Raw genomic sequence first — 115,343 nt, 5'->3', positions numbered from 1 at the left:
CGGATCTTATTTTCATAAAAATTCTCGATCACCCCTGAACGTGGTAAAAAACACTCCTCACGCCTCATCTCAGCAATGGGCGTACCACAGGCAAAAACAGTGATCTTTCAGTGAATTATTGAAGAATTGGAGGCATTAACGCACGTTATCGTCTGTCAGCCATACGAAATGCGCTTTATCCTTTACGAAACTCGTAATCTATATGAACTATCATTGATCCGTTGATTATCTCAGGCCGCACGCCGGTCGCAAAAAGATCGATCTTGCCGGTATTCGGTATCGGAAGTCCGAATGAGAGCTTATCGAGCGTGAGTATCTCGACCGGATTGAATTTCCTGTCGATAGAGCCTTGAATCAGCTTGGCCACAAGAGTGCCGCCGATGCCGCGTGTTCCGTTGAGATCGACACTTAGGACACGGACGTTCCCGATCAACCGCCTGGACGCGGCCTGATATTCAAGGTCAACGACTGACTCCGCGGTACCGCTGAATTCCACGCACCCTATCAGCGGAGCCGCATACGAGCCTGTGAATGCGAGCGGCACGTATGTCTTACCTTCTCGGAACCGCACCGCTGTGCGAACGCCGTTCGTCTCACGAAGGATCTTGATAGAGCTATCGCAAAACGTCTCTGTCGAAGGGCCGGAGTTCCCAACGCCCCACAAACTTGAAAAGGCGAACGCTCGTCCCTCGTTAGCAGGCACTGAATAGAGGCCGATAGGAAAAGCAGGCGGATCGTAATTATTGAACGTCGTGTCCAGCAACGCGTCGAAGAATTGCTCATTGATCGTCAAACTCAGCTCCGTCCGCTGGGCTGATGCCGTGAGTGCGGCCGTCAAAATTATCACAAGTGAAATAACTGATGTTCTGATCAACATAGGCGGTTGCGGCTGTTCATTCCTTCTATGTACTCGAGCCTGATGTTTGACGTAAACAGCCTAACGAAGGTTGGTAAGTGAAATGCCTTACAGACCGCTTTTTACGACATCGTGGAGCCGCAGCAGCCCGACACAGCGCCCATCCTCCACGACGGGCAGAACTGATATCTGCGACGGCCTGTCTTCCATAAGCCTAAGTGCATCGTACGCCATTGCATCGGGCGACGTTGCTATCGGATCGGCGGTCATCATCGAACGTGCGGTGGTATGTTCAAGCTGAGTTGCGTCAGTCCGCTCAATGGTCCGTCGAAGGTCGCCATCGGTCACGAGGCCCAGAAGAGCGCCGTCTTCCCCGACAACATTGACCGCACCGAGCGAATGATCTGAGATAGCGCGCACAACCTCGATCCAGCTTGCGTCAGGTGCGACGTCCGCACCCGTGTGCATCAGGTCGCCGACATGCAGCGTCAGCCTTCTGCCGAGGCGGCCGGCAGGGTGATTTGCTGCAAAGTCCTCTGCCGTAAGGCCTTTTGCGTCCATGACGGCCATTGCAAGTGCATCGCCGACCGCCAATGCAGTAGTTGTTGACGCAGTCGGAGCTAAATTAAGCGGACACGCTTCCTTATCTACTGACGCATCGAGTACAACTGCCGAAGCCGCGGCGACCGAAGAGTGTATATTGCCGAGTATCGCAATTACCGGGAGCTTGCGTGAGGTCAATGACGGCAACATCGCTAACAGCTCGTCCGTTTCGCCGGAGTTGCTTAGTGCTATTACTATGTCTTCCGCCCCAACGATGCCTAGCCCGCCGTGAATTGCATCCGAAGGATGAAGGAACACCGCCGATGAACCGGTGCTTGTCATAGTTTGAGCGATCTTTTCGGCGATAACCCCCGATTTGCCAACGCCGGTCACAATTACCTTCCCACGGCATTTTGCCAACAGATCGACCGCACGCTCGACCGCGGCCGCATCGATACGCTCGGACGCGCGCTCGATCGCCGCCTGCTCTACACGCAAACATTCACGGAATTTCTCATATCTGTCGGCTCGCACGGCCTCAGCGTTGCTCATCGTGTAAAGAAATCTCCCGGATCCTTCTTAATAAAGTTCTCGATCGCCGCGATCGTTTGAAGGCCATCAAGCTTAGAATTTGCAGCTTCGTCGGTAGAAAATCCGGTGCCGTTGTTGATATAAACTGCATTCGTCGGATAAGAATCGCGTGCTCCGAGACAGCGGCCGGCCATGATAACGTCCGTCTTTCCGTCGCCGTTCAGGTCCTTGAAACTTAACGCCTCGACCCAACATGCAGATACTCCGGCGAAGGCGTCGGGCAGGTCATAGATCTTCTTGCCGTCTTTGTAAATATGAAATGTCGAGCCTCGCGGCACATCCTTTGCATCAACCATATCCTCTTTATTTGCAAAGGTTACAAAGCACGAAGAAGTAAATGGATCCGCGTTGAACGGGAACGATTGATCTGCGACGTAAACCTTGCCCGGCATCGAAACCGGACGACAGACCGAAGTATTTTCAGCTTTGGCCGCACCTGACGCAACCTCGACGTTCGCGTTGCTGACGGTTCTCGGCATTTCAGCGTTCGCGGCGCTGTTGGCCGGCTCCGTCCTGTCGGACGAAGCCGAGCCGCACGCAGACAATATCGCGATCCCGCTGAGAATTATTCCAATGTGCCAACCCTTCATTCTTTGATTATCAACGGCATCCCGAAATTTTCAAACGCAAAGATTCATTCGACCTTAACGATATCGGTACCCGTACGGCCGAATGTTTCCGGATGGTACATTTCCTCAGCCTTCGCCGGCGGCACAATAAAGTCGCCCGGCGTTGTCGCCCTTGCAACGTATGTGTAGGTATAAACGCCTTCCCAAAGGAGTGACGCGAACGCCTCGGCACGCTCATCGCGGAAGTTCTGATGATCGAACCAATATTGACGCCACCACCACGATCCGTAACCGTAAGAGCGGCTGCCGTACGTAATAACGCCGGTATTTCCCTGCTTATCTCCAGGGATCGCTTCGGTAACGGCAAGTCCCGGATTGAGTATCTCAAGCCCCGCAGGCAGCGGATCGACCAGAGCTACGTGATAACGCCGCGCCGCAGCAACCATCGTGAGCCGTACGCGAACCCGTGCTCCCGCTCGAAATGTCCACGAGCCGTCGGCATTCTGCTTCACGTCGTCCTTATCATCGACAGGCTCATATTGCCGCAGTACCGTGAATCCGTAGTCCGCCGGCCGCAGCCTAAGATCTTTCGGCGCGTACTTCATCCCGATACGGTAATAAAGGCGGCCGGCTCCCTGCTTGTCGATGATCAGATCCGATCTGCCGCCGTTTTCAGCAAGGTACGACATCGGTATCGTCAGCTCATTCGAATCAGCGGAACGCCCCTTGAATATCTGCTCGCCCGCGTAGGTCTTACCGAGCCAGATACGCGAGACAAAGTCCGGCGTAACCTTTTCGAATGCGTTGAAATACCTATCGAGAGCCAGCAGGATAAAGACATTCTCCTGTGTGTTGCTCCAAGCACCTTTGGTGCGATGATCCAGCAGGCCGCGAACGAGCTTCGGTATCAGGTCGTTCTGCGGATCGGCCTTTATCATAGCCTCAAGCAGCACACCGTCCGCACGGCGGTTCGAGGCCATGATAAGCCAAGCTCCGTCGCGGTAATCCGTAACGAAGTTCGCGGTCGCAGCCGTTTCGGTCGTACGGTTGTTGAGGAACTGCAGAATAGCGGTTTTTTCTGCTTTTGAGCCGGGATCGTCGGCGATCACCGAGAGTACCCATCCGAGGGCTTCAAAGGGCATCTTTTCGATGCCTGCTTCGGCAAGCAGACTTTTTGCCTTTGCAACATCCTTATCGCCAAGGGCAGCGCGGACATAAAGCGCGTACGCCGATATCGTCCAACGTGCCTCAGGTGCATTCTTATACCAATCGTCAAAGTGCTTCTCGACGTCCTTCAGATACGGTTTTGCCTTATCGATCATGCCGTCCGGCACCTTTTGGCCTTTTGCCTTCGCAAGTGCCAAAGCATGTGCAACATGGATCGTCAGGAACGGATATTTATAGCGTTCACCGTCACGTTTCCAAAGCCCGAAGCTTCCGTTGCTTCGCTGGCGCGCCTGAAGTGTTTCGATGTCGCGTTTGTAAAAATCATCAAGATCAGCCGCCGTCGGCATTTCTTTCGCCTTGAATGCCGTAAGCACATCGCGCATAGCGGCTATCGAGATCATCCGCGAAGCGATCTGCTCCGAGCAGTCGAACGGGTATCTCGTAAGGTAAATGAATGCGTCGGTCAACTCTTGAAGCTGCGTCGATGAGGTCGTAACCTCAAGACCGCCGAACTGCGGAAAGACATCATTCGGTGCCTGGACCGGCTGAACAATGGCTCCGTTCTTGTCGGTCGTGCCGTATGTAGCGAATGCCTCGCTTGTTGCAGGCGTCCAAACGGGCAGCGATATCTCGGCGGCGTCGGAATATTTGCCGCTTGTAACCGCTATTTGGAACCTTGCCGTGCCTGCCTTTGCCGTCAAGACGGGGAAACGCACCTCTTCGCGGTCATTTGCCTTCACCAAAACACGCTTGCCGGCAAAATTCGCGTCGCCCGCCGCAGCTCCGGGGCCTGCAACGGCCGCATTCGTCGCTCGAACGGCAACATCAACAGCCATATCGTGATCGGTTTGATTCTGAACAACTACCGGTAATTCGGCCTTGTCGCCGAAGTTCAGGAATCGCGGCGCCGACGGGCGAACCATCAGCGGCTGGCGTGCCGTTATGGTCGATTCGGCCTTGCCAAAACGCTTTCCGGTATCAACCGCAACTGCGGTGATGCGATAGCGTGTCAGATTGTCCGGCAGCTTGACCTCGACGGCAGCATGGCCATTCGCATCAGTTCTGACCGATGGCGACCAAAGAGCAAGCGCGTCAAAATTCGACCGGAGCCTGATCGCATCGCCTCCGTCGCTTTGCGCGTCGGCGCTCATTTCCATCATCAGGCCGGATTCGTTCATACGCCGAGCGGCCATCGGCGCAGGCACGGCCATTTTAGACGAGGAAATTCCACTTCCTATGCCCACGCCTGAACCAAATCCGATCCCTCCCTCGATCTGTGCCAACACGACATTCTCACGCAGATGCCGGTCGGAAACACCGTCCGAACGTTCTGTATAGAACGTTGACATCGGATCTGAGATCGTGTAGCCCGTCAAAGCAAGCACGCTCTCATCTACCGCGACGACGGCAACTTCGGTATCGGCTGCGGGTTCGCCTCGAAAGTCCTTTACGGCAATATCGATCTTTGTCTTGCCGCCCGGAGCAAGCGTTTTTTCCGCAGGTTCGGCGGAAACGGTTAGCTTCCGGCTTGCGGTCGAGACCTTGATGTCGATGTCGCCCGATGCGAACGCGGGGCGCGGTATTGCCTTCGCTTTGCCCTCGCCCCCATCAGCTCGCGGTGCGGAACCGACAAGATCGACCTGTACGTGAATATTCGGCAGATAGCGTTCCTCGATCGGCACCTTGAGCGTGATCGACGAGCCTGTCATCGTAAAACGCTCGGCCTTTACAAGCCCGTCGCGGCGAAGCGTCAGGATGCCTTCCGCAGGCGAGAACGGCGCTATGACAAGGAACTCTGCAACATCTCCCGGGCTATGATCTTTCTTTGCCGGAATGATCTGGACGTCTTCCTTTTCGAGTGTGCGCTCGGGTGGTGATTGCCCGCCGGGAACCCAGACGGTTATCTCGCTTTGGTTGAAACGCTCGCGATCATCCATTACGGTCGCGGTTATCGTATAGGTGCCGCCGCGTTTTGCGGTAATGCTGCACTTTGCCCCCTTCGGACCTCCGGCGGCGTCCTGTTGAGCCGACGAATTGAAGCTGCACGTCTGCTCATCAACGATCTTTTCTTCCCACGATCCCTTTTCAAAGACCCAATCCTTCAGGACGGCCTTTATTTCAGCATTACGCCCCGGCACCAACTTTCCGTCGATATCTGTAACTATCGATTCGACCTCGACCTGCTCGCCCTTTTGAACGAATGTCCGCGGAGTTCTCATACCGATATAGAGTTCCGAAGGATGTACGAGCAGGGACGTGTTACTTGCCCACGTTTGGCGGTTCACGTCCTGAACGGCCGCCCAAGCTGTTATCGTGTACGGCCGCGGCGGATTTACTGACTGCAGATCGATCTTGAGAAGGTGCTTTCCGCTCGCGTCCGTCTTACCGTCAAACGTCACCGTCCGTGAAGGCGTTCCTCTCGAAAAGTCGCGCCACCAAGGCACCCACGTACCGAATGTGAAATCATCGCGGTTCGGCGGAGTGTAGTTGGTCGCAGATGCTACAACGGTCCATTCTGTATCGGCACCGGCAAGCCCGCCGCCCGCGTAGTATTTAGCTTCGGCAGAGACCAGTACACTATCGCCGATAATGAACGGCGCTTCGGACTCGACCTTTGTCGAAACCTCGAACTCGGGCCGCCTGAACTCCTGTATCTGGAACTGATGTGAATATTGAGACGATGTGGCGTCGGCCAATGTCAGATCAATTTGGGCATAGCCGAGGTTCACGTTGTCGGGTATGGAGAATTTGAGATCGAAGGCTCCGAAAGCATTCGTTTCTGCAGAACCTTTTGCAAATTCATTGCCTCGTGCGTCTTTGGCTGACCAAGAATATCTTTCTTTTGTCGGTAATGCCGCTATATCGCCGAACTTTCCGCCTCCCAAGACGCGGATATAGCCTTTGACCGAGACCTCTTCTTTCGGCCGATAGATGTTACGATCGTCAAAAACGAACCAACGCTTGGTATCCGTCGACGTACGGCGATACCATATCGGGCTGTCGACCCAATAGTTATCGGCGTTTGACGGAAGGAACGCAACATCATTTCCGCGTTTTGCGATGAGCAGATCGGGGCCTTTATCCGTTATACGATCACCGAGTTTCAGTCGGAGAACACCGTTAGCGCCTGTCCGTTCCGTTTGTGCCGATTCGATGGGATCGACAGCTACTGCGTTCCCGTCCGCATCCGTTAAAGTGGTATCCGACGAGGGCCCGCTGCTTGTAAGCCAATCCCAAATGCTCGCGAGCACACCCGGTCCTTGCTCGTCGCTCTTAGCATCAGCGACACCCGCACCGTTCGGATAAATGGACATTTCGACGTCCGACAACGGTTTACCGGTCTTTAGGTCGCTTGCAAAACCTACAAGCTCTTCGTTATCGACAAACGCGTCAAGCCCAATCTGCGTTGACTGGAGCCATTTAAAAATATGCGAACGCTCGTACTTCGACGGCTTGGTTACGGTTTCGATATCGACTATCACATTGCCGAGGCCATTCTTTAGTGCTTTCGAGATGTCTATCGGCGTCTCTACCATCACATCAGGCTCCTGACGAATATTAAGCGTGGTATCGAGCACCATGCGGCCCGGGATCGCGGGCCTCTTTCCCTCATCATAATTGAGGTAACGCAGGTACTGTTGGAACTGTCCCCAATCGGTCGGCTCGACAGCATAGAGCCGAACCTTGACCGCACCATGATTGATCGAATAGATCGAGTAGGTCGGTTTTACGAACGGATCAAGCACGGTAAAGTCCTTACCGTCAGCAAAAAGATGCGGTGATTCGCTTCCGACCTTGATGGAAGCAACCGCCGAAGTTCCGAGCTGCTGGCCGAATTGATCGGTCAGAGACGGATCGACCGTAACCTTATACGTCGTGCGGCCCTTCTTATAACCGCTTATGCGGATGCGGTTCCCGTAAGGCTCGATCTTGACGTCTTCTATCGCGGGCTCGATCTTTACAAGGTCTTTGGTGAATTTTGACGGGTCGATGGTGTTCGTGAAGACAATGTACCAGTCGGTTGACGGCGTACATTCGCCGTCCGTCTTCGAATAGCCGCAGTAGCCCTCGGTAAACTTGAATTGCCCGTAGGTTTTGAACGTGAACGATCGTGCGGCGGTCGTGGTTAGCGGGCCTTCGGCGGAGGGCATACCCTTGTCGAACGTGACTGTGACGGTGCTGCTGGCGGGAAGGGCGTTCGCGGTCGAGCCGTCAGGAGTTATCGCCCTAAAAGCAAGCCAGCGGCCGGGCTCAGCCTGTCTTGCGTAGTACGAGATACTCGGATCGGCATTGACCTCCTCCTGCGTAGCAAGCCGTGCCTGTAAACGCTTGCCGCCGGCGGAGACGGACGTTTTTGCCAAAACGGCGGCAGGGTCGATGGCTTGATCGAACGATGCGAAGATGACCGCATCACGTTTTGTTTGATCGCCGGAAGGAACCTGCTGCAAAAGCTTTGGCGCCGGCGTCGTGAATTTCCAAATTACGTCCTTATCCAAGACAGGGCCGTTCGCCGAACGCGTACCGGCAGGGACACGCGCGGTGAATTCCGTGGCCATCGGAAAGCGTTTCGTTGTATCGAACATCAGCGTCCGCGTGCCGAGCCAACGCCATTGGCCCTCGACCTGCGGCGCGAACTCGACGGGTGCGAACTTCGCCGCGTCGGACTGCGAACCGACAGCGACCATCGGCTGTGAAAAGGTTACGCTGAGGTCAGGCGCAAGATCGACCTCGCCGTTCGGCGAATAACGCAGCACCTCAAGCGTCTTTCCGGAGAGATCGACGTTTGCCGGCGTTCGGCTCTCGTCCGCCGGGAATGTTACCGGAAGTTTCTCGCCTTTCTTTGGCGCCGGAAGTGTGCCTGCACGCTTTGCGAAGTCTGTTTCGTCGTCGGCGTCGGCCTTGATCGCGGGAAGGCGTTTAAGTATCGTGCCCGTCTCGGTGTCCGAAAGCGGCTCCGTCGCGGCGGCCGTTCGCGGCTCGCGTTTTTCGGCGCCTTCGACGCCTTCACTAAGCCGAAAGGTCAATCCTTTGGGGACATTTTTCATCTTCTCATCCATTGAACGGTTCACGACCTGCGCGGTTACCGGAATGCTCAATTGTGCAAACGTACCAATGTAGATCGACACCAACAGGGTCCAAGCCGTAAATTTTCTCATTATGGTTCCTCAAGGTCGCAGCTTTCCATCTTTGATGCAGCAAAACGGCGTGCGATACGCTATGTGCCCGCATACTGAACGGATCCTTATGCGGCATCTTGCAAATTTCGGTGCTGAACGTAGCGATAAATCGCGGTTTTGCTGTTATACTATTCCGGAATTTGCAACTTTGCATATTATTCTGTCGTAAGGCGTTTGGCAGGAAAGTTGTACCAACATCTGTATTCAGGAGCAAGTTAAAGAGATGGGATTGTGGCAGAGAATAACAAGGGTCTTCCGAGCAAGCACCGGTGCGGCTCTCGATAAGATCGAAAATCCGGAACTGGTACTCCAGCAGACGATCCGCGATATGCGCGATCGTGTCCCCGAGCTTAACAACGCGGTAGCGCAAGTGATGGCGACGGAACGCCTTCTCACAAAGCAGAAGGAGAACCTCGCCGCGCAGAAGGTCGAGCTTGACTCAAAGATCAAGGCGGCGGTAAAAATGGGGCGTGACGACATCGCGACCGCATATATCGGGCAGCTTCAGCAGGTCGGGCACGATCTTGCACGGACCGAGATACAAACCGAAAATGCTGCGACCGCTTCGCAGCAGGCACTGAAGGCACGCGACAATTACGTGCTGAATATGAAGAAGCGCACGGCTGAGGCGATGCAGCTTATCAGCGCGGCCAAGCAGGCGAAGCTTCAAGAGCAGCTTGCACAGACGATGGAAGCCTTTAACATCGGCGATGATGCATCGACATTCAACGAGATGCGCGAAAAGATCGACCGGCGCGTCGCGGCAGCCGAAGCGAAACTCCAACTCGGTGCAAGCTCGGTCGATAACCAGATGGCGGATATCGAACGCGAGGCTATGGACATCCAACTTCAAGATAAGCTGCTGGAGTACAAGCAGCAAATGGGGATGCTTGGCACAGGCACTTCGGAGGCGAAACAGATAGAGGCCGGCGGCGATGCGGCGGATGCCGAGGTCCACGACGTTCCGGCCGCGGATGAAAGCGGGCAGGCAAATTCCGGATCGTAAGCGGGCCGCTGCCTAAGCACGTATGGCTGATATACAAAAGTACGGTCAGAGCATAGAACGTTTTAACAAAAGCTATGCGAAAGAAGCTGCGACGGAACTGTTCAATCTCTGGGGCCTCGCGGGCTTTTTTGTTGCTGCAGGATTGACGTGGAGCGTCATTCCGCTGCTGATCGGCCTTGTTTGCGAGGCTGTCTATCTTGTGGTCGTGCCGAATCTTCCTTCATACCGGCGTTATGTGCTGAAACGCCATCAGGACAGGCTTCTTGCCGCGCACAACGCCGACCGCGAAAGGCTGATCTCGACATTCAGCGAGCGCGAGCGCCAATCGGTCGAGTACCTTCGCTGGCTGAAGTCGCGAATTCAGGAGAATTACAAGAAGTTCACGGGTGCGGCGACACTGCCGTCCAATCTGCAGGCACTTGACCAGCGTTGGGAGGATTTTGTCGATCTTCTCGACGTTTACCGCCGCCGCAAACAGCATCTCAAATCGATAAACCGGCAATCGGTGCACAATCAGCTTTCACAGGCTTTTCGTGCGATGGAAGCCGCGACCGACGAGAAGACAAAACGCATTCAGCAGACGAATGTCGAGATATTGAAGCGACGAATCGCCTCCTTTGACGAGATCGAACGCAGCGTAAAGCTGGTCGAAGGCCAGCTTCAATCGATCGAGAACTTCTTCAACTACCTCAATGACGAGATCGTTACCATTACGACGCCCGAAAAGTTCAGCCTGCCCGACTTTGAACAGCTTTCGGACTCGATCGCCATGACAAAGCAAATGCTTGACGCGACCGCCGAAGAGTTCGGGGCACTTGACACCTACAACCGGCAGGTCGGCAATCTTGAACTTCTCCCCGGAGCAAAGAGCTGAACCTTGCTCACTCGTCCTGCTTGTTCTAAAATATTTGGTTTCACGCATCTCTGATCTTTTCACAGGGCGTGCAATTTAATTTTTTATGAAAAAAGTCGGAATTTTAGCGGGGCGTGAGGTTACATTCCCTGAATCTATTATCAAAAGCATAAATGAAAAAGGCGGCGGCGAGGTTACCGCCGAGATGATCACCGTGGGCGGCGTCAGGCTCGACGAGCCGAAGCGCTACGACGTGATCATCGACCGCATATCGCACGAAGTGCCGTATTACCGGGCGATGCTAAAGCGTATGGCCCTCGAAGGAACCTATATCATCAATAACCCTTTCTGGTGGTCGGCAGATGATAAGTTCTTCAATTTTTCGCTCGCCGCAAAGGTCGGCGTTGCCATTCCGAAGACGGTACTCCTGCCGCAGCACAGCTACATAAAAGACATCACGTCAGAATCGCTCCGGAACCTTGAATTCCCTATCAAGTGGCAGGAGATCGTCGATTATGTCGGCTTTCCGGCGTTCCTCAAACCCCACGACGGCGGCGGCTGGAAGAATGTTTCAAAGATCTCGTCGCTCGAACAGCTTTTCGAAGAGTTCAACGACTCGGGCACGCTCTGTATGACTCTGCAGGAAGGCATCGAATACGATCAGTTCGTCCGCTGCTACTGCGTCGGCAAGGAAAAGGTGCTGATAATGCCGTACGATCCGTCAAAGCCCTACCTATCCGGCGAGCAGTACCACAATACTGACGATTATCTGTCGCCGGAGCTGCACGCCCGCGTCGAAAATGACGTCAAGACGATCTGCCGTGTACTCGGTTATGACCTCAACACGGTCGAATTCGCGATCAAGGACGGCATTCCTTACGCGATCGACTTTATGAATCCCGCACCCGACGCCGAGCTTGCCTCGGTCGGAGAATTCAATCATCGTTGGATCGTCGATAATATGACCGATCTCATCCTCAAGAAGCTCAAAGAAGGCTGGGACATGCCCGAATACCGCTGGTCTGCAATGCTAAACCCGCCGGAACATTCGGCTGCCGCGGAATAGTAAAAGCGGCCGCGGCAGTTTTGCTTGAGATATTTGACAAAAGGACGTGAGAACGTCCTTTTTTCTTTGTGCGCCGGCTGTCGTATCTGAGATCTTGCGACAATTTGTCCTGCGGACTTGAATGGCATCGGCGTTTTTCGGCTCTCTAACTCCGCCGGGCCGTATTTACGCTCCGCTGAAGCACTTTGTCACTCGGTTGAAGCGTATTTTCACTCGGTTGAATGGAATATTCACTCGGTTGAAGCGAATTTTCACTCGGTTGAATGGAATTTTCACTCGGTTGAAGCGAATATCCATTCGGTTGAATGGAATATTCACTCGGTTGAATGGAATTTTCACTCGGTTGAATGGAATTTTCACTCGGTTGAATGGAATTTTCACTCGGTTGAATGGAATTTTCACTCGGTTGAAGCCAATATTCACTCGGTTGAGCGGAACTTTTCCTTTGTTCCGTGATTCTCTAACCGATTTTTACAGACGTCAAGGAAGGTTTTCGGCTATTCATCGGCGACAGCGATGTCGTACGGGATGCGATCCGTAAAAAACTTTGCGGCGACCGAAGCTATTGACCAGACGGCAAGCGATACTATCGCTGCGGCCCAGCCGATATCCGTCAATAATTTGTCATCACCGATGACGCCGATCATCAGCGGGATCATCGCGAAAGAAGCTATTCGCAAACACGTCCGCCGTGCGTTGGTGATCGAGCCCAGCAGATTGACTCTGCCTACCTCTAACTCGAGATACTCCTCATCGTTGCTCAAGTTGCGGAAATATTCCGATTCTTTACGCGCGTAACGCCTCAACGCCGCCGTCTTTGCCGCTGAATACGCGGCTGCGAACTCGTTAACGACGTGCGCAAGCTTGCCGTCGTGCAGTGCAAGCTCGGCACGGCCATGCCTCGCCTTGAATGCCTTGCCCGAATCGAGCGTTTTGACGAATACCGCTGCGGAACGCCGCCATTCACCGACGAGGAAATACATCTCGCCAAGCCGCGTCAGCAGGTCAGCATCGTTCGAGGCCCTGTTCTCGGCAAGTCTTAACGCCGCGATCGAACGCCTTTGCAGCCGCTTGTCGCGTTTGATCGCCGCGATTACGTTCAGACAGCGTCCGAGATCGAAGATCACCGATGCATTCTTCGGTTCGATGAACAGAGCACGCCTGAATGCTTCGTGCGCCTGATAGAAACAGCCCGCGACCTTGAGTTCGTTGCCTAAACGATGCAGGTACGCGACGCGTTCGCCGGCTTCGAGGCCGTCGTCGATCGCCTTTCCGGACCGCCACCGCTTTTGCTTAAATGCTTCATCAAATCGTGCTTTCAGGAAATCGGTCCGCGGTATCCGCGCGAACGAGGCTTTCATTGCCACTTCCTTCGGGTCGGCGAGATAGTCGCGAAGCTCGGCCGAACGCAGGTCGAGCACATCATCCGATACGCTCGACAGTATCGCGCCCATCAATTCACGGTATTGCCCCGAGCCGGACGCCACGACGATCGCAATGCCGCGGCCTCGTATCGCGGTGCGATAACGCATACGTATCTTGCTGCCATTGCGCGCCGATCGCAGCGAGGACGTAGTGATCTGCTCGATGTCTTTGAGCTTGAGGCTGCGGCGCTTGCCAATCAGCGTGCGTGCGAACCGATGCAAAAGCCCTGTTCGCGTGATGCGCCGCCCGTCGAACACCACCTTGTCGAATAACGCCAAGGCCGGCACGATCATCCATGCAAATGTGAGCATCACATAGGCCCAAACGTCGAACTCAAGATACAAAAGGAACGCCGCAATGAAACTTCCGATAAAGAATGCAGAAATGTACTCGTTCGCAGGCGTGCGTACCGAAAGGCGAAGGCCGCCGCTGGTGATCTCAGCAGGCGGCCGTTCGTTGTTGATACTATGTGAAAGTGCGGTTTCGTCCACCATTCCTCTCTTAACCGCCGAACGGCGAGGGCGGCGCAGGCTCCTGTATCTCTTTAGCACGCTCAGGATCGAGTTCCGTGATCTTTTTCTTAGCGTCGCCGGCAATTTGTGTCATCGGGATCGGCTTGCCGTCGGCATCCTTTGCCTCGCTCGCCGCCTTCGCGATATTGAAGTAAATGTCAGCGGCTTCCTTCGTCTTGCCTTGCTTCTCATAGACCTTCGCGATCTCGAAATTGATCGATTCCTTGGCAAGGATCGGGTCGCTCATTTCCAAAAGCTGCTGATAAAGTGCGACCGCTTCGTCATACTTGCCGTCCTCAGCACGCGTTTGCGCCAATGCGAATTTCGCGAGCTTTCCGTTGTCAGACGACGAATTTGCAATATTTTCCAGTTCCGCAATTGCCGCGGGCCTGTCAACCGCAAGGCGATTCACTGCGATGAAGTAGAGAGCTTTATCGCGGATCGCTCCGCCGAATTTGTCCGCAACCGCCTGAAATGCGGCGATCGCGGCCTCAGCGCGGTCCTTCTCGGTCTTAAATGTCTTTTCCGTAGCTGTCGGCGGCTGCGGTTGATCCGTCACCCGCGAGCTTGCGATGTCGATCGCCTTGCCCAACGCAGCTTGTGCCTCGCCGCTTGTGCGATTGCTCCATCTGAACGCAAAGAACGCGATCAGCGCGACCAATACCAAAGCGCCGAGAATATAAAGGGCCATGCGGCCTTTCCCTTCGAACTGTTTGCCGACCTCTTCCAGCCTCGCGCTGAACTTCTCTTGGAAAGGATCTTTGTAATTCGCCGCTTTCTTCTCGGTCGGCGGAGCCTCTAACTGGTCAAACCTCTTGCGTTTTCGTGCCATGATGAAAAAAAATGCAATCTCGCCGATACCGATCCGTTCTATAATTAACGACACCGGGGTCGTGCCAAAAGTGCTAATTTAGCGTAAAACGGCGTTAAGAGCAAACAAGGACGGCAAAACGACCGACTTCCGGTATTGAAACGACACCGATATTTATTGGGAACCTTTTCGCAAACTTGGTGTCTAAGTAAACAGCGGCGATGACGGCCGGCCGCACTCGGCCGTCGAAGGCGAAAAATGATCTTTGGCAGCTCGCTCACATGTGACGACGAAAGCCTGGGTCAAACCGTATCTTCGGTGCCCGTTGCAGCCGCTTGTGTGAACGCCGAAGAGGCGTTCGTTGAAAAGTTGAGATCGCGTGATGCGGCGGCCTTTGACGAACTCGTAACACGTTATTCCAATGACATTTACGCGGTTCTCGTACGCCTGATATCCGATCGCGATGAGGCTGCCGACCTTACGCAGGAGACGTTCTTAAAGGCCTTGCGTTCGATCGGCTCGTTTCGCGGCGATTGCTCGCTTCGGACATGGCTTTACCGCATTGCGGTTAATGAATCACGCAACCGGCACCGCTGGTGGAAGCGCCGGCGGCGTGACAGCACACTTTCGCTGAACACGGTCTTTCCGGATGGCGAAACCGAGTACTGGGAGACACTCTCGGACAACTCAATCTCGCCCGAAGAAGAGGTTTTAAGACGCGAAAGGGCCGAGCGGCTTAACGGTGCATTGAATAAGCTGAAACCTGTGTTCCGCGAAGCCATCACCCTTTGTGATATCGAGGGCCTCAGCTACGAGGAATGTGCAGCGACGCTCGAGTGCAGCATCGGAACCGTCAGATCGAGGCTTTCACGAGGCCGTGAAGAGCTGCGAAAGCAGCTCAAAGATATTTGATAACTGATATGAATGGCAGACTCGCCCCGGTTTATCTTTGAGATAGAACAGATCGGTGCCAAACGATAGATCAAAGAGAGCTGACATCGAGTACATACCCGCGTGGACGGCGAACGGCCGCTTCGAATTGACCGGCAACACAGGCACAAGAACGGCCGCCAACCGGGCGCTCGGATCCGTGCAAAGGTGTTATCGCTTCTCACAGTTCAATGGTGAGAACCGGGGCCAGCCTGCCATTCATATCAGTCGGTGATCTTGAACAATGAATTGTAAACAAGTTGAGAACGAGATCGTTTTATGCACCGATTCCGGAGTTCATTCAGACGCGCTCGAATCCCATCTCACCACGTGTCCGCTCTGCCGTGACGCCGTCGATGCGTACCGTTCGATCGGCCGCGAACTTCGTGTCTCACGCCGCTATACTCTGCCCGTTGCGGCCGAAAGGTCCATCCGCGAGGCACTTGCGCAAGAAATAACCGGCCCGCGCCGCCGCTCTTCATGGCTGAGCACAGCGGCGGCAGAATGGCTGCAAATGCGGCTGATGCCGGCTGCGATCGGCACGCTTGCATCGCTCACGTTCGGTCTTGGGGTGCTTGGATTCCTGTTCTCCGGTGCAGCGAGTAATGATCCGGTGGCCGCCGAAAAGTATCCCGGACGGACAAGCGTGCTTCTCGCCGGCGGAACATCATCAACATATAACGACTCAGCGATCTTTCCGGCTGACTATGCACGAGGGCGCCTCGCCGTTGCGGCGGATTCGCCAAGCGTTAATCCGCAAGGCTCACTTATTAAGCTGACAGGTTCGATGCGGCCGACAAAAACACAGGACGGCCTTGTTATCGTGGCAGATGTTATGGAGGACGGCTTGGCGAAGATCCGTGAGGTCGTAACGCCGATCAAGGACAGCCGGACGATGAACGAGCTTCAGCGGGCTATGGATACAAGCATCGGCGACGCTCCGTTCGTTCCTGCTTCGATGGACAACCGCTCAGATCGGGTTCGCGTGGTGCTTCGATTTCAGCGTGTCGATGTTGATACGCGTTCGGCGGCGCGGCGCTGAGCTACTTATCTATCTCAGCCCGCAGCTTTGCCGCCAAAGCAGCATCGGTCGCGAGCAGACGGTTGTACTGCTCATTCGCGGACGCCTTATCGCCCTTTAACAAATAGATATAACCGAGGTTGAATCGTGCCCTCGAAAAGTTCGGATTCAACTCGATACACTTCAAATACGCATCGATCGCTCGTTCACGCTGGCCGTTCGAGTAATACGCGTTGCCCAGAATGTAAAAGCCATCCGGATAGTCCGGATTCGCCTTTGTGAACGCAACCATGCCGGTAACAGCCTTAGCGTAGTTGCCGGTAGCCTCTCGTTTGCGGCCAAGCATATCGTTCGCCCGCCCCAGATAGAAATAAGTCTCTCCATCGCCGGGATTAAGCCGCAATGCACTGTTGCACGCTACAACGGCCTCCGGATACTGCTTTGTATCGTTCAATGCGCGGCAAAGATTCGTAAAACCCATGTACTCGTTCGGCAGCAGTATCGTCGCCGCTTTTGCCGCATCGCGAGCGTCTGTCGGCCTGTCCGCAAGGCTGTAATACCAGCTGATATCAGTGTAGAGGCGTCCGTCACGCGGAAAAACGACCATGCCCTTCTTTATCGTGTCAATAGCTTCGGTGAGCTTGTTCTGCTTTTGCAGCAATGCGGCCAATCGAACATAAACTTGATAAAGTTCCTTCTTTGCGGCAAGTGCCCGGCGGTACGACTCGACAGCGTTCGCAACCTTATTCATGCGGTCTTCGGCATCGCCCAAAAGGTAATAAGCATCGCCCATATAACGCGTACCCAACCGTATCGACTCGGCGGCCGCATTTGCCTGTCCGCCGAGATCGCCCATGCGCGAATGTGTAAGAGCGATCGAGTAATAAAGGTCGCCATCCTTCGGCGTTACTGCCAACGCCTTTTGATAACCATCGAGGGCCTCGGCATAATTCGCTGACTGAAAGGCAACATCGCCGAGGCCGTGCAGAAGTATAGAGTTCGTCGGATCTATCTCAAGTCCCTTTTTGATGTCGTCGAGAGCCTTATCATACTTCTTTTGATCCACATATAGGTACCAACGGCTCTGATACACCTGAATAATGGGCTTGTAGCCTTGCGAAAGAGCAAGTTGGAACTCCTGCTCCGCTTCATCCAGCCGTTTAAGGTTATGCAATGCGTTCGCCCGCCAGAAATGCGGCACGGGGTCGCTCGGAATGATCTTGATCGCCTGCTCGTACAGGTCTGCCGCACTTGCGAAGTCGCGCGCGTAGAATGCCTTGTCTGCTTGGTCAATATACTGCCTTGCCTGCCGTTGTTCCTGCTTCGTTTGCCCAAAAGCATACGGAACCGCAGCGAATAACAAGAGTGCGAAAACTGCAACAGAACGCGATCTGAAAAATCTAGTCATTGAAAACCTCTCAAGCTCATTGAAGAATGATCGTTCGATCGTCAGAAGACTTTGGCTTTGTAGGCTGCTTCGGCGTTGTCTGCTTCGGAGCCTTTGGTGCCGTATCCTTTGGCGGTGCCGTTTGCGGCCTTGTATCCTTTGCAGCAGGGCCCGGAGTCTCCGTCGCATTCGGCTGGGAGGTCATACCGGTATTCGAGTTAGTATCAACTGTCGCCGAAGGCTCTGCTGAAGGCGAAGGCTCGGGCGTTGGCGTAGGGGTCGCCATCGGCGTCTCGGTCGGCGAGACTGACGGCAAAGGCGTGGGCGACGCGGTATTGGCGGCAGGAGCCGCGAGGTAATTCTCGTACGCGTACCAGCCTCCGGCAAGCACGCCCAGTAACAGCAAAAACAGAACGGCAAGGCCGCCTAAGATCAAACCCGCCTTCGAACCTTTTTTCTCTTTTTTTACCGCCTTTGCAGCGGGTGCCCGCGTTGGTGTCGGCGTTGCGGCAGGCTCCGCTGCGGTCGCAGTTTTCACAGGTTCCTGCTCGGTCTCGATCGTCTGTACCGGAACCGGAATATCAGCCTTGTCCACTTCTACGGCCGCCTCCGTAAAGAATGCCGGCGTTTGCGGCACTTGAGACACAAGCGGCGGTGGAGACGACGGCGCATCTGACGAAGCGACCGAGGGCGGAGCGGCATGCTCAGGACCCCGGCTTATGTCGGGAACGAATGAGGGTACCGAAAATGCTTCGGTCTTCACATCCGCCTGTTTCGGCGTTTCTTGAACAAAGTTGCTCATTTGGACCGTCGCATCAAGGTCTGAAACCTCGCTATGCTCGGTCGGCAGCTTTGTCGCCATCTCGGACGCAGGCAGCGGAGCGGTCGGATCCTTGACCGGCGGTTCCGTTCGATCGATGTCGTTCGTGCTGAAGACCTGTGTCGCCGCAGACATCTGCCCCTGCATTTGAGCGTGTGCGGTCCGCAGTGCACGCTGCATTTCTTGCGCGGAGCCGAAACGCTTTTCGCGTGACAGTTCAAGCCCCTTTAGAATAACGTTGGAAACCGCAGGCGACACTTCCGGATTGGCTTCCGACAAGGGCAATATCGGATCTGCCGAACCACCCAAAAGAGCGTCAGCCCGCGTCAAGGCATCGGGAGGGATTGTATTCGACATCAACTGATACAGCGTCGCGCAAAGCGAATAGATATCGCTTCGGGCATCCGTTCCCGTACCTCGTATCTGCTCCATCGACGCAAAATGCGGGGTATAACCGACAACGCTGCCCGAGGTTCCCGGCGTCGAAGCCATCGTCTTACCGCTCGATTCCTTCGATAAGCCGAAATCCAGCAGCACGATGTGATTTTCATCAGTAAGCTTAAGGTTCTGCGGCTTGATATCGCGATGAATTATGGGCGGTTCGTGCGAATGCAAATAAGAGAGGGCATCGAGCAGCTGATCCGCCCAGAAAATGACCCAACTTACCGGAAATGGTTTCCCTGCCGCTTCAAGGCGTGCAGATAGGTCATCACCCGCGATGTGCTCCATAACAAGATATTGGTCGCCGTTATCCGAGAAATGGTCGCTCACCTTCGGCAATACGGGGTGGCGGAGGCGTGCGAGTATCCTTGCCTCGCGCTCGAAGGCGCCGCCCAACGTCCCGTCATCAGCAAAATACGTCCGCTTCAGCGCAACTGCACTGCCGAGCCGCTGGTCAACGGCAAGATAAACCTCGCCCATTCCGCCTTTTCCGATCAAATGAACCACCAAATAGCGGTCCTGGATCATTGTATTTGCTGTCAACGGTTTCATCATCGTCGCGTAACCCTACTCTATCCTTAACTTTTCCTGTGCCAACATCGCCGGCATTCCCTTATGCTGATAACATCTGACCGGCCCTTTTACGCGTCGCGAGCACGGCGTACCCTTTTTCGTTTCAGCCCCGCAATAATAAATGCCTTCGCCGGCGGGGATTGAAGCCTCCGTCTTCGGTTCGCCGGCCGGTTCTGTCGCCCGAACCGTCATTGCAGGCGGTGCTTGCTGAGGAATAGCGGCCAATGCCCTTTCGGGCGGCGTAGGAGAAACAACAACGCGTTCAACCGCCTTCCTCGGTGTCTCCTGTTTTACAGCCGCGGTGTTCGGCGAAAACAACGCTGTCGAGCCGCCCAGAGCGATCACCGAAGCCGCTGCCAGCAACGCCTTCGGCCCGTACTCATGCACCGGATTGTCTGCGGCGCACACGTCGCAGAAGCGACGGCTCGTCCACAGATGCCATTGAGCCCTCTCGATCTTCTCACCGCAATTGGCACAAAAGTTCGGCCTATAGAGCATTTGATCACTCTTTACTTTCCCATCGCACGCGGCTTGCAACCCACACCGAAATGGGAAGATCGGTCCTCTGAACTGCGCCTTCGAGTATAAACTACTTTTTCCGCTATTGCTAAGAAAATTTCATTCTCAGCGGCGTGTACAACCGGACTTCAATATCACGCGTCTGATTGATAGTATTTTCGTATGCGGTTCCGCAACTTATTGATGTTGCTTATTCTGACGGTCACCGCCGTTGGTGCCTATGCGCAAGATGATGACCTGATCCGCGTTGACTCTTCTATCGTCCGGTTGAACGTCGGCGTCGTTGATCCGCGCGGCCGGCCGATCACAAACCTCACGCGAGATAGTTTTACTGTTTTCGAGGATGATAAGAAGCAGCAAATAATCCGATTTGAACCTTCAACTGCACCGTTCAGTGTCGTGCTGATACTCGATATGTCGGGATCAACGCTCGGATTTCGACAGGTGATCAAGATGTCGGCGGCTCGATTTATCGACGCTCTGATGCCGCAGGACCGTGTCGCAATTATCGAATTCTACGATAAGGTCAATCTTCGCAATGACTTCACGACGAATCGCCAAACGATCGCTAACTCGATAAATGTCGCGAACGGCCGAGGAAAAACACAGCTCTACAAGGCGCTCGACGTTGCCTTGAATAAACTTGCTGCAGAACGTACGAGCCGCAAGGCGATAGTCGTTTTGACAGACGGCGTCGATACCGCCGTTCGCGACCGGGATCGCGACGAGCTGGAAAAAGCTCCGGAAGATCAAGTGCTTACATTTCTGAAACCGGGATCAAGCTCCATCTTGAATGAAATGCTCAACCGGGCAGATGCGCAGGGCGTAACCATTTATCCGCTTGCTTTGCCGACCGGCGATCCGGCAAAACTTGCCGACCCGACACCGCGCCAGGTAGCGATGTACAACGCCGCTCGCGAAAGGCTCCAGATCATTGCCGATCGTACCGGCGGATCACTGAATGCCATAAACCACCTCGAAGATATGGGTCGGCTTTACGGACAGGTGGCGGCCGAGATCCGGACGCTTTATACCATCGAATATGATCCGACAAACGAGCGATCTGACCGCAAATGGCACCGTATCCGCATCGAGGTGGCCGACCCAACGCTTATCGCAAGAACGCGGCAAGGTTATTTTTCCCGTTAACTTGACGAAAAAGGCTAGAATTTATTAGTCTATCTGTTCGCCTTGTGCACCCGTAGCTCAGCTGGATAGAGTACTTGACTACGAATCAAGGGGTCGCATGTTCGAATCATGCCGGGTGTACCACAGATCGAACGAGGGAGCGGCAGTGCTCCCTTTTTTGCGCCCATCCTTGGCGGCACAAGACGGGCCTGCCCCGTCTCATTCGGATAACATTTGTCCAACCCTCATCGAACGGCTATAGTCTAATCATTGCCAAAAGGAGCTTTTTGCAGGAATGAAAAGATCGAGATCGTTTTATACCGCATCGGCATTGCTCGCCGCTGCGGCAATTATTCTACTTATGAGTTTTGAACGAACGCCGTCGACACACGCGGCCGAGGCACCGCAGAATCCGCTGTTGCAGAAATGGACCGGCCCCTACGGAGGAGTGCCGCCGTTCGATAAAGTCCGCTTGGAAGACTTCAAGCCCGCACTTGAGGCTGCGATGGCCGAGAATCTCGCTGAGGTTGCCGCCATTGCAAATGATCCTGCGAAACCGACTTTCGAGAATACGATCGCGGCAATGGAAAAAACAGGCCGCACGCTTGACCGCGTTTCAACGATCTACGGTATTTGGTCAAGCAGCAAAAATAATGACGCGTTCAGTGCGATCGAGGAGGAAATGGAGCCGAAACTCGCCGCCTTTTCCTCACAGGTCTACCAGAACGCCGCTCTTTTCAAAAGGATCGAGGCAGTTTATAACGCCCAGCTCAAGAGCAAGAAAATTCCCGGCGAGCAGCGCCGCCTGACATGGGTCTATTACACGAACTTTGTACGCTCGGGTGCCAAACTTTATGAGCGGCAAAAGGCGAGGCTTTCGGAGATCAATCAACGGCTTGCGGGCCTTTTTACCAAGTTCAGTCAAAACTTGCTCGGCGATGAGTCGAACCTTTGGCTCGAGCTGAAGACCGAAGCCGATCTCGCCGGGCTTTCACCAGAGCTTCGTTCCGCATACGCGTCGGCGGCACGTTCAAAAAAGGTCAATGCTCTCGGCATTGTGCGGAACACACGCTCGGCTATCGAGCCTTTCCTGACCTATTCAGACCGCCGCGACCTGCGAGAAAAGGCCTTCCGCCTTTTTGCGAACCGCGGCGATAACGGTGATGCTCGTGATAATAACGCCGTTATCTCACAGATCCTTCAGCTTCGAGCCGAAAGGGCAAAAATGCTCGGCTATCAGACCCATGCACATTGGCGCGTCGAAAATGCAATGGCAAAGACGCCCGAGAATGCGATGAAACTGATGGAGGCGGTTTGGCCGGCCGCCGTGGCCCGCGTTCATGATGAGGTCGCGGATATGCAGAAGCTTGCGGATAAGGAAGGAGCGAACATCACGATCGAACCGTGGGACTATCGCTACTATATGGAAAAGGTTCGAAAGGATCGCTACGACCTGGATCAGGATGAGGTCAAACAGTATTTGCAGCTCGACAAGGTTCGCGACGCGATGTTCTGGGTCGCCGGTGAGGTCTTTGGCCTAAAATTCACGCCTGTCAGCAACATACCTGTTTTTGATCCCGATATGTCGGTTTACGAGGTTACGAACAAGGCGACCGGTAAACACGTCGGGCTTTGGTACTTCGATCCCTACGCCCGTGACGGCAAGCGTTCAGGAGCGTGGATGAACGCCTACCGCAATCAAGAGCGCGTCGCAGGCGAGGTTACAACGATCGTCTCGAATAACTCGAACTTCGTAAAAGGCGAGGCCGGACAGCCCGTACTTCTCTCATGGGATGATGCTTCGACGATGTTCCACGAATTCGGCCACGCACTCCACGGCCTTTCCTCAAATGTTACTTATCCGATGCTTTCCGGCACGAATGTAGCCCGCGATTATGTAGAGTTTCCTTCGCAGCTTCTCGAGCGTTGGCTCGCAACGCCGCAGGTGCTAAATAAATTCATGGTGCATTACCGCACCGGCAAGCCGATCCCGCAGTCACTCGTTGATAAGATCAAGAAAGCAGGAACGTTCAACCAGGGATTTGCCACGGTCGAGTATCTTTCCAGCGCCCTTGTGGATATGAAATTGCACCTTGCGGGCGACAGGAAGATCGACCCTGACGCGTTCGAGCGTGAGACGCTCACCGAGATCGGTATGCCGAAGGAGATAGTTATGCGCCACCGGCTGCCGCAATTCGGACATCTTTTTCAAAGCGACGGATATTCGGCAGGATATTACAGTTATCTGTGGTCTGACGTCCTTTCGGCGGATGCCTATGAGGCATTTACCGAAGCAGGCGGGCCGTATGACAAAACGGTCGGGGCAAAAATGGTGAAGTACATTTTCTCGGTCGGCAATACTATCGATCCGGCTGACGCCTATCGCAAATTCCGCGGCCGCGACCCGAAGGTCGAAGCTCTAATGCGTGCCCGAGGATTTCCTGTCGCTAAGGACTGAACGCGGCATCTTCGTCATTTGATGCCTAGATAGCGCATCCTTCGATACAAATGGCTGCGATCGACGCCCATGTCCTCCGCAGCCTTTTGCACATTACCGTTGAACTGAGCCAGCTTGTGCTGGATGAACTCGCGCTGATATGCCTCGGTCGCATCCTTGAAAGACTCAAATCTGAATGTCGCCGCCGCAGGCTCGTATTTATTCTCAAGCGTCGGCAGATCATCTTCGGTTATCGTTTCCCTGTCGGACAAAATGACGATCCGCTCAACCAGATTCTTTAATTCCCGGACGTTGCCGGGCCATGCGTACTCCTTCAGGCGCTCGACCACACCATCCGTGAATTCTTTTGCTGCTTTGCCGTAATCCGCACAGTATCGTCGGCTGAAGTGGGTCAGCAAGGCCGGAACATCTTCGCTTCGCTCACGCAGCGGCGGCACTTGGAACGGGATCACGTTCAAGCGATAAAAGAGGTCAGAACGAAAATTCCCATTCTCGATCAAGGAGTCGAGCGGCTTGTTCGTCGCTGAGATAACCCGCACATCCACAGTTACCGGAATATTGCTGCCGATAGGTTCGAAACGCTGCTCTTCGAGTACGCGAAGCATCTTTGCCTGAACCCTCGCTGACATATCTCCGATCTCGTCGAGAAAGATCGAACCGCCGTCGGCAACCTCGAATTTCCCTTTCTTTGCCTTTGTCGCACCGGAAAATGCACCTTTCGAGTAGCCGAACAATTCTGATTCGACAAGTTCCTCCGGCAATGCTGCAGAATTTATCTCAACAAATGCCGCACCGCTGCGTTTTGACCTTGCGTGGATGGCACGAGCGACGAGTTCCTTTCCAGAGCCGCTTTCGCCTGAGATAAGCACCCGGCCGTCGGTCGGCGCCACAATAGATATCTGCTTACGCAGCGCCCGCATTGCGATCGAATCGCCGACCATCTCGTACCGCTCGGCAAGCTCGCTTTGCAGCTGAGCATTGGTAAGCTCAAGGCGCCGCTGGCGAATAGCATTTTTCACCGTCAGGACAGTGCGTTCCAGGCTCAGCGGCTTTTCAATAAAGTCGAACGCTCCAAGCTTTGTTGCTCTGACCGCCGTTTCTATATTGCCGTGCCCGGATATCATAACGACCGCGGCGTCGATGCCTTCGCCTCTCATCGCGTCCAGCGTTTGAAGGCCGTCCATTCCGTCGCCGAGCCAAATATCGAGCAGGACGCACGAAAATTGACCGGTCCGAGCGGCTTCAAGGCCGGCTTCGCCCGACGCGGCGGCTTGCACCTCAAAGCCCTCGTCCGCCAGCACGCCCATTAGCGTATCGCGGATGCCTCGCTCGTCATCAACTATAAGAACTGAGTTATGCATCGAGTATTGCGGGCAATTCAATGGTAAATTTAGCCCCTTTTCCATCGTTAGCGGAAGCAAAAATGCGGCCTTTGTGTTCGGCGACGATCCGGTTCACGATCGCAAGGCCCAATCCGGTGCCTCTCCCCTTTGTAGAAAAATACGGCTGAAAGAGCCTCGGCAGATCACGCAGCTCGATCCCGCGCCCATTGTCAACCACTTCGGTAACAACCAACCCGCGCGCCTTATCATGCCGTGCGGTAACATTGATCGACCGCGCCGTTTGCTCAACTGAGAACGACTCAAGCGAATTTTCGATGATATTTGTAAACACGCGTTTTATTTGCTCACCATCAAGCATTATCTCAGGTATCTCGCCGATCTCCGAAAATGCGATCTCAACTCCCGGCGAGAGCCCCTCAAATGACGCTATCGCCCGTCGTATCACATCTGAAAGGCTGCCCTGCACGATCACCGGTTCGGGAAGGCGTGCGAATCGCGAAAATTCATCGACCATCATCTTCAGCGAAAAGACCTCGCGCAGGATCGTCTCGGTACTTTCATGAACAACGCTGTCCAATGTTCCTTTCACCGCGACGTCATTCACCTTCTCACTCGAAAACCGCTTTGCGATACGCTCGGCAGAGAGTTGTATCGGCGTAAGCGGATTCTTGATCTCATGAGCCATTCGGCGGGCGACCTCCTGCCATGCCGAAGCACGCTGTGCTGCGATAAGCTCTGAAAGATCCTCGGCTACGAGCACAGTGCCGCTGTTATCAGGCAGCGGACTCGCCGCCAGCGACACGACCATTTCGGTGCTGCCGTTGTCGTTGGATTCCTGATCGAAGACCGCTTGCTCGGATGCGAAACCCGTTCGGCGAGCCCTGGTAATAAGTCGGGTAACGATCTCATTATGCTCAGGAAACAGAATGTCAAGTGGCAGTTTGCCGGCGGCATCTTTGCCCTCGATATGAAACATCCTTGCCGCCGCCTGATTGACCGTACTCAAACGCCCGTCGCCGCCGAACGAGATGACGCCGGTCGGCAATGCCTCAAGGACAGCTTCGATATACCTGCGCCGAGCCGCTAATTCCCCCGCATTCTGCTCTAGTTTTTCGGACATCGCGTTGAATGCATCGACGAGCATTGCGAGTTCATCCTCGGCCAGAACCTCGACACGATGGCTCAGGTTCCCATGCGCTATCTCGTCGGCCCCGATCGCAAGAGCTTTTATCGGCTGCGTAACGCCCCTTGCTATGTAGAAAGCGATCCACGACGATGCGAAGATCAAAAGAAATGTCAGCACGCCAAGCGTCAAAAGGCCGACTTGCCGTATAGTGATCTGCTTTTGCTTAAGCTGCTCGAATTCGGTCAGCGAATTATCAACGATCTGACTCACGCTGGTCTCTGAATACTCATCAGGAACGACGATCAGCGAACTGCCGTTCGGAAGCCGCGCCCGTGCAAGATCGAATTCTCGGCCGTCGCTTGCCTCGGGAATATCGCTGCCGCCGACAGGACTGACCTTTGCCAAAAGCTCGTCGAGCCGTTGCGTCTGCTCGGCCGGCATCGGCCTGCGGTAATTTGCAGCGTAGTTGCCGTCCTTTTTTAGGATGCCTATGAAACTAAGATTTCCGGCGCGTGCGATCGCAAGGAATTCCTCTCCCGAGACTTTGTCCTCGCTGATGAGTGTTGCGAGCATACGCGTCGTTTCATCCAGCTTTGCAAAGCGGTCGATCACGGTCCGCGTCTGAAGGTCGCGCGTTTCGCGTATGACATTCTCGGGGATCTGCGTGAACCAACGCTCAAGTGCCCTGTTCATAAAGAGATACGAGAACGTAGCCATCGCGAAGATCGGCAGGATACTGACGAGAATGAAATATAGGAAAAGCCGAGTCTTTATCTGTGAACCAAGAACCAGAGCTTTCCGCTCCCGTATCAGCTTCACGATGCTTCGTAGCAGGATAAAGCCAAAGATCACGAGTGCGAAAAAATTCAGTGCTGACAGGCCGTAAAGCAGGACGAGGTCGCTCGATGTCTCGATCGAAAGGTTCTTCCAAAGGTTCGATGACTGAAGGAGGAATAGCAGTACGAACAGAAAGAGTACCGCAATGCCCGTTATCCATGGCACACCTCGCTTCTTCCGCGCTTTCTCCGTCATACCGTGTCAGAGTTTAGCATAAAGTCGAATTGTTCGGTTCGCGGTCTTTCGGTAAAATCGACCCGACATGAGCGATATTACAGCCGCATTTTTCAATGGATCAGGCCGTCTCCGCAGCGGCTGGCGTGCGGTTGTTTTTATTCTTTTGTTCGTATTTTCTTCCGTGTCGGTTAACGCTCTGCTCTTGGCCGCGGGCGGTACGGCACTATCCGTCTTCCCATTATCACTGATAGTGAACGCGGCCTCGTCGCTTGTCCTTGCCCTGATCTTGGGGTCTCTGTGCGGCAAATATCTCGAAGGCTTGCCGCTCGCATCCATCGGCATTCCTTTTACACGAACAGGTCTGCGAAACCTCGTTCACGGGAGCATTCTCGGCGCGGCAACTCTTTCACTAGCTGTGCTGATCGCGTTTGCCGGCCGAGGCACGGATCATTCGCTGACAACTGCTTCGACGCTCGATCTGGCCGACTCTATTTTCACTTCCTTCCTTATCTTCGGCGTGGCCGCGGCATTCGAAGAAGCACTTTTTCGCGGATATGTACTGCAAACCCTTGCGAGGAGCGGCTTTGCGTGGACGGCAATCGCATTAACGGCGATATTTTTCGGGATGATTCATATCGCCAATCCCGGTGCGACATTGCTGTCAACGACCAACACGATACTTGCGGGCGTGTGGTTCGGCCTTGCGTATCTCAGAACGCGCGACCTTTGGTTCGTTTGGGGACTGCACTTTATGTGGAACTGGATGCAGGGATCGATCTTCGGCGTTGAAGTAAGCGGGCTGACCGCATTAACGCCTTATCCGCTGCTTCACGAGATCGATAACGGACCGGAATGGTTGACCGGCGCCGCTTACGGCCTCGAAGGCGGCGTCGCATGTACGCTCGCGATCATCGTGTCTATCCTGTATATAATTTTGGTAAAGCCCCGCAAGGCGCTGACCGCTGAAGCAGATCATGCGCGAACATCAGCCGATCTGGATCTTGAATGATATATCGACAGCCCGTGCTGAATGGGTCAAGCGGCCGACAGATATAAGATCGACTCCTGCCTCCGCAAAAGAACGCACACGATCCAGATCCATACCTCCCGAGGCTTCGATCAGCACGCGGGGATCCATATTTCGTGCCATCTGAACAAGCTTTGCGGCCTCTTCCGGCGTCTGATTATCAAGCATGACGATCTCGGCCCCTGCCTCTATCGCCTCACGCAATTGCGCCCAATTGGTTATCTCGACCTCGATCTTATGCAGATGGCCGACTGCCGCCTTCGCAGCCTTGACCGCCTCTGTGATGCCGCCCGCAAGAGCGATGTGGTTATCTTTGATCAGAACACCGTCATCAAGACCCATGCGATGATTCTTTCCGCCGCCGACGGTCACTGCGTATTTCTCAAGCACACGAAGCCCCGGCGTGGTCTTTCGCGTATCAACGATCTTTGCATTCGTGCCTTCGACCGCCTTTACGTATGCACGTGTCAGCGTCGCAATACCGCTCATACGCTGTATCAGGTTGAGCGCCGTTCTCTCGCCCACAAGCAGCACGTCGGCGTAGCCCTTCAGCGTGCCGAAAACCACACCTTCCTCGATCTCATCGCCCTCGTTGTAGGTCGTCTCGATCTCGCTGCTGTCCGGATCGAGCTGAAAGAACACCGCCTCGGCAACATCCAGCCCGCAAAGCACCAGATACTCTTTCGCAAGGAATTTGCCGAAGCCGCGCGTGTCGGACGGCACGGTAGAAGATGTTGTAATGTCGCCGCGACCGATGTCCTCGGCCAAAAACTGTCCTATTGCGGAGAGAACTTCTCCGTTCTCGAGCCAATTCATAAATAAACTATACCGCAGGCCGTTTCACAGGCCATTTGTTCTCGATCAAGTAAAGTATTTTCGGGTATGAGAGCGCCCAAACCGGCTAGCACCGCCCCGAAATATTTCACCTGTTAACCCAACGCCTCCAGATTCTTCCTTAGAGTATCGACCTGCGATGATATCTCTGAACCGCGCGTGCGTAAAGCCTCGACCTTGTCTGCGGGAGCACGCGCAACAAAATTCTCGTTCGATAGCTGTGCGTCTAGGCGAGCCTTTTCGTCACCAAGTTTCGCGATCTGCCCATTGAGCCGTTCCCGCTCCTTGTCGAAGTCTATAAGCCCCTCAAGCGGTACGGCAAGGGCTGCGTCGCCAGTCAGAACAGCGTTTGCCGACGCTTTCGGAACATCGAGAATACCCGCCACAATGAGCTTTTCGGCACGGGCGAGCTTTAATATCTGCGGCTCATTCGCCTTGAATATCTTCTGCAATTCCTCGTCAGCCGCTATATGAACCGTAAAACGCACGGACGGCGAGATATTCATCTCACTCCGGATATTGCGAACCTTTCTTATGGCATCGATGACAGCGGACATCTCCGCCTCTGCCGCTGCGTCGATCGCCGCATCATCTCCGGAGGGAAATGATGTCAGCATCACTGTCGGGGCAGCATCTTTGTATGCAGAGGCATGCATCAAGCTCGAAACGCCGGGCAGCTTAAGCCAAAGTTCTTCAGTAAGATACGGCATGAACGGGTGAAGCATTCGCAGCGCCGCCTCGATCACGGTCAATATGCGTGTCGTTGCTGCCCTGTCGCCCGCAGTTATCTCGTCCTTTTTCAGCTCGATGTACCAATCGCAAAAATCGTCCCAAAAGAAGTGATACAACAGCGATACAGCGGTATGAAACTCGTACTTCTCAAGCGCGGCGTTCACATCTTTTGCCGTCCGATTCAGCTTTGACACTATCCATCGGTCTGCAAGGTCATCGGCATCAGAAAGGCTTTGGGCATCGACCGCAGCTCCTTCGCTGTTAAGCAGGCAGAACCGTGTTGCATTCCAGATCTTATTGGCGAAATTCCGATAGGTTTCTATCAACAGATCGTTCCACTTGATATCGGCTCCAGTAGCTATCGACGCGAGGTAAATACGTGTCGCATCGACACCGAACTTGTCGAACATCTCGATCGGATCGACGCCGTTATTACGCGATTTCGACATCGGCTTTCCGTCTTTGCCGAGAACAGTTCCCGTAACTACGACATCATTGAACGGCTTCTTTCCGGTGAACTTCTTTGTAAGCATCACCATTCGCGAAACCCACAAAAAGATGATGTCGCGGCCCGTTACGAGGACGTCGGTCGGCAGGAACGCATCTAGATCCGCCGTGTCGGTGATCTCGCCCGTCCAGCCAAATGTCGAGAACGCCCACAGCCCGCTTGAGAACCATGTATCAAGCACATCCTGATCCCGCACGAGATCCTTGCCGCCCGCCTTTTCGCGTGCTTCCTGCTCACTGCGAGCAACATAAACATTGCCTTCGCCGTCGTACCACGCAGGTATCTGATGCCCCCACCAAAGCTGACGCGAAATGGTCCAATCCTTCAAATTTTCGAGCCAAGCGGTGTAAACCTTCTCGTGCGGTACACGGGGAAAGAAATGCGGAACGCCTTCTGCCGCCATCATTTCCAGTGCGATATCACGCATACCATCCATTTTGACGAACCATTGTTCGCTCAAGATCGGCTCGACAATGGTCTTGCAGCGTTCGCAAACAGGCAAAGAGATCTCGTGATCCTCGACCTTTTCGAGAAGCCCAAGTTCGCTGAAGCGCGAAATGACCTTTTCGCGTGCCTCAAAACGATCAAGCCCGCTGAAATCCGACCCGGCAGCATCGTTCATTCGTCCCGCTTCATCCATCACAAGGATCTGAGCAAGGCCGTGACGCTCACCGACCGCGTGATCGTTCGGGTCGTGTGCGGGAGTTATCTTTACAGCACCGGTGCCGAATTCGGTATCGACATATTCGTCAGCAATTATGGGTATCTCACGGCCGGTGAGGGGCAGTTCGATCACCTTTCCGATCAAGCCCGCGTAGCGTTCATCGTTCGGATTAACTGCGACGGCCGTATCACCGAGCATTGTTTCGGGCCGTGTCGTCGCAACGACGATGAACGTGCCTTGTTCCCTGTCATTGCCGTTCCGTACAGGATATCTAAGGTGATATAACTTTCCGTCTTTTTTCGCCTCTTCCTTTACTTCAAGGTCTGAGAGCACCGTTCTATCCTTCGGGCACCAGTTGACGATGCGAAGGCCGCGGTAGATACTGCCTTCTTCGTACAGCGAAACGAAGACGCTGCGAACCGCACTCGACAGGTCATCATCCATTGTGAACCGCTCACGTGACCAATCGACCGACGCTCCTTCGCGACGCATCTGCTCCGTGATCGTGTTGCCGTATTCTGCCTTCCATCGCCACGCGCGTCGTATGAATTCGTCGCGGCCGATATCTATCGGCGACAGCCCTTCGTCCTTGCGAAGCTGCTCGACAACCTTTCGCTGAACAGAAATGCCCGCATGATCGGTTCCCGGAAGCCAGAGGGTACGAAAGCCCTGCATACGCTTTCGCCGCGTAAGCACATCCATAATGGTGTGCTGCAGCGCGTGCCCCATGTGAAGGCTGCCCGTAACATTGGGTGGCGGAATGACGATCGAGTAAGTTTCGGCGTTCGGGTCGCCGTTGATCTCCGGTTTGAAAAAACCGTTCTCTTCCCAACGCTTGTAGTGATGCGTTTCGGCCGTTTTCGGGTCGTAGGCCTTGGCAAGTTCCATAAACTAAGATTCTATTGTAAAACAAAACCGGCCGAACTTACGTGCACAGCGGCCGGCATAAATCCTTGCGCGATCCACGCCTGTCTATTCAGAGGTATTCGCGGGATCAAGTGCCTCTCGGATCAGGTTCTCAGTGATCCGCGGCACTGCTTCCTTAGCAACTTCGCGAACCACCTTATCCGAAAGTTTCTCGATAACGCGGGCGGCGATCGCCTCGATCATCTCCGGCGTTATCGACGCAGGCTCTTGCGAAGGACCGGCATCGGCTTCATCTGCCGCCGAGGCCGCACTCACTTCTAATATTTCCGAGTTTGACGGCGCGGTCTCCTGTGCAGCAACAATGAAGGGTTCCCCCGCAATACTTGCGAAAGGATCGATCGACGCCTCCGGGGCCTCATCATCCGTGATCCTCACAAGCTCGAATGGCGGCTCAGCGGCTTGCAGTTCCGAAAAGTGATAATCCGCCGCCGTATCCCGTTTCTTTTCAACGGTTTCGCTGTCTTCACCGACCACTGCTAACCCGCCAACCGTCTCAGACACTTTGTACTCCGGCGGCTCCTGCTTTGCGTGCGGGTGCGACGTTTCGATCAGCTCATCGTCCAGTGCGGGATCGTCAAATGCTTCTTCAACATCCTCATTCGATACGCGGATAAGCTCATTTACCTGCGCCCGCACTTGATCCACCTTCACAGGATCGATAGCCAACGAATCGGTGTCGCCTTCGACATTCTGCAGAGCCTCGTCAGACGTCTCCGCTTCTTCGGTGAAGCTCTGATCGTACAATTCGTCAATATCAGCCGTCTCGCTCGTGTGGAGCGGGTCAAAATTGCGCGTTTCAAGCAGATCGCCGATCTTTTCGACGAGGTCGCGTATCGAACGGAATGGCTTTGTAAAGTAATAGTTCGCTCCGACGCGTGATGCCTCACCCGCATCGAACGGCTCGAATGTACCGGTAAGTAATACGACCGGGATATCCGCCGTTGTCTCGTCTTGCTTGATGATCTCGCAGAGTTTATACCCGCCGACGCCCGGCATATTGACATCCGCAATTACAAGATCGGGCTGATCGCTGACGAAGGCTTTCATAGCCTCATCTCCGTCCGCGACCGAAATAACCGCAAGCCCTTCATCGGCAAGCGTCAGCTCAACGACCTTTCTGATCGTTGCCGAATCGTCAGCAAGTAATACTTTTGCCTTTTCCACAGTGAGAAGTTTAGCAGATTATTCGAGCGTTATTCGAGCGAGGTTCACTTTATGTGCGAGAGTTCTGCCGCAAGTTCTATTGCAGCGCTCATGCTGGCCGCATCGGCGATACCTTTGCCCGCAATGTCGAATGCAGTGCCGTGATCAACCGATGTGCGGATAAACGGCAATCCCAGCGTTACATTGACCGAACTGTTGAATGCAAGCGACTTAACAGGGATCGTCGCTTGATCATGATAAAGAGCGATGACCGCGTCGAATTCGCCCTTGTGGCATAGCAGAAAGATCGTGTCGGGCGAATATGGGCCGCTGACGTCGATATCGCGTTCGAGCCTGCACTGATCGATGGCAGGGATGATCTCGTTAGCCTCTTCGCTGCCGAACAGACCGTCCTCGGACGCGTGAGGGTTGAGGCCGGCGACAGCGATCCTTGCTTTTCTGCCGAGCAATTTGCCAAGCTGGCGATCGGAAAAGGCTATAAGATCGACAAGTTCGCGGTACCGCACACGTTCGATGGCTTCGCGAAGCGGCAAATGAGTTGAAAGCAGAACGACACGCAATCCTTCACCAAAGAAAGCCATTGCAAATTCATCGGTCTCGGTGAGGGCGGCAAGGAACTCTGTGTGTCCCTGGAAATCGTATCCCGCAAAACTCAGGGCCCTCTTACTGATCGGCGCGGTCGCGACGGCATTGATCCGCCCGTGCCGCCAAAGCTCTACGGACCTGATGATGTATTCTGCCGCCGCCTTGCCGTTCACTGCCGAATCGACACCAATCTCGACATCCGACGGAAGGTTCCCGAGATCGTCGATCTCACCGAGTGCCGCGGGGTCGATCCCAAGAGATACGGCGACCCGCTCGATATGAGCGCGATCGCCGATGATCAATGTCTTGATGTTTTCAGGAAACTTACCTTGTGCAACCGCTTTAACGATTATTTCAGGGCCGATCCCTCCCGGATCACCCATCGTAATGCCGATAGTTGAGACTCCTTCGCGGCCCTCAGACATAACGCTTGATCAATCAACCTGCCTTCTGCGGAATGCCGGTTCATCAGGTATCTCGCCTGCAAGGTCATCAACAGGCGGCAGTTTCGTATATGTCTTCGGTGCGGCCGCAGCAGCAGGGCGTTCATCGAACTGCTCCGGCGATGGCTTCACGGCCCCGATGGCAGAATCAAATCCGGTAGCAATGACCGTTATCTTGACCTGATCGTCCATATCTTCTTTGATAACGGTTCCCCAAATGATCTCGGCGTCGTCGTCAGCTTCCGCTTCAATGATACCGAGGGCATCCTCGATCTCGCTGAGGATCATATTCGGCCCGCCGGTAACATTTATCAGCGCGGCCTTCGCTCCCTTTATCGATTTCTCCTCAAGCAGCCTGTAATCCAAAGCAGCACGCATCGCTGTCGATGCAGCGGCCTCGCCCTCACCGGCGCCGACCCCCATCAATGCAACGCCTTTGCTCCGCATCACGGTTGTAACATCTGCGAAATCAAGGTTTATAAGGCCTGGCTCCATAATGAGGTCGGTAATACCGCGAACGGCCTGCAGCAACACATCATCAACACGTGCGAACGCATCGTTGAGAGTGATCCTTTCTTCGACCTCACGGAGTTTTGAATTCGGTATGGTAATAAGCGTATCGACACAACCGCGAAGTTCGGCCAAGCCCCTCTCAGCCTGCTCCATTCGCCGTTTTCCCTCCACCCTGAACGGCTTTGTAACGACCGCTACGGTCAATGCCCCAAGTTCGATCGCGAGCGACGCCACGACCGGTGCCGCACCCGTGCCCGTGCCGCCGCCGAGGCCGGCGGTTACAAAGACCATATCTGAGCCTTCGAGCACGTCGAGAAGCTTCTTATGATCCTCGAGAGCAGCATTGCGGCCAACTTCGGGATTCGACCCCGCACCCAAGCCGCGTGTTGATTTGCTGCCAAGCTGTATCTTCATCGGCGCGGTTGACTGCTCGAGCGCTTGGCTGTCGGTATTGACAACGACGAACTCGACGCCTTGAATGCCCGCGGCTATCATTCGATTGACCGCATTACCTCCTCCGCCGCCGATGCCGACAACCTTGATCCGCGCACCGGTGATCGGCGGATCATCCATGAAGATCTTGAGCGGTGATGAACCAGTTCCTTCCATTTCTTTAACTTCCATGTGGGCCGCGTAGTGCGGCTCTTGAATCGTCTGACTTAGGCTTGGACAACTCGCAACAACTAGATATTGTGCCGTTGCCAAGTGAGAATACAACTGTTTGGGCAAAAAATCCAGCGAACGCGTCACTCTCAACGAAATTTATCGCGTATTGCATCGATCCATTGCGCGACTTTCTGTCCGGCCGAGCGGCTGCCGAGTCGCCGCCCGTGTATCTGCGAGCGCATCGAATAGAGTGCAAGTCCGCCCGCGGTCGCCCATTCGGGCGTCTCGACCTCTTTTATAAGGCCGCCGAAATACTCGCCTTCCAGAAATCCGTGCCGCGTCGGAGCGTCGAATATCTGCTCTGCCATCTCGCAAATGCCACGCACAAGCGCACCTCCGCCGGTCAGCACAACGCCGCCGGATATCTGCAGATCTGACGCCCTGACCTCTTTTGCGACGTATTGGAGCAGCTCTATCGCCCGCGGCTGCATAATGTCGCACAGCAGTTCTTTGGAGAGGCCTCGCTTCTCATTCCTGCCGACGGGCATTATCTCTATCGTTTCGAGCCGCTCATCATCTGTGAGAAGGAATGACGCTACACAACCGTAGTCGTGCTTGATCTTATTTGCCTGAGGGATCGAGACGCGCAAGCCTACGGCAAGATCTTTTGTGATATGAGTGCTGCCGAACGGGAAAACGGCCATATGCTGAACCGCTCCTCGACTGAAGATCGTCAAACCGGTGATCTCAGAGCCGATGTTCACCACCGCACAACCATATTCGCGATCATCGTCGGTCAGAGTGCTTTCGGCGGCAGCGAGCGGTTCGAGTATCGTCTGCTCGACATCAAGGCCCGCACGCGCGATGGCCTTGACGAGGTTCTGACGCCCCGCGCTCGGGCTGATAACAACATGGACCTTTGCCTCTAGACGCGATCCGCACATACCGATCGGCTCGATGATGCCGTCCTGTCCGTCAATGATGAATTCCTGCGGCAGCCGATCGACTATCTCCCAGCCCGGCTGCAGCGGCATTGCACTCGCTGAATCGACCGCACGCTCTATGTCATCCTCGGTAATTTCCTTATCGACGCCCGCAACGGCGACCACGCCGCTCTTATTCTCGCCCCTGAAATGTTCGCCTGAAAGATTAACGGTCGCCGTTTCAACTTCCGTACCGCTGACGCGCTCAGCATCAGCAACTGCCTTTTTTATCGAGTCGGCAACGGACTCAGCCGAGGTAACGACACCACGCCTCAGCCCCTTTGAATCAGCCTCACCGGCACCGATGATGTTCATCCTGCCGTCGGGCGAGGCCTCGCCGATGATGCACCGGATCTTACTCGTACCAATGTCTAGGCCGACCGCCTGAATATCATTGCTCATTTCTCATCCTGCAAATTCAAGTACTCCAATACGGCGCTGACACCTCGGGCGTTGACGGAGCGGAGTTTTCCCTGCCGCTCGGTGATCGCCTCGATCGCCGTGCTGAGGCTTCTGCCCGGGTCATCCTTTGCCAGCATCACGGGAACTCGGCGGCCGGAGTCCTCAACGATCGCGGTCAACTGTTTCAGATCGGTGAGATCGACCTCCTTTACTCGCCCGGCAATGCCCATGTCGCTCCACTGATCCCTCAGCTTGTCATATGCCTTCAAACGGGCGAGGTTATCCTTGAGAGCATCCTGCGTCTTGGCCTCATCCCATCCGATCATCACGAAAAGAGAATCCGTGTCCTTCTTGCCCGGCGGCGCAATGGTGTTGCCTTCGGTATCCACAAGCATTTCGCCGCCTCGCAAGCGAACGACAGCAACAGGAACCCGCTCGACCAGATTCACCCTGATAGCGGACGGCAGCACCATGGAAACAGATGCCGTCTTAACAAAAGGAAGCTTTTCGACACGTGCGCGAATATCGCTCAGGTCGGCCTGCCAAACGCCGGTCTTCTCGGTGTTTGCGAGGACGATCCGCTCAACCTCTTCGGGAAGAGTGCGGTCCGTTCCGCGAACCTCAACGCTCTTTACGCTGAAAAATGTCGATGCGATCGCTGCCCGATAACCCATAAGGCCCAAGAACGCAATGGCGACGAGCAGGACCATCGAGATGAACATCGGAAGTACAAAACGGCCGTATTCAGGTGTGCGGGCCCGTCGCTTCGAATTGGAGTTCTTTCGCGTTGCCTTTCTTTTAGTAACTGTACTTTTCCGAACCTTTGCCATGTCCTCTTAACGATAGTTTCAGTTTCGCTGCAGCCGCTCGATCAACTCGTCCGACAGCCGTGTGACGGTGCCGGCACCGAGCGTAATGACCAGATCGCCGCTTTGCAGCAGCGGCATCACGACATCTAAGGCCTTGTCGATGTCGCCAACGTACGTTACATCCTTGTGCCCATACTTCTTGATATTCTCGGTCAGCACCTCGGCCGTTATGCCCTCGATCGGCCGTTCACTTGCAGCATAAATGTCGAGTACGAACAGCACATCCGCGTTATTGAATGCGAGGGCGAACTCGTCCATCAACTCTTGCGTTCGCGAGTATCGGTGGGGCTGAAATATCACGACCGTCCGCCGCGATCCGCCGCCTGTTTTTGCAGCCGAAAGGGTTGCGAGGATCTCTGTCGGGTGATGGCCGTAGTCATCAACGACAGTAATGCCGCGGGCCTCGCCTTTGAACTGAAAGCGGCGGTTCGCATTTTTGAACCTAGTAAAGGCACCGGCGATCTTCTCGAAAGGAACCTCCATCTCGAGCGCGACCGCTGTTGCTGCTAATGCATTGTAAACATTATGTTTGCCGGGAACAGGCAAGTGAATGCGGCCAAGCACTTCGGTTCCTTTCCAAACCGTAAAATCAGATCCGAAAGCTCCGTCATATACAATGTCGTGCGCCGACACATCAGCTTGCGCGGTCATCCCGTACGTTACACGGCGACGCTTTATATGCGGAATTATCAACTGGACATTCGGGTCATCAAGACAGATGACCGCCGCGCCGAAGAACGGCACTTTATTTACGAAATCCGTAAAGCACTGAACAACGTCATCCATCCCTTTGTACGATTCCATGTGCTCCTTATCGATATTGGTCACAACCGCTATCGTCGGATAAAGCATCAGGAACGAACGGTCGCTTTCATCAGCTTCGGTTACGAACCAATCGCTCTTGCCCAGACGAGCGTTAGACCCGAGCGTATCGACAACGCCGCCGACAACCGTCGTCGGGTCGATGCCTGCCTCGCCGAGGACCGTGGCGACCATTGACGTCGTCGAGGTCTTGCCGTGCGTTCCCGAAACAGCGACCGAATACGGCTTTAGAACCATGAGTTCGGCAAGCATTTCTGCCCGCGGGATCACGGGAATGCCCAGACGCTTTGCCTCCACGACCTCGGGATTATCAGGCCCGACCGCTGAGGAATACACGACGACCTGTGCAGCTCCTACATTCTCTGCGCGATGGCCTTCGGATATTCCGACACTGAACAGCGTCTCAAGGCGCTCGGTATTTTTTGACCTCTTGATATCCGAACCGGTAACGACGAAGCCCAAATTGCACAGAACCTCCGCAATGCCGCTCATACCGATACCGCCGATACCAATAAAATGAATATTTTTTACGTGTCTGAACATAAATTCAGCGTAACCGAGCTATTATTTCCTTCCGTTTCGGGCCTCGGCCAGCCCCTCGATCAGATCTGCGATCGCGGCGGAGGCATCGGGCCGTGCGAGCGAACGGGCGGCACGCCCCATTTCTTCCAAGGTGTTCAGATCATTCGTAAGTTCCTTGAGCTCCTCGACCAATCGTACACCCGAAAGCTCTGCTTGCAGGATCATCCTCGCCGCGCCTTTTTTTACAAGGGCCTCTGCATTTTTGCGCTGATGGTCGTCGGCCGCACCCGGAAGCGGGATCATTATCGCCGCTCTGCCTGCAGCGGCAAGTTCCGCACACGTCGTGGCTCCCGCGCGGCTTATAATGATGTCCGACGCCTCGACCACCTCCATCATATTCGATATGTACGGCCGCACATCAGCGTCCGAATATTGCTCGGCCTCATAAGCGGCCTTGACCGTTGCCAGATCGGCATCACCGGTCTGGTGGGTTATGTGAATACCCATCTCCTTCAATTCAGGCAGAGCCGCGACAACTGCATTATTTATCGCCCGCGAACCTTGGGACCCGCCAAATACCAGAAGCGATATCGGTGTCGCCGGTTCGCGTTCGGCGATCGAAAAGAACTCCTTTCGAACAGGATTACCCGCAACGACCCCTTTTGAGCCAAAGAACGGCAGAGCTTCTTCAAATGTCAGGGCGGCCTTATTGACAAATCGAGCCAATCGCCGATTCGTATAACCCGGCAATGCGTTAGAGTCCATCACAAGCGTCGGGATACGCATAAGACTCGCGGTGAGCAGAACCGGCCCCGACACGTATCCGCCGGCACCAACAACAACGTCGGGCGCAAAATCCTTAAGCAGCCGGCGAGCTTCCATAAAAGACCTCGGTAAAACAGCGGCGCCCTTCAGCTTTCCGGCCAAGCCGACGTTCTTGAGTCCCGCACTGTGGATCAGTGAAAGCTGAAATCCGTTGTCGGGCACGATCCTTGATTCGAGGCCGCGTGCGGTACCGACGAAGAGCACTTCCGATGACGCATCGCGCTCCATTAGCTCTTTTGCCACAGCAATTCCGGGATAAATATGTCCGCCGGTTCCGCCGGCTGCGATCAATACCTTCATCTTTGCGCTGCCGCGGCTCCTTTAACTCTGCTTCTGGTTGGCCGTTTCGCCGTCACCGCCTTTGCCGGCTCCTTCACATAGCGGGAAATACTCAACAGGATACCGATCGCCGCAAGCGTCAGGACGACAGATGAACCGCCATACGAGATGAACGGCAACGGAATCCCCTTCGCAGGAACGATCGAGATCACTACGCTGATGTTAAATAGTGCCTGCGCGATGATACCCGTAATAAGCCCGATACCAAGCAGCATGCCGAAGCGATCCGGTGCTCCTAAAGCCGCTCGGCTGCCGCGCCACAGAAGCACGGCGAACGCAACGACAACAGCGAGCGTTCCGATCAGGCCGAGTTCTTCGCCGACGACCGAAAATATAAAGTCCGAGAAAGGATACGGAAGATAGAACAGCTTCTGCTGTCCCATTGCAAAGCCCTCGCCGGTTATGCCTCCTGAGCCGATCGCGTAGAGCGACTGCACGACCTGATAAGCCTCATCATCCGCATATTTATACGGATCGAGAAAAGCCATCACGCGAGCCATGCGATAAGGCGTTACCACGATAGCGCCGACCACCAATACAAGAAAGGCTCCGGCCGCTACGCCGATATGGCGGTACTTCGCACCCGCCGAGTAATAAACAGCACCGAAGGCAATACACAGAACGATCGTCGTGCCAAGATCCTTTTGAAGCATCAGCAATCCGACGATCGGGCCAAGTGCTGCGATACACCAAAGTAAGGTCTTTTTTAACTCGCCGACGCTGCCCTCATTCTTCGTCAAGAACCATGCGAAGAATAAAGGAAGAGCTATCTTTGCAAGCTCAGAAGGCTGAAAGGACAGGCCGCCGAAGCGTATCCAGCGTCTCGCGCCGTTAATAGGCGGGAAAAAGAAGACTGAGGCCAGTGCAATTGCTGTCACCGCGATCGCGAGCACCGCGATCCAACGGTTATTGAAAATGTGATAATCGATGCGGCTCAGAACATACATCGCCGCAATACCGATTAGGACAAAGATCAACTGTTTGAAAAAGTACGTGTACTGGCTGCCTTCCGCAGACTCGCGCATCGCCATCATCGCTGATGCGCTGTAAACCATCATCGCCCCGAACAATGCCAGAGCACACGCGATGACGAACATCATCCAATCTGCACGTTTTGCCTTTTCAGCCATTTTCCATGTCCGTGAGTATCAGCCTTCGGCCGCGGCCGATCCGGTCAAAGTCCGGACTGCCTCCTTATAGACGGTTCCACGCTCTTCGAAACTCTTGAACATATCGAAACTTGCACACGCCGGCGAAAGCAGCACCGAATCGCCGCTCACAGCGGCCCGGCGGCACATCGCCACAGCTTCTTGGAGCGAAGCGGCACGCTCGATCTTTGCCGCGCCTTTGAGCTGAGTTTCGATGTTGTCGGCGTCCTCGCCGATCAGCACCAATTCCCTGACCGACTGTTCGATCAGCGGTACAAGCGGAGCATACGGTGCATTCTTGCCTCGTCCGCCAAGTATAAGCACGATCTTCCCTTCGGTTTCGCTAAGTGCCTCGACGGCCTTGATCGCCGCATCCACCGAGGTTGCTTTCGAGTCGTTGTAATACTTAACGCCTCGGCTTTCGGCAACAAATTCGATCCGATGTTCGACACCCCTGAAATTTGCGACGGTATGGCGTATAGATACCGGATCGCAGCCGGCGGCAATGCCGGCCGCGAATGCGGCCAGCACATTTTCAACATTATGCAGGCCGCGGAGAAATATCTCGTGACGCGAGATGAGAACAGTCTCAACTCCCTTGTCACGGTGGATCAGTTCGCTGTCGCGAAGAAAGAAGCCCTTCGCAAGCTCCTGTCGGACGCTGAACATCTCAACCATCGCACGCAAGCCGGTATTCCAGCCCGCGGTTATTCCGTCATCCGCATTCAAAACGGCAACATCGTCCTTCGTCTGATTGATAAAGATCCGATGCTTTGCTGCCGCGTAATCCAAGAAGGAATCGTATCGGTCAAGATGGTTCGGCGTTACGTTGAGGCAAAGCGCGATATTCGGCCGCATATCGACGATCGACTCAAGCTGAAAACTCGACATCTCAACAACATTCCACGTGTCATCATCGGAACTCGCAACGAGGTCGAGCAGCGGAGTGCCGATATTGCCGCCAACCTGTGCTTTAAGGCCGGCCGACTTCAATATCTCGTAGATCAGAGTGGTTGTCGTCGTCTTGCCGTTCGAACCTGTTACAGCGACGATCTTTCCCTTCAGGAATCGTGCCGCGAGTTCAACCTCGCCGATCACTTCTCCGTCTTTGCGGTCAACATAACGTGCCGGGATCGTTTTTGTCGGCACTCCGGGCGATATCACCACCAGATCGATCTGATCGAGCAGCCACGACGGCAGCATACCGCTGACGGTGCCGACATTATGTCTTTCTTTCAGTTCTTTGGCAGCTGCAGGCCACTGTTCGACATCTTTCTGATCATGCAAGGCGACGATCGCACCGCGCTCCGCAAGGAAACGGGCGGCCGCGACGCCCGAACGGCCGGCACCTAACACTAATGCTTTTCTTCCGGATATCTCCATCGGAACTAACGCAATTTGAGCGTCGCCAGACTCAGCAACGCGAACAATATCGCTATGATCACAAAGCGAAAGACGATCTTCGGCTCCTTCCAGCCTGACATTTGAAAATGGTGATGTATCGGCGCCTGCCGAAAGAATCGCCGTCCTTCTCCGGATGTTCGTCTTGTAAATTTGAAGAAAGTCTTCTGAATGATCACCGAGACCGCTTCAAGCACAAAGATGCCGCCGATGAACGGCAAAAGGAACTCCTGCTTGGTCAGGACCGCAACGGTGCCCAAGGCACCGCCGATGGCGAGGCTGCCGACATCGCCCATAAAAACCTCGGCCGGCGGGGCATTGTACCAAAGAAAACCCAAGCTGGCTCCGACCATCGCGCCGCAGAAAACGGTCAGTTCGCCGGCGGCGGGATTGTGCGTGATATCCAGGCGTTCCGCCCATCGAGCGTCGCTCGCAACGTAGGTCAATGCGGTCAAAGCCGACATCGCGATGAGCGTGATACTGGCAGCGAGGCCGTCTAGCCCGTCCGTCAGATTAACGGCATTCGACGAGCCGAGCAGAATAAACACGACAAAGAAAAGGTAAATAAAAGGGCCGGCATAGCTTACGCCGTGAGGCAGCGCAGTATCCTTAAAGAACGGAATGCTGACATTCCACGGATAGCTCGTAAAAAGGTAAAGCACCGCCCACACCAGCACAGCCGTAACGAGTTGGCCGATCAGTTTCTGCCGCTCAGTAAGCCCGAGACTCCGCTTTTTGACTATTTTGATATAGTCATCAGCAAAACCGATAAATGCGAACAGGCCGGTCGCTCCGATGGTAAGCCAAAGGTAAAGGCTATCGAGCCTTGCCCAAAGGATCGACGAGATCATTACCGCCCCGATGATCAGCACGCCGCCCATTGTCGGTGTACCTTTTTTCGCCTGATGTTCTTCGCTTAATTCTTCGCGTATCTCCTGACCGACATTAAGATCACGCAATTTCCTGATGACCCATTTTCCGAGAAACAGCGAAAGAAGCAGTGACGTAATGGTGGCCATGCCCGTGCGGAACGTAACGTACTGAACAACGTTCAGGCCTTTGAAGAAATACGACTCGCTGTTCTGGCCGTATTCTCTAAAGATCAATTGATAAAGCAGAAAGTAAAGCATTCGAACGTCACTTTTCAGCTACTTTGCCGCAGCCTTTTTCTCCAACTCAAATCTTTCGAGCAGCCGCTCGACGATCTTTTCCATTCGTACACCGCGAGACCCTTTGAGTAAAACGACATCGCCCGAACGGAGCAATTCCAGCGCAATATCAGCAGCCATCGCCGAATCGTCCGCAAATCTGACATCCGCAATGCCTGCATCAGCCGCCCCAGCCGCAAGATCACGCCCATTGCCGCGTACTCCGACAAGTACATCGATGCCCATTGCCCCGATCCGTTCACCCGTTCGCCGATGAATTGCGGCGGATCCATCGCCAAGTTCGAGCATTTCGCCCGCAAAAACCACTTTTCTGGCCGTGGCAGGTGAACCTGCAATAAGCGTTTGTGTCATCGAAAGCAGCGCGTCGGGGTTCGAGTTGTATGTATCGTTGATCACCGTGAAGCCATCGGCAAATTTTAGCACCTCACCGCGCTGAGGCGGAGCTTCGGCGGTGGAAAGTGCATTCGCGATCTCGCTCACTGTCATTCCAAAGCTGTAACCGACCGCCGCTGCCGCCAAAGCATTCAGGATATTGTGCTTGCCGTTCAGCGGATATTCAACGCTCGCCCGCTGCCCGTCCACGCAAACATCAAACCTTGTAGAAGCAAAGCCGGCGACCGAAATATCGACCGCCCGCACATCCGCATCATTATCAATACCAAAGGTCAGAACATCGCCCTTCGACAAAGAACGCATTGCGGCGACGCGCGGGTCATCAGCGTTCAGAACAGCAGTGCCGCCGGGTTTCATTCCCTCAACGATCTCTGCCTTCGCCTCTGCGATACGCTCGATAGTGCCGAGATGCTCAAGATGTACCGGCAAGACGTTCAAAACCACGGCTACGTCAGGCGGCGTTATGTTACACAGCCGCTCGATCTCGTGAAGCGGTGTGGACATTCCCATCTCAAGAACCGCAACATCGTGATCAGGCTCAGCCGCGAGCTTGAGTACCGTCAGCGGATGGCCGAGGCCGTTATTGTAATTCTTGATATTTTTCAGCGTTTTACGTCCCGATGCAGCGAGCACGTGTGCCGTAAGCTCCTTGGCGGTCGTCTTTCCCGCACTTCCGGTGACCGCAACGACCTTTCCGCCCCAAATGCGATACACTGCACGGGCAAGACGCTGGAGAGCAGCGATCGCATCATCAACATAGATCAAGCGGCCCGTATGAGGTGCAAGCTCTAGCGCGTATTCATCGAAACGGTCGCGCCGCAGCACAACTGCCGCCGCCCCTGCGTCGAGTGCCGATGCCGCATATCGTGTCGAATCATCAAAATCACCATTGAATCCGTTATCCGCATATTCCGGCTGCGAAAGCGCGAAAAAAACATCGCCCGTCTTGACCTCACGCGAGTCGATAACGAACGACATGGTATCAAGACCGGCCAATGCTTGATCAAGATCAGGCGCTTCACCGCCTATTGCGTTGATAACATCTGCGAGTTTCAAGTTACTCCGGCTCTTCCGGATGACCTCCTTTTTTCAGGCACGGCCTCAACTCTGTTGGTCCGAGCCTGCTTTCCGCCGGTAGCGGGCTTTGACTTCGCTTCCGCCTTTGGGGCCGACGGAGCGGTTTGCTTCACTGCGTCGCCTATATCCGTTCTCGAACCCGGTTTTGCAGCCGGCTTTTTCCCGGACATTGTGTCAGCCGCAGTTGTTCGCACTGAAAGCGGCGTTGCCGGCGCCTCAGATTCGATCTGTGCCGGAGCAGCGGTCGGCTTAACCGCGGACGAATCGGGCTGTATGCCCAGCTCGGGCAGTATCTGTTCAGCGATCGTTTTGAAAATCGGAGCTGCAACCCCACCGCCGTCACGAGCGCCACTCTTCGGCTCATCGATCACAACCGCGATGACCACCTGCGGATCTTCAGCGGGCGCCATTCCTATGAATGACGAGATATATTTGCTCCGGTCAACAGACTTGCTGACAGAATTGAACTTCCACGCCGTTCCGGTCTTTCCGGCGGACGTGTAGCCGTTCAATTGAGCTCGTTTTCCCGTACCGGTAAGCACGACCTGCCGCAGCATTGTCCGCAGATCTCGAGCGGTTTCAGGGCTTACGATCCTCACACTTTCAGCGTCTGTCCTTACCGGCGCTTCATCAGGTTTATGCACTTCCTTGATAATATGCGGGCGTATCTTGACTCCGTCGTTTGCTATGGTCGCAAATGCGGTAGCCATTTGCAAAGCGTTCACGCCTATCTCGTAACCTATCGACATCGACGCGAGCGAATCGCCATTCCAACGCTCGGGCGGGCGTACAATTCCACCGGTTTCGCCCGGAAGTTCGATACCGGTTCTCGCTCCAAAACCCATGTTCGAGAGCATCGCGAAAAAGTCTTCTTTTCCGACACGCAGGCCTGTTTTGATCGCACAAACATTGCTCGAATGTGCCAACGCTTCGGCATAAGTAACTTTCCCGACATGATGTGAGTCAGTAAAGCGATGCCCTGCTACCTCGATCGAGCCGTTACCGGCATCAACCATATCATTAGGCGTGATCAATTTCTTTTCCAGCGCAGATCCGTATGTTACGAGCTTCATCACGGAGCCCGGCGAATAAACGCTTTGAATGATGTGGTTCATCGCGTTCGGCGGCAACGCTTCGCCGAGCGCATTCGGGTCAAAGCTCGGATAATTCGCCATCGCAAGCACCTCGCCCGTCTTTGGTGAGATCGCTATTGCCATTCCGCTCTTTGCGTCTGCGTTCCTGACGCCTTGTTCCAGCGCCTGTTCGACCTTATTCTGCAACGTCACGCCTATTGTCAGCGTTACATCGCCCGGCCGCCCGCGCTCCTCCACCATCTCGTCATAGACGCGGCCCAAGCGGTCGCGTTCTTGTATCGTTCTTATTACTGGGCCTTGAAGGATCTTATCTTGAGACTGCTCGACACCACCCACCCCGGCATCATCTAAATTGTTAAATCCGACGACCTGTGCGGCCATCGGCCCGTATGGATAATTACGAACTTGATCGTCCGTCCAATGCAGGCCCTCAAATCGAGGCAGATCACCTTTTTTCAGCGCAGCATTCACCAAAGACCCGTTCACCTTTTCTACTGTCGCATCATCCAGCTTTCGGGCGACGACAACATAACGGCGATTCTTTTCTTTCGCCTCGTTGACCTGTTGAATAAAGCGCTGTGCATCGAACTTGATCACCTTTGATATCGCCTTCGCTGTGGCCGCAACGTCATTGATCTCGCGCGGGTCCGCATAGAGGGTCTGTGCCCGCACACTCATCGCCAAAGGCCGTCCGTCCCTGTCGTAAATCGTTCCACGCAGCAGTTTGCTTCGTTTATGATCCTGCCGCTGGCTTTCCGCACGGGCGCTGAGCCATTCGTGCTGATCTACCTGCAAATGGACCAATCGCACTGCGACACCGAGAAACCAGATCGCGAAAAATCCCACGATGAGCATGAACCGTGTGAACACGGCCTGTGCTGAATCCTTTTTACCTTTTTGCTTTGGTCCGGCCATAATTTTATAGATCAAAGGGCCCTAGAGCGGGCCTATTCGGCCGCCATCCGGGCTGCGATGTGGTTAAGTGTCTCCGTACGCGTTTTTGTGACATTAGCCTTGACGGCAACACTTACCGGCGGTGCATTCGTCGGTTTTGAATCCACCGTTCGCTCGATCTTCGTCGTTGAAGCCATGGCGGGAGTGCTGTTGTCAGCCTTGCTCTCAACGGCCGGAATGACCGAGTTCCGCGATTCGATCTTAGAAAAAGTACGTTTTACCGCGGCGGGCGAGAGAGCGACCTCGCGAGCCACGATCAGCCTGCGCTGCTCGCTTTCGAGCTTGTTGATCTGATCACGGAGCCTGGAGTTCCGCATGCTGTAGTCCCATGACGAAAAATGCTGCCAACTCGAAAATAGTGCGCCGGCGATAACGACGGCCAAGACGGTGCCAATTCCGACATACATTTTGCAGGCCCTCAGCCTCGGTTCAGTATTCTCCTTTCCGGATCGTGATCTTCGAACGGTCATTTAGGCTTCCTCCAAAGGTACTTAAGTTAAATGGTGTCAATGGCTTACCTTTCGGCAAACTCGCAATTTCGCGCTTCGCGACCGAGCGTTCCGATCAATCTCATCGCCGCTCGGAACGATGGGCTTTTTTGTCAATAGCTCTACCTTTTTTTCGGCTCCGCACATGCATTGCGGCATACGCGGCGGGCATTGGCACTTGCCCGAAAGCAGTTGGAATTCTCTTTTTACGACTCTGTCCTCTAACGAATGGAACGTTATGACAGCAAGAATTCCGCTCGGTTTCAAAACCCTGATCGAATCATGTATGAAAGGCCTTATGATCTCGATCTCATTATTCACCGCGATACGCAACGCTTGGAATGTTCGCGTCGCAGGATGTACTCGTTCTCGGCCGCCGCGCCCGATCGCCTTCCGTACCAATTCGGCCAGCTCCCGCGTGGTTTTAACAGGCTCGCCCGTGTTCCTCTTTTCAACTATCCGGCGTGCGATACGCCTAGAATGCCGCTCCTCGCCGAACCGGTAGATGATGTCGGCAATCTCGGACTCATCGGCTTCGGCCAAAAGGTCGGCCGCGGTCGGCACTCCCGTATCCGTATCCATTCGCATATCGAGCGGGGCATCGGCTCGAAAGCTGAACCCGCGGCCGGAGTCGTCAAGCTGCATTGATGAAACGCCAAGATCTGCCACTAAGCCGTCCGCACTTTCGACATCTGCCAAAGACGCTATTGCAGAAAAATTCGCGTGCACCGCCCGGAAACGCTTGCCGTAGGGCCGCAGCCGCTCCGCTGCACGGCGTATCGCTTCGCCATCTTGGTCAAGGCCGATCACCACATTTTGATCGTTCGCAGCAAGAATGGCTTCCGTATGTCCGCCAAGCCCCAGCGTCGCATCGACATAGACACCGCCTTTTTTGGCATCGAGCATCTCCAGCACTTCGTTCAGTAGTACCGGCTCGTGCGTAAAATCGGCTAGATCGTGCTGCATCTTCAAAGAGCAAACTACCGCCTTGGCACAGCCCAAAAGGGCCATAATGTTCAAATTATCGAACTGTAAAGTATTGTTGTGTCCCCCTAGCCGCGAATACGTTTGTTCTACGCTTTTTCGATACCTGAGATCCACATCGGGCCGGCCCTGTCAAAAATCCCTTTACTAATATTTAAGCAAGTGTGCGCATTCTGTGCGTTCAGTTTTTTGGGTCTCTTTTTTTCGGGCCAAATGCTAATGGACATTCTACGGTTAAGCGCTTAAGCATGTCAAGAAAAATCTTAAACGCTGAGGCGAAAATTTTAATATTCCTGAGAATTGCGCGCTTATCGGTTTCACGTTCGAACGCGCGGTATCGTAGGATTTAACCAAACGTGGATACGACGTTCATAAAATTACTGATCTTCGGCCTTCTCGCGGCTCTTGCCAATATCCTTGGCGGGCTTGTGCTGTCGCCGAAAGCCTTTCACAAGCGGTACAACCGCTGGCTGAAATATCTGCTCGCCCTTGGCGCAGGTTTTATGCTTGCCGTAACGTTCATCGAGATACTGCCGCGCTCGATGGAGGAATGGCAGAGACAAGCGGGAAGTTCGTCAGCAAGTCTGCTTGGCCCGATGCTTCTTGTACTTGCGGGATATTTGATAACGCAATTCTTCGAGCATACGGTCGCTCCGCATCTGCACCTCGGTGGTGAAATGCATTGCGACGACCATGATCACGAAATGATATTGCCGCGAACTGCATACACTGCGGTTGCGGGCCTTCTTATCCACACCTTTTTTGACGGAGTTTCGATAGCTGCGGCATCTGAGATCGATATGAGAACCGGTACGCTCGTCTTTATCGCCGTGTTCCTCCACAAGTTCCCTGAAGGTTTTACGATCGGATCGATGATAACTGCCGCAGGCAAAGGAATGCGTGAAGTGCTCGCGGCCACTTCCCTGATCGGCGTCGTAACCCTCATAGGCGTTATCGCATTCTATCTTGCGGGGCCTGCGGCCGGATTTTCGGTAGCCTACGCACTACCTTTTGCCGGCGGCATCGCCCTTTATGTATCCGCAAGCGATCTGATACCTGAGGTCAATCATCATGGCGGCAAGAATCCTCTGGTGTCGCTGTCGGTGTTCGCCGGTGTTGCACTCTTTTTTATGACGCATCAATTGCTCCACGCTACAATGGAGTAATGAATATTTTCTGAAACATTTACGGCGGTTCGGCGTATATCAATAACGTGGAGGCGCGAATGGTCTCGATGAGGGAACCTTTACTGGCAGGCATACTTAGCTTACTGATCCCTGGGATCGGCCAAATATATAACGGTAGGATATTTATCGGTATAATATGGTTACTTTTCACAGGCATCTCCTGGATCGGTTCCGTTGGCACTTTGGGCCTTTTGGTCCATGTGATCGCGGCATGGTGTGCGTACAGCTACGCAAAGGATAACCCTGTTCGGGCCTGACGTTTCTTCATACGATCCTCCTCTTTCGCCCGGCGGCGCGTGTCGCCGGGCTTTTTGTTAGCCCTCAACTCAGATAGTATTTAACGAACGTCTTTATGGTGCGTGAAGGAATTCCATTTGTGATCATCCCGTTTGCTGCCGTGATAGTATTCGCGATGCTGCATTTGTGGATACCTGCAGCAGCGTTTCTGCTTCTTACTGCATTTATGGCATATTTCTTTCGTGACCCGCGGCGATCGATCCCTGAGGGCAGCGGCCTCGTAGTATCAGCGGCGGACGGACGCGTAACAAGGATCGATAAGAGCGGCAGCGAGATCGTCATCAGCGTATTTATGTCGCCATTCGACGTTCATATAAACCGATCACCGATAGCAGGCACCATTACGTCGATCGACTACATTCGCGGAAAAAAGATGCCGGCGACGAACGACAACGCGAGCTTCGTCAATGAGCGGAACACACTCCGCATCGAAGGTGAGGGTGTAAATGTTGCCTGTACACAGATCGCGGGTATAGTTGCTCGGCGAATTGTCTGCTGGCCCGGTGCAGGCGAACATCTTGAACGCGGCCAAAAATTCGGCCTGATCAAATTCAGCTCTCGTGCCGATGTTGTGCTGCCTGCCCACGCTGATATCTGCGTGGCTGTTGGCGATAAGGTCAAGGGCGGCGAATCGATCATCGCAAAGCTCGACGGCCGCTAAGAACGAAGATTCCGCCTTTTTCTTACCAATGCAGGAAAACGAACAATTACCAGCTCATCGTGGCCTCAAAAAGGGGCTTTACGTTATTCCCACGCTGTTTACGGCGGCAAACGTGGCGATGGGATTTCTGACGGTCCTAACGTCAATTAAAGGCTTTCACGCGTCGTTCATCGATCCGGAGGCCGCTTCTCGATACTTCAATCTGGCGGCGATCGGCATCGGGCTTGCGATTTTGTTCGATACGGTTGACGGACGTGTCGCCCGGGCCACCCGAACGGCGACCGAGATCGGCGTTCAGTTCGATTCGCTTGCGGATGTGCTGACGTTCGGCATTGCACCGACCGCGCTGATGTATGCGTGGGCATTCGGCGGAATTTACGATGAAGGCAGCTTTCAGCATAAGCTTGCCGTATTTGTCCTTTTCGGCTATTTGATGTGCGGTGCTTTTCGCCTTGCACGCTTCAATTTGCAGGCGACGCGTCCGCGCGTCCTCGAAGAAGGCGCGGCGAAACTCGATAAGAAGAACTTTGTCGGGCTGCCAATACCGCCCGCAGGCGGACTTCTGGCGGCGCTCGTTCACTTCTCGCCACAACCGCTCATATCGTATGGCCTTACCACTGCTCAATATTACGGCGGAGCTTTGCTCGCGTTGATCGCCGTCCTCGGCGTACTGATGGTCAGCAAGATCCGTTATTCAAGCATGAAGACCGCCGGTGCCGCACCGCAAGGCATTCTGCTCGTCGTACTGCTCGCAGGCCTCGGGATGTTCATTTACTGGTATTCCAGATACGCTCTTCTTGCACTCGCACTTGTGTATGTCGGACACGGGCTTGTGTGGTGGCTTGTGCGTGCCGTTACCGTGAAGCGGAACGGCGGCGACCGAACGCAGTAACGATCCCCTTTGTCCGATGGCGATGCCGCGCGTTCTCGTCGTCTTCAATATCGTCCGTATAGCTCCGCGCGGATGCGATCAATATCACGAGCAACAGAATGAACATAACGGTTATGGCCGTGGTATGCAGAACAAAATCAAAAACGCTATGGACCAACACCGCAAAGATCCCGCCGATCGCACCGACGGCGGCTCCTCGTCGAAACCCATTTTTTTCCTTGAGCGCACGTCTGACGGTCTTGTATAGGGCCCAAAGAAAGACGGCAAGTATCGCGGCACCGACGATCCCTGCGTCGGCCAATACCTGCAGATAATCGTTATGAGCCTGCTCGACGCGTTCCAGGCCGCCGCGATCGTCGAACTGTGTATAGGCTTGCGCGAACGCTCCGATCCCTGCTCCGAGCGGAAAATTTGCGTTAATTACCTTCAGCGTAGTTTTCCATATATGCAGACGGTCGGTCGTAACGTCCTTTGAAGTTGCCGTTTCTGCGATCCTCGTCAATGAAGATTCGCCGCCGATATAGATCGTGCCGGCAACAACGACCGCGACAAGCAGCACAGCAAGCACGCCCCGAACAGCAATTGCCTTGTAGCCCTTTGCACGCGTGGTCAAAAAGATCAGGAGCATAACCGCTGCTGCCATTGCAACAAGCCCGCCGCGCGAGCCGCTCATCAGCAGTGCCGTGCCGATCAGCACGATGGCGGTGATATAAAGCAGCTTCTTATCGCGTTTTACCGCACCCGAAAGGAGCATTCCGAGCGGCAGTGCGAGCGTCATTTCTGCAAACGCCGCAAAGTTATGCCTGCTGACGAAAGTGCCGAACGGTGAAGCACCGGCCCGCTCGTAAATACCATATATCTTGCCAGGACTGAGAAATGACTGAAGTATCGCGAAGAATGCGTACACAAAACCGAACACTGATATGAATGTAACAAGCTTACTCAGCCTTGCGGCGCTCGAAACGGATGTAAGTACGACCGAAAAGAACAGAGCAAGCGCGAGCATATGAAGCATCGTCATTTGCGTATCGAACGGCGACATCGTCAGCGTTCGGCCGACGCCGGCAACGCCTGCTGCATCATCACGCCATCCGAATGGGATCATCTGCACGAACGCGAATAATGCAGCGGCGAACAGCGGAACTTGGAGCAAATGCCGGCTGATGGTAAAGCTGCCCGTCCGGAAACTGTCCCATGCCCAGAAAAGCCACATAGCGGTTACGGTCAAATAAAACAAGGCGATCGCGGGCTGATGCACGGTTCCGTAGAACATCGTAAAGACCACGACGGCCGCGCAGATCAGGAAGAAGATCGCTCTGTTTGAAAAGCTGGCTTTATCTGTTCTCATTCAATACGCCTATTTCACTAAAACAAAGTCGTCATACCAGATGGTTCCGATGAGTGGGCAGTTCTCGCCGCAGTATGACCGCGCCGTGCGGATCGTAATGCCGTCGCAATTCTCAGGAACCGGTACTTCGAGCGTGATCTCCTGCCAATCATTCGTCCCTTGTGCAAATGCAGATGTTGCGGCAATGAGTTTGTCGTCGTTCGCATTGATCACCTCGATCTGCGGTGTGCCGCCGCTTTTCAAACCTTCGGTCCGGAGCCGGAAACGCAGCTTGTATGTGTGCTTCGGCTCCACGACAACGGTCTGAAACAAATTGTAGAATTCTGCTTTTGTATAACTGCGAAAATTGAGCCGCATGCTCTTACTGCCCGAATACTTTACCGATTGATCTTGACTGATATCGACCTTGCCGTCCGAACGTACGACCTTCCAATCAAAGAGCGTTTCGTTCGGCGGCCTGATCTGCCCTTCAAAGCCGCCGTTCGTAACGGCCTCGGGTCTGGCATCGGGATCAAAGTTCGACTGGTTAGCAAAAGCGAGCGATTGGGCGAAGAACCGTTTGTCATAAAGCCCTTGAGCCATCACACGCGTGAGCTGAGGGTACTCTGCCTTTTGTTCATCGGTCAGCGAACTCCAGACGCGAAGAGCATCCGCTGCCTGGCCTCTCGCCGCATAGAACATCGCAAGATCGGCGAAAACACCCGGATCGTTGGCGACAACCGCCTCCAGCTTTGCGGGGTCTTTCTCAAAATAATCCCACGCCAGCGAGAAAACCTGCTCGCGGTAGATATGGTTCTGCAGGGTCGCATATCGAAACTCATTAAATGCCTCGTCCGGCCTGTTTGTGCGAAGGTAAAAGTTGCCCAATTGCCAGCTCGTATAAATGCTTGACGGAGCAAGCAGCTTCGCATGTTTTAGTGCGGCCTCAGCATCATCCGTGTCGCCGGATCGCTCATAGGCACGTCCGAGTTCGACCCACCATCGAAAATCGTACGGAGCAAGCCGAACCGTCTCCTTCATCAGCTCAACAACGCTGTCCGAACGAACGAGACGAAAGTCCGTCTTTGCAACCAAAGCCTTTAACCACGAGGCTTGCGGATCATAGGGCGACAGCCACTGTGCCAGTGCGGAAATTTGATCGGCGTTCTCATCCGAAGGATCGGTGAGATCGGCGAACATATTGCCTATCTGGATACGCACGGCGGAAAAGGCAAAGATAAGCACCATTAACACGGCGGCTGCCACGAATGCCTTTGCGAACCTTCCGTCGAGCCTTACGACCATGAGGTCATTGTTCATACGCCTTGCCCTTCAAAGAATTCAGCGATGCGGCCGCACACGAACTCTATCTGCTCGGATCTCAATTCGGGATAAATCGGCAATGCAAGCGTCTCGCAGGCCGCCTCTTCAGCAATAGGAAGGTCACCCTTCGTATAGCCGAGATACGCAAAACACTCCTGCAAATGCAGCGGCAGCGGATAATAGATGTCGGTTCCAATGCCATTCTCGGTCAAGAACGCCCTGAGTTCGTCGCGCTTCTTAGGTACGCGTATCACGAACTGATTGTATATGTGGAACGCTCCGGGCCGCTCGATGGGTGCGGTTAAATATTCGCCAAGCCCGCGGTTCGTGAACCAATGCCGATACGCTTCCGCATTGGCACGGCGTTTTTCTGTCCACGGATCGAGATGCGGCAGTTTGACGCGAAGGACCGCTCCCTGGAAGCCGTCAAGCCGCGAATTCAGCCCCACATATTTATGATAATAACGCTCCTCAGAACCATGCACTCGAAGCGCCCGCAGCTTTGCGGCCAAAGTGTCGTCATTCGTGGTCAACATCCCGCCGTCGCCCATACCGCCGAGATTTTTCGAAGGATAGTAGCTGAAACAGCCGATCGCACCCATCGAACCGGCCTGCCGCTCACGGTCTTTGGCACCGAGAGCCTGTGCCGCGTCCTCAATAACGCGAATTCCGTGCTTTGCCGCAATGGCATTGATCGCATCCATATCGGCGCATTGTCCGTAGAGATGCACCGGTTCGATAGCTTTGGTTCGCGAAGTGATCTTCGCTTCGATCCGTGCCGGGTCTATATTGAAGTATTCCGGCTCGATATCCGCAAAAACCGGCGTTGCCCCAAGCCTCGTTATCGAACTTACGGTTGCGAAAAAGCTGTAAGGCGTCGTAATGACCTCATCGCCGGGCCCTATACCCAGAGCCATCAGAGCCAGCAGTATCGCATCGCTTCCAGAGGCACAACCTATTGCGTGCGTTACGCCGCAGTAACGAGCCGTTTCATTCTCTAGTTCTGCGACCTCACTTCCAAGGATGAACGCGTTCGTGTCGAGCACGCGAGCAAGCGCCGCTTCGATCTCGCTGCGCAGTGATTCATTCTGTTCCTTAATATCAAGTAATGGGACCTGCATCGTTCCGTTCTGAGATATCTTACTCAAAGAGACATCGATTTGCATTCGACGTTCCTTTTTTTTAGCCTGAAGTCGTGATCGCTGACCTGAAAAAACGTTCTGCCGAGATACTTCGCAGGCTCAAGAAGGAATATCCCGATGCCCACTGCGCACTCGATCACACTTCACCTTTCGAACTTCTGATCGCGACCATTCTGTCAGCCCAATGCACCGACGCCCGCGTCAACATCGTTACTGCCGAACTGTTTCGAAAGTATAGACGGCCGCAGGATTACATTGATGTAACGCAGGAAGAACTCGAAAGGGATATCCACTCGACGGGCTTCTTCCGCAACAAAGCGAAGAATATCCGCGCGGCGTGCAAGCGGCTGATAGATGAATATAACGGCGAGGTCCCGCAGACGATGGACGAACTGCTGACGCTGGCAGGCGTAGCCAGAAAGACCGCAAATGTCGTTCTTGGCAATGCGTTCGGCATAGCGGCGGGCGTGGTCGTTGATACACACGTTTCGCGCGTTTCTCAACGCCTCGGATTTACTGCTGCAAGATCGCCTGAAGCGATCGAGCGCGACCTTGCGGCTCTGATCCCAAAGAAAGATTGGATCATGCTGCCTCACCGGCTTATATTCCACGGGCGAAAGATATGCGTCGCACGGAAACCAAAATGCAGTGAATGCGTACTTGCAGATCAATGCCCGAGCCGCGGCTTATTCAGCTGACCCCGCATTTTACAAGGCCTTCTTCGCTCCATTCTATTGACCGTTCGATCTGCTGTATGGTACCTTCGGCTTGAGCCTGAGACGGCTGAGCCGTTTATTCGTCGGGGAGTTCTCAGTGCTGTTTTGTGATACGGGCAAGAGGTTCCCATGGCCGATCATTCAAGTAAAGTAGTAGCTGATCTTATTGAATCGATCTACGAATACTCGCTGAGCGACGACGCGTCAGGCGGTTGGGATCATATTTACAACAGCCTCGCTTCTCTTGTAGGCTCCGGCGCCGGAGGAATGGTGATACATCCCGGCGGCGGAGCAAATATGAAGTTCATTACAAATTCGGTCGATCTTTTTTCGCTGAAAGAATATCTCGACTATTACCAGCATGTAAGCCCCGTACGGCCATTACTCGCAAAAACACCTAACGGTGGTACGTTCTCGCGCAGAAGATCCTTGAGCGACGGTGATTTTGAGGCCACCGAGTACTATCAGGACTATGCTCGGAAATATTCCGTCTTTGAGATCGAGTATCACAAACTGAGTCATTACAAAGGGGTTACGGGTGCGATCGGATTCACTCTTCCGAAGCACCGGCCCGAATTCTCACGCCAGAACAGAAGGCTTATTGACCATGTGATACCGCATCTCCGCCGCGCTCTCGGCAACTATTTGAAGATCACGCGCCTTCGCACTGAGAACAGTGCGCTTTCCGCAATTATCGGCTCACAGCCCGATGCGATCCTTGTTCTCGACAGGCGGCTTCAGATCGTATTTGCCAATGACGCTGCTGAGAATTTGCTTCGCTCGGCAAAAGGTATCGAGCGCGTGGACGGAGCACTGTTCATTCGCCGCCCCAATGCCCGAAAGGCATTCGCCTCACTGGCAAAGCAGATCTTCGAACCGCTTCTGCCCGCTAATTCGGACATCGATCTGCGCATAGCTCTGAGCGCACCCGACGAGCCGGATCAGATGTATCTCTCGGTAACAGTGGCCAACAATGCGGTCGTTGATCAAGCGCCTGCCGACAGATATCTTATAGTGATGGCTACGCAGTCGCAGCCTTTGGCCGGCGTAATGGCCGTCGCAGGCAAATATTTGCTGACGCCGTGTGAAACACAAGTCGCTAAACTGCTCGCAAAGGGCCATACGCTCAAGGAGATATGCGAGGCGATGAAGATCAAACACAACACCGGTCGCACGCACCTTAAACACATCTTTGCTAAAACAGGCGTCAGACGGCAGCACGAACTTGTGAAGCTTGTCCTGAGTTGAACCTTGGCGCGGCACTCACAGCTTGCCTTCTCAAAAAAGATCACGGCGTAGTGTTGATCGGATAAACACTACGCCGCAGTTGGCTTAAGCCACATAAACAGGCCTTCTATCTGTTCGGTGCTGTCGGGAGCGGCGGCATTTCGCCGGCCTTGAATCGCGGAAGCATCTCATCACGCATCGCCAGCGTATAGACTGCCGCAGCAAATATTATTGCCGATGCTTTCACGTCCGGCTCGATGATGCGTTCGTAGGTATCCACGTTGGTATGCCACGTAAGGTTGAAGTACTCGATAGGATCCTGATTACCGCCGATACCGGGCAGGCCTGCGGCATTGAACGAAGTGCTGTCCGTTCCGCCAAGGGCACGGCTGTTCGTGGCCGTAGCTCCCGCAAACCCAAGATCTTCAAAGGGCTTCATTGCGTCGTTAAGCACCTTCGCCGCTTCCGGCGGGCCGAAAACGCTGAACGCTCGAACACGGCCCGTTCCGCTGTCGATATTGAAGTAGCCGTTGAACTTCGAGAACTCCGGCTTCGGATCTTCCGCAGTACCGAAATGCTGCTTCACATACGCTTGTGAACCGAGCAAGCCCTGTTCTTCGCCGCCCCAGCATGCAACGCGGATCGTGCGCCGCGGTTTAACACCGATCGCTTTTAAGATACGCGCGGCCTCCATCATGGTCGCGCATCCGATCGCATTGTCGGTAGCGCCCGTTGCCGAATGCCACGAATCAAGGTGTCCGCCGAGCATTACGACCTCATCTTTCTTGTCGGAGCCTTTGATCTCACCGATCAAGTTGTAGCTCGTAACGCCCGAAGGAATGATGCGGCTTTGGAGGTTGAATTCAAGCGTAACAGGCGTACCGTCCTGCAGGATGCGGTAGATTCGGCCAAAATCCTCATTACGCATTACGACTGTCGGAACGGCCTTTGTGATATCGAATGTCCGATTGTTGAATGCACGGACAGCACCGCGGTCAAGCTGCGATTCATTTATACGTACCTTTACATCGTTATCGATCAGGAACTTTTCCAACTGTTCGGAGACCTGTAAACCGGTCAGCGCTCCGGGCCGCGGCTTCGGCATCGGGCCCATCGGTCCTCTGAACATCGACGGTCCGCATTCGCCCGGTTTCTTTGTCGGATCCATGCGGCATTTAAGCTGTTCCATGGGGATATGCTTTGGCATTGCGTCCAATGATTGATCGATGAATGTCGGTTTGCCGACGATAACGATCTTGCCGCTCACCTTATCTTTCATGCTGTCAAGGTATGCGGTCAGCTCTTCCTGCGTTGGATTTTGCCTGACCCGCTCATTCTCAGCTGACGGGAACGTCGGTATGACAAGGCTGACAACATCGGAAACAACCGTTCCTTTTGTAGAAGGCGTCCACGCAAGCACCTCGTAGGTAAGCGTATCTTGCTGCGGCTTGAGCATAAGGCCTGTGTTGCGTACATTTGCCCAGCCAACGTGGCCGAATTCCCAAGGTTCGAGGCCGGTGTAATCAAAGCCCCACGAACGCATTTCGCGGGCACCCCAGCGTGCGGCATCGACGAAATTGTCGCTTCCGGTCAGCCGCGGGCCGTAAATGTCAGTAAAATAATGCATTACGTGCATTATTTTCGAATTTTCCATGCCCTCTTTTCTGATGGCCGCAAAGACCTCGCTTTGGTTCGAGTTCTGAGCAAGCAGCGTCATCGGGAGAACGAGTGTTTGTATCGCGAACAGAACTACTATCGCGCGAACGGTCCTAGATATTTTCTTCATTAATTGCTCCTCGTAACTGCACGCAGTTCACAAAATCCTAATTAGTGTCGTAACCGGAGTTGGTTGGTAGTTATACAATACCACCGGTCAAAAGGTTTCAATAGCACAGCATCATTTTACAAATAATACGGCAAAGGGCACTTTATGCGGGCGTCCGAAACCAGAACGCCCGCTGCATCACGGCAACGGGCGTATCAGAAAGAATTGTTTCCTGCGGCTATTTTGAAGTGTCGTAGATCTCGAGGCGTGTCGGCGACGCGAATGCGACGGTCCTGCCCTGCATATTCATCAAATTAACATTTATCCAGCGGCCATTGCCGCCAGCTTGACGGATCCGATTCAGAAGGTCTTCCTGCTTCTCCTTCGTCATCGTCTCCCAACCCGGCTGAAGCACGCCATAGAACGTCTCGCTGCTGATCTTTGCTACGCGCAGATCGTTGCGGAACGGTGATGATTGCAGGTCGTATCGCTCGACAGATTCACTCGACGGAGGTTCGGGCAGAAGAAAATTCGCCCAAACATAAACTCCGACGGAGCCGATGACCAACACGAGGCCGATAACGATCAGCCACTTGTTGACAGCCAAGTTGCTGATCACACCGCCGATACGCGACGGTGCTTTCTTCTTTGCCGGAAAGGCCCTTTGCTCAAGAACCGGCTCAGAGCCCTCTTCCGCCGTTGCTTCCGCGAGGAGAAATTCCGGCTCGTCCGCATCAGGCTCTTCGTCCGTACTTTCACGCGTACGAAGCAGGTCAGCAAGCTCCAACGATCTCCCTGCGGCTTCTGACACTACTTGATTATCGATGAACGAATATCTTTCGTGAACGCTGTCCGCATCGGCGCGTTCGCGCTCACGGTCGATCAGTTCGACATATACGTTACCTATTCGGATATTGCATTCAATAGCCGCAGCAGCAACCTCAGGAGCGTAAAACAGCTCTGCGATGCTTTCCTTAAAGAGCCTCAAACGTCCGAAAAAGTCGCTCTTGATAAGGTCGTCAAATGAGATCGCCTTTTCAGCCTCTTCTGTCAGCTCTGCAAAGCTTAGGACAGTAAGCTCAATGCTCATCTCGGCGTCCTGATCATTATAAAGCGACACGCTCGCCCAGTCCGCATATAGGTTCCGAATGTGGCCCGCCATTTCATCGCGGGCGAAGAGCTGCTTCCTGGTTTGATCGGACAATGGGCGCGAGAAGAGCCGGGTTATGATAAAATCGAACTTCCCGCGCGTAGGTTCGGAATACGGAAGATTGCGGTAAAAGCGGGCGAGCGACAGCATCGCCTGCGAACTCAGCATCGGGCGGCAGTTCTCGCAGTAGCGGCGAAGGTCTGCGACGGTGATGCTTCTGTCACGGGCGGCCAATGTACTGCACCAGCCTGCCGTTTCCTCCGTAATAACGCGTTCAGCATCAGTGCGGGTCTCGTCTGAAACCTCGGCATCCTCCAGCCGAAATACGGCGAGCGCCTTTTTCACCTCAAGATCATCGTAGTTCCGCGGGATCTTCTTTGAATATTCGCGTTCGACGGCCGACAGGATATGCTCGACCATCTGAAGGCTTGAAACCTCGGCCGCAGCACGCTTCTTATAATATTCCCGCTCCGACGATGGTTGTCCGGCGGCTTCATTGCTAACGCCGGTTGCCGGTTGCGGTCCCTGCCCATGCTCTTCGACTATTTGCGTTCCTTCTGGCTCAACATCGCCCGAGGCACTGTACGCGGCCTCGGCAGGTTCGACCCGAGCATTATCGGCAGACGGCACCGCGTCATCTGCAGCGATCTCTGCCGCACCGCTGCGATCAATGTCGATAACCGTGTCTTCAAGAAGATTTTCTTGCTTCAATTCGATGACAAGGTCTTCGAATAAATTCATTTTTTCACCTTTCGAGATGCGCGAAGTCGGGAATTTCGGAGGGTGGGAGTCAGGATCTTCTAACCGTTTAAGGCAATATTTGCCGAATGTCGCCTGCCTGGCTTATTTCGTATTTATAGATCACGCCTTCACCGGTCACATTCCGGGTAGCAGTGATCGTATAGCCGTTTCGAAGGTCGGCATCAGTTGGATTAGCCGGTGCCATATCGTATGTGAACTTTCCATGCACGATAGAGCTTCCGGAAACCGAGCCGAGACTCTGTGAAAGCACATCATTTATCTCGTTGAGCCGGCCAAAGCGATTGTTCTGTGTATAAAAACTCATCTGCGTGGAGGCGATGGTTCGCATCGATGCAAAGGTATTACCGTTCTCAGCAGCACGAATACCCTTCTGCAGGGCCGGCACCGCGACAGCAGCAATGATCCCGATAATGACCACAACGATAAGAAGTTCGATCAGTGAGAATCCGGATTCTTGTCTTAGAGATCTCATAATTGCCCTCCAAACGTGATGGTTTATCCAAGCGAGTGACAAATATCGGCACATTTCTTTGACAATTGGCGGCAGTTCACCGACATATTTATGCCGGAGATCGGTACTTTCAGCCTATTCGCTCGCCGTTTTGTCAAAAACCTCATATCCCGTCCTGAACCGATTGCAACCTGTATGCCACAAAAAAGGCTGTCATCGAGTAAAAATAACGCCTTTTCGGTCAAATGTGCCGCTGCCGCGAAAAATGGTTGTCTTTTTTCGAAAACCCTCTTTTATTTTCTATTTGATTTTATTAAACTTATCATTTTTGCCGGTTTGACGTAATGCCGGCATATTCGCACTCGAGGATACGCCATTGACAGCGATCATTGAACAAACAACTGAGACGTACGGCATCGCCAATTGGGGAGCCGATTACTTCAGCGTCAACAAAAAAGGCAACCTCATTGTCCGTTTGCCTGAGAACGAGGCTCTTACCGCCGACATCAAAGAAATAATCGATGATCTGCGAAAGCGCGGCATCAACACACCTGTCCTGCTTCGGTTCCCCCAACTGATATTCGGCCAGATCCGCAAGCTACAAACGGCTTTCAAAAAGTCGATCCGCGAATTTGAATATGCAGGCGGCCACCTGTGTGTTTTCCCGATGAAGGTCAATCAGAACCGCGCTGTCATCGAGGAGTACCTGCGCGAGGGTTCGCGTTACAACTTTGGCCTCGAAGCCGGCTCAAAGGCGGAGCTTTACGCCGCATTGGGGCTTGAACAGGCAAAGGACAGCCTGCTGGTACTCAATGGCTTTAAGGACCGCGACTTCATCAAATTGGCGTTTGCCGGTGCAGCTGCGGGCAAGAATGTTGTCATTGTCATCGAAAAACTCAGCGAGCTTGATCATACGCTGTCGCTTGCCGATGAGGCTCTCAGGCAAAATCCCGATATAAAGATCCCGATGATCGGTGTGCGCGTTAAACTGTATTCGAAAGGCTCGGGCAAATGGGAAAAAAGCGGCGGCGAAGCGGCAAAATTCGGCCTTACTACGACCGAGATACTCGAGGTCATCAGACGTCTCCAGGATGCCGGCCGAACCGATATGCTCCGGCTTCTGCATTTCCACATAGGTTCGCAGCTTACCGACATCAAACGCATCAAAAATGCGATGAAAGAAGCGGCCCGAACCTACTCGAAGATCCGGAAGATGCAGATCCCTATCGAGTATCTCGACGTAGGCGGCGGCATGGCTGTCGATTACGACGGTTCGCGCACGTCATTTGAGTCATCTGCCAATTACAACGCTCGCGAATTCGCAAACGACGTCATTTACGTCATCAAAATGATCTGCGACGACGAGAACGTCCCTCATCCGACCATTATTCAAGAGTCGGGACGTTATCTGTCGGCGTACCACGCGATACTCGTGACCAATGTTCAGGACGAGATCGAAACGGTGGTCGAGGATCTGACCGAAATGACACGTTCGGCGGATGATCCTGAGGTAGTCCGCGAATTCTACGACCTTCGCGAAACGATAAATGCCAAGAACTATCGTGAGTATTATCACGACGCCCTTGAACATCGCGAGGAGCTTTTCACGATGTTCAACCTCGGGCTGATCTCGCTCGAAGCCAAAGGAAAAGGTGAGGTCCTCTTTTGGGACATCTGCGAAAAGGCCGATCAGTTCGCTCAGTTAAAGAAATACGTCTCTGAAGAATTCGGTGATCTTCGGCGGTTGATGTGCAGCAAATACCTGGCAAATTTCTCGGTATTTCGCTCAATGCCGGATAATTGGGCACTCGAACAATTGTTTCCGATCATCCCGATACATAAACTCAACAAAAAACCGACGGAATATGCTACGCTTTGTGATATAACGTGCGATTCGGACGGCATCGTGGATAAATTCGTCGATCTGCATGACGTCAAGAACGTGCTGGAACTGCACAAATTGGTCAAGGGCGAGCCGTATTACCTTGCCATGATGCTCGTAGGTGCATACCAAGAAGTGATGGGCAATAACCACAATCTCTTCGGTACACCGAACGAGGCACACATTTTTATCGGCGAAGATGGCTACATCATCAAAAAGGTCATCGCCGGTGCGACGCTTGGCGAATCGCTGGCAACTGCGCGATACGAAGCGGGGCAGCTGCACGATTCATTCAGACGCGCGGTACTGCAAAGGGTAAAAGAGGGTGAACTGTCGCCGACCGAAGGGACGCGACTTATAGAATTTTATGAAGAGCAGGTGCAAAGTTACACCTATCTTACGCCTAACGGCACGAACGAAAATTAGAAAATGACCCGATCTTCATTATCGGAGATCGATCGGTAATAACATTATGGTAGCTCAAAAGAAAGCAAGATCATCAAAGTTCCTTACGGTTCCGACACGCCCGGTGCCGATTGACCGCGACCGGTCGGTCGCAGGCCTGCTTGAAAAGATGGAAGGTGCCGGCTTCGGTGCCAAGCAGCTCGCTGAGGCACATCGGATCTGGCTGGATATGCTTGATGATAACTCGACCATTTATCTCTGTGCGTCAGGCAATATCATCACATCGGGGATGCGCAGGCTGCTGGCCTATGTGATCAAGAATCGTTTTGTTGATGTCATAGTGGTCAGCGGTGCGGTACTTTACAACGATATTCACGAAATTCTGGGCCGCAACCATTTTCAGGGGCATCCGATCATGTCCGATGAGGATCTCGAAGCCAATGATGTTATGCGTATCGGCGACATTCTCGCCAATCGCGAAGAATACCAAGAAGCGGACGAATGGATCGGCAGCGTGGTCAATCAGCTTGACCTTACGCACACCTACTCCATCCGCGAGTTCCTCCATCTTATGGGCCGCGAACTCTCTGAGATCGCCCATGAGGACGGTCTTTTGACCTCATCATACAAGGCACGAATCCCCGTCTTTTGCCCTGACCTTCCCGGCAGTCAGATGGCGATCGGGCTTGCCCGCATCAAGTTCGAAAAGAAGATCAATATTTCGTTCGACCTGACGCAAGATACACTTGAGATGATGCAGATAGCTCAGAAAACGCGCAACAGCGGCATCATCACGCTCGGCAGCACCGGCAGCCAAAGTATGGTCAATGTTGCCGAGATATCGTCTTACATCACGCGAACCAATGTCCGCGGACACAAGTATGCGATATCGATCTCGACGGATTCGGCTCCGCTTGATATGCGCACACCCTCTTACGGCGGAAACCATACGTCTCAGTTCGGCAAACTAGGCAAAGGGGCGACCACTGCATACGTGCCGTGCGATCCGTCTATCGCTCTTCCGATGATAATTACGGCACTTTCACAAACTGCCGCGAAGTTCATGAAAGGCCGTAAACGCCCCAATTTCAGCTTTGGCGGACGCGAACTGGTGATCGACGTACCGTAATCGATGAGCGAATCCGCACATCTGCCGATGAATTTTGGCGGTATCGAGGACGCGAGGTACTCCGGCTTTGATACCGCTGAGGTTTTGATATTCCCTGTTTCATACGAAGGTACTGTTTCATACGGCACGGGAACGGGTGCCGGTGCCATGGCGATCGTTGAGGCCTCGCGCAATATGGAACTGTACGAGGAAGAAACCGATACCGAAACCTATAAGATCGGAATCCACACTCTGCCCGAATTCGGCTCACGTCCGACGCCCGAACAAATGATGGGCGATCTTTACGAAGAAACACGAAAGCTCCTCGAAGCTGATAAATTCCTATGCATGATCGGCGGCGAGCACTCAGTCTCTGCTCCGGTCATCAAAGCGCACAATGAGAAATTTGCCGGCCTGAGCGTACTGCAGATCGATGCTCATACCGACCTTCGCGACCAATATGACGGCACAGAATTGTCACACGCCTCGATAATGGCACGCGTTGTAAAGGATCTCAGGATACCGTCAGTCCAGGTCGGGATACGCTCGGTATCGGCTGAAGAAGCTCGCGCACTAAAAGACGGGCTACCGACGAAGATCTTTTGGGCCAGAGACATTGCGGGACGCACAGATTGGATCGACGACGCGATCGACTCGCTCACTGATGACGTTTATTTGACCATCGATATTGACGGCCTCGATCCGAGTATCATGCCCACGACAGGCACTCCGGAACCGGGCGGTCTCGGGTGGTATGAAACATTGACCCTGATCCGCAAACTTGCCGAGAGAAAACGCATCGTCGGTATGGACCTCGTCGAATACTCCTACGTGCCGGGCCTCGATCATACCGCATTCCTTTGCTCGAAGCTGATCTATAAGTCGCTTGCTTATATCTTCGGCAAAGAGCTCCCGAAGGTTTATGCCTCATCGTGATCTTTTGCCGAACCTCTGCCCTTTCGGTTTCGTACTTAACGATTTGGCCTTGGGATACTAATTGGCCTGATTGGAGCGTTCTGATGCAAAGAAATTGGATTTTCGCACTCATTCTTTTTGTTGCTGTTGCAGCAGTTTCATCGTGTAAATACAGCCTCTCGGCTGCCGAGCCGCCGGCTCAGCCTGCCGCGCCGCAGGCTCCAGTTGTTGTTGACGGGGTCCGGACGTCATACGCCGATGTCGTGGAGAAAACCTCTGCCGCCGTAGTGCGTATAGAAGCCGAACATAAGGAAAAAGGCACTCAAGGCAGCCCCATGGGTCCGTTCGGCGATGATCTTTTCCGCCAGTTCCCTCAGCTCGCTCCGCAACAGCGTCCGCAGATCGAACGCGGCCTCGGTTCAGGCGTTATCGTCAGTGCTGACGGCACGATCCTGACCAACAACCACGTTGTCGAAGGCGCTGAGAAGATAACGGTACTTACGAGTGATAATCACTCATTTGATGCCAAAGTTATCGGCACGGATCCGCCAAGCGACCTTGCCGTCCTAAAGATCGACGCAAAAGATCTCCCGTTCCTGACCCTCGGCAATTCGGATAACGTCCGCGTCGGCGATATCGTACTTGCCATTGGCAATCCTCTTGGGATCGGCCAAACCGTTACCGCCGGTATCATTTCGGCAAAAGGACGCCGCACCGGCCTGAGCGACGGCAGTTTTGAGGACTTTCTGCAAACCGATGCGCCGATCAATCGCGGTAATTCCGGCGGAGCCCTTGTCAATCTAAACAGCGAACTTATCGGCATAAACTCGCAGATCCTGTCGCCGGGCGGCGCTCAGGGCGGGAATATCGGAATCGGGTTCGCGATCCCGTCCAATATGGCCAAGTCGGTCATGGAGCAGCTACTGAAAGACGGCAAGGTTCGCCGCGGAATGCTCGGCATCAATATCCAGAATATTACGGATGACATGGTGCAGGCACTCGACCTAAAGGATCGCGCGGGCGTCCTGGTAAGCGGAGTTAAGCCGGGCAGTGCTGCCGAAAAGGCCGGATTAAAGCCAAGGGATGTCATCGTTGCGATAAACGGCGAAAAGATCGAGGACAGTAACGTCCTCCGCAATAAGGTCGCGGGATCGCTGCCCGGCTCGACCATAACACTGACAGTGCTGCGTGACGGCAAGGAAACGGACCTTTCGGCCACGCTTGATGAATTCGATACAAAGGCTGCGAACACTCAGCAGCAGAATGATCAGAACGGCCCGAACAGCGGCGGCCAAGGAGGCAAGCTCGGCGTCGAGCTTCAGCCCGTAACGCCGCAGATCGCCAAGCAGCTCGGTCTCGACAATACGCAGGGCGTTGTCGTAACACAGGTCGATCCGACCGGGCCCGCAGCCGAGAGCAACATAATGCGGGGCGATGTGATCCTCGAGATCAATAAGAAAGCCGTTAATTCCGTCGAGGACGTCCGCTCGGCTATCGAAGGCTCGGGCGGCAAACCGATCGTTCTTTTGATCGCGCGGCAAGGCCAGACATTCTTTGTAACGGTTCGTTTAGATCAATAGCCGGAATACGGCAATTGAATAAAGCCGGAGCCTTCAAATGGGGCTTCGGCTTTTGTTTTTGGCGTCCGGTGTGGTAAAACTTCGCTATGTTCGGCAAACTCTACATCATCCTTTTGGCATTGGCGGCGATCATTTCGTCATTCTTCACCTATTACGCGTGGAGCTGGCTCCAGAGTATCGGTGCCCCGGCTGCCGCGTCAGAGGGATTTGCTTATCACGCGGAACTTGCGGTCGGCTTCCTGTGGGCCGCCGTTGTCATTCTCCTTGCTGCGGGAAATGCTGTCCTTTGGCGGTCGGGACGGTCTTGGGCAGTTTGGCTCTCGCTTGCATATTTTATTATCGCATTCGGAGCCCTTTCTTTCTGGCTGGCACCTGCCTACTCACAGTTCCTTTCAGACCATAACGTCACATCGGCATCGTCAATAACAGGCCCGCTATTTGGTGTTATTCTGATCATTCTAATGGCGATAGTGGTTTTCTTTGAACAGTTTATCGTCGTGAGGCTTCGAGCAAAAACACACGGGATCGTCAGCGGAGACGACAACGCCGCCGAAACGGATAAACCCCAAGACGAGGCATTGGAAGAATAGGTTACCAGCCCTGCTTCCGATCAGGCATCGGCATGCTATCCTTTTGCCTGAAAACGCGGCGGAACATTGTCAAGCTCCTTTTTCATCGCCGCCAAGAGCTCCTGATGTTCGGCTTCGGACAGGATCTTTGCCGGCAAAGGATATATCTCCGTTTCCTCGACCGCATTGTGTTCTTTCAACAGGTCCGCTATCAGGAACAGGCGTTCCGCTGTACCGTCGGGGACAGTTCGTCCGTCCTCGAACATCATCTCGCGAAGCCCTTTCATGATCTTCGCGATCTCGCGCATAAAGATGTCGTGGTCGTGCCGGAGACGTTCGATCAATTTTGCGATCGGCCCGTCAGCGGCCTCTTCCTTTTCTTTCCGCGAGACGGCGGGAAATAGATGCACATGCTCCGCCCTTATGTGCATCGCAAGACGCGCCCAGAACCAATCTACCGCGACAAACAGCTCATCCGGATCGCCTCCGTCAGCATGAGAACGCGCCTCGATCAAGAGACGATCCAGATCACCGTGGTCGGCTTGCAAAAGGTCGTTATTCATTGGCACTAGACCGCAACAGTGCCCGCAACGGTATTCCGCTTTCTTAAAAAGGAGTAATAGTTCACCACAAAGCAGCCAATTGCGAAGATCGAAAGCAGAATAAACCCTATTTCATAGCTCTCCATAATGTCCTTTATCAGGCCAAGCTCGATCGGCGGAAAAAAGCCTCCAAGCCCGCCGAAAGCTCCGACAAGCCCTGTAACGGTTCCCGTCTCTTTCGGAAAATACTCAGGCACGAGTTTGAATACAGCGCCGTTGCCGAGGCCCAGGGCCGCGGCGATACCGAGTGCGCCTACCGTAAAAAACGCGATCGAGATGATACTCAAAAAGATAGCAAGTATTGCTATTGCAGCAAATACCGGAAGCAGGACTCTCGCACCGCCGAATTTATCAGCAAGTATGCCGCCTAAGGGCCGCATCAAGGTTGCAAGAATAATAAAGCCCGCGGTACGTGCGCCTGCGTCTGCCGGTTCGAGGTGGAACAGCTCACGCAGAAATGTCGGCATATAAAGAGCTAAAGCGACAAATCCGCCGAATGTAAGAAAATAGAATAAAGATAAGATCCACGCGACCTTCGAGGTCCGCAGCGGAGCCAATGCCTCTACTAACGATCTCGGCCGTGCCGAACTTTTATCATTCTCGGCGGTAAAGAAAAAAACAGCGGCCCAAAGCACTGCAAGAGCGGCGAAGATAAAGAAAACAAGCCGCCAGTTCCCAAAATACGCAGCAACGACCGGTGCAAAGAAAACCGCAACTGATTGCCCTATGTTGCCCATACCGTAAACTCCCAAAGCAGCACCTTGCTTTTCAGGGCTGAACCAGCGGGCAGTAAAGCCTACGCCGACCGGAAATGTAGTCCCGGCAAGCCCCAAAAACAGCCCGAAGAAAAGCAGTTGCGAGTAGCTCGTCGAAAGTCCTATCGCGATCGTCGGCAAGGCTGAGAATAACAATAGAGCAGAAAAGACATTGCGGCCGCCGAACCGGTCAGCAAGCATTCCGGTAGCAAATCTGCCGACCGAACCTAACAGCACCGGAACAGCGATCATTATGCTCTTCTCAGTATCCGTCAGTGAATAATGTTCTTTGAAAAATGGTGCCAGGGCTGCGAGCAATCCCCAAACTGCAAAGGAAACTGCAAATCCCATCGTCGAAAGGAATAGGGCCTTATTTGCGCCCTTTTTGGTCATTTCAGTCATAAACCTCGTGTGTGTTAGCCAAAATCTAATAACATTCAGAAAACCTGCAGGAGCCCTCCTCATCGAAATAGGCAAAGAGCGAAACCATATCTTTCAAACACCGTTCGTTGGCCCGAAAAACCGCTCGGCGGTTTACACGGTAGACGTCCCCAAGATCAGATCGTTCCAAAGCCGGCAAACCTGATTTTACAGCGATTTAAGGCCTAAAAGCAATTTGGTCGCAGTAACACTCCGGAGATCTCAACGAACCGAATATCGGCCTCATTCCATCGTGTCCAAGATACGTCGAATGTCATCTTCCGTCGTATCTGGATTGATGAAGCAAAAGCGGGCAACGGTCTCATAGACGCCGCCCGACCTCCATTTTGTCGGCGCGACCAAAGCAAACCCGCTACGATGGTTCCGGTACGTCCAATTCTTATAATCATCGTGCGTCCAACCCTTGCGGCGGAACAGCACGCACGAAAGACTTGGCTCACGGCAAAGCTCCGTGAAGCTCCTTTCCGAGATCATTTGGCCGGCGATCTGTGCGAGTTCGATATCGCGCTCGATAGCCTCGGCATATCGATCCGTTCCGTGCATAGCGAGTGAGAACCAAAGCGGCAATCCGCGAACCCGCCGCGTCAGCTGTATCTGATAATCGGCCGGGTTGAAGCCCCGTACGTCCTCTTCATGAAAGATCTCGAGATACGATCCGCCCTGCGAGTGCGTCCTTCTGGCAAGCTCCGGTTCGCGATAGATCACAGCACCGCAATCATAAGGTGAAAACAGCCATTTATGAGGGTCAATGGTGATGCTGTCTGCAAGCTCGATTCCGTTAAAGAGCGGCCGCACCGAAGGTACGAGCAGCGCGCCGCCGCCGTAAGCGGCATCAACGTGATACCAAATGCCCCGCGATCTGCATACATCGCCGATCCCCTGAAGATCATCAATGATGCCCGCATTCGTTGTCCCCGCCGTAACAACTACCGCAAATACGCGCTCACGATCATCCGGCGAAAGTGCATCCAATCCCGAGACAAGTGTCGGAGCCTCGAAACGCTCTTCCGTGTCGATCAGATGCAGGTCGGCATCCATCACTTTCGCCATCGCCGCAATAGATGAATGAGCACCCGCAGATGCAACGATCAAACCTCGTTTGCTTCTTCGGGCATCATCGCCCTCACGCCACTTTTCACGGGCAGCCACAAGGGCCGAGAGGTTGGCCGACGTGCCGCCTGTCGTGAACACACCGAACGAACCATCAGGCATTCCGGTCAGCGAGACGAGCCATCTCATCGCTTCATTTTCTGCAAAGATGCACCCGGCACCTTCGAGCCAAAATGCTCCGTGAACGCTAGCCGCTGACGTTACGAGATCGAACATCACCGCTGCTCGGGTCGGCGATGCCGGAACGAATGCCAGATGCCGCGGATGATCGATCGCAACGCTCGCCTTAAGCAGAATATCCCGAAAGATCTTGAACGCGGTCTCGCCGCCGATGCCGCTCGGTGTGATAGTATCGCCGACGAGTGTTTTCAGCTCTGTCTCAGTTTTTGGAACGCCAAGCGGCGGCTCTTTATCCGTAATGCGGCCGATCGCGAACTTCATCACATCAAGCGTGAGTTCAACGACATTTATGTCAACATTATGCATGTCCATTAGCTGCAAGTGGGTGCGTCGGGGTTCGGGAACATATCTGATTCGTCCTCACCCTCACGCGTCTTGAGACAAGCGAAATCCTTCTCGACCGCAACCTTAAGCCCGGCCGTGTCGGCTTCAAGCCCGACCTCGTCCGAATTCGTCCACACGTCAGCCGCAGATTTCGGCAGCGTTACCGTGATCTTGTCGTCGTTATAATTGGCAGAAATTTCCGCCGCATCGGCAGAAACAGCTACCGAATACGTCAAAAAAGCCTTTCCCGTTCCGAATTCGACCCGCTCTTCAACGCCTCCCGCTGATGCCAGCCGATCGACTTCGCCCTGCGTCAACCTGAGTCTGATCGAGTTGCCTTTGATCCTTAGTTTCATGTGTCCAACATAACATAAATTCCGCGATGAGGTGTGACTTTGCCCGCAAATTGGTGCTAGTGTAGGAACATAGGAGATTTTTTACCGATAATGGAGAACCTCGAAACTAAAACCATTCGTGAGATCGCGATCGAGGCACCGCTTACCATTGGTGTTTTCGAAGAGCATAAGATCGACTTCTGCTGCGGCGGCGGTCTTTCCTTTAACGAGGCGTGTCAGAACGCCGGTGCCGATCCTGCGGCTGTTCTGTCTGAGCTGAAGGAAGTGATCGCAAAACCGTCAACGCCCGAGAACGATGCCATTGAAACGGCGCGGCTCGCTGAGTTGATAGATCACATCGTCTGTACTCATCACGATTTTACGAGGAGCGAATTCAAACGCTTGTCGCCGCTTGCCGAAAAGGTTGCGATCAAGCATGGCGAGAATCATCCCGAGTTAGCGCAGATACGGGATATCGTCCATACGCTCGGTAATGAGATGTTCACTCATATGCAGAAGGAGGAGATGATGCTCTTCCCCTACATCGAGAAGCTTGAGCGAGCTGCCGAAGCGAACAATATCCCGCCGATGCCTGCCTTCGGAAGTGTTTCAAACCCGATCAGAACGATGATGATGGAGCATGATCAGGCGAACGAGATGCTGCATAAGCTTCGCGAGGTGTCGAAGGACTACACACTTCCCGAAGAAGCGTGCCCAAGCTATCAAGGGCTTTATGCGGGACTCGACAACATAGAAAAGGATTTCCACCGGCATGTTCATCTCGAGAATAACATTCTCTTCCCGCGAGCTGTCGAGCTGGAAGATTCCTTCTATCCCGAGGACGCACAAGCCGCGTAGCCATCAACGCATCGGGCCTTTTCATATGCCGCAGCACTCTGATAAGGACTTTCGGGGCAACTCGAAGGTCCTTTGTTCGTTCGGCGAACGTGCTGTGCGGAATGTCTTTGGATCGGCCGGCCGCCAAAAAGATTCGGCGAATGTCGGAGAAATTTCATTGCGGCGGAAATTAGTCGTATCATTAGCGAATAAGGTATGGACTCGGCCGCCGGTGATCTGCTTCCGGCTCATATCCGTACGCTTTTGTGTTGCCGCAAAATGCTTTACCCCGACCATTTCATCGACGATCTTAAAAACCGAGCCGATCTAGTGCAGATAATTCGGCCCTATGCTCAAGATCTTAAGAAGCGCGGTGCAAATTGGATGGCATGCTGCCCTTTTCACAGTGAGAAGACGCCGTCATTCTCGGTTAACCCTGCAAAAGGCTTCTACAAATGCTTTGGCTGCGGCAAAGGCGGCTCAGTGTTCACCTTCTTAATGGATATCGAGGGCCTTGCTTTTCCCGAAGCGGTCAAGCGTGTAGCGGAGCTTACGGGCGTTATGCTTCCGGAACCGGTCGATGACAAAGCCTTTCAAACGAGCAAGAAGAAACGCGCGGAACAGAAGGCAATAGCCGAACAAGTGATCGAGCTGAATCAGGTCGCGCTCGAGTTTTGGCAAAAAGAACTCGCCGGGCGAGGTCAAAGGGCAAAACTCGCCCGCAAATATCTTGAGGGCCGCGGCATCTCGCAGGAGGTTTGTGAGCGTTTCGCAATTGGGTTCGCACCGCAAAGCTGGAATGCCCTGCTCGATACGCTCCGCGATTTCGGAGCGGATGACACACTCATATTAAAAAGCGGCCTCGTTTCGCAAAGTGAGAAGAATGGCAAAGTATTCGATCGCTTTCGCGGCCGCATAATGTTCCCTGTGCTTGATATCCAAGGACGGCCCGTGGCGTTCGGCGCCCGCAGCATCGACCCTGAGGATCAGCCGAAATATCTAAATTCGCCCGAAACGCCTGCATATACTAAGGGTGAACACTTGTACGGGCTTTTCAACGCTCGCGAAGCCATTCGCAAAGCGAACTTTGCGATCCTCGTCGAGGGTTACTTGGATCTGATCGCATTGGATCAATTCGGCATCGTGAATGTCGCTGCGAGCCTCGGCACTGCATTTACCGAAGCTCAGGCCAAGCTTCTGCATCGTTTCACTGACAGAGTTGTGATCAATTACGACGGCGATACTGCCGGCGTCAAAGCCGCACGGCGTGCGATCGAGAACCTTTTGCCGCTCGATTTTGACATAAAGGTCCTTGTCCTGCCGGATGGCAGCGACCCCGACGATTTCATCCGCAAGAACGGTGCCGATGCGTACAAAGCCGCACGCGGAAAAGCCGAACCATTCCTTTCATTCACAATGCGAAATGCGGCACACGGACTTAACCTCAACCGCGCGAGGCAAAAGGCTGAGGCGATCGAGAACACGCTTCCCGTGATCGCCGCTATCGGCAATAATATTCAGCGGCGCGTCAGTTTTGATGCCGCAATGGCATTCTTTCAGATCGAGGATGCCGACCTTAAGAAGGAGCTTTGGGCATCGCTCAGCCGCCCTTCCGGCATCGATCTGCCGGGACTAAAACAGCATATTTCGCGATCTGCGCGAGCAAAGGCGACGGTCGCGGAACGCCGACTTCTCGAGTTGATGATAGCGGACGCAGAGGTACGCGCATCCCTTACACAGCAGCTTGAACCTTCAGATCACGAGGACCTAGCAACCGCCGAGATCTTTGCGGCGGTCCTTGCTATCGAGACAGAGAAGGAAACGCTTGATCGCCCTACATTATTCGCACACCTGGGCAATGACGAAGCGTCGATAGAACTCGTTGGTGAACTCATTGAAAATCAACAGGCAGTAGCGGCTAATGGTTCGGGATCGACGCTGCTCGCCGAAGCTCAAAGCTGTCTGCGTACGCTTCGCGTCATGGCGATCGAGGCGCGCATAATGGCGTTCGGCCGCGAGGCGGTCATTGCCGAGGAGTCGAACAACCACGAACGCCTGCGTGAGATAACGGAAGAACAACTGAAACTTGAAAAACTTCGACGCGAACTAAAGCACAATAAGCCTCATCTATGATATACTTGCTGTTTTGCCCGTGTATGTCGGCGTGAAACAAAGGTGACGCCGTTTGCGTACATAAACATATTGAGAACAACGATTTAAGCAGCTAACACGAAAGATAAAGATCAACCCTGAATATGCCCGATTACGACGAAAAAGAAGACCTTGTTGATCGCCTGGTCGCCTTTGGTAAAAGAAAAAAATTCATAAGCCTCGACGAACTTCACAGGCAGATACCTGAGAATATGCTTTCCGCGGACGACCTTGAGGACGTTTTGGAGCGCCTCGAGGGCGCCAATATCTCGGTCGCCGAGTCGGATGCGCAGTTATTAGAGCGAGCCTCTGAGATAGTTCTTGACGATGAAGAGTCGGACTCTGACGACGATGACGACGTCGATCTGGACCTTTCCGCCGGAGCTCTCGACAAATCGAATGATCCCGTTAGGCTTTATCTTCGCGAGATGGGCGTAGTACCGCTCCTGAACCGCGAAGGCGAGGTCGTTATCGCAAAAAGGATCGAGCGCGGCCAGATCAAGACGCATAAAGCGATCGCCCGCTCGCCTATTGCGATCGAACGCCTTATCCAGATCGGTGAAGATCTTGCCGCGGGCACTGTCGGCATCCGCGAGACCGTTATCTTCAGCGAACAGGCGGAGATAGCCGTCGAAGAGGACAAAGCAGAGGAATATCTGCGGTGGACGCTGGAAGGCATCGGCAATATCAAGCAGAATTTTCAAGCCACCCAGAAATCATGGCAGCAGCTTATCAATGAGCAGGCAAAGGTCGGCGATAAGAAGACGAAAAAGCTGATGAGGCTTCGGCGCCAGACCGCGCGGCTTCGCCTCGAGGTAGCCCAAGAGGTCAAGAATCTTAACCTTACGGAGCGTGCCCTGCAGATCCTTATAAAGGCGATACGGCTCGTCGTAGAGGATATCCGCAAGCACGAGCGTGCGATATCACGCCTCGAAAGCAAGCTGGAAAAGAAACCTAAACCCACCGAACGCAAAAAGATCAAGGCCGATCTCGTCCCGCATCAACAGGCGATCGCGGAGATCGAAGCGAAATACCGTCTCCCGGTGGTTGAGATCAAACGCTCGTTCAAGGTCATAAACGTCGGCGAGTTCGATACGAATAAAGCAAAGCGCGAGCTTGTCGAAGCGAACCTCCGCCTTGTTGTATCGATCGCAAAGAAGTACACAAATCGCGGTCTGCAGTTCCTCGACCTGATCCAGGAAGGCAATATCGGTTTGATGAAGGCGGTGGATAAGTTCGAATGGCGCCGCGGCTATAAGTTCTCAACCTATGCGACATGGTGGATACGGCAGGCAATTACGCGGGCTATCGCCGATCAGGCACGCACTATCCGCATTCCGGTTCACATGATCGAGACGATCAATAAGCTCATTCGAACTTCGCGATTGCTCGTCCAAGAACTCGGACGCGAGCCTACGAGCGAAGAGATCGCAAAGCGGATGGATATTCCTGTCTCAAGAGTGCGTAAAGTGCTAAAGATCGCGCAAGAACCGATCTCGCTCGAAACGCCCATTGGCGAAGAAGAGGACTCGCATCTCGGAGACTTTATCGAAGACCGCTCAGTGCTGAATCCGGCCGAGAGCGTTACTTTTTCGAACCTTCGGGAGATCACCGATGAGGTGCTCGCAACGCTTACGCCGCGTGAAGAGAAAGTGATAAAGATGCGTTTCGGGCTTGGAAATACAGGCTCGGAGCACACCCTCGAAGAGGTCGGCCAGCACTTTGCGGTTACTCGCGAACGCATACGCCAGATCGAGGCAAAAGCCCTCAGAAAGCTGCGGCACCCGTCGCGTTCACGCCGGCTCAAAGCCTTTCTCGAAGGCAAGCAGAACTAGACACACCTCGGCCGCTTTTGAAGCGGCCGAACTTTTTACACTTCTGCAATATTCCTCTTTGCTTCCTCGATAGCATCTTCGGCTGACACGATCTTTCCGTCCAACTGCAGTTCATAAACAGCATCAAGAATACGTTTGAAATCAGGGCCGGGCGTCATGCCAAGATCGATGAGATGCCGCCCCATAAGTAGCGGCCTGGGAGGGCTCGTTTCGACACTGAGTGCACGCACACGCTCAATAAACCACTCCTGAGCCTCACTGCCGTAACGTTTTTCATCCGGAAGCCATTTCGGATTGCGGCCAAGCGAATCAGCCTTCGCCACACGATACAGAAGATCGGGCTCGACCTTACGGGCCAAGCGGCGGAATGCACCATCGCCGACCGGCGTCTTTGCCTTGAAATACTCGCCCGGCTTAAGGTGATAACGTACAAGCTCGACCACCTGTTTTCGAACGTCGTATCCGTCGATCGTATGAATACCGAGCGTGTCCAGCAAAGCAATGGTCGGCTCGATCCCTGCCTCGTCATGCCCGCGCGATCGTATTCGCCCATCGGTAAATTCGGTCGTTGCAGGTTTTCCGAGGTCGTGACAGAGGGCACCGAGCATTACCGCCATCTTTCGCGGGTGATCGAGGCCGTCGATAAGATTTCGTGCCTCATCGACCACAAGCAGCGTATGAATATCAACGTCGCCTTCCGGATGCCACTCGGGTTCTTGCGGCACGCCTGCGAGAGCCTGCAGTTCAGGAAAGAGACGGCGGATCGCACCCACATCATAAAGAAATCTGAGGCCAATTGAAGGACGCTTTGCGAGTAGCAGGAGCTTTTCTATTTCACCGCGTATGCGTTCCTTCGGCAAGTCTGTGAGGTCAATGGTTTTGCAAAGTTCAAAGGTATCGCTGTCTATCGCGAATTCGAATCGGGCGGAAAAGTGAGCCAGTCGGAGCACCCGCAAGCTGTCTTCCGCAAAGGTTACCGCCGAAACGTGCCTAAGAATTTTCCGTTCGATGTCTTCCCTGCCGCCGAACGGATCGACGATCTCGCCCGTAAGCGGGTCTTTGAGTATCGCATTGATCGTAAGATCACGCCGCGAACACGCCTCTTCGAACGACATATCGGGGTCGCCTTCAATGACGAAGCCGCGGTGTCCGCGGCCAAATTTACGCTCACGCCGCGGCAGGCTCACATCCAAATGCTCACCTAGCTTATAAACGGCAAACGCCTCACCGACCGCTTTCAACGGGGCTTTGCCGAAAGCGTCTGACCTTTTTGAGACAAATTCTTCAAGCAGACCCTTCAGCCTTTCCGGGCCGATGCCATAGACCTCAAGATCCCAATCCTTCGGTTCAATGCCCATCAGCTCGTCACGAACGCAGCCGCCGACGAACATCGCCCTGCCGCCGTTTACGCGAACTATCTCGGCAAGTTCTTCGATCTCGGCGCGATATAGCATTCGTCGATCTATGATCGGTCGCTCGATGTCAAACCATTGCGAAGAAGATCCGTTAAGCGATCCGCGCTTACGCGTTCCTGTTCCCATGTATCGCGGTTGCGGACGGTAACGGCGTTGTCTTCCAGCGATTCGTGATCGACGGTTACGCAGAATGGCGTACCGATCTCGTCCTGGCGTGCGTAGAGTTTGCCGATGCCGCCGGTGTCGTCATAAACGGCGCGAAGCGTCGGCTGAAGGTCGTGTTTTATACGCTTTGCCATTTCAACGATCTCCGGCTTATTTTTCGCGAGCGGCAGCACGGCGGCTTTGATCGGCGCGAGTTCGGGCTTTAATTTAAGTATGACGCGAGTTTCGCCTTTATCGTTCGTTCGTTCTTCGTAGGCGTCCATCATTACCGCCAAGAGCGTCCGGTTCACGCCGACCGAAGGCTCAATAACATACGGGTAGAACCGTTCATTGGTCTGCGGATCAAAATACGAGAGGTCTTCGGTCGTGTCCGGGTTGATGCGTTTTCCGTCCGCATCTTCCGGCTTTTTGGAATGAACTCGCAGATCATAATCCGTACGATTCGCGATACCGAGAAGCTCGTCCCATTGCTTGTCCTCGTCTTCCCTTTCGGGGAAAAAGCGGTACAGGAAATCGACGGTGCGGTCGGCATAGTGCGCGAGTTCTTCCTTCGTCTGCTCGTAAAGTTTTATATTTTCATGTGAAATGCCGAGCGATGCGACCCATTCGCCGTACGCGTCGATCCATTCCTGATGAAGTCGTCTGGCATCCTCGGGCCGGCAGAAATATTCAAGCTCCATCTGTTCGAATTCGCGTGTGCGGAAGATAAAATTTCCCGGTGTTACTTCGTTGCGGAACGCCTTGCCGATCTGCGCGATGCCGAATGGCAGCTTTCGCCTTGAAGTATCAAGCACATTCTTAAAATTCACAAAGATACCTTGTGCCGTTTCGGGCCGCAGATAAGCGAGAGCGCCGGGATCCTCTTCCACTGATGCTGCTCCGAACGTCGTGCGGAACATCAAGTTGAACTGACGTGGTGCCGTAAGGTCTGTTGAACCACAGCTCGAACAAACAGGCTTCCCTTGGCTGTCGCGGTCGAGTTTGTCTTCACGCAGGCGTGTCTTGCACGAGCGGCAATCTACGAGCGGGTCGCTGAACGTGGTCTCGTGGCCGCTGTATTTCCATACAAGCCTGTTCTGGATAATTGACGAATCCAATCCTTCGATGTCGTCACGCTCGTAAACAAGCCAGTTCCACCAGCTTTTCTTGATATTATTTGCCAGTTCGACACCCAACGGGCCGTAATCCCAAGACGAACCGAGGCCGCCATATATCTCAGATGCAGGAAAGACGAAGCCGCGGCGTTTCGCAAGCGATACGATCGTTTCAATATTCGGAGCACTCATAAAAGAAAGACCAATTTACCAAAACCATTCTACATAATGCACTATCGGCGAGCCGATAAAAAGCGGCTGACGGAATTCGGCCGGCAAACTTCGCGAGCTTCAACACAATAATAACAAAAAGGACGCATCCGTTCGGACACGTCCCTTATTGTTATTACTTCCAGCGTCAGCTACTGCGCGACAGGCGGTTCCGCACCTGCAGGAACGATCCACACCTCGTAGCTTGTCTTTAACCGGCTGGACCCCTTGATAAAGTGGATTCTGCTCGGGTCGTAACCTCGGTTGCGTACCATGTAATCAAGTGTACGCTTCTGGACACGCTCGTAAGTGTTACGCGTCGTACTGATACGGTCTGTTCCCGGATAAATGATGACATACAGATGTGAATCAGGCGTGTTCTGCGACATGATCACACAGTTGTCAAAGCGGGCCTTGTCATCATCGGCACTGCGGGTCTCGAATTGGTCGCAGGCAACCTTTTTCGGGGTCTCCGGCGGCGGCAGACGTTCAACATCCGTAGGTACATTGATCACCTGACGGCAGCGTCCGTCATAGACGCTGTCGTTTACATCGAGCTCAGCCTCGATCGTACGGCCGCCAAGGCCGTTACTGTCAACCGTAATATTCGGCGTGCCTTGACCGGTCAGAATGCTGCCGTTAGTGGTTCGCCAGTTATAGATGACCGGGATCGGCGAGGCGATGTCCGGAATGGCTTTGAAGGTAACAGCATCGCCTTCGGTTACGCGGTCAGGCCCTTCCAGATGAAAGCGGTACGGACAAGGCTTTGTGATCGTCTCTTCGACCGACTTCAAACAAATACAGTTCTTGAAACCGCGGCGGATCTCAACCTCTTGCTTCCATACCTGGCCGTTCGGGGCAATTACCTCGACCGTATGAAAACCCGGCGTCAGATAGAATTCAGCACCTTTATCAACACCGCTGACGCCGCGCTCTTCGCCATCGATACGCACCTTATATGGAACGGGCGATGTTTTTACACTTAGCGTGCCCATATTCTTCGGTGCTTTCGGCTTCTTGTCGTTATTTGCCGCCATCGCGGTCGTCACACTGAGTGCCAGTACGACGCTCAGCACGAAGATAATGTTACTTTTGATCGATCGCATTGTGATCTCCTCTCAAATACTTTGGCCACGTGGCCCGAAATGATCCTTTTTCAATGTTAGCGTGCACCTGCCGACCGTGCGGCAGGCCACTACCGCCCGCACAGACTTATTCTTCGGTATCCTCTTTCTTCGAGTCGCCCTTCTTGCCAAGCTTTCGCCTTGCGACAAGTCCGATAGATGCCAGACCGGTACCGAACAGCAAGATCGTTATCGGCTCAGGCACCGGCTGCGGCGGTGTCGGCGTTACAGGCGGAGTCGGCGTTGGTGTCAGCGTCGGCGTTGGCGTCACCGTGGGCGTAGGCGTCGGGGTCGGCGTCTGTGTCTGTGGTATGGTCTGCGTCGGCGTCGGCGTTTCCTTCTTCGTCCTGATCAGAATGAAAGCCAGCGGGATCGCGACGAGGCCAAGCAAAGCCCACTTCGGAAAATGGCCCGGCGTCGGCGGCTGGTCGCAATCACAAACATCATCGACTACGATATCCGTTTTGGTCTCGGTGATGACACGACCATCCTGCGGTTTATTCGTATCCTTTTTCTTATCCTTATCATCGTCACTGTCGCCGGTAACAAGCACGTTATCGAACGGATCTAAGACCGCCAGCCGTGTAAAGCTCACCGTCTCAGCCTTACCCGGTTTTGCGGCCATTATTTGAATGACCTGGTCGAACCTGACAGGCCCGGCTTCGACCTTTACAAAAACGGACAGTATTGACACCAAGCAAAGTGCTGAAAGCCAAACTCTTAAATTAATGTTTTTCATAATCAAGTACCCTTGATCGAACCTATAAACACGCTCTGATTAAAGAGATACGCTTTCACAGTTCGTTGGCACTCATTTGTGAATCCGGGGCTTGGGGCAGTAAAAAAATATATCAAAATGTGCGGGCAAATGCACCTGATGATGAGTATGTTTTATCCCAAATATGCCCCAAAATCGCGTATTTCTCTAACTTCTACGGCTAAAAATGGCTAATCGAGTCAAAATTCCAAGATTTTTTTTCAATTTATAGCAATTCTATCTCCGGCGTATGGTTCAAAAAACCGGCTACCACAATAGAGTGATAACCGGTATGCTTTTCCGCAAAAATCGCCGCGGCTATCCGCCGGCAAGCGACCTGCGGCAACTATTGGTCTCCGGTGCTCCCTTTTGCCTTCTCTTCGGCAAGAATAGCTTTGCGCGAAAGCTTGATCTTATTGCCTTCTTTGCCGATACACTTAACAAGTATCTGCTGGCCTTCCTTCAATTCATCCCGCACGTCCTTAACCCGGCGGTCAGATATCTCCGAGATGTGCAGCAAGCCGTCAAGGCCCGGCATGATCTCGACGAAAGCACCGAAATCGACGATCCTTGAAACGGTGCCAAGGTAGGTCTCGCCCACTTCAGCTTCGGCAGTAAGAGCCTTGATGCGGGCGATGGCAGCCTGAGCCGCCTCACCGTCGTTCGTGGCGATCATCACCGTGCCGTCGTCCTCGATATCGATCTTCGCTCCGGTCTCTTCCGTGATCGAACGGATGACAGAACCGCCCTTTCCGATCACATCGCGGATCTTGTCCGGATGTATCTTGATCGTGATGATGCGCGGTGCGTATGCCGAAAGGTCGGGCCGCGGCTCCGCGATCGTCTTGGCCATAATATCAAGTATGTGCAGGCGGCCTTTGCGAGCCTGCTCAAGCGCTTCCTGAAGGATCACAGCGTTGATCCCGCCGATCTTGATATCCATCTGAAGGGCTGTAATACCGTCCGCGGTTCCGGTTACCTTGAAATCCATATCGCCGTAATGATCCTCAGCACCGGCGATATCCGTCAGGATCGCATAGCGATTGCCCTCCATCACAAGTCCCATGGCAACGCCGGCAACCGGCTTCTTGATCGGCACACCTGCGTCCATAAGGCTCAGAATGCCGCCGCAGACCGTAGCCATCGATGATGAACCGTTCGATTCTGTAATATCCGATACGATCCTGATGGCGTACGGGAAGTCTGCTTCATCCGGAAGTACCGACATGATCGCACGGCGTGCAAGGTTGCCGTGCCCCGTTTCGCGGCGTGATGTCGATCCGAAACGGCCGGTCTCGCCAACGGAATACGGCGGAAAGTTATAATGCAGCAAAAAGCGCCGCTTCACTTCGCCTTTCTCCAGATCATCCATGAACTGCTCGTCCATCTTTGTCCCGAGCGTCGTGCTGACCATAGCCTGTGTCTCGCCGCGCGTGAACAGGGCCGAGCCGTGAACACGCGGCAGCCAGCCGACCTCGCATGAGATCGGACGAACCTCTGAGAATTTACGCCCATCCGGCCGCCGTTTGTTGACGAGCATATCTTCGCGAAAGATCTTTTCCTTAAGGGCATTAAATGCCTTGCCGGCCATTGCTCTCGCGCCGGGATCATCTTCCGGATAGCTCTCCACTACTTCCTTCTTTAGAGCATCGATGCCCGCATAGACCTCGATCTTTTCGCGGCCGGTGGAATCGAGTGCCGTACGGAGCTTGTCGCTCCACGTCTTCTCAACGTCAGTCGCAATATGCGGATCGATCTCGGGCGTTGCAAACTCACGTTTTGTGATGTTCAGAGCTTTGCCGAGCTCCTTCTGCCACAAGCACAACCTCCTGATCTCACGATGTGCAAGCATCAGAGCCTCGATCATTACCTTTTCTTCGACCTCGCTGGCCTCACACTCGACCATGCAGATGGCCTCTTCGGTTCCGGCAACCACGAGGTTAAGATCGCTGCTGCGACGCTCCTCATAGGTCGGGTTTATTATGTATTTGCCGTCGATAAGCCCGATTCGTGTACCCGCGATCGGATCGTTGAACGGAATATCCGACAAATAGAGAGCGCATGACGCACCGGTAATGGCGATCACGTCCGGGTCGTTATCAGTGTCAGCCGAAATTACCGACGCAACAACCTGAGTTTCAAAGCGGTATCCATCCGCGAAGAGCGGCCTGATAGGGCGGTCGATCAACCGGCAGGTAAGGACCTCTTTTTCGGACGGGCGGCCTTCGCGACGGAAATAATTTCCCGGAATTCGTCCCGCTGAAAACGAATTTTCGCGGTATTCGACCGTCAGCGGAAAGAAGTCAAGTCCTTCTTTTGCAGTTCTTGCGGAGACGGCTGCGACGAGCAGCATCGTATCTCCGTAACGTATTACAACCGAACCATCGGCCTGTTTGGCAACTTTGCCTGTTTCTACGATGAGTTCTTTATTTCCGAACTTTATCGATTCATTCAAATATTTCTTTGGCATTCTTATACCTCAATAAACAAAGACGAAAGGACACGCCGTGAAGCCCTTTCGTCTCGGTAAACAAATGGAATTTTAATTGGCCTTCCATCTAATTCCGGCCGTTCATGCTGTCACGTTCAGCAACCGGAAACGATCTCTTCGTAAAGGCCTGTGCAGATAATGCGGCTCGAAGCGGCTCGCATGAAGCGTACAGCACGAGATATCTGATATATCCGCTGCCATCCGCTTCCGAAACTAACGGCGAAGGCCAAGCTTCTTGATTATTTCGTGGTACTCGTTAATGTTCCGACGTTTTAGATAATCCAGAAGTTTCCTTCGTCGCGAGACCATGATAAGCAGCCCTCGACGGGAGTGATTATCTTTCTTATGCACCTTAAAGTGCTCCGTCAACTCATTGATGCGCTGGGTGAGCAATGCTATCTGAACTTGAGACGAACCCGTGTCAGTTCCGTGTGTCTTATAATCCCCAACTATCTTTTCTTTCGTTTCTTTTGCTGTTGCCATACTTTCTGCTGCCGTTCACAGCCTCTCCTTTTGTACGCAGTAACTCCGTGTACATGCACGGTAACCGCGAAGTTTTAATATCACGATCAATAAAGACCGACTAAAAGAAATTACCACATTCGGGCTTTGCTAACAATTTGCCGCAACCGTAAATGCCGGCACCCGATCAAACCTCGTATTTGAATTCCTCCATGAACTTTGTCGAGAAATTCCCTTTGCGGAAGTTCTCATCCGCCATTATGGCCTTATGGAGCGGTATCGTTGTCTTAATGCCTTCGATCACCATAAGGTCGAGTGCCCTTTGCATTCGTGCGATGGCAACCTCGCGCGTACGCGCGTGGACGATAAGCTTTGCGATCATCGAATCGTAATAAGGCGGCACGACATACCCCGGATAGACCGCTGTATCGACCCGAACACCGGGACCGCCGGGAATATTGAACACGGTCACCTTTCCAGGGCTCGGCGTGAACTTGACCGGATCTTCGGCATTGATGCGACATTCGATCGAGTGGCCTCGGATGACAACGTCCTCCTGCTTATATTCCATATTCTCGCCGGCCGCGATCTTGATCTGATTTCTGACGATATCAGTGAGTGTGACGATTTCAGTTACGGGATGCTCGACCTGAATTCGAGTATTCATCTCCATAAAATAGAAGCTGCCGTCCTCGTCAAGCAGAAACTCGAATGTCCCCGCACTCGTATAACCGATCTCTTTGCAGGCCTTTACCGCAACGGCACCCATTTGCTGGCGAAGCTCGTCAGATATGGCGGGCGACGGAGCTTCTTCGAGCAGCTTCTGATGCCGCCGCTGTATCGTACATTCACGCTCGCCGAGGTGTACGGTGTTCCCAAACTGGTCCGCAAGTACCTGTACCTCGATGTGTCGCGGACGCTCAATATATCGCTCGATATACACGGAGCCGTTCTTAAATGCGTTCAAAGCTTCAGCTTGCGCGAGTTCAAGATTGGTCTCGAGTTCATCAATGTGCCTGACGATCCTCATTCCGCGGCCGCCGCCGCCCGCCGCTGCCTTAATTATCAACGGGAAGCCGATCTCAAGAGCCAGCTTTTTCGCTTCGTCGGGTGATTCGATCTGATCGGGGCTGCCCGGCAGGATCGGTACACCCGCCGCGGTCATTGTACGCCGTGCCTCGACCTTGTCGCCCATCATAGCGATCACATCTGGACGCGGCCCGATGAATTTGATGTTGCAATCCTCGCAGATCTTCGCAAAGGTCGATGACTCGGCCAGAAAGCCGTAGCCCGGATGAATGCCGTCCGCATCCGTGATCTCCGCCGCTGAAATGATCGCGGGAATGTTCAAATAGCTTTGCGCGGACGGTGCAGGCCCGATGCAGATCGCCTCATCGGCAAACCGTACATGCAGAGCTTCGCGATCCGCTTCTGAATACACAGCGACGGTTTTGATCCCCATCTCCTTGCACGACCAGATGATGCGGTTCGCGATCTCGCCGCGATTGGCTATTAGAACCTTTTTGATATCTCGCATAAACAAAATGACCTTCAACCTTCGGCAGAGCAGCTTTGAACGGATCCAAAGCGTATGCCCCGAAGATCAAAGATCTGATTGCATTACGGCTATTTCCTGATACCGAACAGCGGCTGGCCAAACTCGACAGCTTCGCCGTTCTCAACATAAACCTTAACGATCCGGCCCGAAACCTCGGCAGGGATCTCGTTCATCAGCTTCATTGCCTCAACGATACACACGACCGTGTCTGCTGAAACAGTAGAACCTTCGGAAACGTAGGGCGGCTTGTCCGGCCCGGGTGATCGATAGAATGTGCCGACGATCGGCGACGTTATCTTATGGAGTCCGGCGTCCTCATCTGCAGCCGCAGGGGCCGCATCTGAAACCGGAACAGCGACCGGAGTTGCTGCAACAGGCGTCGGTGCAACAGGAGTTGCTGCCGGTGCTGCTGCCGCAGCTTTGCTCAAACGAACGCGAATGTTCTCGTTCTCGAACTCAAAGTCAGTAAAACCGTGCTCATTGACAAGCGCGGCGAGTGCCTGAAGCTCGTCCATATTGAACGAAGGCTCAGATGATGACGTATTACCGCTCTTCTTCTCTTCCACTTTCTTATCCTTGGCCTATCGTAAAACAAAAGGCCGGGCCGGGCAAAGTGCTACTTTCCGGCAGTCTTCGCGGCTAATTCCTGCGGATTATCAACAAGTTCGATCACCGCCAACTCAGCATTGTCACCCTGACGACGACCGACCCTGATTATACGTGTGTAACCGCCGTTTCGATCCTTATACCGCTCGCCGAGTTCACCAAAGAGCCTCTGAACCGCCTTGACGCCTGCCGTACGCTCTATCGGATCCTTTGCCACACCCTTTTTGCCGCGAAAACGGCTCTGAGCGATCTTGAACGTAGAATTTCCGGCATGAAAGAAGGCTGCCGCCTGACGGCGAAGATGAACCTCGCGCACTTTTGCATCATCACCTGACAGTGCCTTTGCCTTGCGTGCCAGCGTTATCGCCTTCTCAACGAACGGACGAAGTTCCTTTGCCTTCGGGACAGTGGTAACGATGTGGTCATTCGGCGAATTTATCAGCGACGTCGCCAGGTTGCGAAGCATCGAGATGCGGTGTTCGACCGTACGTCCGAGTTTACGATGTGCTTTTAAGTGTCTCATTGCAATAAGTATAAAGCTCGGCGCTCAATACTATGAACGCCGAACTCATTAATCAAGATCTCTGCCGCCCGTTCCCGGTATCGGATTGCCCTGCTCGTCAAAATCCATACCGAAATCAAGTCCCATGCCATGAAGCATATCTTTGATCTCAGTAAGCGATTTCTTTCCGAAATTCTTCGTGCCGAGCATATCCTTCTCACTGCGTCTGATCAGATCGCGGATCGATCCGATATTCGCATTCTTCAGGCAGTTATAAGCGCGGACGGACAATTCCATCTCATCGACCGACCTGTCCAGCAGATCGTTGCGCATAAGCGGCGGACGAGCAATATCCTCGTATTTGTATTCTTCTTCTTCCTCTTCAAAATTGATGAAGATCGTCATGTGGTCCTTGACCAATTTCGCTGCCAAGCCGATCGAGTCCTCCGGAGCAACGCTGCCGTCTGTCCAGACCTCGATCGTAAGCTTGTCAAAATCGGTATTCGACCCTTGACGGGTTTGTTCGACATTGTAATTGACCTTCTTGATCGGCGTGTGGACCGAATCGACCGGAATATAACCGACTGAGAGGTCTTCGTCGTTATTCATTTCAGCGGAGACGTAGCCGCGTCCGCGTTTGAGACGCATTTCAACATTGAGGCTGCCGCCCTTGCTGATCGTCGCAATGTGAACATCGGTATCGAGTATCTCGACGTCACCGTCAGCCTCGATATCGCCGCTCTTTACTTCACCCTCGCCCTTTTTCGATATGGAAAGGGTCTTCGGGCCGCTGCCGTGCAGTGCAAACGGCACCTGCTTAAGGTTAAGGATGATATCCGTCGCGTCCTCAACGACACCTTTGATCTGCGAGAACTCGTGCTCGACGCCTTCGATCTTGACCGCCGAGATGGCGGCTCCTTCGATCGAGGAAAGTAACGCTCTGCGAATGGAATTGCCGATGGTCGTCCCGAAACCTCTTTCGAAAGGCGCCGCGTAGAACTTGCCGTATGTGTTGGTGAGCGTACCGCTCTCAACATTCAAACGGCCGGGCATCTGAAAATCTGTCCAGTTATTCTGTGTCATACTTGTTCTTTATACTTCCTAAAAGCAGGCTTTGTCCCCCGGACTTCACAGAGAAGAACAGACTCCCGGACCGGGCTACTTCAGCCGGCTTAATGAACAGCAATTACTTGCTGTAAAGTTCGACGATCAGCTGTTCATTGATGTTAGCATCAATATCCTGACGCGTCGGTAATGCGGCAACCGAAACCGATAGATCCTTACCGGCGGCGCTGAGCCACGCAGGACGGCCGCGGCCGACCGCCGTCTGCCACGCTCCTTCAACGTGCGCGTTCTTTTGTGTGCGCGGCTTAACATCAACCACGTCACCGATCTTGACCTGGAACGAAGGGATGTTCACCTTATGCCCGTTGACCGTTATGTGCCCGTGGTTCACAAGCTGGCGAGCCTGCCGACGTGACGTTGAAAAGCCCGCACGATACACGACATTGTCCAAACGGCGTTCGAGCATGAACAAAAGATTCTCGCCCGTAACACCCTTCTGGCGGCGCGCCTTATCAAAATAGGTTCTGAATTGCTTTTCGAGGATGAAGTAAATGCGCTTTACTTTTTGCTTTTCGCGAAGCTGCTCACCATATCCCGCGAGAAGCTTGCGGCGAGCACCGCCGTGCTGTCCCGGCGGATTGGTGCCGCGCTTTTCGATAGCACAAGAGGGCTTGTAACAACGGTCGCCCTTCAGAAATAACTTAGCGCCTTCGCGGCGGCACAGGCGGCACACCGCATCTCTATATCTAGCCATAATTTATGTTCTTGCCTTCAGCGGGCTGCCAAACAGACCCCGCGAAAAAGTTTACAGGGACAAAAGCCCTTTCTTCCTTTCGATATATGCCGCACCGGCGGCAGTCCAAACGATCAAAGATCAAACTCGCCGACGCTTTGGCGGACGGCATCCGTTGTGCGGGATCGGCGTCGTATCACGGATCGAGGTAACGCGAATACCGGCCATTGCGATCGCCCTGATCGCTGACTCACGCCCGCCGCCCGGCCCTTTCACACGGACCTCGGCCTCACGCATTCCGGCCTCGACTGCCTTGCGGGCAACCTCACCCGCAGCCTGCTGTGCTGCGAACGGCGTACCCTTTCGGCTTCCGCGAAAACCTCTCGCACCTGATGAGCACTGCGCAAGCAAGTTGCCGTTCACATCTGTGATCGAGATCAGCGTATTATTGAATGAAGCCGAAATATGAACGATACCAACGGGTATGTTCTTTTTCTCTTTCTTCTTAAAGGTCTTCTTTGCTGCTGCTTTTGCCATTTTTGGATCTCTTGCTGATCGATCACCGAATGCCGCACATACTCATTTGAATGGGCAACGGCGACCTCAGCTTACTTCTTGCCCGGAGCCTTCTTCTTCGCAACCGCCGCCTTACGCGGCCCCTTGCGTGTACGTGCGTTCGTGCTTGTGCGCTGGCCGCGAACGGGCAGGCCTCGGCGATGACGCAGGCCGCGATAGCAGCCGACGTCCATAAGACGCTTGATATCCATCTGGACACGCTTGCGAAGGTCACCCTCGACATCGCCTTCGGTATCCAATATCGTTCTGATCTTATTAAGTTCGTCTTCGCTAAGATCGCGTATCTTTGCATCAACACTGATACCCGCCTTTCCGAGAATATCGGTCGCACGTGACTTACCCACACCATAAATGTAGGTCAATCCGATCTGTGCCCTTTTTGCGGGCGGAAGGTCAACTCCTGCTATACGAGCCATAATCTATTATCCTTGCCTCTGTTTGTGCTTCGGGTTCTCGCAAATGACGCGCACGACGCCCCTGCGGTGTATAACCTTGCATTTATCGCACATCTTCTTTACCGACGGTCGTACTTTCATCTCTCTCACCTGCTACTTGTAACGATATGTGATCCGGCCTCGCTTCAGATCATAGGGCGAAAGCTCAACAAGAACCTTGTCTCCCGGCAGGATACGAATAAAATTCTTACGCATCTTTCCCGAAATATGAGCCAGCACCTCATGCTGATTATTATCTACCGCCACTTTGAACATCGCATTCGGCAGCGTTTCCAATACGGTCGCCATGACCTCTATCGCTTCTTCTTTAGACATATATTCTAAAGCGTTCCCTTACGGTACGGGACAAACCAATGATGTTACTGCTATTTTGAGCATTTTTCAAGTCGAAACAGCATCCTCAGCGGCGATCGCTGACGAAGCAGCCCGCTTTTGCTCCTTTGTAAGCGTCAGGATCTCCGGCCCGTCATGTGTAACGGCAAGCGTATGTTCGGCGTGTGCGGACGGCAAGCCGTCCTCGGTTACCACTGTCCATTTATCACTTAGCGTCCTTGTTCGTGCCGTACCCATATTGAGCATCGGCTCGATAGCAAAACAATATCCGGCCCTGATCCGTTCTTTTGTACCGGGACGGCCGAAATTCGGTATCTGCGGCGCCTCGTGCATATGCCTCCCGATGCCGTGCCCCGTGTAATCGCGCACTATTCCGTAACCGAATTTCTCAGCATGCTCCTGAACTGCCCATCCGATATCTCCGATCCTATTCCCGACACGGGCAGCTTCGATACCGAACGCAAGACACTCCTCAGTAACCCGAATGAGCTGCTTCAGCTCATCGCTGATATCGCCGACCGGCACGGTGATCGCCGTGTCGCCGACAAATCCGTTATAGGTCGCTGCCATGTCGAGCGAAACAATATCGCCTTCTTTCAGAGGCTCCTTCTTTGAAAACCCGTGTACGATCTCGTTATTGACGGACGCACATATCGTGTACGGAAACCCGTGATAGCCGATAAAGGTCGGTGTCGCACCGGCATCACGGATCATCTTCTCGGCCGCGTTATTAAGATCGAGTGTTGAGATACCGGGCTCGACCATTACGCGCAGGGCCTCACGCACCTCAGCGATCAACTCGCCGACGGCACGCATCTTATCAAGGTCCCTTTCTGATTTCGCGATGATCATCTAAAAATGTCGCTCATTACGGCTAACGGTCAGATAAGCGCGGATACCTCTTTGTAGATATCCTCGATATCGCCGCTTCCGTTCACCTTGCTCAAACGGCCCGAACCCGCGTAATACACCAACAGCGGCTCTGTATTCTCGGCGTATGTATCAAGGCGTGTCCGAACGCTGTCCTCATTATCGTCCGCACGGTGGACAAGCTCAGCTTCCGGATCGCGGTCGCAACGGCCTTCAACCTTCGGCGGCATTGAATAAATGTTGTAGATCTCGCCGCACACCGGGCACGAACGCCTGCCAGTAAGCCGCTTCATCAACTCTTCGCGATCGACAGCCACCTCGATCGCCTGTATTGTTTTGCCCTGCTCGTTGGCAAGGCCTTCTAATTGCTGCGCTTGAACAGCAGTTCGCGGATAGCCGTCAAGCACGTATGTACCCTTGCAGTCGTCTCGCGACGTACGTTCCTGCACCACCCGAAACGTAATGTCATCGGAAACAAGTTTACCCGACGCCATAATAGCCTGAACCTCGCGCGCCAGCGGCGTGTCCAGCGATCTCATCTCTCGGAACATATCACCCGTCGATATTTGCGGGATCGACCTGCGTTCCTGCAGGAGCCGTGCCTGCGTTCCCTTGCCGGCACCGGGCGCCCCGATCAATACAATGATCTTATCCATCACAACATTCACCTGCCACAGTGTGAATAAAGGACACAGAGTATAGGGAAAAACCTCGCTCCGTGTCCTTCTTTGATCTCAAAGGGAGTATCTCTACGATCGGCGGCCGCGCAACTGCGAACCGGCACCAAGAAACCCCTCGTAATTTCTCATCACAAGCTGAGCTTCGATCTGTGCAACCGTGTCCATCGCAACACCAACAAGGATCAGCAGACTCGTACCGCCGAAATAAAATTGGTACCCGAGGCCTGTCGGGATCCAGCTTAACCCGGGCGTCGATGAGAAAAAGTTATCGACTGCGGTTCCGACAAAAGGCAATCTGGCGACTTTGTAACCGCTGAGTAAGAGCTGCGGTATGAACGCTACGAGTGCAAGATAGATCGCACCCACCGTCGTAAGACGCGTGAGGATACCGTTCAGATAATCGGCGGTCGGGGCCCCGGGCCGAATTCCTGCTATAAATCCGCCGTGTTTGCGAAGATTGTCAGCAACTTCGTCCGTATTGAAGATGATCGTGATGTAGAAGAACGTAAAAAGCACGATCAGCGATAAGAATACGAATTCATAATACGGATCGCCGCCGTGAAATTGTGAGAAAAATGCTGCGATCTTCGACCAAGTAGAATTCGGATTGTTCGGATCCGCCGGTATTGCCGACATCAGCGTCTGCGGCATAGCAAGTACCGATGACGCGAAGATGACGGGGATAACGCCGCCCATGTTGATCTTTAGCGGCAAAGCAGTCTCCTGCCCACGAAATGTCTGCGACCCGACTAGCCGACTGGCGTAACTGACCGCAATATTCCGACGCGCTGACTCGACATATACGATCACGGCGATCAGAGCGACCATAACCGCCACGAGAAACACCACGCCGAGAGTCTGTGACGCATCACCCGCTCCCACACGCTCCATCACCTGCGTCAAGCCATTCGGCAATCCGATGACGATACCAGCGAAGATAAGCAGCGAAATACCGTTGCCGATGCCGCGTTCGGTTATCTGTTCGCCAAGCCACATTACGAATATCGTGCCGGTGGTTAGCGTGATGATGATCATTGCCGTCGCCGTCCACGTATCGGCAAGAACCCCGTTTCGATGTAGCCATGTTGCGACAAAGAACGTCTGAACGGCACAAAGCCCAACGGTCATATACCGCGTCCATTGGTTCATCTTCTGCCGGCCGACCTCGCCCTCTTCCTGTATCTTTTTCAGTGCGGGCGAAAGAACCGGCATCAACTGCATGATGATCGACGCAGTAATATACGGAGTAACACCAAGGGCAAAGACCGAGATCGTCCGGAAATTACCGCCCGAGAAAAGATCAAGAATGCCGAGAAGCGTACCGGCGACCTCGCCCCACACTCGTTCAAGCTGAGCCTTGTTGATACCGGGTGCCTGTATATGTGCACCGAGCCTATAAACGGCAAGCAGGCCGAGGGTGAAGAGGATGCGACTCCTCAACTCGGCGATCTTGAACATGTTCTGGACGGCGTTAAAGAACTTCTCCATATCTCTCAGTGTTCACCGGCGGCCCCTTCGGGCGGCCGGATCATCCGCGAACGATCTGTTATGCGGCCGGCTCAGCCTTTGTAATGACTGTAACAGAGCCGCCGGCCTTCTCGATCTTATCCTTGGCCGTTTTTGTGAAACGATGCGACGAAATATTCAACTTCTTTGTGATCTCGCCATTGCCTAGGATCACAAGATCGTGCTTTGCTTTCTTGATGAGGCCCCGTTCGTGCAGGATCTCCGGCGTAACCTCATCGCCCGAGTTAAAATTCGCCTCGATCTTGCTCAGACTGATCTCGATCCATTGTTTCTTAAAGATGTTGGTAAATCCACGTTTCGGCAAGCGGCGCTGCAGCGGCATCTGGCCGCCCTCAAAGCCCGGCCTGCTCGAATAGCCCGAACGCGATTTCTGTCCCTTATGTCCGCGGCCTGCCGTTTTACCAAGCCCCGAACCCGGGCCGCGGCCGACACGCTTCTTCTTGTGTGTCGATCCGGGTGCCGGATGCAAATTGTTCAGTGATAAAGCCATATCTTTGGTCCTTGACCTTTTGTTCTTACCTAAACGGGCAGATCTCCCTATTCAACGATCCGCAAAAGATGCGGGATCTTATTAACGACACCGCGTGTTGCGGGGCCGTCCGGCCGCTCAACGGTTTGATTCAGCTTCGTGATGCCAAGGCTCTTAACGATAGCCTTTTGATCCTTCGGAAAGCCGATCATACTGCGGTAATACTGGATCTTGATCGTACCAGCTGATGAATTTTCTTCTTTCTTTGCCATGATCTTAGTTATTGGGCCGCACAAGCGAACGCGGCGTACCTAAGCGCTTACGCCAATTCCTCAACCTGCTTTCCGCGCAGACGCGCGACCTCGATCGGGTCCTTCATACGCAGAAGGCCGTCAAAAGTAGCACGAATGACGTTGTGGGCATTGTTCGAACCGAGCACCTTGGTCCTAACATTATGAACGCCCAGGCTCTGCAGCACTGCGCGAACCGCACCGCCGGCGATCACGCCCGTACCTTCTTCAGCGGGCTTAAGCAGAACGCGACCCGCACCGTACCTGCCGATCATCTCGTGCGGAAGCGTTCCGTCGATAAGCGGTACACGAATCAGATTATTTTTTGCCGCTTCGACCGCTTTCTTAATTGCACTCGGCACTTCCTTTGCCTTTCCGGTTCCGAATCCCACGTGTCCGGCCTCGTCACCTACGACGACAAGCGCGGCGAATGACATATTCTTACCGCCCTTTACAACCTTGGTAACACGGTTGATCTGGATCAACTGATCCTTGAGGATCAGGCTTCCTGCGGGTACTTTCTGTTTGCTGTTAATCATTATTTTCCTGATTTGCCTTATCGTGATCGTTCAGGCCTGCCTCGCGCGTAGCATCGATCAATGCTTTGACACGGCCGTGATAAACGTAACCGCCTCGATCATATACCACGTTTGAAACGCCGGCCGCACGTGCCCTCTCGGCGATGGCCTTGCCGATGCTCTTTGCCGCATCGATATTGCCGCCGGTCTTAAGGCCGAGAGCCTTCTCGGTGGTAGATGCTGTCGCAATGGTCTTTCCCGCCCGGTCATCGATCACCTGCGCGTAGATATGATTGAGGCTGCGAAAGACGGCGAGCCTCGGCCGATCCGCGGTTCCCTGAACCTTCTTTCGAATACGGCTGTGTACGCCCTGTCGTATATCTGATCTGCTTTTCTGTCCCATAAGATCACTCTCCGGTCGCCGCCGTCCTCTTCATTTTTCAGAACGGCAGCGATCGGCCGTTATTTACCGGTCTTGCCCGGCTTCAACCTGTAATACCTGTCAGCGTAACGAACGCCCTTTCCTTTATATGCATCCGGCTTTCGAAGGCGATTAAGCTCAGCGGCGACCTGCCCCAACTTCTGCTTATCGATGCCGGAAAGCGTGATCGTCGTCTGATATTGTGTGATGCCGGCTTTCGTATTGACGCGCTCGGCCTTAGCTTCTATGCCATCCGGAAGTTCATAAACAACGGGATGCGAATACCCCAGCGAGAAGTTGATCTTCTTGCCCTGAACATCTGCCTTGTATCCAACGCCGACAATATCCATCTCCTGCGTGAATCCTTCGGTAACGCCGACCACGGCATTGTTCGCCAAAGCCCTCGCAAGGCCGTGGAACGCGGCTATATCATCACCGGACCGCTCAGCGGTCAGGATGCCGTCTTCCTGCTTGAAGGTTACGCCGTTCGGGATCGGGGTTGAGAGAGTGCCCTTTGGCCCCTTAACCTCCAACGTCGCGTCGTTGACGGTAACCGTTACGCCCGCCGGTATCTTGATCGGTTTCTTTCCTACTCGTGACATATCTTCGTTAATGGATCGCGGCTGAGTTATCCTCGCCGACCGATCCTAATAGATCTCCGCAAGCACCTCGCCGCCGACATTTGCGGCCTTGGCCTGCTTACCACTCATCAACCCCTTCGAGGTCGAGATAATATTTATGCCGTAGCCGCCGAGAACCTTCGGGATCTGGGCCGAGCCAACATAAACGCGCCTTCCCGGTTTGGAAACGCGCCTAAGGTTCGTGATCGACGAGGCGCCCTTTGCATCGTAGCGAAGGAACACGCGTATCTCGTACTGTACGCCTTCGCCTTTGGCCGAATAGCTATTGATGTAGCCTTCTTCCTTGAGGATGCGGGCAACCTCCATTTTCAGCTTCGAACCCGGAATATCGACGCGCGGATGATTTGCCGCTATCGCATTGCGGATCCGCGTCAACATATCTGCTATTGGATCTGTCATTACTATTTCCTACTCCGTCACACATTCGAGGGGCCGCACGGCCCGTCAATTTCCTACCAGCTTGATTTCACTACGCCCGGGATCTGCCCTTCAAGTGCAAGATCGCGAAGCGAAACACGCGAGACCCCAAATTTCCTAAGATACCCGCGCGGGCGTCCGGTTTGAGAACAACGATTTCGCACACGGATCGGTGAGGCGTCACGCGGCATCTTCTGCAGTTTCACAACCGCCGCATCGACCTCTTCCGGGGTCGAGCGCGGATCGTTGATGATCGCCTTCGCCGCCGCCCTGCGCTCGGCGTAGAGCTTCACCGTATCTTTTCGAACATTGTTCTTTACTATCTTGCTGATCTTCGCCATATTTTACTGTCTGAACGGCATCCCCATCGCTTTTAGCAGCGAACGGGCCTGATCGTCATTTTGTGCCGTTGTAACGATCGATATATTCATTCCGCGCGACTTATCCACCTTGTTAAAGTCGATCTCCGGAAAGATCAACTGTTCGCGAATGCCGAGGGTGTAATTGCCTCGGCCGTCAAACGCCTTGCCCGAGATGCCGCGAAAGTCGCGAACGCGAGGCAGAGCAACCGAGATCAAGCGGTCGAGAAACTCATACATCCGATTGCCGCGAAGCGTTACCATTGTTCCGATCGCCATCCCCTGACGGAGCTTGAACGCCGCGATGGATTTCTTCGCTTTCGTAACGACGGGCTTCTGTCCGGTAACAGCTTTCAGCTCTTCGGTCGCAACATCGAGGATCTTGGCATTTGCCGAAGCTTCGCCCAGGCCCATGTTGACAACGATCTTCTCGATCCTCGGGATCGCCATCGGGTTCTTGATCTCAAACTCCTTGGCAAGTGCCGGAGCGATCTCGTTCTTATATTTTTCTCTAAGTCTCGCCATTTTCTTTACTCATTTCCGGGACTCGGCAAAGTGCCGTTACCGGATATCAGAACTCTATGCTTCGGGGGCCGGAGCCTCGATCTCATCCAATTTCGCAGGCTCCTTTCGCACCCATTCAGTGCCGGCGATCACCTTGCCGCTCTTTGCCACACGGACCTTCTGCCCGTCACGCAGTTCGATCTTTACCCGCGTCGGCTTGCCTGTTTCAGGGTCGATAAGCGATACATTTGAAATATTCACCCACGCTTCCTGCTCGATGATACCGCCTTCACGATTAAGCTGCGGCACCGGCTTGCGATGGCGCTTAACCATCATTGCCCCTTCGACCTTGACCTTGCCGTTGCGCGCATCGACAGCTATCACTTTGCCGCGGTACGGCTGCCGTTTGCCGGCGCTGTCAAAGCGGTTATATTCCTTGCCCGCAATAAAGACGACCTGATCACCGCGCTTGATCTTGCTTTTCACTGTTCCTGTCTTAGCCATGTTCTTCTTGTATGAAACGATGCTCTTGGGCATCTTTCACATTTCAATGTTCTGTCCTAGATGACCTCCGGAGCCAGGGACACGATCTTCATAAAATTGCGTTCACGCAGTTCGCGGGCAACAGGCCCGAAGACGCGTGTGCCGACCGGCGTACCGTCATCCTTGATCAGAACGGCCGCATTATCGTCAAAACGGATGTATGTCCCGTCCTTTCGGCGTACTTCTTTATGGGTGCGAACGATGACGGCGTTATAGACCTTTCCTTTCTTGGCGGTCCCGTCAGGGGCCGCTTCTTTTACCGTAACCTTTATCGTGTCGCCAAGGCGTGCGATCTTTGACGTAGAGCCGCCGACCGGCATGATCATCACCACACGCTTTGCCCCCGAATTGTCCGCGACCGCCAAAGAGGTCTGCATCTGAATCATAACTATTCTCCACTCGATACGCCGCCGGACGCACCGGCTCCGTTCTTAAACTTCCGCCTTCTGAACTATCTCGACCACGCGCCAACGCTTTCGCGCCGACAGCGGCCGTGTCTCGATGATCCTGACCTTATCGCCGACCTTTGCACCCATTTCATCATGCGCCATGAACTTCTTGCGGCGTTTGACATATTTGCGATACACCGGATGCTTAACGACACGATCGACCCGCACAGTAACGGTCTTTGTCATCTTGTCCGAAGCGACGATGCCGATCCTCTCAGCACGCTTGCGGGTATTCGGTTTATCTTCGGCACCCGCTGTTGAGCTTGCGTTTACGGCGATCTCTTCTGATCCTTCTGTTTTCTTGTTAGGCATTTCTATTAACCTTCAGAATCCGCCTTCGGCTGATTCAACATCGTATAGACCCGAGCCAGCGTTTTCTTCTCGCGGCGGATATCTTTAAGCGTTTCACCGACACCGAGAGCTTTCCTGAATTTCAATCTGAAAAGCGACTCCTTGAGTGCATCGGCCTGATCTTTCAATTCATCAGCATTCATCTCGCGAAGCTGATCTATCTGTTCCTTGCGTTTCATTCTTAAACAACGCCTCCTTCGAGGTCAGCGCGTGTCACGAACTTGGTCTTGATGGCAAGCTTCTGGGCTGCAAGCTGCATTGCCTCGCGCGCCAACGACTCTTCAACACCTTCGATCTCGTACAGCACACGTCCCGGCTTCACTACGGCTACCCAATGATCAGGGGCTCCTTTACCCGAGCCCATACGGGTTTCCGCAGGCTTTCTCGTGATAGGCTTATCAGGAAAGATCCTGATCCAGATCTTACCGCCGCGTTTTACATGGCGGGTCATCGCGATACGAGCAGCCTCGATCTGGCGATCCGTGATCCATGCAGCTTCCAACGTCTTAAGCCCAAAATCGCCAAAGCTCAGCTTCTCACCACGCGTAGCCTTGCCGCGCATACGGCCCTTCATTACCCTTCGGCGTTTTACTTTTTTCGGCTGTAACATAACTCAAGAACCTCTTTTGTCTTTCACTCTCGCCGGACGATTCCGACGATCTGGCGTAAGAACCTCTATCTCCTGTCGTCCCTTCGCGGACGCCGCTCACGCATGGCACCGCGTTCGACCTTGACCTCATTCATCGGATCGCTCGTCGTCCCGCGTGCGATCGATGCATTCGGATCGAGTATTTCGCCGCGATAGATCCATACCTTGATCCCGATGATGCCGAATGTCGTCAACGCCTCGGCGAAACCGTAATCAATATCGGCGCGAAGCGTGTGAAGCGGCAGGCGGCCCTGAAGATTCCATTCGGTTCGTGCGATCTCAGCACCGTTCAAGCGGCCAGCGATCATCACTTTCACTCCCTGAGCGCCGAAGCGGAGAGATTCTTCGATCGCTTTCTTCATCGCCCGGCGGAACATGATGCGTTTTTCGAGCTGCTGGGCGATCTTCTCGGCCTGAAGTTGTGCATTCAGTTCAGGATGACGGATCTCTTGTATCGAAATAAGCACCTCGCGGCCGGTCTTACGTGCATAATCCTCGCGAAGCTTTTCGATCTCGGCACCTTTGCGGCCGATAATGATGCCGGGACGCGACGTGTAGATGATGATCTTCAAGCGAGCCGCAGCACGTTCGATATCAATATGCGAAACGCCGCCGCCCGCAAATTTCTTCTTCAGCTCGCGCTTGAGCTTCAGATCTTCGGCAAGGAACTCTGCGAACTCGTGCTTGGCGAACCAATGCGAGTGCCAATCTTTGTTGTAACCGACCCTAAAGCCGTATGGATGAACTTTCTGTCCCATAAAATCTTATTTATCAGCTTCCTCGCTATCGCTCTGGTCAGTGGCTTCCTCTGTCGTTGTTTCGCCCCCCGAAACCTCCTCCGCGGCCGCTTCAACGATCTCCGGTGCTTCTGCCGCCTGATCGACGGTATTCTCTGCAACCGGCGTTTCTTCCACAGCCTCGACCACAACTTCCTCGACCGGCTTCACTTCCTCCGCCTTGGTCTTAGCCTCTTTCTTCGGAGCCGCAGCTTTTGCCTTCGGCTTGGCTTCGGCCTTCTTCGACTTCGCAGCCTCAGCCTTTAGTTCCTTCTCCGTTTTCGGCTTATCGTCGCTTGTGACCTCGATCGTTATATGGCAGTAGTGACGCTGTTCGCGATAAGCACGGCCCTGCGGTGCGGGACGCATTCGGCGACGGTTCTTTGTCGGACCCATATCAACGAAGCAGGTCTTTACCCAAAGATCATCCGGATCGATCGCGATATTCAACTGCTCCGCCTTGTAGGTGGCGTTCGCGATCGCCGAATTAAGGCACCTTGAAATGGGATCGGCTGCCCTCTTATCGGTAAAGCGCAGGATCGACAATGCGCGTGAAACATTTTCGCCGCGGATCAGGTCGATCACCAGCCGCGCTTTTCGCGGGCTGCCTTTCAGATATTTTGTTTTTGCAATGGCTTCCATATCATTTATCAGCGATATGTTGACGAAGGGCCTCAGCCTCCTCATCGATCACTTAGCACCCTTTACTTTCTCTTAGCCGCCTTCTCCGCTTTTGTACCCGGATGCCCTTTGAAGACGCGCGTCGGTGAAAACTCACCCAACTTATGGCCGACCATATTTTCCGTTACGAATACGGGCACATGACGCTTGCCGTTATGCACCCCGAATGTCAGCCCTACCATATCGGGCGTGATCGTCGAACGGCGCGACCATGTCTTTATCGCCGGCGGCTTTGATCCGCCATCTGCGATGCGTCGCAGCGTTTTCTGTACACTCAGATCGATGAACGGTCCTTTTTTCAATGAACGTGGCATATCTCTCTACTATTTCCTTCTTCGATCCTTGACGATCATGTTCTGCGTACGCTTATTGCGGCGTGTCTTATAACCGCGTGTCGGCTGGCCCCACGGCGTTACCGGATTGCGGCCGCCCGATGTTTTACCCTCGCCGCCGCCGTGCGGGTGATCAACAGGATTCATCGCCACACCGCGAACCTTCGGCCGCTTTCCGAGCCACCGGCTGCGTCCGGCCTTACCAAGCGAAACATTCTCATGCTCGGTGTTGCCTACCTGGCCGACGGTCGCCATGCACACGACAGGGATCTTCCGAACCTCGCCTGACGGCATACGAAGCTGTGCGTGGTCGCCCTCTTTCGCAACGATCTGAGCAAAACCGCCTGCGCTGCGAACCATTTGGCCGCCTTTTCCGGGACGAAGCTCAATATTGTGAACCTCGGTTCCTAGCGGGATATTCTTGATCGGCAACGCATTACCCGGCAGGATATCCGCATCCTCACCGCTCAAGACTATCGTGCCGACCTTCAGGCCCACCGGAGCGAGGATGTAACGCTTCTCTCCGTCAAGATAGGTGATAAGCGCAATATGAGCCGAGCGGTTCGGATCGTATTCGATCTGCGAGACCTTTCCAGGGATACCGGCTTTGTCACGCTTAAAATCGATCACGCGGTAGAAACGCTTGTGGCCGCCGCCGCGCCGCCGGATAGTGATACGTCCGTCGCTATTCCGGCCTGAAATTCTCTTCTTCGGTTCGAGCAGCGATTTCTCGGGTGCTGCTCCCGGCGTCAATTCGTCGCGTGTCAGATACGTCTGATAGCGGCGTGCCGGTGAAGTTGGCTTTAGTCTCTTGATTCCCATATCTCAATTCCGATCGCAGGCTGCTGCCCGCTCTCGCTTCAAACTAGATCGCTTCAGCGTAATCGACCATTGGCTCGCCCTTCTTGAGGGTCACATAAGCCTTTTTCCAATTCGGACGCCGCCCTTCGATACGGCCTCGACGCTTTAGCTTGCCGTCGTAATTAACGGTACGGACCGCGGCTACCTTTACATTAAAGATCTCTTCCACCGCACCTTTGATCGCCGTTTTTGTCGCCTTCTTGTCAACGCGAAAGGTCAATACCTGTCCGGTCTTGCGGCCGCTTTCCTCATCGGTCGAGTCCTCCTTCAGGATCAGACTCTTTTCAGTAATGACCGGTGATCTCAAAATATCCCAAGTCCCAAGTTTACTCATTGCCGTCAGCCTCCTCGCTTACTTCCGCTTCAGGTGCTTCCTCAACCGCGGTAACCGATGCCGGTTCGGCATCCTGTACCTTAGTTTCGGATCTCGGAGCCGCTTCTTTCTTTTTCTTCGGCTTTTCTTCAGCGGCAGGAGCATCGGCGGTCGCCACTTCGCGCTTCGGATCGAGGAGATCGATCAGCTCAGCGACCGCTGCCTTCGAGATCAGAAGCTTTTCGTGGTAAACGATGTCGTAAATATTCAGCCCAAAGCTATTCGTAACCTTCGTCTTCTGCACATTACGCGAAGAAAGGACCAAATTCTCATTATCGAGCGAATCGATGATCAGCGTCTTCACCTGCTTATTATCAACCGCGAGCTTTAACGCATTGATCGCACCGATGAATTCGCTGGTTTTCGGAGCTTTGAACGCAAAATCCTCAATAACGATAAGGTTCCCTTCGCGAAGCCGCTCTGACAATGCCGAACGCAGCGCACCGCGCCGCATTTTTTTCGGCATATTGTATGACCAATCACGCGGCTGCGGCCCGTGGACATTACCGCCGCCTTTCCACAAAGGCGAGCGAAGCGATGCTATACGAGCACGTCCGGTACCTTTCTGCTTCCAGAGCTTTCGTCCCGAACCTGACACGTTTCCGCGCGTCTTAGTGGCACTCGTGCCCTGACGGCCGTTGGCTTGGAAATTCATCACTGCCGAGTGGATAAGAGCCTCGTTAAGATCGACGCCGAATACGGCATCAGCGAGCTCAATATCACCGACCTCTTTATTCTTCAAATTGCGAACCTTTACGGTAGGCATAATTTCTCACTCCGTTCGATCGGCGGACATTCGCCGATCTGTATCAGCACCCTGCTTCCCTACGATTTCCTAACTACGACCAAGCTGCCGTTCGCACCGGGAACCGCTCCGCGAACCATGATCAGATCGTTCTCGGTATCGACCTTGGCGATCGTCAGGCCCCTGACGGTAACGCGCTCATCTCCCATGTGGCCACTCGATTTCGTTCCCTTGATGACCCGCGACGGATATGCCGACTGCCCGATCGAACCCGGACGGCGTACGTTCATCGAACCGTGCGACTCAGGGCCGCGCGCGAACTTATGCCGCTTGACCGTTCCCGCAAAACCGCGTCCTTTTGACCGCCCGACGACCTCGATACGGTCGCCATCGGCGAAGATATCAGCCTTGATCTGATCACCGACAACGGCTTCCGGTTCACTACCAAGGCGGATCTCCTTGAGCACACGTGTCGGAGGAGTGCCGCCGCCGGTCTTTTCAAAATGCCCGCGAAGCGGTTTCGAGACATTTTTGAGACGGATCGGCTTATCCTCGACCAGCCCGAGCTGCACGGCATTGTAGCCGTCGCGGCCCGCCGCACTCTTCGTTTGGATCACAACGCAAGGCCCTGCTTTGATGACCGTTACAGGCGTAACCGTGCCATCCTCCGCAAACAACTGCGTCATACCCATTTTTCTGCCAATGATCCCAGTAATCATATCCTTAATTCCAGCAGCCCTCGGCCTGTAAGGGCCGGAGCCGATGCCGCATTCCTGCGTGCAAACGAATGGCGGGCCGCCCGGCGGACGCCGCTGTTAATTCTTTCCGAACGCTTTGATCTCGACATCCACACCGGCCGGAAGGTCAAGCTTCATCAAAGCATCTACCGTCTCCGCGGTCGGATCGAGAATATCCATCAAACGCTTGTGCGTACGGATCTCGAACTGCTCACGCGATTTCTTATCAACGTGCGGCGAACGAAGCACCGTCCACTTGTTCTTCACCGTCGGAAGAGGGATCGGGCCCGCTATCCTTGCTCCGGTGCGTTTTGCAGTATTTACGATCTCCGCCGTGGACTGATCCAAAACGCGGTGATCATAAGCCTTTAATTTGATGCGGATCTTTTCGTTCAACATAATTCTTCAGCTTTTGGTCATGAGTGACGCCCTGTTTTTGGTGCGTCACTCACAACTCATCACCATCAACTACTCGACGATCTCCGAAACGGTTCCCGCTCCGACCGTGCGGCCGCCTTCGCGGATCGCGAAGCGAAGCCCCTTCTCCATTGCGATCGGGGCGATCAGCTCGATCTCCATCTGGATGTTGTCGCCGGGCATCACCATCTCGACACCGGCGGGCAAGTGTGCAACTCCGGTAACGTCCGTTGTCCGAAAATAGAACTGCGGACGATAGCCTGTAAAGAACGGCGTGTGACGCCCGCCCTCTTCCTTTGTCAGCACATACGCCTCGGCCTTGAACTTCGTATGCGGCGTGATCGTGCCCGGCTTGGCTATAACCTGTCCGCGCTCGATCTCCTTTCGGTCAACACCGCGCAGAAGAAGCCCTACGTTGTCGCCTGCCATTCCCGAATCAAGAAGCTTCTTGAACATCTCGACGCCGGTAACAACGCTGTTCCGCGTCTCCTTGATACCTACGATCTCGACAGGCTCGTTGACATTGATCTGACCGCGCTCGATCCTTCCCGTCGCCACGGTTCCGCGGCCCTGGATCGTAAAGATATCTTCCACAGGCATAAGGAACGGCTTGTCCGTCTCGCGCGTCGGGGTCGGAATATAATCATCCACCGCCTGCATCAACTCGTCGATCTTCGGCTCCCATGCTGCATCGCCTTCAAGTGCTTTCAACGCACTGCCCTGCACAACAGGAATGTCATCGCCCGGAAACTCATAGCTCGACAAAAGCTCTCTGATCTCCATCTCCACAAGCTCAAGCAGCTCCGCGTCATCGACCATATCCACCTTGTTCATGAATACGACCATCGCAGGCACACCTACCTGACGTGCAAGCAGGATGTGCTCGCGTGTCTGCGGCATAGGCCCGTCCGTCGCCGCCACCACAAGGATCGCTCCGTCCATCTGTGCCGCTCCCGTGATCATATTCTTCACGTAGTCAGCGTGCCCCGGACAGTCAACGTGTGCGTAATGCCTGTTCGCAGTCTCATACTCAACGTGCGATGTCGCGATCGTGATACCTCTCGCCTTCTCCTCAGGTGCGTTGTCGATCGAATCGAACGACCGAAACGCCATCTTCGGATTGTGCTTCGACATCACCTTTGTGATCGCTGCCGTCAATGTCGTCTTCCCGTGGTCAACGTGCCCGATCGTCCCGATGTTCACGTGCGGCTTTGACCGATCAAATTTCTCTTTGCTCATCTCTTACTCTCTCCTGATCCCAGACTTGAGACCTCAAAATCTAAATAAATATCCTAGCTGCTCGCTCCCTTCACCTTTGCAATGATCTCTTCAGCGACGTTACGCGGAGCTTCTGCATAGCGTTCAAAGTGCATCGACGACGTCGCCCGCCCCTGCGTTGCCGAGCGAAGATCCGTCGTATAACCAAACATCTCTGAAAGCGGGACGAAGGCCGTTACGACCGAAACATTGCCCGGACGCGGCTCCATCTTCTCGATCTGACCGCGCCGGCGGTTAAGATCGCCGTTGACCGAGCCCATATATTCTTCTGGCGTAACAACCTCGACCTTCATTATCGGCTCCAGGAGCACGGGCTTTGCCTTTTTGACCGCGTCTTGGAACGCAAGGCTGCCCGCGATGTGGAACGATCGTTCGTCCGAGTCAACTTCGTGATAGGAGCCGAAGACAAGCTTTGCCCTAACATCAACGATCTCGTATCCGGCGAGAAATCCGCGCCGCATCGCGTCCTGTATCCCTTCAGAAACAGGCTTGATGAACTGTCGCGGAATAGCGCCGCCGGTGATCTTATCTTCAAAGACAAACCCCTCGCCCGGTGCAGGCTCGATCTCAAGCTCAACGTGGCCGAACTGGCCGCGGCCGCCCGACTGCTTCTTGAACACCTCTTTACCGGGCGCCGGGACCGTGATCGTCTCGCGATACGCAACCTGCGGCTTACCGACATTCGCCTCGACACCGAACTCACGCTTCATACGATCGACAATGATCTCAAGGTGAAGTTCGCCCATGCCGGCGATGATGGTCTGACCCGTCTCGTGGTCGGTCGAAACCTGAAATGAAGGGTCTTCCTGAGCAAGGCGATTTAGAGCGACGCCCATCTTATCCTGATCGGCCCGCGTTTTCGGCTCGACCGCGACACGCACGACCGGATCGGGGAATTCCATCGATTCGAGAATGATCTTATCCTTCTCGTCCGAAATGGTGTCACCCGTCGTTACGTTCTTCATACCGCCGATCGCAACGATCTCACCCGCACTCGCCTGCTCGACATCCTCACGCTTATTCGCGTGCATCATCATAAGGCGGCCGACACGCTCCTTGGAGTTCTTGATCGTGTTATAAACGTACGAACCCGAACTGACCGTTCCCGAATAGATACGCACAAAGGCGAGCTGGCCTAAGTGCTTATCTGCCATAAGCTTAAAGACGAGGCCCGAAAACGGGGCCTTTGCATCTGCCGCACGGGTCAAGGCCTCGTCCGTCTTCGGATCAGTGCCTTCGATCGCAGGGATATCAAGCGGGCTCGGCAGGAAATCGACCACCGCATCGAGCAGTGTCTGAACGCCCTTGTTCTTGAATGCTGAGCCGCAGACGACCGGAACGATCTTAAGATCGATCGTGCCCCTGCGGAGAGCCTTGCGGATCTCGTCGGACGTGATCTCCTCGCCTTCGAGGTACTTCATCATCAGATCATCGTCCAGGCTCGAAACCTGTTCCACAAGCTTGTCATGCCATTCTTTGGCCTGATCGAGCAGCTCGGCAGGTATGTCAACGACCTCGTATTGAGCTCCTTTCGTCTCGTCCTTCCACAGAAGGCCTTTCATCTCGATCAGATCGACGACGCCGCGAAGATGTTCTTCGACGCCGATAGGCAGCTGAAGAGCCACCGCATTGGCACCGAGCCGATCAAGGATGGACTGAAAGCTCCGCTCGAAGGATGCTCCCGCACGATCGAGCTTATTGATAAAGCAAATGCGCGGGACGCCGTATTTATCGGCCTGACGCCAAACCGTTTCCGACTGAGGCTCAACGCCCGCGACGCCGTCAAAGACAGCGACCGCACCATCGAGAACGCGAAGTGAACGCTCGACCTCCATCGTAAAATCGACGTGGCCGGGCGTATCGATGATATTAATGCGGTGTTCGACACCGTTGCGGGTCCAAAAACACGTCGTCGCAGCCGAGGTAATAGTGATGCCGCGTTCCTGCTCCTGCTCCATCCAGTCCATGGTCGCAGTGCCTTCATGCGTCTCACCGATCTTGTGAGAAACACCTGTGTAGAAAAGAACGCGCTCGGTGGTCGTCGTCTTTCCCGCATCAATGTGGGCCATGATGCCGATGTTCCTGAATTTGTCTAATGTGATATTTGCCATAGCAAATTTCCGCTCACCGGCTGACGAAACCCCTCAACAAAGAGGGCCGGCCGTGAGCGGCCAACTAAAATCTATAGTGGGCAAAGGCCTTATTCGCCTCCGCCATTCTGTGCACATCCTCTTTCTTCTTAAGAGCACCGCCGCGGCCGGATTGAGTATCGAGCAGTTCGCCGACGAGCCTGTCTTCCATCGTTTTCTCGCTGCGGTTGCGGGCATTCGAGATGATCCAGCGGATCGCAAGCGTGTTGCGTCTGTCACGCGAGACCTCGAGCGGCACTTGATATGTCGCACCGCCGATACGGCGTGATTTGACCTCAAGAGCGGGGGCAACGGCGTCGAGAGCCTTCTTAAAGACCTTTATCGCTTCTTCGCCCGTCTTTTCGCCGATCTTTTCCATCGCCCTGTAAAAGATCTGTTCTGCAACGGTTTTCTTGCCCTGCCACATCAGGCCGTTAATGAACTTTGTTACCGCGATGCTGTTATAGATCGGGTCGGGCAGAACTTCCCTCTTTCCTGCAACTCTACGTCTTGGCATAACTTACTTTGCTCCCTTGGGCCGTTTTGCTCCGTACTTGGAACGTGCCTGATTACGATTCGCAACGCCCGATGCGTCAAGCGTACCGCGCACAACGTGATAACGAACGCCCGGCAGGTCCTTGACACGGCCGCCGCGGATCAGCACGATCGAGTGCTCCTGCAGATTGTGGCCGATGCCCGGAATATAGGTCGTAACTTCGATCTGATTGGTCAGGCGGACACGTGCGACCTTGCGAAGCGCCGAGTTCGGCTTCTTCGGCGTCGATGTATAAACACGCGTACAGACACCTCGCTTTTGCGGGTTTGCCTGCAGTGCGGGGCTTGCGGTCTTGTATTGGACGGCCTTGCGTCCTTTACGAACTAATTGATTGATTGTCGGCATAAGCTCAAATCAGCCTTTGTATATCGCTCAAAGGCAAAACTAACGTCTTACCTGACTCTTGCACGGAACCTGTCCGGCAGTTAGCTCAAGCAGCTCTCGCTGATCAAGGTTTAATTAATTGTTCCAAATACTGAGCGTTGTCACTTTGCTGTGGCGTGGCACTTGCGGGAAGCCGCGATCAGTGCGGCATTTACCAATTTAGCCCGCAACCGGAGATGGCCGCGTTTTACGCTACAATCCTTGCTTCAACTCTCAAATATCCGTCCATCATACGATGGACACACCAGACCCAAAGTCCGAAACTTTAGATGATATGAATTTCCTAAGATCGTGTCAAGGCAAGACGGAAGTTATTTCGCCGCTGTTCGAGCGAGGTACGGCGGCCTATGGCCGATGGGGGATCACGATCTCCTTCTTCGCCCTGACGGCGGCATCAGGGACATTCACCTTGACCTGGATCTTCCGCTTATCCGGCCCGGTCGAGGGGTCCGCGTAATAGCTCAACGTGTAATGGCGTCGCAATTCGAGCGTAATGAGCTTGAACACTTCGGCAAGATCGTCTATCTTATCGATCTCAAAGCTGTTACCGCCGGTTTTCGCCGCAAGAGCATCCATGTAACCCTTGACCCGTTTTATCTGATCGGCCAGTTCACCGCCTTTGAGTTTTCCGTCGCCGGTCGCCTCGATATCCCACCATGGCATAATGTCTTCAACGCCTTTCTGGTCCAGGACCGCATAGCCGCTCCGCGCGATTTGGTCTTGCACACCGCGTGCAGCTGCCCACTCAGGCTTAATAGAAACATCACCGAAACGGACCGTGTAAATAAGAGCATCCTGCTCCTCGGCCGTGCGAATACTATCGGCGGCGGAGACCTTGTGGCTATCGCTGAGCGCATCGCTAAACAAAACTATCGCCTTGCGGCCCTTTGTGTTCATCAGCGTTTTGATCGATTCATCTACGGCATCATAAACGTATGTTGCCCTGCTATCGAGCGGCCGGATCTTAAGCACCAGATTCTTTGCTAGAAGATCAGCGATTTTCTTGTTCTTAAGCAAGACTGTCTGTCCGTCGGCAAAGATGCTCAGATAAATGTGATCGTCCGGTCTAAGCGTATTCAAAAAGACGCCTGTTGCCTGAGCAAGTTGGCTCATGTATGACACCATCGACCCGCTGGTATCGAGCATTAGGTAAACCGTGATCGGCTCGTCAACCGGTGAGAAACCGTCGATCGCTTGGACTTTCCCATCCTCAATGATCTGAAAATTGTCTTTCGTGAGCCCTGGAACATACCTTCCATCGCGACTGGTAACGATTACGGGAACTTGAACAAGGTTTGTTTCGACTCGGATAACATCCTGTGAACGAACGTACGTTGCAAATAAGAGCACCCCAAATAGCCACGTTATGAAAATTCGCAATGGCAGGTTAACTTTCATGACAGTTACCATTTGATCGTTAGCGAATTCGCGTCTACGCCCTAGTCCGCACGCCGATATACGACTTCTTTTCGGGACCGAACAGCGGCATTTGGAACGTTCACCTTAACCGATATCGTTCTTCTCTCGCCGTCTTTTGGGACGTCGATCGGCGTATAGCCGAGTCTGTAAGTTGTGCCAAGTTCTTCCGCAATGGAACGGAAAGTCTCCTTAAGGTCGTCGACGGTAACTATCTTGTAGGCTCGGCCGCCGGTTCGCTCGGCCAAGCCATTCATATAAAGGCTTACACGCTTCTTCACTTTCTCGATCGCTTTTTCGCCGATGCCTCCCGGCGGACTCTCGTAATGCGTTCCAAACTGATCGATAAAGACATTGAAAAACTCCGGATCGGAATGAGAATACTCACCGAATCGGAGCGTGTAGATCACAGCTTCCTGCTCCTCGGCATCTCGCAGATTGCTCTTTGCCGATGCATGACGTCCGTACATTTCACCGTCGGAAAACAGGATCAGCGCCTTTTTCCCCTGAATGGCTTTGAGGTACCCCAATCCCTTTTCCACGGCGTCGAATGTAGTTGTGAACAGACGGTCTTTGTCGGACCCGACAACATCAACAAATTTCGTAAAATCCTGACGCTTTGTTGGTTCGAGGAGCATATGGATCTTTGCGTCATCCTCAAAATTAGCGGCAGCGATGGTATCTTCGGGGCGCAGTCGGGATGTAAAAGAATTTGCCGCATTGACAACAGCAGGTAGGTAGTCGCGCATCGAGCGGCTTGTATCAAACAAGAAAAGGACGGTGAACGGCGTATCGACCCGCTCACAAAATTCGACGTGCTGTTCTGTACCGTTCTCGAAGACCTTAAAATCGTCCTTATCGAGGCCCGCAATGTATCGCCCATCGCGGTCATTCACGCTCAAAGACACCACCGTAAGGTCTGTGCGTACCTTAACAACATCATCCTGCGCACTGCATATAGGTGCGATGACGGCTACAAGAAAAAGAATGATTGTATGCCGAAGAAAGACCATCACATTCCGATCCGTTGGGAAATCTGCCAAAAAAACAGGATTGATCGCTGCAGATCGCCGACCTATTGATAGACGACCTCCTTCCTTGAGCGAACAACGGCTCCCGGTACATCCACTTTTACCGCGATCTTCCGTCTTTCACCTTTTCGTCCCGTATCCGAAGGATAATAACCTAAACTATATTCTTGCCTAAGTTCCATCCCGATCTCGCGAAAAAAGTCTTCGATCTCCTCACCGCTTTCAGCTGAGAACGACCGGCCGCCAGTCGTCTCAGCTAGATCACGTAGATACTGCAATGCGTCAGCTGACTCCTTAAGCCGTTTGTCAAAACGCTTCTCAGATTCGCCTTGGAGCCGAGACTTGGGCATCGTATCAAAACTGATCGTAAAGATAATCGCAGTAGTTTCCTGAGCATCTCGGAGATTCTCCTTCTTATTCGACTCAAAATTAACCCCGAGACCGTCGGAGAATAACACGATCGCGGTACGACGCCCTGATCTCTTGGCCTTTTTGAGTGCTTGATCAACCGCGTCATAAACCATAGTATCAGCGGGCAATCCGTCCATCCGTAGCTTAATATGCTTGTTTGCGAGCCGGGATGTCTTTCCAAGTTTTGACAACTCCCACATATGGTCGGAGAAAGCATACGCTCCGATAAGATCATCCGGCCGAAGAGAGGCAACCAATTCGTTGGCGCCATTAGTGACCCGATCTAATACTCGTGACATCGATCCGCTTATGTCTAGGACCAGGAATACAGTTATGGGGCGCTCGACTGCCTCAAAATACGCAATAGGCTGCTCGATGCCGTTCTCGAAAATTGAAAAGTCTTTCTGTTGTAGATCTCCGACGTACGCACCATTGCGATCTAAAACGGTAACCGACACGCTGACAAGCAAAGTGTCAACCTTTATCGGCTCGTCTTGCGCCGTCACATGGACCCCGCAAACAAGCGACAGCAAAGCTGCCAATAAGAGCCGCGTCTCCGGGCGGTCACGACCGGCGAGGATTTCGAGTTTCTTTTGAAAAGTGGACATCGGTGAGGCGTCCTTGTTCTATATCGTTATTCCCCTACGCTACGCCCGCCGGTAGAAATAGTCAATAGAAAATTTTTGTGTCTGCCGGCACGAACACAAGCGGAAATGGCCGCCGCTGTTATAAATAACAGCGATGGCCAATGAACCGGCAGCCGATGTGTGAGCGAGAAAACTGCAACGTGCCGCGCACCGTTCGCGCGGCCGCTCTGCTAGTTTTCTTTATCCTTTTCCTCTGCCTTGAATTTTTCGAGCTGCTGCTTCAGGTCGCGACAGGTCTTTGCAAGATCGGCGGCTCCGTTGGTGTTGTCTTTCTTGCTGTCTTCGACAGCTTGGCGGATGGTTTCGCGGATCTTGTTAAAGAAAGTGGCTTTGAAAGCCTTTGTAACGAAATTGTCGTCCGGGCTGTTCGTTTCGGCCGTCAACATATCCATTACCTCGTCGCACTCGGGCACGCCTATCCGCTCATCACCGAGCGGCCGGTTGTCTGACGTCGTCTTGCCGTCGGATGATCGTTTCTCCGACTGCGGACCTACGCCTTTGTCAGCAAGCGGATTTATCCAACTGCAGCCCAATACCACGAGCGACATAGCCGCAAGAACAATGAACAGCGCAGTAATATTCTTCATTTTTATGGTCTATCGACACTCCTTTTCTTTATATTGACGCGCAACTCCTAGAGTTTTTGCAGTTTAGCGTATTTCTCGATCAACTTCTTCTGGCCGTAACCCGGAAAGCTTATCGTGAGTTTTGCCATTTCGCCATTTCCCTCACGCCTGAGCACAAGCCCGCGACCGTACTTTTCGTGCTGGACATGGCTGCCCGGAACGATGCCGTCAGAACCCGAACGAGCACCCGAACCCGCTGAGCGCAAGTTGTCCAACGGTGTGCGGGCCTTTGGCGGCTCCGTCGTTTTAGCCGGTATCGAACGCTCTTTGAAAAATTCCGCTATCGCATCGGCATTATTATAGGTCTTGCCCGTATAGGGCTTCTTTGGCTTCGGATCCGCAGCTGTCGAAATGCCGGCAGCGGCAGCCGTCGCACTCCGTGCGTATTTCAGCCATGACGAGCCTGCCGAGAGATCTTCGATCAGCTCATGCGGCAGTTCATTCAGGAATTGCGACGGCTCGGACGTAAGGTCTTGGCCGTATGTCCGGCGCCGCATCGCATGCGTGATGTAAAGCAGCTTCTCGGCACGGGTTATCGCAACGTAAGCCAGGCGTCGCTCTTCTTCAAGCTCTTTTCTATCGTCAAATGAACGCGAATGCGGAAAAATGCCGTCCTCGAGGCCGACCAGAAACACGATCGGAAACTCAAGTCCTTTCGCCGAATGGACGGTCATCAGCGTTACCGCAGCCTCTGAGTCATATCGGTCAGTGTCGGACGTAAGCGCCGCATGGTCGATAAAATCGCGAAGTCCGTTCTCAGCCTGTCGGTCATAGTCAACCGCCGCGTTGACCAATTCTTCCAGGTTCTCAAGCCGCGACGCCGCCTCATCGCCGCCCTCTGCCCGCAGAGTGTCGGCGTAGCCCGTATCTTCGATCGCGGCAACGACAATGTCCGAAACCGGCCGTTCGAGCGATACGGCATTTTCCGCTTTGCTTATCAGTGATTCGAGCGTTCGCCGAAAGGCCCGCAATGCCTCTTTCGCCCTCGGTGTGAGCCGCACTTCGGAAACGATCGTATCGTCCGCGATGTCAATGATCGTATTCCAAAGCGAGGTGCCGGCAGTGTTCGCTTGTCGCTGCAATTCATCCAAACTCGTCTTTCCGATGCCCCGCGGCGGTGTATTGATGACGCGCAGCAGAGCGATATCGTCGCTCGGGTTCATCGCAAGTTTGAGATACGCAATTATGTCCTTTACCTCGGCACGCTCGTAGAATGAGAAGCCGCCGACTATGTTGTAAGGTATCCTGAGCCGCCGCAAGGCTTCTTCGAAAAGCCGCGACTGCGCATTGGTGCGATAGAGCACAGCGATCCGCTCGCTCGGATCACGGCGGAAGTGCTCCTCGATCCTGCCGGCGACGAACCTCGCCTCAGCATCGCCGTCGTATGCCTGACAGTAGAACACGCGTTCACCGCTCGGGTTCGATGTCCAGAGTTTTTTCTTCTTCTGATCGATGTTGTTCTTGATGATCGCATCCGCGGCATCGAGTATCGTCTGCGTCGAACGGTAATTCTGCTCAAGCATTATCAGCTTGGCGGTCGGATAGTGCTGTTCGAAGTCAAGAATGTTCCGAATATCTGCCTGCCGAAACCCGTAGATGCTCTGGGCATCATCGCCGACAACGCATATATTCTCCTGCTTCTCGGTAAGCGATCTTATAAGCGAGAGCTGCAGCGTATTAGTATCTTGAAATTCGTCAACGAGGATGTACTTGTAGCGGTCGTTATATTTTTCGCGTGTATCCGGCGAGCGTTCAAGCAGTTTGACGGTCTTTATCAGGAGGTCGTCGAAATCAAGAGCGTTCGCCTTATGCAGGCGTTCGTCATACATCCTAAATGCCTTAGCGATAGAGGCCTTCTTGTCATCGCCGTACTCGATCTTCGCTGCGTATTGCTCCGCATCCTCACCACGGTTCTTTGCCGCGCTGATGATATTGCGAACGCTGCGCGGCTGAAGCTTTTTCTCGTCAAGACCAAGATCTCGTATGCACGCGCGGATCACCTTGGTCGAGTCGTCCGCGTCGTAGATGGTGAAGTTTCGGGTGTAGCCTTCTTCGAGTTTCTCGATATCCTGTCGAAGTATCCGCACGCAAAAACTGTGAAAGGTCGAGATCAGCGGTGCGGACTGCAGCCTTTCGCCTTTCAAAAGGCTTTCGACACGTGCCCGCATCTCGCCCGCCGCCTTATTTGTGAACGTTACCGCAAGGATATTGTGAGGAGCAACTCCTTTCTCCGCAATTAGATACGCGATACGTACCGTGATGACACGCGTTTTGCCGGAACCGGCACCGGCGATTATCAACAGCGGGCCATCGGTTTGCTTGACAGCTTCGGCCTGTTGTTCATTCAGACTCGAAAGTAGATCCATTTGAAAGCTTGCGGCCTATTTAATAAGTGCCTGTATTTGCTTGAATTTATCGTGCTTTGCGTCCCGCATAAGCTCAAAAAGCGCCATCTCGACCGATGAGGCAATTACCCCCGAGGCCTGCATCTTTGCAATGCCGGCCTTACGGTTCTGCTTCGAACGTGAGCCGACGGCATCTAGCAGCAGGTGAACTTGAATTCCGCGATCCAAAAGGTCGTGCGCGGTTTGTTCAACGCAAACATGTGTCTCAACCCCGCAGAGAACGGCTTGTTTAACGCCGTAACCGCGCAGGGCTTCGACAAAACCATCCGCTCCGCATGAGCTGAACACCGTCTTTTCAAAGACGCGGCACGATGCATCACACACCTCGGATATTTCCGTTGCGGTCGCTCCGAGGCCTTTCGGATACTGTTCGGTAACGATCACCGGCAGGTCAAGCAGCCTGAATCCTTGCACTGCGACCGCAGCCCGGCGCGCTATCCGTTCAAAGTGCGGCACCGCTGAGCGAAATGCCTCTTGGAGATCAACTACGATCAGCGCGGATTTGTAAGGATCAAGGATGTTTGCGTGCGGCATTATTGATCGTCGTTCGCGGTTTGTTTCACGGC

General features: G+C 53.9%; 110 protein-coding genes and 1 tRNA gene (2 of these 111 running past the window's edge). 23 read left to right on the top strand and 88 right to left on the bottom strand.

The window, feature by feature from the left end:
* The 5 genes from HS105_06630 to HS105_06610 all read right to left on the bottom strand — a co-directional run.
* A protein-coding gene (locus tag HS105_06630; GenBank protein ID MBE7516266.1) for a hypothetical protein crosses the window boundary here: on the bottom strand, window positions 1–16 show its 5' portion. It extends 989 nt beyond the left edge of the window; 16 of the gene's 1,005 nt are visible here — the first part of the coding sequence; its start codon is at window positions 14–16; the stop codon falls past the left edge of the window.
* A 159-nt stretch (window positions 17–175) separates the two neighbouring features.
* Entirely contained in the window at window positions 176–877 is a 702-nt protein-coding gene (locus HS105_06625; GenBank protein MBE7516265.1) for a hypothetical protein, read from the bottom strand.
* Between the two features lie 87 nt (window positions 878–964).
* Window positions 965–1,951 (bottom strand): KpsF/GutQ family sugar-phosphate isomerase, encoded by a 987-nt coding sequence (locus tag HS105_06620; GenBank protein ID MBE7516264.1) that lies wholly within the window; start codon window positions 1,949–1,951, stop codon window positions 965–967.
* Window positions 1,948–2,580, bottom strand: coding sequence for a hypothetical protein (locus HS105_06615; GenBank protein ID MBE7516263.1), 633 nt, complete (start codon window positions 2,578–2,580; stop codon window positions 1,948–1,950). The genes HS105_06620 and HS105_06615 overlap by 4 nt, the downstream gene beginning before the upstream one ends.
* A gap of 44 nt (window positions 2,581–2,624) precedes the next feature.
* Complete coding sequence (locus HS105_06610; GenBank protein MBE7516262.1) at window positions 2,625–8,882, bottom strand: hypothetical protein; 6,258 nt, start codon at window positions 8,880–8,882, stop codon at window positions 2,625–2,627.
* Between the two features lie 244 nt (window positions 8,883–9,126).
* Here HS105_06610 and HS105_06605 point away from each other — a divergent pair, with 244 nt between their 5' ends.
* From HS105_06605 to HS105_06595, 3 genes are all read left to right on the top strand, one after another.
* Window positions 9,127–9,909, top strand: a complete 783-nt coding sequence (locus HS105_06605; protein MBE7516261.1) for a PspA/IM30 family protein — start codon at window positions 9,127–9,129, stop codon at window positions 9,907–9,909.
* A gap of 22 nt (window positions 9,910–9,931) precedes the next feature.
* A complete protein-coding gene (locus tag HS105_06600; GenBank protein MBE7516260.1) occupies window positions 9,932–10,783 on the top strand; it encodes a hypothetical protein in 852 nt (283 codons plus the stop codon).
* Window positions 10,784–10,868: 85 nt separating this feature from the next.
* Window positions 10,869–11,828 carry a hypothetical protein gene (locus HS105_06595; GenBank protein MBE7516259.1) on the top strand — a complete coding sequence of 320 codons (960 nt, stop codon included), beginning with the start codon at window positions 10,869–10,871 and terminating at the stop codon, window positions 11,826–11,828.
* Between the two features lie 497 nt (window positions 11,829–12,325).
* On the opposite strand, the gene HS105_06590 is transcribed toward HS105_06595, so the two are convergent.
* Window positions 12,326–13,747 carry a hypothetical protein gene (locus HS105_06590; protein ID MBE7516258.1) on the bottom strand — a complete coding sequence of 474 codons (1,422 nt, stop codon included), beginning with the start codon at window positions 13,745–13,747 and terminating at the stop codon, window positions 12,326–12,328.
* 7 nt (window positions 13,748–13,754) lie between these two features.
* A complete protein-coding gene (locus HS105_06585) occupies window positions 13,755–14,597 on the bottom strand; it encodes a tetratricopeptide repeat protein (protein ID MBE7516257.1) in 843 nt (280 codons plus the stop codon).
* A 237-nt stretch (window positions 14,598–14,834) separates the two neighbouring features.
* Between HS105_06585 and HS105_06580 the strand changes: the two genes are divergently transcribed.
* Window positions 14,835–15,488 (top strand): sigma-70 family RNA polymerase sigma factor, encoded by a 654-nt coding sequence (locus HS105_06580; protein MBE7516256.1) that lies wholly within the window; start codon window positions 14,835–14,837, stop codon window positions 15,486–15,488.
* 262 nt (window positions 15,489–15,750) lie between these two features.
* Window positions 15,751–16,548, top strand: a complete 798-nt coding sequence (locus tag HS105_06575; protein MBE7516255.1) for a hypothetical protein — start codon at window positions 15,751–15,753, stop codon at window positions 16,546–16,548.
* Between the two features lies 1 nt (window position 16,549).
* Here the strand turns inward: HS105_06575 and HS105_06570 are convergent, their stop codons facing one another.
* The 3 genes from HS105_06570 to HS105_06560 are packed head-to-tail and all read right to left on the bottom strand — an operon-like array spanning window position 16,550 to window position 20,246.
* A complete protein-coding gene (locus tag HS105_06570; GenBank protein ID MBE7516254.1) occupies window positions 16,550–17,935 on the bottom strand; it encodes a tetratricopeptide repeat protein in 1,386 nt (461 codons plus the stop codon).
* A gap of 16 nt (window positions 17,936–17,951) precedes the next feature.
* Window positions 17,952–19,727: a protein kinase gene (locus HS105_06565; protein MBE7516253.1), complete on the bottom strand. Its 1,776-nt coding sequence runs from the start codon at window positions 19,725–19,727 to the stop codon at window positions 17,952–17,954.
* Window positions 19,728–19,742: 15 nt separating this feature from the next.
* Window positions 19,743–20,246 carry a hypothetical protein gene (locus HS105_06560; GenBank protein MBE7516252.1) on the bottom strand — a complete coding sequence of 168 codons (504 nt, stop codon included), beginning with the start codon at window positions 20,244–20,246 and terminating at the stop codon, window positions 19,743–19,745.
* A 183-nt stretch (window positions 20,247–20,429) separates the two neighbouring features.
* Between HS105_06560 and HS105_06555 the strand changes: the two genes are divergently transcribed.
* The 3 genes from HS105_06555 (at window position 20,430) to HS105_06545 (ending at window position 23,853) form a co-directional block, all read left to right on the top strand.
* On the top strand, window positions 20,430–21,416 hold the full coding sequence (locus tag HS105_06555) for a VWA domain-containing protein (protein MBE7516251.1): 987 nt from the start codon (window positions 20,430–20,432) through the stop codon (window positions 21,414–21,416).
* Between the two features lie 46 nt (window positions 21,417–21,462).
* Window positions 21,463–21,539 (top strand) — tRNA-Arg (locus HS105_06550).
* 151 nt (window positions 21,540–21,690) lie between these two features.
* On the top strand, window positions 21,691–23,853 hold the full coding sequence (locus tag HS105_06545) for a M3 family metallopeptidase (protein MBE7516250.1): 2,163 nt from the start codon (window positions 21,691–21,693) through the stop codon (window positions 23,851–23,853).
* 14 nt (window positions 23,854–23,867) lie between these two features.
* Here HS105_06545 and HS105_06540 read toward each other — a convergent pair whose 3' ends face one another.
* Together HS105_06540 and HS105_06535 are read right to left on the bottom strand one after the other, a co-directional pair.
* Window positions 23,868–25,214, bottom strand: a complete 1,347-nt coding sequence (locus tag HS105_06540; GenBank protein ID MBE7516249.1) for a sigma-54-dependent Fis family transcriptional regulator — start codon at window positions 25,212–25,214, stop codon at window positions 23,868–23,870.
* The gene (locus HS105_06535; GenBank protein MBE7516248.1) at window positions 25,207–27,354 is read right to left on the bottom strand and encodes a HAMP domain-containing protein; all 2,148 of its coding nucleotides are present in this window, start codon (window positions 27,352–27,354) and stop codon (window positions 25,207–25,209) included. Before HS105_06535 ends, HS105_06540 begins: the two co-directional genes overlap by 8 nt.
* Before the next feature lie 67 nt (window positions 27,355–27,421).
* Here HS105_06535 and HS105_06530 point away from each other — a divergent pair, with 67 nt between their 5' ends.
* The gene (locus HS105_06530) at window positions 27,422–28,345 is read left to right on the top strand and encodes a CPBP family intramembrane metalloprotease (GenBank protein MBE7516247.1); all 924 of its coding nucleotides are present in this window, start codon (window positions 27,422–27,424) and stop codon (window positions 28,343–28,345) included.
* On the opposite strand, the gene nadC is transcribed toward HS105_06530, so the two are convergent.
* From nadC to rsmH, 16 genes are all read right to left on the bottom strand, one after another.
* Window positions 28,322–29,179 (bottom strand): carboxylating nicotinate-nucleotide diphosphorylase, encoded by an 858-nt coding sequence (nadC, locus tag HS105_06525; GenBank protein ID MBE7516246.1) that lies wholly within the window; start codon window positions 29,177–29,179, stop codon window positions 28,322–28,324. The two genes, HS105_06530 and nadC, sit on opposite strands and share 24 nt — an antisense overlap.
* 113 nt (window positions 29,180–29,292) lie before the next feature.
* Window positions 29,293–31,989 carry a valine--tRNA ligase gene (locus HS105_06520; GenBank protein ID MBE7516245.1) on the bottom strand — a complete coding sequence of 899 codons (2,697 nt, stop codon included), beginning with the start codon at window positions 31,987–31,989 and terminating at the stop codon, window positions 29,293–29,295.
* An 84-nt stretch (window positions 31,990–32,073) separates the two neighbouring features.
* A complete protein-coding gene (locus HS105_06515; GenBank protein MBE7516244.1) occupies window positions 32,074–33,192 on the bottom strand; it encodes a response regulator in 1,119 nt (372 codons plus the stop codon).
* 44 nt (window positions 33,193–33,236) lie between these two features.
* A complete protein-coding gene (gene pdxA, locus HS105_06510; GenBank protein ID MBE7516243.1) occupies window positions 33,237–34,202 on the bottom strand; it encodes a 4-hydroxythreonine-4-phosphate dehydrogenase PdxA in 966 nt (321 codons plus the stop codon).
* Between the two features lie 9 nt (window positions 34,203–34,211).
* The gene (ftsZ, locus tag HS105_06505; protein MBE7516242.1) at window positions 34,212–35,306 is read right to left on the bottom strand and encodes a cell division protein FtsZ; all 1,095 of its coding nucleotides are present in this window, start codon (window positions 35,304–35,306) and stop codon (window positions 34,212–34,214) included.
* A 179-nt stretch (window positions 35,307–35,485) separates the two neighbouring features.
* On the bottom strand, window positions 35,486–36,724 hold the full coding sequence (gene ftsA / locus HS105_06500) for a cell division protein FtsA (GenBank protein MBE7516241.1): 1,239 nt from the start codon (window positions 36,722–36,724) through the stop codon (window positions 35,486–35,488).
* Entirely contained in the window at window positions 36,721–37,446 is a 726-nt protein-coding gene (locus tag HS105_06495) for an FtsQ-type POTRA domain-containing protein (protein MBE7516240.1), read from the bottom strand. The genes ftsA and HS105_06495 overlap by 4 nt, the downstream gene beginning before the upstream one ends.
* 126 nt (window positions 37,447–37,572) lie before the next feature.
* Window positions 37,573–38,958 carry a UDP-N-acetylmuramate--L-alanine ligase gene (locus HS105_06490; protein MBE7516239.1) on the bottom strand — a complete coding sequence of 462 codons (1,386 nt, stop codon included), beginning with the start codon at window positions 38,956–38,958 and terminating at the stop codon, window positions 37,573–37,575.
* A 21-nt stretch (window positions 38,959–38,979) separates the two neighbouring features.
* Window positions 38,980–40,062 carry an undecaprenyldiphospho-muramoylpentapeptide beta-N-acetylglucosaminyltransferase gene (gene murG / locus HS105_06485; GenBank protein ID MBE7516238.1) on the bottom strand — a complete coding sequence of 361 codons (1,083 nt, stop codon included), beginning with the start codon at window positions 40,060–40,062 and terminating at the stop codon, window positions 38,980–38,982.
* On the bottom strand, window positions 40,059–41,231 hold the full coding sequence (ftsW, locus tag HS105_06480; protein MBE7516237.1) for a putative lipid II flippase FtsW: 1,173 nt from the start codon (window positions 41,229–41,231) through the stop codon (window positions 40,059–40,061). The genes murG and ftsW overlap by 4 nt, the downstream gene beginning before the upstream one ends.
* 18 nt (window positions 41,232–41,249) lie before the next feature.
* Window positions 41,250–42,632 carry a UDP-N-acetylmuramoyl-L-alanine--D-glutamate ligase gene (gene murD, locus HS105_06475; protein MBE7516236.1) on the bottom strand — a complete coding sequence of 461 codons (1,383 nt, stop codon included), beginning with the start codon at window positions 42,630–42,632 and terminating at the stop codon, window positions 41,250–41,252.
* Between the two features lie 5 nt (window positions 42,633–42,637).
* Window positions 42,638–43,780 carry a phospho-N-acetylmuramoyl-pentapeptide-transferase gene (locus tag HS105_06470; GenBank protein ID MBE7516235.1) on the bottom strand — a complete coding sequence of 381 codons (1,143 nt, stop codon included), beginning with the start codon at window positions 43,778–43,780 and terminating at the stop codon, window positions 42,638–42,640.
* 18 nt (window positions 43,781–43,798) lie between these two features.
* Window positions 43,799–45,190: a UDP-N-acetylmuramoyl-tripeptide--D-alanyl-D-alanine ligase gene (gene murF / locus HS105_06465; protein MBE7516234.1), complete on the bottom strand. Its 1,392-nt coding sequence runs from the start codon at window positions 45,188–45,190 to the stop codon at window positions 43,799–43,801.
* Window positions 45,191–45,264: 74 nt separating this feature from the next.
* Window positions 45,265–47,298 (bottom strand): penicillin-binding protein 2, encoded by a 2,034-nt coding sequence (locus tag HS105_06460; GenBank protein ID MBE7516233.1) that lies wholly within the window; start codon window positions 47,296–47,298, stop codon window positions 45,265–45,267.
* A 32-nt stretch (window positions 47,299–47,330) separates the two neighbouring features.
* On the bottom strand, window positions 47,331–47,807 hold the full coding sequence (locus HS105_06455; GenBank protein MBE7516232.1) for a hypothetical protein: 477 nt from the start codon (window positions 47,805–47,807) through the stop codon (window positions 47,331–47,333).
* Between the two features lie 36 nt (window positions 47,808–47,843).
* The gene (rsmH, locus tag HS105_06450) at window positions 47,844–48,791 is read right to left on the bottom strand and encodes a 16S rRNA (cytosine(1402)-N(4))-methyltransferase RsmH (protein ID MBE7516231.1); all 948 of its coding nucleotides are present in this window, start codon (window positions 48,789–48,791) and stop codon (window positions 47,844–47,846) included.
* A gap of 374 nt (window positions 48,792–49,165) precedes the next feature.
* Here rsmH and HS105_06445 point away from each other — a divergent pair, with 374 nt between their 5' ends.
* From HS105_06445 to HS105_06435, 3 genes are all read left to right on the top strand, one after another.
* Window positions 49,166–49,975, top strand: a complete 810-nt coding sequence (locus HS105_06445; protein ID MBE7516230.1) for a ZIP family metal transporter — start codon at window positions 49,166–49,168, stop codon at window positions 49,973–49,975.
* Window positions 49,976–50,372: 397 nt separating this feature from the next.
* Window positions 50,373–50,954, top strand: coding sequence for a phosphatidylserine decarboxylase (locus HS105_06440; protein ID MBE7516229.1), 582 nt, complete (start codon window positions 50,373–50,375; stop codon window positions 50,952–50,954).
* 118 nt (window positions 50,955–51,072) lie between these two features.
* Window positions 51,073–51,846, top strand: a complete 774-nt coding sequence (locus HS105_06435; GenBank protein MBE7516228.1) for a CDP-alcohol phosphatidyltransferase family protein — start codon at window positions 51,073–51,075, stop codon at window positions 51,844–51,846.
* Here HS105_06435 and HS105_06430 read toward each other — a convergent pair.
* From HS105_06430 to HS105_06420, 3 genes are read right to left on the bottom strand one after another with little or no spacing between them, the layout of a single operon-like run.
* The gene (locus HS105_06430; protein MBE7516227.1) at window positions 51,809–53,194 is read right to left on the bottom strand and encodes an O-antigen ligase family protein; all 1,386 of its coding nucleotides are present in this window, start codon (window positions 53,192–53,194) and stop codon (window positions 51,809–51,811) included. The genes HS105_06435 and HS105_06430 overlap by 38 nt on opposite strands.
* 9 nt (window positions 53,195–53,203) lie before the next feature.
* Window positions 53,204–54,493: a tetratricopeptide repeat protein gene (locus HS105_06425; protein MBE7516226.1), complete on the bottom strand. Its 1,290-nt coding sequence runs from the start codon at window positions 54,491–54,493 to the stop codon at window positions 53,204–53,206.
* A complete protein-coding gene (locus HS105_06420) occupies window positions 54,490–55,617 on the bottom strand; it encodes a DegT/DnrJ/EryC1/StrS family aminotransferase (protein ID MBE7516225.1) in 1,128 nt (375 codons plus the stop codon). Before HS105_06420 ends, HS105_06425 begins: the two co-directional genes overlap by 4 nt.
* Before the next feature lie 77 nt (window positions 55,618–55,694).
* On the opposite strand from HS105_06420, the gene nth reads away from it, so the two are divergent.
* On the top strand, window positions 55,695–56,336 hold the full coding sequence (gene nth, locus HS105_06415) for an endonuclease III (protein MBE7516224.1): 642 nt from the start codon (window positions 55,695–55,697) through the stop codon (window positions 56,334–56,336).
* 147 nt (window positions 56,337–56,483) lie between these two features.
* Window positions 56,484–57,602, top strand: a complete 1,119-nt coding sequence (locus tag HS105_06410) for a helix-turn-helix transcriptional regulator (GenBank protein MBE7516223.1) — start codon at window positions 56,484–56,486, stop codon at window positions 57,600–57,602.
* A 106-nt stretch (window positions 57,603–57,708) separates the two neighbouring features.
* Here HS105_06410 and HS105_06405 read toward each other — a convergent pair whose 3' ends face one another.
* From HS105_06405 to HS105_06395, 3 genes are all read right to left on the bottom strand, one after another.
* Window positions 57,709–59,367 (bottom strand): M20/M25/M40 family metallo-hydrolase, encoded by a 1,659-nt coding sequence (locus tag HS105_06405; GenBank protein MBE7516222.1) that lies wholly within the window; start codon window positions 59,365–59,367, stop codon window positions 57,709–57,711.
* Between the two features lie 217 nt (window positions 59,368–59,584).
* A complete protein-coding gene (locus HS105_06400) occupies window positions 59,585–61,237 on the bottom strand; it encodes a hypothetical protein (protein ID MBE7516221.1) in 1,653 nt (550 codons plus the stop codon).
* 67 nt (window positions 61,238–61,304) lie between these two features.
* Complete coding sequence (locus tag HS105_06395) at window positions 61,305–61,730, bottom strand: prepilin-type N-terminal cleavage/methylation domain-containing protein (GenBank protein MBE7516220.1); 426 nt, start codon at window positions 61,728–61,730, stop codon at window positions 61,305–61,307.
* 90 nt (window positions 61,731–61,820) lie between these two features.
* Between HS105_06395 and HS105_06390 the strand changes: the two genes are divergently transcribed.
* From HS105_06390 to HS105_06365, 6 genes are all read left to right on the top strand, one after another.
* A complete protein-coding gene (locus HS105_06390) occupies window positions 61,821–62,054 on the top strand; it encodes a hypothetical protein (protein MBE7516219.1) in 234 nt (77 codons plus the stop codon).
* A 31-nt stretch (window positions 62,055–62,085) separates the two neighbouring features.
* Window positions 62,086–64,017 (top strand): biosynthetic arginine decarboxylase, encoded by a 1,932-nt coding sequence (speA, locus tag HS105_06385; protein MBE7516218.1) that lies wholly within the window; start codon window positions 62,086–62,088, stop codon window positions 64,015–64,017.
* Window positions 64,018–64,063: 46 nt separating this feature from the next.
* Window positions 64,064–65,125 carry a deoxyhypusine synthase family protein gene (locus HS105_06380; protein MBE7516217.1) on the top strand — a complete coding sequence of 354 codons (1,062 nt, stop codon included), beginning with the start codon at window positions 64,064–64,066 and terminating at the stop codon, window positions 65,123–65,125.
* A 3-nt stretch (window positions 65,126–65,128) separates the two neighbouring features.
* Window positions 65,129–66,040, top strand: coding sequence for an agmatinase (speB, locus tag HS105_06375; GenBank protein MBE7516216.1), 912 nt, complete (start codon window positions 65,129–65,131; stop codon window positions 66,038–66,040).
* A gap of 83 nt (window positions 66,041–66,123) precedes the next feature.
* On the top strand, window positions 66,124–67,599 hold the full coding sequence (locus HS105_06370) for a DegQ family serine endoprotease (GenBank protein ID MBE7516215.1): 1,476 nt from the start codon (window positions 66,124–66,126) through the stop codon (window positions 67,597–67,599).
* 86 nt (window positions 67,600–67,685) lie between these two features.
* Window positions 67,686–68,189 (top strand): hypothetical protein, encoded by a 504-nt coding sequence (locus HS105_06365; protein MBE7516214.1) that lies wholly within the window; start codon window positions 67,686–67,688, stop codon window positions 68,187–68,189.
* Between the two features lie 35 nt (window positions 68,190–68,224).
* Here the strand turns inward: HS105_06365 and HS105_06360 are convergent, their stop codons facing one another.
* From HS105_06360 to HS105_06345, 4 genes are all read right to left on the bottom strand, one after another.
* Window positions 68,225–68,731, bottom strand: a complete 507-nt coding sequence (locus tag HS105_06360) for a hemerythrin domain-containing protein (protein ID MBE7516213.1) — start codon at window positions 68,729–68,731, stop codon at window positions 68,225–68,227.
* Window positions 68,732–68,736: 5 nt separating this feature from the next.
* The gene (locus tag HS105_06355) at window positions 68,737–69,918 is read right to left on the bottom strand and encodes a NarK/NasA family nitrate transporter (GenBank protein MBE7516212.1); all 1,182 of its coding nucleotides are present in this window, start codon (window positions 69,916–69,918) and stop codon (window positions 68,737–68,739) included.
* 270 nt (window positions 69,919–70,188) lie between these two features.
* Window positions 70,189–71,562, bottom strand: a complete 1,374-nt coding sequence (locus HS105_06350) for an aminotransferase class V-fold PLP-dependent enzyme (protein ID MBE7516211.1) — start codon at window positions 71,560–71,562, stop codon at window positions 70,189–70,191.
* A 5-nt stretch (window positions 71,563–71,567) separates the two neighbouring features.
* Window positions 71,568–71,936 carry a hypothetical protein gene (locus HS105_06345; protein MBE7516210.1) on the bottom strand — a complete coding sequence of 123 codons (369 nt, stop codon included), beginning with the start codon at window positions 71,934–71,936 and terminating at the stop codon, window positions 71,568–71,570.
* 90 nt (window positions 71,937–72,026) lie between these two features.
* Here HS105_06345 and ric point away from each other — a divergent pair, with 90 nt between their 5' ends.
* The 3 genes from ric to rpoD all read left to right on the top strand — a co-directional run bounded on the left by ric (window position 72,027) and on the right by rpoD (window position 76,738).
* Window positions 72,027–72,773 (top strand): iron-sulfur cluster repair di-iron protein, encoded by a 747-nt coding sequence (ric, locus tag HS105_06340; protein ID MBE7516209.1) that lies wholly within the window; start codon window positions 72,027–72,029, stop codon window positions 72,771–72,773.
* Window positions 72,774–72,968: 195 nt separating this feature from the next.
* A complete protein-coding gene (locus tag HS105_06335) occupies window positions 72,969–74,885 on the top strand; it encodes a DNA primase (GenBank protein MBE7516208.1) in 1,917 nt (638 codons plus the stop codon).
* A 122-nt stretch (window positions 74,886–75,007) separates the two neighbouring features.
* Entirely contained in the window at window positions 75,008–76,738 is a 1,731-nt protein-coding gene (gene rpoD / locus HS105_06330; protein ID MBE7516207.1) for an RNA polymerase sigma factor RpoD, read from the top strand.
* Between the two features lie 35 nt (window positions 76,739–76,773).
* Here rpoD and HS105_06325 read toward each other — a convergent pair whose 3' ends face one another.
* From HS105_06325 to HS105_06080, 50 genes are all read right to left on the bottom strand, one after another.
* Complete coding sequence (locus HS105_06325; protein ID MBE7516206.1) at window positions 76,774–78,192, bottom strand: HD domain-containing protein; 1,419 nt, start codon at window positions 78,190–78,192, stop codon at window positions 76,774–76,776.
* 8 nt (window positions 78,193–78,200) lie between these two features.
* The gene (locus HS105_06320; GenBank protein ID MBE7516205.1) at window positions 78,201–79,604 is read right to left on the bottom strand and encodes a glycine--tRNA ligase; all 1,404 of its coding nucleotides are present in this window, start codon (window positions 79,602–79,604) and stop codon (window positions 78,201–78,203) included.
* Window positions 79,605–79,774: 170 nt separating this feature from the next.
* A complete protein-coding gene (locus HS105_06315; protein MBE7516204.1) occupies window positions 79,775–80,728 on the bottom strand; it encodes a hypothetical protein in 954 nt (317 codons plus the stop codon).
* A gap of 106 nt (window positions 80,729–80,834) precedes the next feature.
* Window positions 80,835–81,485 (bottom strand): PEP-CTERM sorting domain-containing protein, encoded by a 651-nt coding sequence (locus tag HS105_06310; GenBank protein MBE7516203.1) that lies wholly within the window; start codon window positions 81,483–81,485, stop codon window positions 80,835–80,837.
* A 364-nt stretch (window positions 81,486–81,849) separates the two neighbouring features.
* Window positions 81,850–83,973 (bottom strand): polyribonucleotide nucleotidyltransferase, encoded by a 2,124-nt coding sequence (gene pnp / locus HS105_06305; GenBank protein ID MBE7516202.1) that lies wholly within the window; start codon window positions 83,971–83,973, stop codon window positions 81,850–81,852.
* A gap of 234 nt (window positions 83,974–84,207) precedes the next feature.
* Window positions 84,208–84,477: a 30S ribosomal protein S15 gene (gene rpsO / locus HS105_06300; GenBank protein MBE7516201.1), complete on the bottom strand. Its 270-nt coding sequence runs from the start codon at window positions 84,475–84,477 to the stop codon at window positions 84,208–84,210.
* Between the two features lie 166 nt (window positions 84,478–84,643).
* Window positions 84,644–85,993 (bottom strand): acetyl-CoA carboxylase biotin carboxylase subunit, encoded by a 1,350-nt coding sequence (accC, locus tag HS105_06295; GenBank protein MBE7516200.1) that lies wholly within the window; start codon window positions 85,991–85,993, stop codon window positions 84,644–84,646.
* A gap of 89 nt (window positions 85,994–86,082) precedes the next feature.
* Window positions 86,083–86,529: an acetyl-CoA carboxylase biotin carboxyl carrier protein gene (gene accB / locus HS105_06290; GenBank protein ID MBE7516199.1), complete on the bottom strand. Its 447-nt coding sequence runs from the start codon at window positions 86,527–86,529 to the stop codon at window positions 86,083–86,085.
* Between the two features lie 101 nt (window positions 86,530–86,630).
* Window positions 86,631–87,143 carry a 50S ribosomal protein L17 gene (gene rplQ / locus HS105_06285; protein ID MBE7516198.1) on the bottom strand — a complete coding sequence of 171 codons (513 nt, stop codon included), beginning with the start codon at window positions 87,141–87,143 and terminating at the stop codon, window positions 86,631–86,633.
* Window positions 87,144–87,191: 48 nt separating this feature from the next.
* Entirely contained in the window at window positions 87,192–88,205 is a 1,014-nt protein-coding gene (locus tag HS105_06280; protein MBE7516197.1) for a DNA-directed RNA polymerase subunit alpha, read from the bottom strand.
* A 103-nt stretch (window positions 88,206–88,308) separates the two neighbouring features.
* Complete coding sequence (gene rpsD, locus HS105_06275; protein ID MBE7516196.1) at window positions 88,309–88,941, bottom strand: 30S ribosomal protein S4; 633 nt, start codon at window positions 88,939–88,941, stop codon at window positions 88,309–88,311.
* A 120-nt stretch (window positions 88,942–89,061) separates the two neighbouring features.
* The gene (rpsK, locus tag HS105_06270; protein ID MBE7516195.1) at window positions 89,062–89,457 is read right to left on the bottom strand and encodes a 30S ribosomal protein S11; all 396 of its coding nucleotides are present in this window, start codon (window positions 89,455–89,457) and stop codon (window positions 89,062–89,064) included.
* A 71-nt stretch (window positions 89,458–89,528) separates the two neighbouring features.
* On the bottom strand, window positions 89,529–89,912 hold the full coding sequence (gene rpsM, locus HS105_06265) for a 30S ribosomal protein S13 (protein ID MBE7516194.1): 384 nt from the start codon (window positions 89,910–89,912) through the stop codon (window positions 89,529–89,531).
* Window positions 89,913–89,918: 6 nt separating this feature from the next.
* On the bottom strand, window positions 89,919–90,032 hold the full coding sequence (gene rpmJ / locus HS105_06260) for a 50S ribosomal protein L36 (GenBank protein ID MBE7516193.1): 114 nt from the start codon (window positions 90,030–90,032) through the stop codon (window positions 89,919–89,921).
* Between the two features lie 12 nt (window positions 90,033–90,044).
* Window positions 90,045–90,266 (bottom strand): translation initiation factor IF-1, encoded by a 222-nt coding sequence (infA, locus tag HS105_06255; GenBank protein ID MBE7516192.1) that lies wholly within the window; start codon window positions 90,264–90,266, stop codon window positions 90,045–90,047.
* 66 nt (window positions 90,267–90,332) lie between these two features.
* Window positions 90,333–91,136: a type I methionyl aminopeptidase gene (gene map, locus HS105_06250; protein MBE7516191.1), complete on the bottom strand. Its 804-nt coding sequence runs from the start codon at window positions 91,134–91,136 to the stop codon at window positions 90,333–90,335.
* Window positions 91,137–91,165: 29 nt separating this feature from the next.
* Window positions 91,166–91,810 carry an adenylate kinase gene (locus HS105_06245; protein ID MBE7516190.1) on the bottom strand — a complete coding sequence of 215 codons (645 nt, stop codon included), beginning with the start codon at window positions 91,808–91,810 and terminating at the stop codon, window positions 91,166–91,168.
* A 93-nt stretch (window positions 91,811–91,903) separates the two neighbouring features.
* A complete protein-coding gene (secY, locus tag HS105_06240; protein MBE7516189.1) occupies window positions 91,904–93,322 on the bottom strand; it encodes a preprotein translocase subunit SecY in 1,419 nt (472 codons plus the stop codon).
* Between the two features lie 58 nt (window positions 93,323–93,380).
* Window positions 93,381–93,851: a 50S ribosomal protein L15 gene (rplO, locus tag HS105_06235; protein MBE7516188.1), complete on the bottom strand. Its 471-nt coding sequence runs from the start codon at window positions 93,849–93,851 to the stop codon at window positions 93,381–93,383.
* A 47-nt stretch (window positions 93,852–93,898) separates the two neighbouring features.
* A complete protein-coding gene (gene rpmD, locus HS105_06230) occupies window positions 93,899–94,102 on the bottom strand; it encodes a 50S ribosomal protein L30 (GenBank protein MBE7516187.1) in 204 nt (67 codons plus the stop codon).
* Window positions 94,103–94,149: 47 nt separating this feature from the next.
* Window positions 94,150–94,659 carry a 30S ribosomal protein S5 gene (gene rpsE / locus HS105_06225; protein MBE7516186.1) on the bottom strand — a complete coding sequence of 170 codons (510 nt, stop codon included), beginning with the start codon at window positions 94,657–94,659 and terminating at the stop codon, window positions 94,150–94,152.
* Complete coding sequence (rplR, locus tag HS105_06220) at window positions 94,652–95,041, bottom strand: 50S ribosomal protein L18 (GenBank protein ID MBE7516185.1); 390 nt, start codon at window positions 95,039–95,041, stop codon at window positions 94,652–94,654. Before rplR ends, rpsE begins: the two co-directional genes overlap by 8 nt.
* A gap of 59 nt (window positions 95,042–95,100) precedes the next feature.
* Window positions 95,101–95,661 (bottom strand): 50S ribosomal protein L6, encoded by a 561-nt coding sequence (rplF, locus tag HS105_06215; protein ID MBE7516184.1) that lies wholly within the window; start codon window positions 95,659–95,661, stop codon window positions 95,101–95,103.
* Window positions 95,662–95,706: 45 nt separating this feature from the next.
* Entirely contained in the window at window positions 95,707–96,105 is a 399-nt protein-coding gene (gene rpsH / locus HS105_06210; GenBank protein MBE7516183.1) for a 30S ribosomal protein S8, read from the bottom strand.
* Between the two features lie 47 nt (window positions 96,106–96,152).
* Complete coding sequence (gene rpsN / locus HS105_06205) at window positions 96,153–96,458, bottom strand: 30S ribosomal protein S14 (GenBank protein ID MBE7516182.1); 306 nt, start codon at window positions 96,456–96,458, stop codon at window positions 96,153–96,155.
* Window positions 96,459–96,461: 3 nt separating this feature from the next.
* On the bottom strand, window positions 96,462–97,001 hold the full coding sequence (gene rplE, locus HS105_06200; GenBank protein ID MBE7516181.1) for a 50S ribosomal protein L5: 540 nt from the start codon (window positions 96,999–97,001) through the stop codon (window positions 96,462–96,464).
* A 54-nt stretch (window positions 97,002–97,055) separates the two neighbouring features.
* Entirely contained in the window at window positions 97,056–97,484 is a 429-nt protein-coding gene (rplX, locus tag HS105_06195) for a 50S ribosomal protein L24 (GenBank protein ID MBE7516180.1), read from the bottom strand.
* 56 nt (window positions 97,485–97,540) lie between these two features.
* Complete coding sequence (gene rplN / locus HS105_06190; GenBank protein ID MBE7516179.1) at window positions 97,541–97,909, bottom strand: 50S ribosomal protein L14; 369 nt, start codon at window positions 97,907–97,909, stop codon at window positions 97,541–97,543.
* Window positions 97,910–97,954: 45 nt separating this feature from the next.
* Window positions 97,955–98,284: a 30S ribosomal protein S17 gene (rpsQ, locus tag HS105_06185; protein MBE7516178.1), complete on the bottom strand. Its 330-nt coding sequence runs from the start codon at window positions 98,282–98,284 to the stop codon at window positions 97,955–97,957.
* A 5-nt stretch (window positions 98,285–98,289) separates the two neighbouring features.
* The gene (rpmC, locus tag HS105_06180; protein MBE7516177.1) at window positions 98,290–98,502 is read right to left on the bottom strand and encodes a 50S ribosomal protein L29; all 213 of its coding nucleotides are present in this window, start codon (window positions 98,500–98,502) and stop codon (window positions 98,290–98,292) included.
* Between the two features lie 2 nt (window positions 98,503–98,504).
* Window positions 98,505–98,933 carry a 50S ribosomal protein L16 gene (gene rplP, locus HS105_06175; GenBank protein ID MBE7516176.1) on the bottom strand — a complete coding sequence of 143 codons (429 nt, stop codon included), beginning with the start codon at window positions 98,931–98,933 and terminating at the stop codon, window positions 98,505–98,507.
* 65 nt (window positions 98,934–98,998) lie between these two features.
* The gene (rpsC, locus tag HS105_06170; protein MBE7516175.1) at window positions 98,999–99,730 is read right to left on the bottom strand and encodes a 30S ribosomal protein S3; all 732 of its coding nucleotides are present in this window, start codon (window positions 99,728–99,730) and stop codon (window positions 98,999–99,001) included.
* A 6-nt stretch (window positions 99,731–99,736) separates the two neighbouring features.
* A complete protein-coding gene (gene rplV / locus HS105_06165) occupies window positions 99,737–100,390 on the bottom strand; it encodes a 50S ribosomal protein L22 (GenBank protein MBE7516174.1) in 654 nt (217 codons plus the stop codon).
* A gap of 62 nt (window positions 100,391–100,452) precedes the next feature.
* The gene (gene rpsS / locus HS105_06160; protein MBE7516173.1) at window positions 100,453–100,743 is read right to left on the bottom strand and encodes a 30S ribosomal protein S19; all 291 of its coding nucleotides are present in this window, start codon (window positions 100,741–100,743) and stop codon (window positions 100,453–100,455) included.
* Between the two features lie 9 nt (window positions 100,744–100,752).
* Window positions 100,753–101,583 carry a 50S ribosomal protein L2 gene (gene rplB / locus HS105_06155; protein MBE7516172.1) on the bottom strand — a complete coding sequence of 277 codons (831 nt, stop codon included), beginning with the start codon at window positions 101,581–101,583 and terminating at the stop codon, window positions 100,753–100,755.
* Window positions 101,584–101,626: 43 nt separating this feature from the next.
* Window positions 101,627–101,956, bottom strand: a complete 330-nt coding sequence (gene rplW, locus HS105_06150) for a 50S ribosomal protein L23 (protein ID MBE7516171.1) — start codon at window positions 101,954–101,956, stop codon at window positions 101,627–101,629.
* Window positions 101,949–102,761, bottom strand: coding sequence for a 50S ribosomal protein L4 (gene rplD, locus HS105_06145; GenBank protein ID MBE7516170.1), 813 nt, complete (start codon window positions 102,759–102,761; stop codon window positions 101,949–101,951). Before rplD ends, rplW begins: the two co-directional genes overlap by 8 nt.
* 59 nt (window positions 102,762–102,820) lie before the next feature.
* On the bottom strand, window positions 102,821–103,459 hold the full coding sequence (gene rplC, locus HS105_06140; GenBank protein MBE7516169.1) for a 50S ribosomal protein L3: 639 nt from the start codon (window positions 103,457–103,459) through the stop codon (window positions 102,821–102,823).
* 96 nt (window positions 103,460–103,555) lie between these two features.
* Window positions 103,556–103,876 (bottom strand): 30S ribosomal protein S10, encoded by a 321-nt coding sequence (gene rpsJ, locus HS105_06135; GenBank protein MBE7516168.1) that lies wholly within the window; start codon window positions 103,874–103,876, stop codon window positions 103,556–103,558.
* Window positions 103,877–103,945: 69 nt separating this feature from the next.
* Window positions 103,946–105,133: an elongation factor Tu gene (gene tuf / locus HS105_06130; GenBank protein MBE7516167.1), complete on the bottom strand. Its 1,188-nt coding sequence runs from the start codon at window positions 105,131–105,133 to the stop codon at window positions 103,946–103,948.
* 53 nt (window positions 105,134–105,186) lie between these two features.
* The gene (gene fusA, locus HS105_06125) at window positions 105,187–107,283 is read right to left on the bottom strand and encodes an elongation factor G (protein MBE7516166.1); all 2,097 of its coding nucleotides are present in this window, start codon (window positions 107,281–107,283) and stop codon (window positions 105,187–105,189) included.
* A gap of 64 nt (window positions 107,284–107,347) precedes the next feature.
* Window positions 107,348–107,818, bottom strand: a complete 471-nt coding sequence (rpsG, locus tag HS105_06120) for a 30S ribosomal protein S7 (GenBank protein MBE7516165.1) — start codon at window positions 107,816–107,818, stop codon at window positions 107,348–107,350.
* 3 nt (window positions 107,819–107,821) lie between these two features.
* On the bottom strand, window positions 107,822–108,202 hold the full coding sequence (locus HS105_06115; protein ID MBE7516164.1) for a 30S ribosomal protein S12: 381 nt from the start codon (window positions 108,200–108,202) through the stop codon (window positions 107,822–107,824).
* A 384-nt stretch (window positions 108,203–108,586) separates the two neighbouring features.
* Window positions 108,587–109,639 (bottom strand): VWA domain-containing protein, encoded by a 1,053-nt coding sequence (locus HS105_06110; protein ID MBE7516163.1) that lies wholly within the window; start codon window positions 109,637–109,639, stop codon window positions 108,587–108,589.
* A gap of 41 nt (window positions 109,640–109,680) precedes the next feature.
* On the bottom strand, window positions 109,681–110,700 hold the full coding sequence (locus HS105_06105; protein ID MBE7516162.1) for a VWA domain-containing protein: 1,020 nt from the start codon (window positions 110,698–110,700) through the stop codon (window positions 109,681–109,683).
* A 32-nt stretch (window positions 110,701–110,732) separates the two neighbouring features.
* Complete coding sequence (locus HS105_06100; GenBank protein MBE7516161.1) at window positions 110,733–111,707, bottom strand: VWA domain-containing protein; 975 nt, start codon at window positions 111,705–111,707, stop codon at window positions 110,733–110,735.
* A gap of 209 nt (window positions 111,708–111,916) precedes the next feature.
* Window positions 111,917–112,333: a hypothetical protein gene (locus HS105_06095; protein MBE7516160.1), complete on the bottom strand. Its 417-nt coding sequence runs from the start codon at window positions 112,331–112,333 to the stop codon at window positions 111,917–111,919.
* Between the two features lie 47 nt (window positions 112,334–112,380).
* The gene (locus HS105_06090; GenBank protein MBE7516159.1) at window positions 112,381–114,738 is read right to left on the bottom strand and encodes a UvrD-helicase domain-containing protein; all 2,358 of its coding nucleotides are present in this window, start codon (window positions 114,736–114,738) and stop codon (window positions 112,381–112,383) included.
* Window positions 114,739–114,753: 15 nt separating this feature from the next.
* Entirely contained in the window at window positions 114,754–115,311 is a 558-nt protein-coding gene (locus HS105_06085) for a hydrolase (protein MBE7516158.1), read from the bottom strand.
* On the bottom strand, window positions 115,311–115,343 hold the 3' end of the coding sequence (locus tag HS105_06080) for a hypothetical protein (protein MBE7516157.1). It continues 114 nt past the right edge of the window; only the last 33 of its 147 coding nucleotides appear in the window; the start codon falls outside the window, past its right edge; it ends in the stop codon at window positions 115,311–115,313. Before HS105_06080 ends, HS105_06085 begins: the two co-directional genes overlap by 1 nt.

The sequence above is a fragment of the Chloracidobacterium sp. genome (assembly GCA_015075585.1).
Taxonomy (GTDB): Bacteria; Acidobacteriota; Blastocatellia; order Pyrinomonadales; family Pyrinomonadaceae; genus OLB17.
Note: the sequence above shows the minus strand (reverse complement) of the source record. Positions and strands in the feature narration are given on the sequence as shown.

What these genes read in the sequence shown, in the direction of transcription:
- HS105_06625 (MBE7516265.1), bottom strand. Translation starts at nt 877, where the DNA reads ATGTTGATCAGAACATCAGTTATTTCACTTGTGATAATTTTGACGGCC.
- HS105_06620 (MBE7516264.1), bottom strand. Translation starts at nt 1,951, where the DNA reads ATGAGCAACGCTGAGGCCGTGCGAGCCGACAGATATGAGAAATTCCGT.
- HS105_06615 (MBE7516263.1), bottom strand. Translation starts at nt 2,580, where the DNA reads ATGAAGGGTTGGCACATTGGAATAATTCTCAGCGGGATCGCGATATTG.
- HS105_06610 (MBE7516262.1), bottom strand. Translation starts at nt 8,882, where the DNA reads ATGAGAAAATTTACGGCTTGGACCCTGTTGGTGTCGATCTACATTGGT.
- HS105_06605 (MBE7516261.1), top strand. Translation starts at nt 9,127, where the DNA reads ATGGGATTGTGGCAGAGAATAACAAGGGTCTTCCGAGCAAGCACCGGT.
- HS105_06600 (MBE7516260.1), top strand. Translation starts at nt 9,932, where the DNA reads ATGGCTGATATACAAAAGTACGGTCAGAGCATAGAACGTTTTAACAAA.
- HS105_06595 (MBE7516259.1), top strand. Translation starts at nt 10,869, where the DNA reads ATGAAAAAAGTCGGAATTTTAGCGGGGCGTGAGGTTACATTCCCTGAA.
- HS105_06590 (MBE7516258.1), bottom strand. Translation starts at nt 13,747, where the DNA reads ATGGTGGACGAAACCGCACTTTCACATAGTATCAACAACGAACGGCCG.
- HS105_06585 (MBE7516257.1), bottom strand. Translation starts at nt 14,597, where the DNA reads ATGGCACGAAAACGCAAGAGGTTTGACCAGTTAGAGGCTCCGCCGACC.
- HS105_06580 (MBE7516256.1), top strand. Translation starts at nt 14,835, where the DNA reads ATGATCTTTGGCAGCTCGCTCACATGTGACGACGAAAGCCTGGGTCAA.
- HS105_06575 (MBE7516255.1), top strand. Translation starts at nt 15,751, where the DNA reads ATGAATTGTAAACAAGTTGAGAACGAGATCGTTTTATGCACCGATTCC.
- HS105_06570 (MBE7516254.1), bottom strand. Translation starts at nt 17,935, where the DNA reads ATGACTAGATTTTTCAGATCGCGTTCTGTTGCAGTTTTCGCACTCTTG.
- HS105_06565 (MBE7516253.1), bottom strand. Translation starts at nt 19,727, where the DNA reads ATGAAACCGTTGACAGCAAATACAATGATCCAGGACCGCTATTTGGTG.
- HS105_06560 (MBE7516252.1), bottom strand. Translation starts at nt 20,246, where the DNA reads ATGCTCTATAGGCCGAACTTTTGTGCCAATTGCGGTGAGAAGATCGAG.
- HS105_06555 (MBE7516251.1), top strand. Translation starts at nt 20,430, where the DNA reads ATGCGGTTCCGCAACTTATTGATGTTGCTTATTCTGACGGTCACCGCC.
- HS105_06545 (MBE7516250.1), top strand. Translation starts at nt 21,691, where the DNA reads ATGAAAAGATCGAGATCGTTTTATACCGCATCGGCATTGCTCGCCGCT.
- HS105_06540 (MBE7516249.1), bottom strand. Translation starts at nt 25,214, where the DNA reads ATGCATAACTCAGTTCTTATAGTTGATGACGAGCGAGGCATCCGCGAT.
- HS105_06535 (MBE7516248.1), bottom strand. Translation starts at nt 27,354, where the DNA reads ATGACGGAGAAAGCGCGGAAGAAGCGAGGTGTGCCATGGATAACGGGC.
- HS105_06530 (MBE7516247.1), top strand. Translation starts at nt 27,422, where the DNA reads ATGAGCGATATTACAGCCGCATTTTTCAATGGATCAGGCCGTCTCCGC.
- nadC (MBE7516246.1), bottom strand. Translation starts at nt 29,179, where the DNA reads ATGAATTGGCTCGAGAACGGAGAAGTTCTCTCCGCAATAGGACAGTTT.
- HS105_06520 (MBE7516245.1), bottom strand. Translation starts at nt 31,989, where the DNA reads ATGGAACTTGCCAAGGCCTACGACCCGAAAACGGCCGAAACGCATCAC.
- pdxA (MBE7516243.1), bottom strand. Translation starts at nt 34,202, where the DNA reads ATGTCTGAGGGCCGCGAAGGAGTCTCAACTATCGGCATTACGATGGGT.
- ftsZ (MBE7516242.1), bottom strand. Translation starts at nt 35,306, where the DNA reads ATGGATGATCCGCCGATCACCGGTGCGCGGATCAAGGTTGTCGGCATC.
- ftsA (MBE7516241.1), bottom strand. Translation starts at nt 36,724, where the DNA reads ATGAGCAATGATATTCAGGCGGTCGGCCTAGACATTGGTACGAGTAAG.
- HS105_06495 (MBE7516240.1), bottom strand. Translation starts at nt 37,446, where the DNA reads ATGTTCATCTCGATGGTCCTGCTCGTCGCCATTGCGTTCTTGGGCCTT.
- HS105_06490 (MBE7516239.1), bottom strand. Translation starts at nt 38,958, where the DNA reads ATGTTCAGACACGTAAAAAATATTCATTTTATTGGTATCGGCGGTATC.
- murG (MBE7516238.1), bottom strand. Translation starts at nt 40,062, where the DNA reads ATGAAGGTATTGATCGCAGCCGGCGGAACCGGCGGACATATTTATCCC.
- ftsW (MBE7516237.1), bottom strand. Translation starts at nt 41,231, where the DNA reads ATGGCTGAAAAGGCAAAACGTGCAGATTGGATGATGTTCGTCATCGCG.
- murD (MBE7516236.1), bottom strand. Translation starts at nt 42,632, where the DNA reads ATGGAGATATCCGGAAGAAAAGCATTAGTGTTAGGTGCCGGCCGTTCG.
- HS105_06470 (MBE7516235.1), bottom strand. Translation starts at nt 43,780, where the DNA reads ATGCTTTACTTTCTGCTTTATCAATTGATCTTTAGAGAATACGGCCAG.
- murF (MBE7516234.1), bottom strand. Translation starts at nt 45,190, where the DNA reads ATGTCGTTCGTTATCGACTCGCGTGAGGTCAAGACGGGCGATGTTTTT.
- HS105_06460 (MBE7516233.1), bottom strand. Translation starts at nt 47,298, where the DNA reads ATGGCCGGACCAAAGCAAAAAGGTAAAAAGGATTCAGCACAGGCCGTG.
- HS105_06455 (MBE7516232.1), bottom strand. Translation starts at nt 47,807, where the DNA reads ATGACCGTTCGAAGATCACGATCCGGAAAGGAGAATACTGAACCGAGG.
- rsmH (MBE7516231.1), bottom strand. Translation starts at nt 48,791, where the DNA reads ATGCAGCACGATCTAGCCGATTTTACGCACGAGCCGGTACTACTGAAC.
- HS105_06435 (MBE7516228.1), top strand. Translation starts at nt 51,073, where the DNA reads ATGGGATTTCTGACGGTCCTAACGTCAATTAAAGGCTTTCACGCGTCG.
- HS105_06430 (MBE7516227.1), bottom strand. Translation starts at nt 53,194, where the DNA reads ATGAGAACAGATAAAGCCAGCTTTTCAAACAGAGCGATCTTCTTCCTG.
- HS105_06425 (MBE7516226.1), bottom strand. Translation starts at nt 54,493, where the DNA reads ATGAACAATGACCTCATGGTCGTAAGGCTCGACGGAAGGTTCGCAAAG.
- HS105_06420 (MBE7516225.1), bottom strand. Translation starts at nt 55,617, where the DNA reads ATGCAGGTCCCATTACTTGATATTAAGGAACAGAATGAATCACTGCGC.
- HS105_06410 (MBE7516223.1), top strand. Translation starts at nt 56,484, where the DNA reads ATGGCCGATCATTCAAGTAAAGTAGTAGCTGATCTTATTGAATCGATC.
- HS105_06405 (MBE7516222.1), bottom strand. Translation starts at nt 59,367, where the DNA reads ATGAAGAAAATATCTAGGACCGTTCGCGCGATAGTAGTTCTGTTCGCG.
- HS105_06400 (MBE7516221.1), bottom strand. Translation starts at nt 61,237, where the DNA reads ATGAATTTATTCGAAGACCTTGTCATCGAATTGAAGCAAGAAAATCTT.
- HS105_06395 (MBE7516220.1), bottom strand. Translation starts at nt 61,730, where the DNA reads ATGAGATCTCTAAGACAAGAATCCGGATTCTCACTGATCGAACTTCTT.
- HS105_06390 (MBE7516219.1), top strand. Translation starts at nt 61,821, where the DNA reads ATGCCGGAGATCGGTACTTTCAGCCTATTCGCTCGCCGTTTTGTCAAA.
- HS105_06380 (MBE7516217.1), top strand. Translation starts at nt 64,064, where the DNA reads ATGGTAGCTCAAAAGAAAGCAAGATCATCAAAGTTCCTTACGGTTCCG.
- speB (MBE7516216.1), top strand. Translation starts at nt 65,129, where the DNA reads ATGAGCGAATCCGCACATCTGCCGATGAATTTTGGCGGTATCGAGGAC.
- HS105_06370 (MBE7516215.1), top strand. Translation starts at nt 66,124, where the DNA reads ATGCAAAGAAATTGGATTTTCGCACTCATTCTTTTTGTTGCTGTTGCA.
- HS105_06365 (MBE7516214.1), top strand. Translation starts at nt 67,686, where the DNA reads ATGTTCGGCAAACTCTACATCATCCTTTTGGCATTGGCGGCGATCATT.
- HS105_06360 (MBE7516213.1), bottom strand. Translation starts at nt 68,731, where the DNA reads ATGAATAACGACCTTTTGCAAGCCGACCACGGTGATCTGGATCGTCTC.
- HS105_06355 (MBE7516212.1), bottom strand. Translation starts at nt 69,918, where the DNA reads ATGACCAAAAAGGGCGCAAATAAGGCCCTATTCCTTTCGACGATGGGA.
- HS105_06350 (MBE7516211.1), bottom strand. Translation starts at nt 71,562, where the DNA reads ATGCATAATGTTGACATAAATGTCGTTGAACTCACGCTTGATGTGATG.
- HS105_06345 (MBE7516210.1), bottom strand. Translation starts at nt 71,936, where the DNA reads ATGAAACTAAGGATCAAAGGCAACTCGATCAGACTCAGGTTGACGCAG.
- ric (MBE7516209.1), top strand. Translation starts at nt 72,027, where the DNA reads ATGGAGAACCTCGAAACTAAAACCATTCGTGAGATCGCGATCGAGGCA.
- HS105_06335 (MBE7516208.1), top strand. Translation starts at nt 72,969, where the DNA reads ATGGACTCGGCCGCCGGTGATCTGCTTCCGGCTCATATCCGTACGCTT.
- rpoD (MBE7516207.1), top strand. Translation starts at nt 75,008, where the DNA reads ATGCCCGATTACGACGAAAAAGAAGACCTTGTTGATCGCCTGGTCGCC.
- HS105_06325 (MBE7516206.1), bottom strand. Translation starts at nt 78,192, where the DNA reads ATGCTATATCGCGCCGAGATCGAAGAACTTGCCGAGATAGTTCGCGTA.
- HS105_06320 (MBE7516205.1), bottom strand. Translation starts at nt 79,604, where the DNA reads ATGAGTGCTCCGAATATTGAAACGATCGTATCGCTTGCGAAACGCCGC.
- HS105_06315 (MBE7516204.1), bottom strand. Translation starts at nt 80,728, where the DNA reads ATGCGATCGATCAAAAGTAACATTATCTTCGTGCTGAGCGTCGTACTG.
- HS105_06310 (MBE7516203.1), bottom strand. Translation starts at nt 81,485, where the DNA reads ATGAAAAACATTAATTTAAGAGTTTGGCTTTCAGCACTTTGCTTGGTG.
- pnp (MBE7516202.1), bottom strand. Translation starts at nt 83,973, where the DNA reads ATGCCAAAGAAATATTTGAATGAATCGATAAAGTTCGGAAATAAAGAA.
- rpsO (MBE7516201.1), bottom strand. Translation starts at nt 84,477, where the DNA reads ATGGCAACAGCAAAAGAAACGAAAGAAAAGATAGTTGGGGATTATAAG.
- accC (MBE7516200.1), bottom strand. Translation starts at nt 85,993, where the DNA reads ATGCGAGATATCAAAAAGGTTCTAATAGCCAATCGCGGCGAGATCGCG.
- accB (MBE7516199.1), bottom strand. Translation starts at nt 86,529, where the DNA reads ATGGACGAGCTTCAGGCACTCGCCGCGCTTGTCAATGAGCACGGTTTT.
- rplQ (MBE7516198.1), bottom strand. Translation starts at nt 87,143, where the DNA reads ATGAGACACTTAAAAGCACATCGTAAACTCGGACGTACGGTCGAACAC.
- HS105_06280 (MBE7516197.1), bottom strand. Translation starts at nt 88,205, where the DNA reads ATGACACAGAATAACTGGACAGATTTTCAGATGCCCGGCCGTTTGAAT.
- rpsD (MBE7516196.1), bottom strand. Translation starts at nt 88,941, where the DNA reads ATGGCTAGATATAGAGATGCGGTGTGCCGCCTGTGCCGCCGCGAAGGC.
- rpsK (MBE7516195.1), bottom strand. Translation starts at nt 89,457, where the DNA reads ATGGCAAAAGCAGCAGCAAAGAAGACCTTTAAGAAGAAAGAGAAAAAG.
- rpsM (MBE7516194.1), bottom strand. Translation starts at nt 89,912, where the DNA reads ATGGCTCGTATAGCAGGAGTTGACCTTCCGCCCGCAAAAAGGGCACAG.
- rpmJ (MBE7516193.1), bottom strand. Translation starts at nt 90,032, where the DNA reads ATGAAAGTACGACCGTCGGTAAAGAAGATGTGCGATAAATGCAAGGTT.
- infA (MBE7516192.1), bottom strand. Translation starts at nt 90,266, where the DNA reads ATGTCTAAAGAAGAAGCGATAGAGGTCATGGCGACCGTATTGGAAACG.
- map (MBE7516191.1), bottom strand. Translation starts at nt 91,136, where the DNA reads ATGATCATCGCGAAATCAGAAAGGGACCTTGATAAGATGCGTGCCGTC.
- HS105_06245 (MBE7516190.1), bottom strand. Translation starts at nt 91,810, where the DNA reads ATGGATAAGATCATTGTATTGATCGGGGCGCCCGGTGCCGGCAAGGGA.
- secY (MBE7516189.1), bottom strand. Translation starts at nt 93,322, where the DNA reads ATGGAGAAGTTCTTTAACGCCGTCCAGAACATGTTCAAGATCGCCGAG.
- rplO (MBE7516188.1), bottom strand. Translation starts at nt 93,851, where the DNA reads ATGGCTTTATCACTGAACAATTTGCATCCGGCACCCGGATCGACACAC.
- rpmD (MBE7516187.1), bottom strand. Translation starts at nt 94,102, where the DNA reads ATGGCAAAGAAAGAAGAAAATTCATCAGCTGGTACGATCAAGATCCAG.
- rpsE (MBE7516186.1), bottom strand. Translation starts at nt 94,659, where the DNA reads ATGATTAACAGCAAACAGAAAGTACCCGCAGGAAGCCTGATCCTCAAG.
- rplR (MBE7516185.1), bottom strand. Translation starts at nt 95,041, where the DNA reads ATGGGACAGAAAAGCAGATCAGATATACGACAGGGCGTACACAGCCGT.
- rplF (MBE7516184.1), bottom strand. Translation starts at nt 95,661, where the DNA reads ATGTCACGAGTAGGAAAGAAACCGATCAAGATACCGGCGGGCGTAACG.
- rpsN (MBE7516182.1), bottom strand. Translation starts at nt 96,458, where the DNA reads ATGGCGAAGATCAGCAAGATAGTAAAGAACAATGTTCGAAAAGATACG.
- rplE (MBE7516181.1), bottom strand. Translation starts at nt 97,001, where the DNA reads ATGGCGAGACTTAGAGAAAAATATAAGAACGAGATCGCTCCGGCACTT.
- rplX (MBE7516180.1), bottom strand. Translation starts at nt 97,484, where the DNA reads ATGGCTAAGACAGGAACAGTGAAAAGCAAGATCAAGCGCGGTGATCAG.
- rplN (MBE7516179.1), bottom strand. Translation starts at nt 97,909, where the DNA reads ATGATTCAGATGCAGACCTCTTTGGCGGTCGCGGACAATTCGGGGGCA.
- rpsQ (MBE7516178.1), bottom strand. Translation starts at nt 98,284, where the DNA reads ATGCCTAACAAGAAAACAGAAGGATCAGAAGAGATCGCCGTAAACGCA.
- rpmC (MBE7516177.1), bottom strand. Translation starts at nt 98,502, where the DNA reads ATGAAACGCAAGGAACAGATAGATCAGCTTCGCGAGATGAATGCTGAT.
- rplP (MBE7516176.1), bottom strand. Translation starts at nt 98,933, where the DNA reads ATGTTACAGCCGAAAAAAGTAAAACGCCGAAGGGTAATGAAGGGCCGT.
- rpsC (MBE7516175.1), bottom strand. Translation starts at nt 99,730, where the DNA reads ATGGGACAGAAAGTTCATCCATACGGCTTTAGGGTCGGTTACAACAAA.
- rplV (MBE7516174.1), bottom strand. Translation starts at nt 100,390, where the DNA reads ATGGAAGCCATTGCAAAAACAAAATATCTGAAAGGCAGCCCGCGAAAA.
- rpsS (MBE7516173.1), bottom strand. Translation starts at nt 100,743, where the DNA reads ATGCCACGTTCATTGAAAAAAGGACCGTTCATCGATCTGAGTGTACAG.
- rplB (MBE7516172.1), bottom strand. Translation starts at nt 101,583, where the DNA reads ATGGGAATCAAGAGACTAAAGCCAACTTCACCGGCACGCCGCTATCAG.
- rplW (MBE7516171.1), bottom strand. Translation starts at nt 101,956, where the DNA reads ATGAGTAAACTTGGGACTTGGGATATTTTGAGATCACCGGTCATTACT.
- rplD (MBE7516170.1), bottom strand. Translation starts at nt 102,761, where the DNA reads ATGCCTACCGTAAAGGTTCGCAATTTGAAGAATAAAGAGGTCGGTGAT.
- rplC (MBE7516169.1), bottom strand. Translation starts at nt 103,459, where the DNA reads ATGATTACTGGGATCATTGGCAGAAAAATGGGTATGACGCAGTTGTTT.
- rpsJ (MBE7516168.1), bottom strand. Translation starts at nt 103,876, where the DNA reads ATGTTGAACGAAAAGATCCGCATCAAATTAAAGGCTTATGATCACCGC.
- tuf (MBE7516167.1), bottom strand. Translation starts at nt 105,133, where the DNA reads ATGAGCAAAGAGAAATTTGATCGGTCAAAGCCGCACGTGAACATCGGG.
- fusA (MBE7516166.1), bottom strand. Translation starts at nt 107,283, where the DNA reads ATGGCAAATATCACATTAGACAAATTCAGGAACATCGGCATCATGGCC.
- rpsG (MBE7516165.1), bottom strand. Translation starts at nt 107,818, where the DNA reads ATGCCAAGACGTAGAGTTGCAGGAAAGAGGGAAGTTCTGCCCGACCCG.
- HS105_06115 (MBE7516164.1), bottom strand. Translation starts at nt 108,202, where the DNA reads ATGCCGACAATCAATCAATTAGTTCGTAAAGGACGCAAGGCCGTCCAA.
- HS105_06110 (MBE7516163.1), bottom strand. Translation starts at nt 109,639, where the DNA reads ATGAAAGTTAACCTGCCATTGCGAATTTTCATAACGTGGCTATTTGGG.
- HS105_06100 (MBE7516161.1), bottom strand. Translation starts at nt 111,707, where the DNA reads ATGTCCACTTTTCAAAAGAAACTCGAAATCCTCGCCGGTCGTGACCGC.
- HS105_06095 (MBE7516160.1), bottom strand. Translation starts at nt 112,333, where the DNA reads ATGAAGAATATTACTGCGCTGTTCATTGTTCTTGCGGCTATGTCGCTC.
- HS105_06090 (MBE7516159.1), bottom strand. Translation starts at nt 114,738, where the DNA reads ATGGATCTACTTTCGAGTCTGAATGAACAACAGGCCGAAGCTGTCAAG.
- HS105_06085 (MBE7516158.1), bottom strand. Translation starts at nt 115,311, where the DNA reads ATGCCGCACGCAAACATCCTTGATCCTTACAAATCCGCGCTGATCGTA.